Source organism: Oceanobacillus manasiensis (assembly GCF_000724085.1).
Taxonomy (GTDB): Bacteria; Bacillota; Bacilli; order Bacillales; family Amphibacillaceae; genus Oceanobacillus_B; species Oceanobacillus_B manasiensis.
In genome coordinates this window covers 1-115,343 of sequence record NZ_CCDL010000004.1, presented here as the reverse complement: position 1 = coordinate 115,343, position 115,343 = coordinate 1, and the positions used below count along the sequence as shown (strand labels likewise).

The following is a 115,343-nucleotide window of genomic DNA, read 5'->3' as shown; positions in this document are numbered from 1 at the left end:
AAAATGAGAATGTAGAGGTTGTTCAATTTGTATTAAAAACGGAAGGGATTGAAATTCCTGAACCAGAGACAACAGAAGAACCAGAAGAAGAAGAAAAAGGTATGTGGGAACGATTTTTAGATCTGTTTCGGTAAATAAATGTAACCTCCTTGCACATCAAGCAAGGAGGTTTTTCTCATTTTCAAGCATGTTGCTTTTTCTATAAGTTAGGCAACTTTCGGTTAAAGGAGCTAGTTGAGTTATATCGGAAGAACCGGGATACACCTGACGCATATACGCTAGACGATAATTCGGAACAGCTTCAATTTGCGTTTTCACATTTTCTCCTTCTTTCTATAAATTATTGGTTTCAGTTGAATGTAACATGATATAAAATGATTTGCCTTATATTTTTTAAAATTTCTGTTAACATGAATGATGGTAATGTATAATGATTTAATGTATGGATTATTTTAACAATTTAGTGTGATGTGTAAGTATTATATGGGATACATAGCTTGTCTTAGAAGTTAATTATTTGAAATGGAGGCTAAACAGATGATACCACCAAAACACATTGTTTCTGCAGCGACAATCGTTCTGAATGATAATCAAGAGGTTTTGCTAATAAAAGGTCCTAAAAGAGGATGGGAAATGCCTGGTGGTCAGGTTGAAGAAGGAGAGTCAGTAATTGATGCAGCTATAAGGGAAACGAAAGAAGAGTCAGGTATAGAGGTTGAGATTACAAGATTTTGTGGCATGTTTCAAAATATAGAACGCTCCATATGTAACACATTATTTCTAGCAAAGCCGGTAGGTGGAAAACCAACAACTAGTCCTGAAAGTTTAGAGGTAGGATTTTTCCCTATTGAGAATGCGTTAGAAATGATTGAGTGGAAAAACTTTAGACAAAGAATAGAATACTGCTTAGATGAGAGCCTACAACCTTTTTGTATTACATTTTAAATTATAAGAGAGGGGGGACTATGCGTTGACGAACAACGGTAAGTTTGCGCTTTGCATAATTGGCATTGTATTAATGGCACTCCTTATACCCGAGTTGGTAGCACGTTACATGAGTATAGGTCAATCTAGTGTAGCATTGACACCAGACTATTATGCCAAATACTTTGCATATATTTTAAGTATGCATGTAGGACTTGTATATCTAGCGTTCCTTTCCTATGTTGTTTTTGTGAAAAATGCTAAATAACGTATAGAGGTGATGAGGGTTGAAGGAATGGTGGAAGAAGAAGAAAGCTAGAACAAGAAGAGCAAGAAAGGACCATAATGCCTATACGAAGTGGGATGCATTGATGGACGTACTTTTTTGGGTGCCAGAGTTGATCATCTTACCTTTTAGACTAGCTTTCTGGCTTATTAGGGTAGTCCTGGGAAGGTTTCTAGATATTACATAATAGAGATTAGCTGGAGGAGAGAAACATGAGAACGGAACAAGAAATGATGGAGCTAATACTACATACAGCTAAAAAGGATGAACGTATTCGAGCGGATATATGAATGGTTCAAGGACAAATCCGAATGTCCCAAAAGATATATTCCAAGATTATGATATTGTCTATGTTGTTACAGAGATTGTGTCATTTTTAAAGGATAAATCCTGGCTTGATACATTTGGTGACTTACTTATGATACAAGAACCCGACAAAAACAACTTTGGAAGAGGCATAGAAAGTGAAACAACCGCTGCTTACGGGCTTTTAATGCTTTTTACAGACGGCAATCGGATTGACCTTCAGCTAAAGACGAAGGAAAGAATGTTGGAAGAGTATGAGCGGGATAAGCTTACCGTTCCTTTACTAGATAAAGATGATATATTGCCAGCTATTCCTTCCCCGTCAGATGTGGATTATCATGTACAGAAACCATCTAAAGCTGCTTATGATAGTTACACAAACAATTTTTGGTGGTGCGCACAAAATGTTGCAAAAGGTATTTGGCGTGATGAACTTCCATATGCAAAACAGATGTTTGAGTTAACAATGAGAAATGCGCTAGACAACATGGTTAGCTGGTGGATAGGTATACAGACAGACTTTCAAGTTTCAGTTGGAAAGTTAGGAAAGTATTTTAAAAACTTTCTACCTGATACGTATTGGAAAATGTATAAAGGGACATATTCTGATGCAGATTATACAAATATGTGGGAGTCCATATTTGTTACATGCGAATTATTTAGAGTCCTTGCTAAAGAGGTTGCGGCACATTTACAATTCACTTACCCATTAGAGGATGATCAGAATATGACTACATATTTAAGACAGGTTAGAAAATTATCTCATGATGCCACAGGTGTTTTTTAAGAGCAGGTCTTATATGAGTTAAATAGTTAATACCATTATGAAAAGCTATCCTAGGTGGGTAGTTTTTTATTTTTCCAAAAGATTTACAATGCACCACCATGTACAGTTTAATCTTCGCTTAACATTTGTTGACATACATATTAGTTATTGCTAATATGATGACACTACATAAATTAGTGAAAACTAATATGTTGAGGGGGAAGAGAAATGAGGCAAGTGGATATAGACACAAAAATGAAGTTTTTACACGGACTTTCCAATAAAACGAGGATCCAAATTCTTGAAAGCATAAAAGAAGATGAAAAAACGGTGTCGCAAATTGTTCAAGACATTAATGGTAATCAATCAAATATTTCACAACATTTATCTTGTCTAAAAGGCTGTGGACTTGTGGTCGGTAGACAAGATGGAAAATATGTTTATTATCGTGTCCGGAATCAATTAGTACGTGATTTATTAACAATGGTTGATGTAGTTTTAGAAGATGTAGAGAAGGATGTTGCTTGCTGTGACAGTCATGTAGAATAAGGAGTTGAAAATAAATGGCAGATAAATGCTGTGGGTCAACTGGTAGTGAAGGTGTTCAAAGTAAACAAGGTTGCTGTGACAGTCAACCTAAAGCTGCAGCCATAGAAGCAAACGGGTGCTGTAATCAGAGCTCCACTAACAATGAGGAAACAACCTCTTGCTGTAGTAATGAAAAGGATGAACCAGAATCTCATATATCAAAAGAGGAATCAAGTTGTTGTGCTAACTGCGATACTCCACCACAAGCAAATCCTGTATCGACTTTCACAGGTGAGGAAATGGAATACAGAGTACAAGGAATGGATTGTCCTTCATGTGCTTTAACCATTGAAAAAGGGGTGCGTAGTCTAGATAACATTCAAGAGGCTAAGGTAAATTATAATACTGCCAAATTAAAAGTAGTAGCAAGTGGGAATGAATCACTCGACCAAATAGAAAATACGGTTGAAAAGCTAGGCTTTAAGATAGCTCCTGTGAATCAAAATAAACAGATTAAAACATATGATGTAGAAGGCATGGATTGTGGAAGTTGTGCAAAAAGTATTGAAAACCACTTCAATCATCATCCTTCTGTTAAAAGTGTAAATGTCCATTTTGCCACTGGTAAAATGAAACTCGAACATGATAATTCGGTTGATGAAATTGTTTCAGAAGTGTCAAAACTTGGTTACCGTGCTACATTGCTTTCAAACAAAGGCCAACCTGTGGAAACAACAAAAAAGAAGCGCACGTATGGCAGTGTAACTACTCTTTCTGGTTTATTAATAGCAATTGGCTTTATTGGTTCTTTTAGTGGGCTTGCGCCAATTATATCTACGGTTCTTTATGCTGTCGCAATTGTGATAAGTGGCGCTAAACCAGTGAAGAGCGCTTATTTTGCTATAAAAAGTGGTTCATTAGACATGAACGTTTTGATGTCAGCTGCTGCAATTGGAGCCGCAATTATAGGTGAATGGTTTGAAGGTGCAACGGTAGTGTGGTTGTTTGCAGTTGGTACTGCTCTGCAAAATAGGTCTATTGAACAGACGAGGAAATCCATTCGTAATTTAATGGACTTAGCGCCGTCAGAAGCTTGGATTAAGGCCGGGTCAGAATTAGTCAAAAAGCCGGTAGATGAGGTTAGAGTTGGAGATGTCATTGTCATCAAGCCTGGAGATAGAATTCCACTCGACGGAGAAATTATCCAAGGTGAAACCAGTGTCAACCAGGCACCGATCACAGGAGAATCTATTCCAGTTGATAAGGTGAATGGTGATACTGTCTATGCAGGTACAATTAATGAAAGTGGCTCTCTTGAAGTAAAAGTTACGAAATTAGTTGAAGATACGACTATTTCAAAAATCATTCATTTAGTAGAAGAAGCACAGGAGCAGAAAGCACCAACGCAAGCATTTATAGATAAGTTTGCTAGTATATACACCCCTATTGTGTTTCTGCTTGCACTAGCTGTGATCGTTATTCCTCCTCTTCTTGGATTGGGAACATGGGGTGAATGGACGTACAAAGGACTTGCATTATTAGTTGTTGCTTGCCCTTGTGCATTAGTTATCTCCACACCTGTGGCTATTGTATCCGCAATCGGAAATGCAGCGAAAAATGGGGTGCTTATTAAAGGTGGGACATTCTTAGAAAGTGCTGGCGCTATTGAAACGATTGCGTTTGATAAAACGGGTACGTTAACAGAGGGTAAACCCAAAGTTTCTGAGATTAAGCCATTAACCATGTCAGAAGACGAGTTACTTTCTGTCGTTTTGACATTAGAGGAGTACTCCACACATCCAATCGCGAAAACAATAGTTGGGTATGCGAAAGACAAAGGGTTTCAACCGAAAGCTGGAAAATTATATAAAAGTATTGCTGGTAAAGGCGTCCAAGCAACTATTAATGGAGAGATTTATTTTGCTGGTAATCTAAAATTATTCGAAGAAATGAATATCCCACTGGGTGCAATTAAACATGAACTAAACGAAATACAGAGTCAGGGAAAAACAGTTGTGATTATAGGTACGCAGACAGAAATTCTCGGTATTATTGCTGTTTCGGATACCATTCGACCAACGACTGTTAAGGCATTAGATGGCTTGAAGCAAGTCGGGATAAACCAAGTAGTCATGTTAACAGGGGATAATGAAGGCACTGCCAAAATGATCTCAAAAGAAGCAAATGTAAATCGTTATTTTGCTGAACTATTACCGGAAGATAAAGTTAAAGCAATTAAACAGCTGCAAAATGAAGGCTATAAGGTTGCCATGGTTGGTGACGGAATTAATGATGCTCCAGCACTTGCAACATCTGACTTAGGTATTGCTATGGGTGGTGCAGGGACCGATACTGCGATGGAAACAGCGGATATCGTGTTAATGGCAGATAATCTAGAAAAACTGCCACATACCATTAAGCTAAGTAGAAAAGCATTAGCCATTATTAAACAAAATATCTGGTTTTCTTTGATTGTGAAGTTTATTGCATTTGTGCTTATCTTTCCCGGATGGCTCACACTTTGGCTAGCCGTATTGAGTGATACAGGAGCTGCTATCATTGTCATATTAAACGCTCTACGTTTATTAAGAGTTAAGGATTAATTAAACTACATTCCAGTGGCAAGTTAGCCAATTTTTGTTAAAATTGATTTGGTTTCTTGGCTTTGGGGAAGCCTGATGAAAAGAGAAAAGAGGAATTTTGATTTATATTTCAATATCTAATAGCTGGGACATAATCAAATTATCAACGCTAAATACGAATAATACTTTTTAGCATCGCTTCAGCAGAACACTTCGCTTTCCACGGGCACGGCCTCGGGCCAACAGGATGTTGGTCACAAAGGCGTTGCCACAGGACGTGGCGTTCTTAGCCTTTGTTCCTTCTTGTGGGGGTCTTCGGACTCGTGCTGTTCCCGTTGGAGTCTCCGTTTTCTGCCTACGCTTAATTTAAAATAACCCGAACTTAGCAATCCTTTATCCAAGGATTAACATAATAGTTCGGGTTTTCATTTAGCTAAAGTACTTTTGACCCAGCCTCACGTTTTTTAATGAAACTTATTTAGTGTTTGTAAAACCACCGTCGATGCGGATTACTTCACCGTTAATATACTCTGCTTTAGACGTGAGTAGGAAGGTTACAAGTTCTGCTACTTCCTCTGGTGTGCCTAAACGTTTTTGCGGTATGCCGCTTTCTGCATTCTCTTTCATTTCCGGGTTAGCTTCATAGAAAGCTTTAACCATAGGTGTTTCTGTTGGACCTGGTGCAATAGCATTTAAACGTAGTCCGTCTTTCGCATATTCTGCAACCATACTTTTAGTTAAGCCAACAATACCATGCTTCGTAGCAGAGTATGTTACCACAGAATCCTGGCCGATTACACCTGCACTAGAAGCAGTATTCACGATGGCACCACCACCGTTTTTAAGCATCACATCTGCTACGTAGCGAACACCGTATAGTGCACCTAATAAATTGATACCTACAATTTGTTCAATTTCTTCTATTTTTGTATTTAAGAAATACTCGCCACTTCCAGAAATCCCTGCATTATTAAAGAAGTAATCAATTTGCCCATATTTTTCTACTGTTTTATCGACATACTGTTTTACTTCTTCTGCTTTGGAGACATCCGCCTTGATGAAAATGGCATCAGCCCCCGCATTCTGAACCTTTTCTACCGTTTCATTTCCGCCTTTTTCACTAACATCGACTACGGCAATGTTAACTCCTTCTTTTGCGAGACGTACAGCTGTAGCTTGTCCGAGTCCGCTGCCGCCACCTGTTACGATTGCTACTTTATTCATACGAATTACCTCCGTTTTTTCTATTTATTGCTTTCAATAGTAAGTATACCTCTTTTACTTAAATAAAATAAAAGAGGTTGCTCCAAAATAAAATACGCGGAATACATTAAATTTTTTTATAAACTCAGAAAACACCCTCCTGTTTTAATACCAGGAGGGTGCTCATTTTTAAGCTTTTACCCAATACGCTGCATCATTATCTGAAGGGGAAGGAGGGAATTGTTCTCCTTGTTCGATGTCAATGGTCGTATCATCGCTGCTAGATCCGCCATTTACTAGACTATCAACCTTGTACTTACCGCTCTCAGGTGCATTTTCTCCTGTTTTAAACTTGTTTGTAGCCATCTTATCCACCTCCAAAATGTTTTAGCAGAATCTTTTATGTTTCTACTATACTGTAACCGGGTTTTGGTCTAGTTAAACATGATGATGAACTCAACAAAATTTGTACACTATAATGCCTTCATATCAAGGGTTTGAATGAAATTAACAAAGGCTTTTACAATGTTTAAGTCAAGAGCCTCTTCATGATAATACATCCATGTTTTCCGAGTAATCGGCTTTCCATCAGGCAGATTTATTGGTTTTATGAAAAGTTCGGGATATGGGCGCACAACTAGATTAGCTAATATCGCATAGCCAAGTCCGTTTACGATCATTTCTTTACATGTGTCAACCTGGTTTACATGGATATTAATATTTGGTTGCTGCTTAAAGTTACTGTACCACCAATGCTCCACGATCGTTCGCATTTTCTCATCTGTATAATAATCAATTCTTGGCATTGTCGGGAGATCTTCTAATTCAAATTTCCACGGTGAGGCAATACAGATCTCTTCCTCGTAAAGAAGGTCTTTTTGTTCATTCCAAGCATAGTTCCCCTTAATAAAACTAATATGTACATCGTGATTAGAGATTAGACGATGCATATCACTGCTCCAACCGGTTACAACTTGGAATTCTACATCTGGATAGCTTTGTTTGAATAAGCGGAGGAGCTTAGGCATTTTATTTAGTGCAAAGAAATTCGAAACACCCACTCGTAGTGTCCCTGCAACTTGATTCTTCATGTTATGTAATTTTTCCTCAATCTTACGCTGCTCATACAGCATTCTTACGGCATGTTGTGCCAGTTGCTCACCTTCAGGGGTAAACGTGATTCCCCGTTGTTTTCGGTTCATTAGTTGAACGCCATAATAGTTCTCCATATTTTTAAGCCTGGATGTTAAAGTCGGCTGGGAGAGAAATAGTCGTTCTGCTGCCTGCGTAATGTTTTCTGTCTCATACAAGGTCGCGAGCATTTCCCAATCCTGAAATTTCATGACGCCGCCTCCTACGTGCCATTGAAAAATTCTATGGCTAGTTATTTAAATTATATATTTTTCTTATCTTTCAATCAATTTTATAATAAAATTATATTAAGATAGCGAAGTTTATGAAAATTCAACGGAAACTGCACACTAAATTAGGAGGTTAAAAATATGGATACGAAAGAAAAGTATGTTCCTGGTCTTGCAGGGGTGGTTGCTGCAGAAACAGAGATTTCTTTTTTAGACACGGAACAGGAAAAAATTATTATAAGAGGACATGAACTCATTGACCTTTCGCAAAAAAATGATTACCTCGATATGGTGTATCTCCTTTTAGAAGGAAGCTTGCCAGATGAATCAGTGAGAAGCGACCTAAAAGAAAAACTTATGACCCATTACGATATTCCGCAAAATGTATTGAAAGTGCTTGATCTCTTACCAGAAAACACCCATCCAATGGATGCTTTGCGGACAGGTTTGTCAGCGCTTTCAGGTTATGATGGCGATATAGAGAACCGTTCGGTGGAAGCAAATAAAGAAAGAGCATACCGCCTACTGGGAAAATTACCTGCCATTACCGTAAACAGTTACAGGTTAATCAATGGTCAAAAGGCAGTGCAGCCAGATCAGGATTTGTCCTATAGTGCCAATTTCCTTTACATGATAACAGGGGAGAAGCCGCAGCCATGGCAAACGGAAATATTTGACCGCTCCCTTCTTCTATATAGTGAACATGAGATGCCGAATTCAACATTTACGGCAAGAGTTATTGCGTCTACAAACGCTGACCTGTATGGTGCCCTAACTGGAGGTGTTGCTTCCTTGAAAGGAAACCTACATGGTGGTGCAAATGAAGCAGTCATGTACATGTTGAACGAAGTAAAGTCGGCAGAAGCTTTTGAAGAATTACTTATGAAGAAGCTTAGTCAAAAAGAAAAAATAATGGGCTTTGGACATCGTGTATACATGAAGAAAATGGATCCAAGGGCACTCGTCATGAAACAGTCCTTAAAAGAGTTATGTGATAAAAAAGGCGACCATACATTACTGGAAATGTGTGAGGCTGGGGAAAAAGTAATGCGTGAGGAAAAAGGACTTTATCCGAACCTAGATTACTATGCAGCACCTGTTTACTGGATGCTTGGAATCCCAATTGGCTTGTACACACCAATATTCTTTAGTGCCAGAACAGCTGGTTTATCTGCCCACGTGATTGAACAACATCAACATAACCGTTTGTTCCGTCCGCGTGTGAATTATGTTGGAAATAGCTATTAATCGAAGAAAAAGGGGAGAAGTCTTTTGCAAACAACGAATGAACAGAACAAAACAGACGTATTACTAGAGGAAATTGCGGATTATGTGTTGAATAAAGATATTACGAGTACTGAGGCATACAACACGGCACATTATGTGCTATTGGATACATTGGGATGTGGAATTCTTGCGTTAAATTATCCTGAATGTACGAAGTTACTTGGACCAATAGTTCCGGGTACTATCGTGCCTAAGGGTGTACGAGTACCTGGCACATCTCATGTGTTAGATCCAGTTCAAGGAGCCTTTAATATTGGCGCAATCATTCGCTGGCTTGATTATAACGATACTTGGCTGGCAGCTGAATGGGGCCATCCATCAGATAACCTTGGTGGTATATTGGCAGTAGCGGATTATGTTAGTCAGGAAAGACTGGCAAAAGGCCAAGCGCCATTAAAAGTTCAAGATGTTCTAGAAATGATGATTAAAGCACATGAGATTCAAGGTGTACTTGCCCTGGAAAACAGCTTGAATCGCGTTGGATTAGACCATGTACTGTATGTAAAAATTGCTACCACAGCAGTTGTTACAAAAATGCTTGGTGGAGGCCGTGATGAAATTGTAAATGCATTATCAAATGCTTGGTTGGATAATTCAAGCTTGCGGACGTATCGCCATGCACCAAATACAGGCTCGCGTAAATCCTGGGCTGCAGGTGATGCGACAAGCCGTGGAGTACGCCTTGCCATGATGGCATTGAAAGGTGAAATGGGCTATCAAACAGCACTTAGTGCACCAGGCTGGGGATTCCAGGATGTACTATTTAATAAACAGGAACTAAAAATAAATCAGCCTCTTGATAGCTATGTTATGGAAAATGTTTTATTTAAAGTTTCCTATCCTGCAGAGTTCCATGCACAGACAGCTGCAGAAGCGGCTGTACAGCTTTACCCAGAAGTGAAGGGTCGCTGGGACGAAATCGATCAAATTACCATCTCTACCCATGAATCAGCAATTCGTATTATCGATAAAAAAGGACCATTGCATAACCCTGCCGATCGCGATCATTGTTTGCAATACATTACAGCAATCGGACTTTTAAATGGGAACATTGTGGCAGAGGATTATGAAGATGAAGCTGCTGCTAATCCACTCGTTGATAAGTTAAGAGATAAGATGGTCGTGACAGAAAACAAAGCATATACCAAAGACTATCTAGATGCTGACAAAAGGTCGATTGCGAATGCTGTACAGGTTCACTTTACAGATGGAACATCGACAGAAAGTGTGGCTTGTGAATATCCACTCGGGCATCGTTTCCGTCGGGATGAAGCGATACCGAAAGTATTAGAAAAATATGCAGCAAACCTAGCTACACAATATTCTAGGAAACAGTTGGCGCAAATTGAAGCCGTCAGCTACAATTACGAAACACTTTCAGACATGAACGTGAATGAATTTATGGAGCTTTTTGTTAAATAGGAGGAATATACGATGGCATGGATTGTAGACGAAGCTGTACCGCAGCAGAAGCTAGCTGAGCAATTTAAAGAATTAATTCAACAGGAAACCATCTTGCAAATTCCGGGTGCCCATGATGCCATGGCAGCACTTATTGCTAAAAAGGCGGGATTCTCCGCTTTATACCTCTCTGGTGGTGCTTACACCGCAAGCAAAGGGCTGCCAGATTTAGGAATGGTCACATCAACTGAGATGGCTGAGAGAGCCCGTGATCTCATTCGTGCAACGAACCTTCCTGTGTTGGTTGATATTGATACAGGATTTGGCGGGGTACTAAATGTCGCACGTACTGCAAGAGAAATGGTAGAAGCAAACGTAGCTGCCGTACAAATTGAGGACCAACAGCTTCCAAAGAAATGTGGGCATTTGAATGGAAAACAACTTGTAACGACAGAGGAAATGGCGCAGAAAATCCAGGCCATTAAAAAAGCAGCACCTTCTCTTGTCATTGTTGCTAGAACTGACGCCAGAGCCGATGAAGGCATGGAGGCTACAATAGCACGTGCATTAGCATATGTGGAGGCAGGAACAGATGCGATATTCCCAGAGGCCTTACAGTCAGATGAAGAATTCCGCCTCTTTGCTGAGAAGGTGGATGTCCCATTATTAGCCAACATGACCGAGTTTGGTAAAACACCATATATATCAGCGGAAGCCTTCCAGGATATGGGCTTTAAAATGGTGATCTATCCTGTTACCTCATTACGCGTAGCGGCAAAGGCATATGAACGGATTTTCCAGTTAATAAAAGAAGAAGGGACACAAAAGGAAGGTGTCTCAGATATGCAAACAAGAAAAGAACTATACGAAACAATTTCCTATCATGATTTCGAAGAGTTAGACCAGAACATCGCCAAGACGGTGCTGGATAAATAGGTAGAATTGAAACTCCTCTAGCAGGGTGAGTGTTTCTTGCTAGGGGAGTTTTGTTTTGTTGAAATTTGCTTTGTGGGGAGGAGCGTTTGGAGAGTCGCGTCGGAAAGAGAGGAAATCGCGTCGGAATGAGGTGATGTCGCGTCGGAAAGAGAGGAAGTCGCGTCAGAAGGAGGCAAAGTCGCGTCGGAAGGAGGTAAAGCCGCGTCAGAAGGAGGCAAAGTCACGTCGGAAGGAGATAAAGCCGCGTCGGAAAGAGGTGATGTCGCGTCAGATCCAGACAGACGCAAAGTGAAACTAAAGCGCCGCAAAGTGAAACCAGAGCACCACAAAGTGAAACCAGAACACCACAAAGTGAAACCAGAGCGCCGCAAAGTGAAACGAGAGCACCACAAAGTGAAACCAAAGCCCAGCAAAGTGAAACCAAAGCACCACAAAGTGAAACCAGAACCCCATAAACCGAATCTCTATACGGATTGTTTCAGCATGCCTGGTTAAACTAGGTCTAGTCAAACACTGTATAGAGAGGAAGAATAGCAAAATGCCCCAATACAAAAAGCCGGAAAAGCCAGTAATACTGTTAAACATCGATTCATTAATGTCCTATCCACTTGAGGTAGCGGTCCAAACAGGACGTGCTCCAGCATTAAAGTTCCTAATGGAAAATGGTACCTATTTTCCTGAGATGGTCAGCTCTTATCCAACCATGTCCGTAACCATTGATAGTAGCCTTTTAACAGGCACCTACCCTGACCAACATCATATTCCGGGGTTGAATTGGTTTGATACGAACAAAAAACAATTTGTTAACTATGGAACAGGTGTTAGAGAAACCTTTCGAATTGGAATGCGCAAATCTATACATAACATGCTCTACCGACTAAATAATGAGCATATGAGTACAGCAGTAACTACCATTTACGAAGACCTTGCAAAAGAAGGGGTGTCCTCAGCGTCTATTAATTCGTTTGTCTATCGGGGAAATACGCCTAAAAGGTTGAAGGCTCCTCGGTTACTGCGCGGATTAACGAGATTTGAAAAGGGCACCTGGATTAGTCAGACGACGCCTGTTTTTTCCTTAGGAGTTTTTTCTAAAATTAGGAGATGGGGTTTTCCGACACAGCTAGCTGCAGGGAACCACAAATTTACGGCACGGGAGCTGCGCCATTTAATTCGCACGAATAAACTCCCCGGCTTTACCTTTTGTATATTTCAGGACTTGGACGCTCGTATTCATTTTAGGGGACCAATGGATATAAAAGGAATTACAAAAATTGACCGGGAAATCCAGAAGACATTAAATCTATACTCCAGCTGGGAAGAAGCTCTTAAAAAGAATATCTGGCTCGTAATTGGTGATAATGGCCACGCACCTTCTGGGATGAGTTACAAGCAAGTTGTAATAGATTTACGAAAATCACTTCATCATTATCGGATCGCAAAGATTCAACGCCCTATTCAAAAAAAAGATCAACTCGTTTTTAGTGTGAATCAACGTATGGCTTATATTTACGTGCTAGATGAGAAGCTACCATTGTCACCATTAATAGAACCCCTTAAAGCGGATAAGCGAATTGATGTAATCGCCTGGAAGGATCAAAACCACATTCATGTAGAATCTGGCATAGTGGAAGGACGTATAACCTTTTCTCAAGGTGGAAATACACAAGATATATATGGTCAAAGCTGGCATATTGAAGGGGATCTTGAAGTGCTTGATTTAAAAAGGACTGATGGAGACAGGCTTGCATTTGGGAAGTTTCCTGACGCATTATCCAGGTTGTACGGTGCCCTTCATTCCCAATCGGGGAGGTTTCTTGTGGTAAATGCCAAACCCGGATGCGAATTCAAGGCCCAGTCAACACCATTTCATTTGGCTGGGGCAGCTCACGGTTCATTGCATAAACAGGAGTCGCTCGTACCGTTAATTATTGCAGGTTCAACAGCCAAGCCCATTTATCCACGATTTGTAGATCTAAAGGCGTTTATATTTCAGCAAATCATGAATCAATTTCACCTGGAAAAAAAAGATCTTAAAGGAAGACCTAAATTTTGAGGACACTATTCCTTTCGTACTAATAAAGAAAATGCGTAAATTGCTGTTCCTGTAAGTTCGCCATCCCATTCTGTAGTAATGTTATAGTAGTATTTTCCTTCTACAGTAGGAGCAGTTATACTACTGTTTTCTCCATTAACATCTGTTTCCTCTTCACCATTGGTTTCTATTTGAACGATGCTGACAGCAGGTGTGTAAATTTCATAAGGGGCTGTGGCATCGCCTGTAGAGAAGGTGAATTCAACTTTCTCTCCAGGTTTAACACGAAGCGGCGTCTCACCCAACAACAATTCGTTGGGAGGATCAGGAGTGAGTGAACAGTTTTCTTCCCAACAATAAGTGTCTAGCATTGCAGCAGTTGAATTGGCACCAGCACTTATACCTATATAAGGAGGACTGACCTGTTGACTTCCCACTTTCGTAGTGGAGGAAGGAGCTTCTTCCTTAGCAGGCTCAGACTCATCATTCGAACAGCCTGTGAAAATTAGTGAAATGGTAATAAGTATGAAAGCAAATAGTAATTTCATAATATTTCCCCCTCGAAATTTCTTTATGGGATGTTAGCGGCCATCTTGCAGCAAGAAATCCTAGTCTTCCTTAACTAACAAGGAATGAGCGTAGACAGCGGTGCCTTTTAGTTTTTCATTCCATTCTGCGGTGCTCGTGTAATAATACCTTCCTGGGTCTTTCGGTGCGATGAAACTATCATTCTCGACCAATACTTCGATTGATTCCTCACTATTTATGTTACTTTGCGAAATGATAATGCTATCAGGTTTAGCTACTTCTTCAGGTGACGAAGGGTCGCTAGAAACCAGAATATCTACCTTGTCTCCAGGGCTTACCACAAGTGGAGGAACCCCTTGTAACAACTTGTCTGGAGGTTCAGGCTTAAATGTGCAAGTTTCTTCCCAGCAAAAAGCATCTAGTATCCCATCCATGGAACCAGAAGAATTTCCTAACCCAATTGTAGCTGGATTTCCGAGTTGAGCATTTGCCTCTTGCGTAGTAGTTGGAGGTTCTTTTTTAACTGTATCTTCCGTTCCATTTGAACAGCCTGTAAAAAGGATTGCTATACACACAATTAAAATACTGACACTGCTTCTCATATCATCCCACTCTTCGTTATATTATGGCTTACATTCCAAATATATCATAAATTTGTAATTTTTTTAATACTTCAAAAGGAATTTAAGTAGGAATGTCGAAGTTTTATATAGAGAGAAGGAGGTGATTAGATGAAGAAAAAATTGGGGATTTTTGGTGTCATTGGTTTAGCGCTTATATTAAGCTTTGGAGTACCTGTACAATCTAATGCTGCCACTAGTGATAGTGGGGAAGAAGTACTTGCTCAATCAAAAACAATTTATTATATTGACTATCTACCTGGTAATGTAACACCTAGTCCAACATATTATTATAATAAAGGTGGTTGGAAAGGGACACTCTCTTTAAATGGTTATCAGTATGACGGCACAAGAACAATTGCTAGGTACTATGGTACAGTATCTTGCTCAGGACCATGTGCGATGACCTCTTTAGAAATAACAGACAAATAGCAATGATATGTAGGGGAAACGATATACAAGCGTTTCCCCTATTCTCACCGTTAACGCTAATACAAAAACAGCCATGTATAAATAAAAAAGCAGGTGGTACATTGCTCACAATTATTCGTTTTGAATTAAAAAAAATGGCAAGGTCAACTTTCTTCCGTGTCCTATTAATTGGCTGCCTCCTCTTTATACTTAGTTATTATATATATGTTCACATACATACGTTGCATACAGATGATTTAATCTTAGAAAATGAAGCAGATATCTCTAGGATGCAAAGTGAGATTAATAATATAGAGGTTGCCATTGAGGCAGGTGAGTTGGATGCGGAAGATAAGGAAACAGCTGGAAACCTCGAATTTAATAAGGAAGACATCGAAGTTAAACAACAAGAGATAGAACATTTTAGAAATGGAGAATGGACCCCTTTATTAAATAAGGAAATAGAACAATATGAACAGCATGTCGATAACCGCATATTTCGTGATGAATATTACTCTGCTGCATGGCCCACGCTTGTTACTGAAGAAAGCAGGCTGGAATATCACAAGTGGTTAAGGGATAAAGATATTACCCCTGTTTATCCAATAGATCTTTTCTCTTGGGTAACGCTATATGATCAAGTGTACGAGCCCCCAGATATGGAAGCTTTCCTAAAGGAATTCAGTACGAAATATTCTTCAACCGGTATTTACTTCACTAACCATGTGTTTACATTCGTATTCAACATTTTAGGTGCATGTTTTTTTCTCTTTCTTTTTGGTGACATGGTCACAAAAGAAGGGCTTGGCAAAAATGGATCAATCCAGCTATTGCGTACCCAACCGATACGCCGTTCTAAGCTATTTATAGGGAAATTTTTAACGATACTTTTGGTAACATTCCTTTTACTATTCGGCACTGTACTGCTTTCATTCATCCTCGGGGCAATCTTTGACCGGTTCGGTGATTGGGATTACCCTGTTTTAATTTATGGGGAAGAATTCTCCTTTAGCTTTATGAACATGGGCACATTTTTACTTCAATCTGCTAGTCTCTTTTTCTTGGTGTTGATCTTTTGCTATTCCATTTTATTCTTGTTTTCCATTATTACGAAAAAAGCCTTAGTATCAATTGGTTTAACGATCGCCATATTGTTTGCGGGGATAGGATTAAGTGCGGATTCAGTGATGTCCATGATTGCTCCTTATATTCCATTCCACTATTTTTCTGTCAGAGAAGTAATTACAAATGAATTGGCGCTTACGTTAGAAAATAGTAGTTTTTCATTTAACCAAGGAATGATCGTACTCGCCGTTTCAAGTCTGCTTTTATGGCTGGTGGCCTATGGGGTTACTATTTTACAGAAGCGGTTTTCATAAGAGGGGGGAAGAACATGATTGTAAATGTAGCTAATCTTAAAAAACGATACAAAAAACAGCTTGTACTTAAAGGAATCAATATTAAAATTGAATCGCCACAGATTATTGCCCTAGTCGGTCCGAACGGTTCGGGTAAAACGACCTTATTAAATTGTATGACGAATCTGCTGACAGTAGATGAGGGGAGCATTGAGCTCCTTGGAAAAAACCACAAAGATAGTTCGCTATTTTATGATGTGTCCTATTTGCAGGATAATCGTATCTTGTATGGCGATTTAACGGGCTATGACCATTTGAAGTTTATTTGTCAGGCGCAACATATTGATCAAAGTAAAATTAAAGAAGTAGTCGAGCGTGTAGGAATGGGATCCTACTTAAAAAAACGGGTACGAAATTATTCGCTTGGGATGAAACAGCATCTGTTACTTGCGATGGTTATTATTAATGAACCGAAGCTTTTACTGATGGATGAACCATTAAATGGTTTGGATCCTACAAGTGCAATAAACATGCGTAATATCTTATTAGAGCTTGCTGAGATTGGGACAACGATTATCGTATCCTCACATAACTTAGATGAAATCGATAGACTTACCAATACCATTTATTTTATGAAGGACGGCGCATTGCTCAAGGAGTCACTCACAGGCCTTCATCTAAATCAATATGAAGTATCTGTTAGCAATGCGGATAAAGCAGTAGAGGTTCTTAATGCCAAAGGAATTCCTTATAGTCTAGCAGAAAAGGGTGTACTACGTTTTGAAGAAACAGATGTATCCCTGCAACAATTTATTGATTGTTTAAATGAGAATCAAATTGAGATAATTTCCATTGAAAATCAAAAGGTTGGAGCAGAGAAGCGATACCGTGAACTTTTTGAAGGGGAAGCTTCCGTATGAAACTACTCTCTTTTGAATTGAAAAAAATAATTTTTAGTAGAAAATTCCTTTTCTTGCTTCTATTGGTTTTCATAGGAATTAGCTTTTTGTTTATTCGCAATCTCGTTTTTCAGGAGCAAATTGTGAAAGAAGAGCAAAAAGAGTTGGAAGAATTGCTGCAGGCCAATTACAATAATGCGGGTTTGCATATAGCGGAATTGGAAGTAGATCCTGAGAATGAAGAGCAACAGAAATTACAGCGAATAAATAGTTCCATGATAAATAAGTTATATGAGGTGAGAAATCTCATCAACACTGACGAATGGAAACAGCAACTGAACTTGGAAAACCAATACTATAATGAACTGACTAGCTATGTGGAGGCAGGAGGAGAAACAACCATACCAATAAAGGAAATCAATTACCGAACCGCTATGAATCAAAAATTAGTAGATGAAGATATCATGCCACAGCACGACCGTTATAGCACAGCACTACCCAACTTTTTAAAACAAATACTGACCCTATTTATAAATGCTGGGGCAATTATTCTCATGCTATTAATTATTGGTGATACGTTATCAGGGGAGTTTGAAAACCGTTCTGTGAATCTACTGTTTACCCAACCATTAGAAAAGCACCAAATTATAATAAGCAAATTTGCGAGTGCTATCATTACGTATCTGCTAGCAATGGTGGGAATCCTTGGCTTTACCTTCCTGTTAGGACTTTTCTTTGGAGAAAAGGGAACGTTTGCTTACCCTGTCCTCTTTGAGAAAAATGGGGCGATACAATTCCTTACTGTCAAAACGTATATGCTTCAAGGGCTTGCCCTTATCTCTACCACTATTATTCTAGTGATCACTATCTGCTTCCTGTTTAGCCTCCTAATCAAGCAGACATTGGCTACTCTATTTGCAGTTCTCGTTACACTGTTAGGAGGATTTGCTTTATGGTGGCTTTTACCTTCTGGGGTTATGGCCTGGCTCAATCCGTTCCGCCAAGTTTACCCAGATAATGTACTTCTTCTACAAAATGAGGCACTATGGTATCAAAGTTTTCCAGCAGTTTTTCTCCTGGCGCTTCTTCTGCTTGGATGGAGTATGCATATGTTCAAATCTAGCAAACAAGAAGGATGAGGTATCATCCTTACTTATTGACTTTGATTACGAATCGGTATTATGCGGAGAATAGATAGCGGGGTATGATAAAAGAAAAACAGGTAGGGATGACAATGGACACAACTGTGCGTTTTCGTATAGCTATGGAAGAGGATGTAAGCGAGATTGTGCAAATGCTTGCAGATGATGAGCTTGGGAAAAAGCGAGAGCGTTATGAACAGCCACTTCCTACATGCTACTTGAAAGCTTTTCAGGCAATTGATCAGGATCATAACAATGAATTAGTTGTCGCGATAAAAAGTGAAAAAGTTATCGGGGTTATCCAGCTAACCTATATCCCGTATTTAACCTATCAAGGTGGGTGGAGAGCTCTAATTGAGAGTGTTAGAGTACATTCAAGGGCACGTGGGAGCGGGATTGGAGAGCAACTAATGAAATGGGCTATCCAACGGGCAAAGGAAAAAGGTTGTCATGTGGTACAGCTAACTACAGATAAACAACGGCCAGACGCACTTCGATTTTATAAAAAGTTAGGCTTTGTAGATTCCCATGAAGGCATGAAATATCATTTATAGAGTTGACATGAAGCGTAATTTCAGCTATGATTACAAAAATTATAAAATGCGTGATCAAAAAGGAGGATGAAAAGGACCGAGAAGTTCGAGGCGGTGTAGCTTTGAGTACCGGAACGTATGCAATTAATACGTGAGGAACGAAAAAGCAAGCCAACGAAGAAATTCGATGTGTCATTTTTACCGGACTTTTTGAACAACCTCTATAAAATAATTCTGTGAAGAAGAGAGTAATTATCATAGGTTCTTAAGCGAGTTAGGGTTTGGTGTGAGCCTAACAGAACAATGATAATGAAGCGGACTTCTGAGGAGCAGCCTGAACGACGACTAGTAGGGTGTGCCGGTTGATGAACGTTAATCATTTCAAGCTTGGTTCAATTTGAACAAAAAGAGTGGTACCGTGGGTAATCTCGTCTCTGTATAGAGGCGGGATTTTTTTATATTAAAAAGGAGATGATGGTGTGAAGGGTAAACAGTTTTTTGCTAAGAAAATAGCGGCAAGTACGGTAGGGGTATTAACAGAGGATGAAGTATTAAAGAGAATAGAGTTACCTAAGTATCAGGAACAAGGGGATCTTGCTTTTCCGTGTTTTGAACTGGCAAAGGTATACAAGAAAAATCCAGCTTCCATTGCAACGGAACTCGCTATTAAAACAAAAGATTCTTTTTTTAGTAAAGTCGTCCCTGAAGGGCCCTATGTAAATTGTTTTTTAAATAAAAAGCGCGTTAGTAAGGAAGTATTAGAGGACATCCAAACCAAAAAAGAATCATATGGATCACTGTCTATAGTGGAAGGGGAAAAGGTAACCATAGACTTCTCTTCTCCTAATATTGCAAAGCCCTTTTCAATGGGACACCTACGTTCCACAGTAATAGGAAACGCTTATGCCAATATATTAGAAAAATGCGGTTACAAGGCAATACGGATTAATCATTTAGGAGATTGGGGCACACAGTTTGGAAAACTCATTTCTGCTTATCATCGATGGGGAAATGAACAGGATGTTCGCCAAGAACTAATTAAGGAACTATTAAAGCTTTATGTTCGTTTTCATGAGGAAGCAGAAGTGGACTCAAGGCTGGAAGAGGAAGGACGTCACTGGTTTCTAAAACTTGAGCAAGGGGACCCGAGAGCTTTGGAATTATGGCAATGGTTTCGAAAAGTCTCCTTGGAAGAATTTAAAGGGATTTACAAGCTTTTAAACGTGACATTCGATTCATACAATGGGGAAGCATTTTACAATGATAAAATGGAGGAAACGATTCAGTTGCTAAAGGGAGAAGGGTTGCTTTCTACTTCAAAGGGTGCAAAATTGTTTCCTTGGAAGAACATAGTTTACCGCCTTGTTTAATACGCAAGTCGGACGGGGCAACATTATATGCGACAAGAGATTTGACTGCGGCCATCTACCGACATAAAAAATATCATGTTGCCAAATCAGTCTATGTTGTTGGACAAGAGCAAAGTCTCCATTTTCAGCAAGTCTTCCTAGTATTAAAGAAGCTTGGGTTTAATTGGGCAAGCCAACTACAGCATCTTCCTTTTGGGTTTATTTTGCAAGACGGAAAAAAGATGTCAACAAGAAAGGGAAAGGTCGTCCTTTTAGAGAATGTATTAAGAGAAGCGATTGCGATGGCAGAAAAAAGCATCGAAGAGAAGAATCCTACTTTGCAAAACAAATCTCAAGTCGCTCATGATGTTGGAATCGGGGCAATCATTTTTCAAGACTTGAAAACAGATCCCCAGCATTCTGTTGAATTTTCCCTTAAGGACATGCTCCGATTTGAAGGTGCTACCGGTCCATATGTGCAGTATACGCACGCAAGAGCATGGTCCATTTTACGAAAATCAAATAGTGTTGTAGATCGAGGAAGCATTGACGGGTTGTCAGATGAGCCTAGTTGGTCTGTAGTGAAAAAGCTGATGGATTTCCCAAATAAAGTTCAAGAGAGCTATGAACAGGCAAAGCCATCTGAGATTGCAACTTACCTTCTCTCGTTATGCCGAGAATTTAATAAATACTATGCACACTGCAAGATTCTACAAGAGGATAATCAGCTAGCGAGTCGATTGGCTCTGGTCAAATGTACTGCCATTGTCATAAAAGAAGGGTTACGCCTGCTTGGGATGCAAGCCCCAAACGAAATGTAAAGCGACAAGAAAGCTAAAGAAAGGTGATCAACTATGCTTCACATAGAGAAACTAGAATTACAAACAGATAAAAGAGCTATTATTGTCTCTGATATTCATGCAAGCAAGGAATTATTTAGAAGGCTGCTAGATAAAGTAGCCTACACGTCAGAAGATTACCTCTTCATTAATGGCGACCTTTGCGAAAAGGGCCCGAACAGCTTGGAGGTGGTACGTTATGTAATGGAATTGGAGCAGTCCTCAAACCGTGTATTTATCACAAAAGGTAATTGCGATATTCTCTTTCAATATGTACTGGATGAGAAAGAAGGAATATGGAACTATATGAAAAATCAACCGAATTCTATGACATGCTTCATCTTGAACAAAAGAAGCTAGGTGATTTTTCAAGTTTAAAGGAACTGGGTGACTTTTACCGTGAGCATTTTTCTAACGAGATGAATTGGCTTTCCAGCAGGCCGTTAGCATATGAGACAGATCAATTCATACTTGTACATGCTGGAATTGAAAATAGGCCTGACTGGGAGAATACAAGTGAAGAGTCATCTCTTTCTATGCCTTCCTTTTACGAGGAAGGCCACCAGGCAGATATAACCGTTATTGTTGGCCACTGGCCCGCGGTAAATTATACCGCGGATAGAATTAGTTCCAATAATCCAATTATCGATCTAGAAAAAAAGATTATCTCCATGGATGGTGGGAACCAGATTAAACCAGATGGACAACTCAATGCCCTCCTTTATGAGGATGGGCGTTTTGACTACACGTTTGTAGATGAAATACACAAGCCAAGCGTCGTGCAACAAGCACACAAGGACCCAACAGGGCGGATGGGAACAGTTACCTATCCGAACTATGAGTTTACTGTCCTGCAGGAAGATACGTACTTTACATTTTGTGAGAATAAGAGTCTTGAAGTCAAACAGTGGGTGAAAAACGAATATCTTCTTCATTCCGGAAGCGAAACGCGTAGTATTAGCGATGTTAGTACATCTTTCCTATCTGTGCAAGAAGGTGACATAGTATCTATTATAAATGCTGACTGTGATGGCTATGTATTAATAAAAAATAGTAAAGGTAAAGTCGGCTGGATTCCGAAATCTTGTTTATAAGCAACACAAAAATTGATGTTAATCTTTGAGGCTTTTACCCAGTTAGAGAGAGGGATGTTTTGTCCTGTTGATTTAATAGTCGATCAAGTTGCTGGCTGCAAATAACAGTTCTTGAGTCGGTCATACCATAGTATTTTGCATATTCTATCATTTCTTTTTTCTTCAAGATGATTGCTGCGTTTAGTTTCTCGTCGGTTGGTTCAATTACTTTCATAACTGCAAAGCTCCTTTTCGTCATTTATGAAAAAATTTTAGGACGTTGGTCTCAAACCACAAAAGTAAGTATGCAAAAGTTTGCCCGGTATTGCAATAGCTTCTACAAAACAAGCTAAAACTACAAGAAGTTCGACAAAATTCGATTAGAAAGATTGGAGAAAACATGTCTGTGAGAGTGGAAGAATTCTTAGTTGAAGAGGTAAAAGACATACCAGAATGGATAAGAAAAGAAGACGAAGGAAAAGAATTATTGAATATAGTAGTAACCTCCAGCTATCAGCATGCTTTTACGGCATGGGAAAATAATGCTTTGGTTGGCATCCTTGTATCCTGGTACAATCAATTCCATCCTCATTGCACTTATATCAAAATAATGAGTAATAGCAAAACAGATGATGAGTTAGTTGTAGGGGCACTTATGAATAGATTAAAACAAAAGGAAGTGAAATATCCTCTTCAGACATCACTTTGGGAGTCCTCTATTGAACATAGAAACACACTTAAAGCTTACGGTTTTATGGAAATAAGAAGAACTTATTTACCATGTTTAAATAGCGAACAAATTATAGGAAAACCTGTACTAAATCTAGAAAATGCTTATCTTTTATCGTTAACGGAAGTTAAAGAGAATATTACTTTACGAGATGAATTAATCAATCTGGTGAAAAGTAATTATGAGAGGTCTCATATGGTTAATCCTGTCGCTACTCTTAACATATCTGATTGGGAGGAACTCATATTTGCAGAAGATTTAATTGAACGTGGTAGTTATTTGGCGATAGAAAAAGGGAGCCAGAAGCTGTTGGCCTATTCCTTCCTACATCATTCAACAGAGCAGGATAGGGTGGAACTTGGTTGGTGTGGTACTAACGACAACAAAGATATAAACCTGCTTCAAAATCTAGTGTCGTGCCAACTTTACTATATTAAAAGTGAAGGTTTTCAAAAGGTAGAAGGAGAATTCGATACAACAGACCCATTTGCTATGGAGATCTTGAAGAGCTTTCCATTTAAACAGACTGAAGCATGGATTACCTATCAATTAGAAAAAGCACCAGCGACTTAAAAACTAGGACGCTGATGCTTTTATGTGGAATCTATTTTATTGTGGAGCAAAGTCGCGTTATTTTCGTGATTTCCGAGTCAAACTGCTAATTTTATTCCACACTAACAATGATCTTACCAATGTTTTTATTTGCTTCCATATGACGGTGCGCGTCACCTGTTTTCTCCATAGAGAAGACACGATCGACGATTGCTTTTAGCTTTTCCTGCTCAAATAGTGACAGGGCATTTTTAGAGAAATCATTTGTTAGTTCTTTTTTATAGCCATCACTGCGTGGGGTGAGGAGTGTACCTTTTAAATGGACACGTTTGGCCATAAGGGACATAAGATCAATTTCATCTACTTTACTTCCTCCCAGCACGCCAATTAAAACCCAACGTCCATCTACAGCAATGCTTTTTAAGTTCTTTTCCCAGTAGGAAGCACCAATAAAGTCTAGAATTACATCGGCACCAGCTCCATCTGTTGCCTTTATTACTTCCTCAACAAAATCTTGTTCCTTATAATTAATCCCAACATCTGCTCCAAGTGAACGACAAAAGTCTAACTTTTCCTCCGAACCAGCAGTGGTAATAATTTTAGCATTTGTTAACTGACTGGCAAGCTGAATAGCAGCTGTTCCAACACCACTTCCGCCAGCGTGAATTAATACGGTTTCTTTTTCAGATAGTTGGCCAAGCCAGAATAATGTCTGGTATGCAGTGAGGAATACTTCAGGAATTGCGGCAGCTTCCTCGTAACGAAGGCTATCAGGGACAATCATGGCGCGGTCTGCTGGCATTACCGCATATTCGGCATAGCCCCCGCCATTTACAAGCCCCATTACCCTAGTACCTACAGGAATCGTGACTTCCTCTCCCGTCTCTACTACTTCCCCAGCAACTTCAACACCGAGAATAGGATTTTTCATGTAACCAGATTTACCTTCACGTGAAATAATATCTGTACGGTTGATAGCTGCAGCTTTTACTTTTATGAGAAGCTCCCCTTTTCCGGGAGAAGGTTTGCTAACCTCTTTTACTTGAAGCTGTTCTGCACCACCAGGTAGATTGACGACAACTGCTTTCATGACGAACGCTCCTTTAAATCATTATTTTGTAGCACTTATCCCGGTGAAACCGTCCGTAAGATCCCACTTCAAAACATGAAGTGATACAATTAGTTTTTAGTGGGAGTAAACGGACGCTAACACCCCGATTCGTTCAACTAACAATCAGTGGGGAAAGAACGAAAATCCCCACTGACTGAAGTTTCACTTTATACTACGCCAAAAAGAAATTACCGGCAAACGATTTGAACTAACATTTCGAGACGCTTCTCGTTAAAAAAGTGTTCTCATTTTTCACAATAAAGGATAAGCTTATGCATAACGTCCAAGAAGAAAAGGGGGAGTTGGATGAGAGAGTCCATTGTTTCGAAAATAGCTTCATGTATGGCAGTTAAAGGGGAAATTCAAACGGGTCAAACAGAACATCGTGTAAAGCTAGCAGAGTCCTGGGGGATCGAAGCAGGGAGTCGGATTCTAGAAATAGGCTGCGGACAAGGTGATACGACAGCAGTACTGGCATATTTCACAGGAGAAAAGGGGCATGTTCATGCAATTGATATCGCAGGTCCTGACTATGGAAGTCCGGTGACACTTGGAGAATCAAGAGATTATTTACTATCATCCTCATTGGGTGAGCAGATGAATATCCAGTTTCAAATCGATGTGTTAGCTGACAATGCAACCTTTCCGGAAAATCATTTTGACTATATTGTGTTTTCGCATGCTTCATGGTATTTACGTTCGGCTGATCAACTTGCTGCGATATTGAAGAAATCCAGGAGTTGGGGGAAAAAATTATGTTTTGCAGAATGGGATCCAGCTATTATGCAAGTTGAGCAGCAATCTCATCTTTTGGCGGTGCTAATTCAGGCTCAGTACGAAGCTTTTAAAGAAAGTAGTGAAGCAAACATTCGAAGCTTCTTTACTGCAGATGATATTAAAGATATCGCAGAAAAGGCTGGTTGGTCCATTACGAAAGAGGAATCCATTTATTCACCTAAACTAAAGGATGGAGAATGGGAAGTGGACATGGCACTAGATTTTGCCGCGAAAGAAGTCGAACTATTACAAGAAATGCCGGCAAAACTTAAAAGATTGATTCACTCCGAACTTAGTATCCTACAGAGAAATAAAGAGTTGTTGCCAATACGTCCTTTATCGAGCTTTGCATTTACTGCACAATAATAGAAAAAGGGAAAATCAGCATATTGTTGGTTTTCTTTTTTATATATGGACATGTAATGTCTACACCATTTTTGCTACAATAGTATTAATTGTATGAATTGTTTGTATGCAGACAATAATGTGCCTCAATAAAAAGGAGATAAAAAAACATGCAGCAATTATTTAAGTATAATTGGCAGGTCCGTGATGAATGGTTTACCTGGTGTGAACAGCTCACTATTGAAGAATTGAGTAAAAAAAGAACAGGTGGGGCGGGTAGTATTTTGTACACCCTCTTTCATATTATCGATGTGGAATATAGCTGGATCCGTGCTATACAAGGTAAAGAAGATATCGAGTTCCCCTTTGACGATTATAAAAGCATAAAGGGATTAAGAAAGCTTTCAGATACGCTGAGAATTGAATTGGAGTCCTTTCTAGAAAATATAGAAGAAATAGATATGGCAGCACAGGTAAAAGCCTCCTGGCTGGAGGATACATATAGAGCAGAAGAGATTATCCCCCATGTTATTGTGCATGAGATTCACCATATTGGACAGCTTTCAATTTGGGCTAGGGAGTTAAATAAGAAACCAATATCAGCAAATTTGATTGGGAGAGGTTTATAAAGGGTGTCGAGCCTTAGCCTTAAGCCAAATATCTTGAAAACTTGATGGAAGGATGAAAAAAATGCTGACAAAACCGAATAAACTACAACCTGGCGACAAGGTCGCTACCATTAGTCCTTCATGGGGAGGAGCAGGGGACCCTGAAATAAGGTGGCGCTATGAGCAAGGTGTACAGCGTCTAGAAGAAGTCTTTGGTCTAAAGGTGGTGGCAATGCCGCATAGCTTAAAAGGGACGGACTATATCGATTCCCATCCTGAAGCAAGAGCGGAAGATTTAATGGACGCATTTCAGGACAAAAGCATAAAAGCAATTATCACTAATATCGGGGGGAGTGATAGCATACGGATGCTTCCGTATATTGATTTTGATGTCATTCGTGATAATCCTAAAGTTTTCATGGGATATTCAGATGTCACGATTCCTCATTTGCTATGCCACAAGGCAGGTCTTTCTTCCTTTTATGGACCTGCTATTTTAACAGACTTTGCTGAAAATGTGAAAATGGATCCTTATACAGTTAATTATATTCAGAAGACACTGTTTACAGATCGTGCTATTGGAGAAATCCTGCCAGCAGACGAGTGGACTAGTGAGTTTTTGGAATGGGATATTAAAAATAAAAATCAGAAAAGAAAATTGCAGGAAAATCAAGGCTATGAGCTACTCCAAGGAGAAGGAATAGTTAAAGGTCGATTGATCGGTGGATGTATAGAAGTGTTGGAGTTTGCGAAAGGAACGGAGATTTGGCCAGAGAAAGCGCATTGGAAAGATGCTATCCTGTTCTTTGAAACATCAGAAGAAAAACCATCCCCTCGGTCTATAATTTACTGGTTACGTAACTATGCGGCTCAAGGTGTCTTAGAAAAAGCGAATGGGATTATTTTTGGAAAACCAAAGGATGAGACCTATTACGAGGAATACAAGGAATCCATTCAGTTGGTGCTTAAAGAATATGGCCTAGAAAACTTACCATTACTATATAATCTTAACTTTGGTCATACAGAACCAAAAATTGTTTTGCCTTATGGAGTGATGGCAGAGATAAATTGTGAGCAAGGAACATTTTCAATAGTAGAAAATGCTGTTGTATAAGGGAAACTGTTAGACAAAGGGTAGTTTGAAATGGAAAATATAAAAATAGTTGAACTTATCATGACGGTTTTGGGGATTGGTTGCATTCTTTTATTGATATATTACCTTTATAAAAGAAGGGAAAAAGGGAAACCGAAGCCGTGGCTAATTCTAATCATTACTTCTATTGGTCTTCTCAATATAAAATATGAAATCGCCTCCTACTCGGTTCCTGTTATTCCAATAGGTGTTATGATGATATATTTCGAATTTCTTATAAAAAGGCGCAATTGGCATTGGTATCGTAAATATGCTTGGGCCGGCTTTTTGGGAAGCTATATTTTATTTGCTACAACACTGCTAAGCCAGCCAATCCAAGACTTTTTTTATCCAAATGAACCAGAGACTTATTTAGCCAATATCCACGAGCCCGAATTAATTACCACCAACTTTATTCATGCAGAGGGGAAGACTTTACATAAAGAAAAATTAAACGATGTTCTCCCTAATCTCGAGCGAGAAAAACTGAAGAATGAAAAATGGATAGATAGTCTTTATGACGAAGAAGAACGTTTCCCCTATCTTATAGCTGGTATAGATCCAAAATGGGGTAGTGGAATCGACACCATGGTATTTATGGAGGATGATGGCAAGGGTTGGCTCATTACAACGCCAGAAGCTCATTATTATTACCGCTCTCCGACTTCTATTTTTGAGGAGGAGAGTAACGAATGAAAAAGATGATCCCTTTGGCAATATTGATTGTTTTAGTAGCTACAGGAACACTCCTTTATTACTTTTATCCGTCTTCTCCAGAGGGATTTTATACGACAGATGAAGCAAAGGAGCTAATAAACGAAGTGTACCCCGAAGCGAAAGTGGATGTAGTGCAGGAAATAGTGAAAGTGACAGATTCCCATGCCTTTGTTCCGTTTATCTCACAGGATAACTATATGGGCGCAAGCTTTTGGGAATGGAAAAACCATAAATGGAAGCTGACTATTGTAAAGAATAGCTTGTTACCAAAAATTTGGAGAATAGATGAAGAAGATCCAGAAGAAGCTTATATAGTATGGAATATCCATCCAGCTATGGAAACAGATAAATTAGGCATCTCTATGCATCGACCACGACATTTTTATGAAATGAATGAAGAAGAGCATTATGAGCCGCAATTTCAGTTTGAAGAGATTTATTCTTTAAAAGAACAGACCTACGGGGCAAAGCAAATCCCAGAAGAATGGGCCATTACTCTAAAAAACTATTATCGGATAGAAGAGGTAGATTATTTGCAAGAATTCATCACTGGTAATCCGCTTATGAGGATAGGTTGGTACCCCTTAAACGAGGCCGAAGAAGAGACGTTACCAGAAGGAGGATATTATCAAAAGAATGGCGTCTATGCTAATGATGAAAAATACCAGACGTTACAGTACTTACCGATGCTATCTGAACAGAAATTGGAAAAAGATCTTGATGAGAAAGAGTAGAGGAAGATGAAAAGATGTTTAAAAAGTTAAAGAAAATGACACTTCGACCTGCTTACGACTTTGCCCAGCAGCTTGCTGGCTATGATATCGTGAATGCGACACTTGGTCCGCGTAATGAGGTATGTATTTTGGCTGTCGAATCTGGCTCTGGGTTCAGAGAATTAGAAAACCCAACTAATCATGAATTTGCATACCGAATTATTATTACAGATGATAATGGTGTAAGAAAGTTGGATTTCCCCAGGCTAAAGATGGAATATGATTTTGTGCAACCATTACAAAATGAGCGCATACTACTCGTTTCAGCAAGAAGCAATTGGTATGCAGCAAAGAAATATGATCTAAATGCAGCTGTATTTGAGAGAGATGGAACTTTTGTACGAAATTTTTTACTTGGCGATGGCATACAGGATATGTATGTCACAGATCAAGATATTATCTGGACCAGCTATTTTGATGAAGGCATTTTTGGAAATAATGGATGGGAAGAACCGGTAGGAATACGAGGCTTAAAAGCTTGGGATACGGAAGGAAAAGAAGTTTTCACATATCCAAGGAGCATAATCCATAGTATGGAAGATTGTTATGCATTGAATGTGGTGGCAGACGAAGATATCTGGTTTTATTATTATATGGAGTTCGCTCTAGCAAGATACCATAATGGGGAGCTGTTTTATTATAAGCCTGGTGTAAAAGGGGCGGATGGTTTCACGCTTTTTGAAGATTATGCACTGTTCCGTGGTGGGTATGATAGCCCGGAGAAGTTTATTCTATATCACTTTCGAAACAAGTATGAGATGAGAAAGAAGTGTTTCATTCAGTTTCTTACAGAAGATGAAGAGGTCATTGATCCACACATTGTGGCGAACCGAGGATCTGTTTTCCTATTTACTGTGGACACAAGTATTTATCTAGTGAGATTGGAAGATGTAGTAGAAGAGGTAAATAAGTAGTGTTATGAATTTATCGCTTTGTTTTACAGGTTTAACGAAGGGAATGTTATTCTAGGATAATCTCAATTAGGATGGTGATAGGATGAAGCTTATCCTGTTTGATGGAGAATGTAACTTTTGTGACCGTAGTGTACAGTTTGTGATGAAACGAGATCCAGAGGCTATTTTTACATTTGCTTCCCTGCAAAGTGGTGCTGGTGAACGAGTAAAAGAGCATTATAATATTAATCCCTCTCTTGATAGTATGATTTTAGTTGAGGGTGAAACCTACTATACAAAATCTACTGCTGCACTAAAAATATGCAGAAATTTGAAAGGGTTCTGGAAGGTATTTTCTGTTTTGCTTGTTATTCCAAAGCCAATACGAGACTTCTTTTATAATATCGTGGCCAGGAACCGATATAAGTGGTTTGGCAAACGAGAAACCTGTAGGCTGCCATCTCCTGAAGAAAGAGCACGATTTTTGGAGGAGCGTACGGAATTAAACCTACCGTAAATTTATAAATAAAATAATTAAGTGAAACGATGCTTTAAGATAGAGCGTCGTTTTTGTTTTGCCAAAAATAATAGAGATGAACGGCCAATTTCACTTATATTTCTCGGTCACCGTACAATTCCTGACAAGGCATTACAACTTCCTTGCAATATTTGTCTAACGATTCTTAGCATAAAATAGTCACGGGAGAAAAGTAGAGTAAATAAAAGAAAAATAGAGAAAACGAACTATAAGAGAGATAGAAAGCTAAATTTACTAGATTGCATTGACTGTTCATATGTTCTATACTTCGTCTTAATCGTTCTTTATGAAGAACAAAAGGAGCCGAAATAACATTAAAATTTAATGAGAGGGGGAAATAGATGCTTTTGCTTAAAGGAAAGGTTGTATTGGAATGAAGCGATTGGGCGTGACTCTGTTAATGCTCCTAGTTCTATTGCATGCAGGGACTGTGTTTGCTGAAAAGCAACCGTCGCAAAACAGCTGGTGGGATGCTTCACAACAAATTGATACGTATATCCAGTCGATTGCAATCGCAAGGGAAGTTGTGCAAAAAACGGTAGATACAGCGTTGGATGAAAATGCGGAACAACTGCAAATGCATGGTGTATCTGTTACCAAAAAATCGAAGAAAGAAATTATCAAACAAAAAGAGGCTTATTTAACACAATTGGAAGAATCCAAAAAAACATTGTTGGAATCGGATATGTTTCAAAGCTTTCATGACGAAAAGAAAGCAGAACTGGATCAATCCTTAGAAGCAGAGACAAAAGCTATTATAAAATCAATTCTTATGGATTCCAAGAATGAAACCAAATAGAAATGGGGTAATCAAATGAAAGTATTACGTACAGTAAAAGGAAAGATCGCAGTTGGTGTGCTCACAGTAGGAGTGATTTCCGGTACAGGAGCGGCATTAGCAGGTACAGATGCAGGTGCTAACTTAAAGAGTTGGTATGACAGCTTGTTTGATAAAACAGCAGCAGAAATTGAAGCAGATGTAACGGCTTATGGTGAAGGGAAATTGCCTGGGCTTACTGCGGAATATAATGGGCTAAAAGCTGATGCGAGTGGAGATATTGATGGCACTAGAGCAAGTGAAACGGAAGGTGCTGAAGCGGCCATTACTCAAGTGAAAAACAGTCATATTGAATCCCTAGAAGGCAAAAAATCAGAAATATTGGAAGGAATGGGCTTGGAGTTTTACAATCTATTCCTTAAAGGATTCTGGGAGATTGAGAGATTGGGGAAAGAAGGAGTTGATTACGCAACAAATGACCTAACAGCGTTTACCGGCACAGAGGGAGAAGAAGCGCTTGGACAATTGACTAATGATTTGACTGCAGCGAAAGACTCAGCTGTCTCAGAATTAGAAGAAGCAATTCGACAAGCAGAAGAGGAAATTGCTGCTGAAGTCGAGAATCAGAAGGAGATCAACACTAGAAATTTGCAAAACCGAATAAACTGGAAAATAGATGATGTCCGAGATGAGGTTGAAGGTTTACTTGAAGGTTTGGTTGAAGAACAAAAGGCAATCATCACAGCTGCCGCTCAAACTCTAGAAGACGACGCAAAATCTGCTTTAGATGATGTTGTTTCTTCTATGTCAAACGGAGAATAAAAAGTGGCAACGCTTATATACAAGCCATAACGTTGCCCTCTAATAAAGGAGTGGCCAAAGAGTGAAAGAAAGTAGATTGGTCAAGCATCAACAGACACAAAGACGCAAAAAAAGACGGTTCTTAGCCGGCGCTCTTATTCTCCTAATTGTTTTAGGTGGCGGTATGAATGTAGCGTTTGCCGATGAGGACGTGAAAGGTATGCTAGCAGGTTGGTTTGATCAAAAGAAAAAGGACTCTATTAACGAAATAGAGGAAGCTCTTACGGAGGAAAAGGAAAAGCAAGCTGAACGCTTAAAAGAGGAACTAGAATCAGAAATACAAGGAGCCGAAGCGAGACTACAAGAGTTTACTATCAAAGAAAAAGAAAAACGAGTAAAGGCTTTGCAGGAATATGCTGACGACCTACTTAACACATTGGAAGAAAGCGATAAGGAAGAAACAGATAAAATGCTAGAGTCCATTTTCCTTGAAGCAAAAAGAGAGATGGAACAGGTAAGCGAGAAGCGAGGAAAGTAAGTACTAGCTTTGCTTCTGTGGGAGACGAATATCGTTAGGTATTAGTTAAATACCGTATAAGAAAAGGGGGCTATGACTTGAAGAAAGTATTAAAAGGCCTTGGAAATGTAGGGATTTTGTGCTTAGTTGTTTTTATTCTTCTATTAGGCTATTCACTTATCCAGACGGTGAAGGATCCGGGAAGCAATCCTAACTTGTTTGGTTACCAGCTAATGAATGTTCTTTCTGATAGCATGGACCCCATTTTTCAAGCGGGAGACATGTTGGTGCTATCTGATGATGTTGATAGTGTGAAAGTTGGAGATATCATTACGTTTAAGCAAGAGGGAGAAACCTTGGTCACACACCGTATTATCAGTGAACAAATGACAGAACAAGGGACAGTTTATGAGACGAAGGGCGATGCTAACAACCTGGCAGATGAAGGGTTTGTAAAAGGAGAAGATATTTACGGGAGCTATTCTTTTCATATTCCAATGGCAGGATCTGTTGCAATGTTTCTAAAGTCGCCTACTGGCTGGGTTGTGCTAGGAGCAATTCCTCTACTATACGTAACAATAGCTTGGATAAGAAAGCTATATATTCTGCGTAGACAACAAAGTACAACATAAATAGCAATATATATTTTTTGAAAATTAAGGGGGAAAAATAATGAAGAAAAAACTCACACTCGGTTTAGTTGCATTATCATTTGTATTAATGGCCATTATTGGAACAGTAGCCTATTTTACAATAGGGTTTTCAAGTGAAGACAATATTGCAAAGGCTGCCGACTTTGATGTAGAAGCAGTAAATAAAGAAGGCAAAATAATCGGTGACGCAGAGTTTGACCTTGACGAAGACTTAGTACCTGGCATGGAGAAAAAAGAAGTATATGCGTTTGCAGTTAATAAAAATAACACCACAGTACCGGTAGAGTATCAAGTTAATCTTGGATTGTCTGGTGATCTATTTCCTGCCAATGGACAATCTCCAATAAACCTTGAATTTGAACATTTAAAGGACGGAACCTGGGAACAGGTGGAATTGGAAAATACCTTCCATCCAGAACAGGATTCTGAAGAGTTTAGAGTAATGGTAGATTGGCCACACGGTGAGAATGACATTGCTTTTCAAAGCAAAACAGGAAGCATTCAGTTAGAAGTAGTTGCTACACAGGTAGATGAAGAAGAGGAAGAGGGGCCACCGTATTTCACTGGAGAAGTCGCTTTTAAAGCTACAGCAAATGGTGCAACAAGGGTAACCGAAGGAAAGGAAATCAACTTTTATACAAAGGATGACGGCTATAAAATGATTGAAATCGCGGTTGGCGAAGGTAATGGTGAATTTGAGAGCAGGGTAGGAAATGTTACCATCCGCGAATACGAACAGGGTGGCACAACGTGGTTCCGAATCTACACGGATCATGAATACTTTGCTAGCGAATCACAAATGTGGCGGGTAAGTGATAGCTCTATTGATACATCTGTTAAGGGGAAAATTAAATTCCCTAAACTGACGGGAGCGCATTTTACTATAGAATCCGATGCTCTTTACAACTGGTTTACAAAATAATTAAGACAACCCCTTGGACGAAAAACTATTGTTCGGGGGTTTTTACATAAATTACTTATCATTGAAACATACTCTTACAGAACAATTACTTGAGAGCGTTTGGTACGTACCAACCAGGTATAAATAGTTAGGGTATTAGTAACCTTTGGTTTAACAGCTATTAAGGAAAGGAAAAGTATATAAAAACAACAAGGAGCGTAATAACATGAGCAATATAAAAAAAGGCACACAATCATTTTATGTAGGCGAAGATGAAAAAAATCCCGATGCTGAAATTGGCTACACTTTTTCAGAGGAAGGAGACATAGTCATTGATCATACTGTAGTTTCTGAATCGCTACAAGGTCAAGGGCTTGCAGGAAAACTAGTTGAGCGAGTTGTAGAGAAAGCTAGACAAGAAGGGAAAAAGATTAACCCACTATGTTCCTATGCTCAAAAGAAATTGGAGGAGACCCCAAATTATCACGATGTGCTAAAAAACTAATTTAAGTGCCCTCCATGTATGTTGGAGGGTATTTTTAAATTAATTTGCTCTTCTATGTTTATAAAAGTTATACTAGTATAGTTCAAAGGATTACATGATGTATAAGTAAAGAGGGGAAACACAGATGTACCTTAATATTAAGGAAACAGCTGAATTTTTATCAATGGACGAGTCTAAAGTGAAAGCACTTGTATTGAACGGCAAAATCCGTTCTGTTTATGATGGGAATCAGTATTTAATTAATAAAGAACAGTTCAACACGCATTTTGAACAGGTAGAAAAATACCGTAAGTTAATTCAGGAATACCTTAATGAACCAATTCCAGAAGATATTGATGTACGTGATGAGGATTAAGCCCACATAGCAAGAGATTAATGCTTCTATTAAAGGAGAATAACGATGTCAAAAAATCAAAAAGCCCAGGCAAATACGCTTATCTTCCGTGTGACGGAAAAGGCAGAACTGCTACCATTTCTATTAGAAGCTATGCCAAATCGTAGTAGGAACTCCGTAAAATCTATTTTGACACGCGGACAGGTTACGGTGGATGATCATATTGAAACAAAGCACAACTATCCATTAAAGTCAGGACAAACGGTCACTATACTCAAGAATAAAGCAGCAGTAAAAAGACAAGCACTGATCGGTATGTCCATTTTATATGAAGATGATGATATTATTGTTATAAACAAAGAAGCAGGTCTGTTATCTATCGCCTCACAAAAAGAAAAGAAGCAAACGGCACATCATCAGTTAATGGAACATGTACGTATCCAGGATCCGGAAAATCGTATTTTTGTTGTCCATCGTCTTGATAAAAACACTTCTGGCGTTATGATGTTTGCTAAAAGTGAAGCAGTTAAACGAAAGCTACAAGATAACTGGAAGCAAATGGTGAGGGAAAGAAAATATGTAGCAGTAGTAGAAGGAAAGGTGAAACAAGAGAAAGGTTACGTCTCTTCATGGTTGTTAGAAAGCAAAACACATGTCATGTATTCATCTCAAAATAAAGACAATGGCCAATATGCCAAAACACATTATAAACGTCTAAGAGCAAACGATAGTTTTTCCTTAATGGAATTAGAATTAGATACGGGACGAAAGAATCAAATTCGCGTCCATATGCAGGATCTCGGCCATCCAATTGTAGGAGACAAAAAATACGGATCCACTCAAAACCCAATTCGGCGGGTTGGACTTCATGCGAATGTGTTATCCTTTTACCATCCAACTACAGAAGAACCGATGTATTTTAAAGCGGATGTTCCTAAATCGTTTTTAACGAAAACAAAATAGACTTGTAAGGAGATAACCTGCTGATGAGGCAGGTTTCTTTTTAGGATTAAATGACAGAAAAGTGGAAAAAGTTGTTGTCTATGCTAGAAACTTTCAGATATAATAGAACTAAAAATAGGGGGATCTATGGATAGAAAACTCGCTTTCTTTGATATCATTTGCTATGCTGCTATCCCATTTCTAATTTGGAACTACGGAAGAGAAAGTCTTGGTGACTACTGGGCTATTTTATTGTCTACGTTTCCTGGTATTATTTATACTATCTTTCGTTTTGTAAAGGAGAAACAATTTAACATATTAGGCTTGTTTATTATCGGATCTATGGGAATCAGTACAACCGTAAATTTACTTTCATCTACTGCAGAAAGCATGCTCTGGAATCAGGTTTATTTAGGGCTGGTTTACGGTATCATTTTTCTATTATCCATCCTAATCAAACAACCGTTAGCATTACATATGGCCGTCGATTGGGCTTATTTACAAGGCCATCCACGTAAAAGTAGTAGGAAATTATTTATACAGCCACAGTTACTAAAATGGTTTCAACTTTTAACACTACTCTTTGTTGCCCGGAGTCTATTTATGAATGGGCTAAAGGCATTTTTGCTACAGACATACGGTGCAGATGGCTATGGTAAAATGCTTATTTATATGAATATAAGTGGCTGGATATTTACTGCCATTCTGAGTATGGGATTTATCTTTATTAGTGTGAAGATTAATCAGTATGTCCAAGGATCTAATGAAATGAAAGTGGCCGCTGAAAAGTAAATAGATGTATGTTAGAAAATAAGTAATGGAAACATAGTAGTACTTATAGTGAATCGAGAGCACCGCAAAGTGAATCGAAAGCACCGCAAAGTGAATCGACAGTACGTCAAAGTGAATCGAGAGCAGTGCAAAGCGAATCGACAGCACCACAAAGTGAATCGAAAGCACCGCAAAGTGAATCGACAGTACGTCAAAGTGAATCGAGAGCAGTGCAAAGCGAATCGACAGCACCACAAAGTGAATCGACAGCACCGCAAAGTGAATCGACAGCACGACAAAGTGAATCGAGAGCATCCCAAAGTGAATCGAGAGCACCCCAAAGTGAAGCCACAGCACCCCAAAGTGAAACCACAGCACCCAGGAGTGAAACCAAACTACATCTCCATAACGAAAGAGGGCGAGGCTGAACCATTTCAGCCTCGCTCTCCTTCCAAAGCATTTTCCTATAAAGGTGCCTTCTCTACCTTTCTTCCTTTCCTACCATAAGTCGTTTCTGCCATTTTTAAAGAGCGAATAACTGCTTCTTCTGTCGTTTCTACGGTTGCTTGAAACAGTTGGTTCATTACCTCATGATCATCACGTAAGTAAACGATGCTCTCATCCTCACTATTTGTATGGTGCTCATAAGAATTAGCTGTTGAAAACGCAATGGCGATGTCCCCGCTTCCATTGTCTAGGTGGCTCCCCGTTCTGCCAAGCCCTGCCGCACAACGCTTTGCTAGTCTTTTTAATTGTCTGTCATAAAGGGGAGCGTCTGTAGCTATTATCATCATGATAGACCCATCTGGAGTCTCCATCTTGTGCTTCCCCCAATCTGCAAACAATGCCTCTTCTCGTTTCCCAAAATTACTAACTACAAGACAACCTAGTGTATATACACCCTTTTCTGAGTTGATGGTGCGAGATGCTGTCCCTATTCCACCTTTATATCCGAAGCAGACCATGCCTGTCCCCGCACCTACTGCCCCTTCTTCTGCTGGCTGTTCCGTGGCTGATTCTATTGCCTGTATTGCATGTTCAGGTTTAATTGCTTGTTCCCGAATTGAATTTAGGTAACTGTCATTACACTCTCCAACTACAATATTAATCGAGCTTGTTGTGTCCCCAATCTCCTTTGTTTCCTGAAGCATATATTCTAAAGTCCCTTGCCAAACTGCTCCTACACTAAAGGTGGTGGTGAGCATAATAGGAGCTTCCAATAAACCAATTTCCTCTATTTGCGGTAAGCCCGTTGTTTTCCCATACCCATTAAGTATGGCACTTCCAGCTCGCACTTTTTTGTTAAATAAATTATCATCATGCGGAAGAATAGCAGTAACTCCTGTACAAATTGTCTTCGTCTCATCCAATTCTTCATACAATGTAACATGTCCTACTTTTACACCATTAACATCGGTAATACAGTTAGACTTTCCTTTATTAAGTGTCATTTACCCAGCTCCCTTTTTTATTTCCTAAAGTATAACAAAATAGAATCCTATAAGCCTTTTGTATTTAGTATATTGGCGATCAGCTTTTCTACTTAGTAGCTACCATATCCCTGAACTGGACTCTTCGCTTTTTTTAGTATGTAACGTGCGAGATAGAGGCACACTATTCATAACTGAAAGAAACGGAGGCATCGTGATGAAAAGGATTCTGTTCATCGTATTTGCTGCAGGCATTGTAATCGGCTCTGTTTATAACCTTATCCTTGCCGAAAAAGAGGTAGAGCATTCCAAAGCGCATTTCGGTGAGGAAGAGAGTGTAGAGGTTAGTATGACTCAGCCATTAGGCGTAAATGTAGGAGACACGGCACCAGACTTCGAATTGAAAACCCTAGAAGGTGAAATGGTTAAACTCTCCGATTTTAAGGGAGAGCACGTTATGTTAAACTTTTGGGCTACCTGGTGTCCACCATGTAGACAAGAAATGCCTGATATGCAACGAATTTATCAGGACAAAGATCCTATTATTTTAGCGGTCAACTTAACTGATACGGAAGTAAATCAAAAGGCAGTAAGCGCCTTTATAGAGGAATTTGGCATGACATTTCCTGTTTTAATGGATGAAAAGGCTGAAGTGAGTGAGTTGTATCGTATACAGCCAATCCCTACTACTTATTTCATTGATTCAGAAGGAAAAATAAGGTATAAAGCGTTCGGCGCCCTGAGTTATGAGCAGATGATACAGGAATTTGAAAATATGAAAGAAACGTCTAAATAGCTGTTTAATTTTGAAAAGATCGGGAATAAAAAAGATAGCGTAATCGCTACTGGGAGGATATTTTAGTGGAGTATACGAAAGAAGAGTTGTTTTATTTTCAAAGAGACCGTGAGTACTTAACGGAGCTTCTTCAAAAATACGATGATGATCAAAAAAAACTAAAAATTGAGGAAGAGATCCGCTTTCTAGAAAAAATTCTAACACATTAAAATCAGCCCCTGCGAAAGCAAACAATATATCCTACTTACATTACAGCAATATCTCCATTTAAAAAGAGGGGCTTTCTTTTCATGCAGAAATAGCCTTTAGCAAAGTAAACAAACTAGATGCTTGCAATCTAATTTGATTTACGTTATAACATAAATACAATCGAATAATTAGAATTTCCTTCGGGGTCGGGTGAAATTCCCAACCGGCGGTGATGAAGTGTGTAGCTTCTAAGTCCGTGACCCGTGCGGCGCAATGCCAAGCGGTGGATCTGGTGTAACTCCAGAGCCGACAGTAAAGTCTGGATGGGAGAAGGAATTGAAAAGCAAGCATGTTTATGACAATTCGCTTACGTTTACTGTGCAAATTTTGCGCAATAGAGTAAGGCCTTGGATTATAGACGTGTTTTATTAGCTTATTAAATTCTGCCCTTTTATCCTCTGAAGAAGTTTTCAGAGGTTTTTTTATTTCTTAATTATGGAAGGGGAGTGGCTTATGTTTACCGGAATTATAGAAGAAAAGGGAATACTACTTACAAAAAAACGTGTTTCAGAGCGGGCTGTCACGCTATCGATTAAGGCAGAACATATTCTATCAGATATGAGAATTGGAGATAGCATTGCCATTAATGGAGTTTGTTTAACAGTCACACGTTTTTCTGATACATCCTTTGACGTGGACGTCATGCCAGAAACGATTAAAGCAACGTCTCTTAACGCTACACAATTAGGTGATTCCGTTAATTTGGAACGAGCTATGGCTGCAAACGGTCGATTTGGAGGTCATTTTGTATCAGGCCATGTAGACTCTACAGCAGAGATTGTTCACAAGGTCTATCAGGAGAATGCTATCTATTTTAGGATTAAAATACCTGAGAGTTATAAAAGCTTGTTGCTAAAGAAAGGTTCCATCACCGTGGATGGAATAAGTCTAACGATATTTGAAGTGCAAGATTGTACGATTACGATCTCCATCATCCCACACACTGCAGAACAGACAACGTTAGGTGCAAAGGTAGTGGGAGACTTGGTAAATATAGAATGCGATATGCTTGCTAAGCAGGTGCAACACTTATTGCAGGTTTCGGTAAACGACTCAAATAATAATTTAAATAAAAATTTTTTACACGAGAATGGGTTTTTATAAAATAGGAAAATCCCTAACTAGCAGAGAGGAGAATGAAAGTGTTTCATTCCATTGAAGAAGCAGTCGCCGATTTAAAGAAAGGCAAAGTTGTGATTGTAGTAGATGATGAAAATCGCGAGAATGAAGGGGACTTTATAGGGTTAACTGAAAAAGCGACACCAGACATGATAAATTTCATGATCACACATGGCAAGGGGCTCGTTTGTACAGCTATTACGTCGGACATTGCAAAAGCTGCCGGTTTAGAGTTAATGAAACAAAATAGCACAGATCCATTATCAACGGCCTTTACTGTCAGCATCGATCACATCACGACGAGCACGGGTATTAGTGCACCAGAAAGATCCACGACAATTAAAGCCTTAGCAGATAGAAATGTAACAGCTGATGAATTTAAACAGCCAGGACATGTCTTTCCATTAATCGCCAAAGAAGGCGGGGTCCTAAATCGTCAAGGGCATACAGAGGCAGCGGTTGATCTAGCATTGTTAAGTGATGCAGCGCCCACTGGTGTCATTTGTGAAATTGTAAAAGATGATGGAACTATGGCACGTGTACCGGATCTATCAGCAATAGCTGAACGTTTTGGGTTAAAAATGATTACCATAGAGGATTTAGTTGCATACAGAAAACAACAACAACGACTAATAATGGAAAGGGGATAAAAAAGATGGGTAACATATTTAGAGGTAATTTAGTAGGTAGTGACATGAAAATAGGAATTGTGGTCGGAAGGTTCAATGATTTTATCACAAGTAAATTATTAGAGGGTGCAAAAGATACCTTAATTAGACATGGTGTACCGGAAGAGAACATTGATGTAGCTTGGGTCCCAGGGGCTTTTGAAATCCCTCTTGCAGCAATGAAAATGGCAAAGAAGGAACAGTATGATGCTGTGATTACACTAGGTACAGTTATTCGTGGATCAACACCTCACTTCGATTATGTGTGTAACGAAGCTGCTAAAGGTGTGGGGCAAGCTGCAATGCAAACAGAAAAACCCGTCATCTTTGGCGTGTTGACAACAGAAACAATTGAACAGGCGATTGAACGTGCCGGAACGAAGGCAGGAAATAAAGGAGCCGAAGCAGCAACCGCTGCTATTGAAATGGTAAGTTTACTGAAACAGTTTTAAATATTATCACGAAAGGCCGAGATGAAGTTTCTCGGCCTTTCTAATTGTAAAAATCACGTATCCGGGAGTGCCTCAATCGATCAGCAAGCGTAGCAATCAACCACGGCGGCCCGATCGATCACGCGAGTGCTCCAATCAACCAAGCCCGCGCCCCAATCAATCACACGAACGCGCCAAACAATCATCCCGATTCATATATCGCTAGTTCTCTAACCGGCCTTACTTTGCCTTTCTTAATGGAAAAAAGCTTCTCAGTAAGATAAACTGATTGGTAGGGAATTTTATCCTGGTGCAACCGTCCGTAAGACTTCCTCTTCAAAACACGAAGTGAAACAGTGGTGTTTAAGTGGGAGTTAACGGATGCTAACACCCCGATTCGTTCAACTAACAATCAGTGGGGTGAGAACTAAAAGCCTCACTGATTGAAGTTTCACTTTATATTTCGGAGGAGATTATCATAAAATTATTGGGAATACAGTTCATTATGATAGCAGTTATATGGGTAGGCATGGCTTTCTTTTATTCTGAAATGACACCCGTAAACAGGGGAATATTTTATTTAGTGACATCATGGTTATTACTACTACTGGTATTGGTTATAAAGGAATGGCTAAAAGCTAGAAAAAGATGAGGATGGGTTAACATTGTTGACATTAGAAAATTTACATAAATCCTTCGGGGACAAAATATTATTTGATTCCATTAACAGCACTATTACGGAACGAGAAAGAATTGGACTAATTGGTGTAAATGGAACAGGTAAATCCACCTTCCTGAAAACAATAGCTGGGCTGGAATCACCGGAAAAAGGAACTATTAAACATCCAAAGGATTACCGGATTGAATATTTAGCACAGGATCCTCCGCTAAATCCTGAACTAACTGTAATGGACCAAATTTATTACGGAGATTCTGTGATCATGCAAGTAATGCGCGATTATGAGCAAGCATTATTAACTTTGCAACAGGAACCAGAAAGCCATGAAGCGCAAAGCAGATTACTAAAAATGCAACAAAAGATGGATGAAGCAGAAGCATGGGAAGCGAATACGGCTGCTAAATCTGTTTTAACAAAACTTGGTGTAACGGATTTTGATAAGCAGGTAGCTTCACTATCTGGTGGACAGAAAAAACGTGTGGCGATAGCCAAGGCGCTAATTCAGCCAGCAGATCTATTGATTTTGGATGAGCCAACAAACCATCTTGATAATGAAACCGTAGAGTGGTTGGAAAAATACTTGCAGACTTACAAAGGTTCCTTGCTGCTTGTTACACATGATCGGTATTTTTTAAATCGTGTTACGAATCGGATTTACGAACTGGACAAAGGAAATCTTTATGAGTACGAAGGAAATTATGAAGTATTTCTTGAAAAAAAAGCGGAGCGTGAAGCGCTTGAGGCAAGCAATGAAGCGAAGCATCAAAATACATTAAAACGAGAGCTGGCTTGGTTAAGACGTGGAGCAAAAGCAAGGTCAACAAAGCAAAAGGCTCGCATCGAACGCGTAGAAGATATGAAGGAACAAACATTTGATACAAAGAAAGAGCAAGTTGACTTTAAAGTAGGGTCAAGCAGACTTGGAAAGAAAGTGTTGGAGCTACATGATGTCAGCAAATCATTTGGCGAAAAAAGATTAATCAATGAATTTAGTCGCTTAATTATACCTGGTGAGCGGATAGGTATTATCGGCCCCAATGGTACGGGGAAATCAACGCTGTTAAATATTATGGCAGGGCGTATTCAGCCAGATGGCGGGGAAGTAGAAGTTGGTGAAACGGTAAATATCGGCTACTATACACAAGGTGATGAAGAGCTTGATGGATCACAACGCATTATTGAGTACATTAAGGAAGTTGCAGAAGTGATTCACACGAGTGATGGTGATGTGATTACGGCAGAACAAATGCTGGAACGATTTTTATTTTCCCGTTCTGCTCAGTGGACATACATCCGTAAGCTTTCAGGTGGAGAAAGGCGCCGTTTATACCTATTGAAGGTCTTAATGAAAGAGCCAAACGTGCTTTTCCTTGATGAGCCGACAAATGATTTGGATACACAGACGCTAGGTGTACTAGAGGAATATTTAGATCAATTCCCTGGTGTAGTTGTGACAGTATCGCATGATCGCTATTTTCTGGACCGAGTAGTGGATCGTTTAATTGTCTTTAAAGGGAGCGGAACGGTGAGTGAGTACTATGGCAATTATAGCGAATACCTTGAGCAGGCTCAGGTTGAACAAAGTGTCACAACGCCACCTAAGGCAATAAGAGAAAAACCAAAGCAAAAGAAGAAAAAGCTTTCCTATAATGAACAACGAGAATGGAATACCATTGAAGAGGAAATTATGGAGCTAGAGAGCCGTGTAGATGAACTAAAAGCAGGAATTATAGATGCTGGTAGTGATTCTGAAAAAGTTCAAAAGCTATTCGAGGAACAGGAAAAGACAGAAGAGACACTGGAACAAAAAATGGAGCGATGGGAAGAACTTTCCCTCATGATAGAACAATTTGAAAACAATAATTAAGATTAGGCCTTCCATGATGTTGGAAGGTCTTTTTGTCTGGTCTGAAAAGTGCCGTAGCTATGATGGTGATCAAATCGGTTGTAAGGGAAGAGATGTCAGCAAAGAAGAAGTGAGAAGTATCGCCCTCAGAGAAAAAAACACCACTCCCAGATGCTAGAGAATCGATTTCCTTAAAAGGTATGCTTTTAATTATAATGCCTAAACTAAGCCTATTATAAGGAGAGGGCGAGTCAACATGACAGAAGAGCAACTTTATAATAAAATTATTGAAATCAAAGAACAGCTTCATCATTTAGAAAAAACATACTGGGAAATGTCTACAGGATTTGATACATGGCGCTTTTGGTTTCTGTTAGGTAGCTTAATTATTCCTTTAGTTTTTCTATATTTTACTGTAGATAGAAAAAGACTATTTGAAATTTCATTTTTTGGTTTTACAATACATATCCTTTGGGCTAACACGGATCAGGTATTAACACATCTAAATTACTTTAGTTACCCGCATTCTTTCACTTATATTTTGCCCACAGGAATAACTTCCACAACGGTACTGTTTCCTATTGTGTTCATGCTTGTTTATCAACATTGTATAAAGAAAGAGAAGAATATTTTTATTTATATTGCCTTACTTAACCTCGTTTTTGCTTTTGCTATGGGTCCGTTATATGTATCACTAGGTTTTCTTGAAATGAACAAAGGAATGAATTATGTGTTCCTTTACTTAATTGACGTTATTACTGTATCTCTTGCGTTTGTTTTCGTGAAATTATTTAAGATAATGAAACAAGATTGGAAAGCGGATCAATGAGAGAGAGGTTTTTTAGGGAATAGTTTTGTTCGCAATGTATAAACTATGCCTATTATTTAAATTAGGTGGTTTATAAATGAGTAAAGAACAATTATACCAAAAAATATATGGAGTGAAAGAACAGCTCGCTGCTTTGCAACGCGATTTCTGGAATAATTATTCTGATTTTGAAACATGGTACTTTTGGTTTAACCTTCTGTCCATTTTTTTACCATTACTGCTCCTATATGTCTTGCTTGACCGAAAAAGGCTTTTTGAGATTTCATTTTTCGGGTATTCAGCACATGTCCTATGGGCCAACATAGATAATATATTATCCTCTAACAATTATTTACTACATCCTCATAGTCTGACCTACTTGCTGCCTGTAGGTTTTTCCGTAACGACCGTCATATTTCCGGTTGCATTCATGCTGGTTTATCAATATTGTACTCAACGTAACAAGAATCCTTTACTTTACTTTGTTGGGGCTTCTTTACTTTTTGCTTTTGGATTTGGAGGCATTTCTCATTTGGTGGGACTGATAGAAATGCATAAAGGAATGAACCTCTTTTATTTATTTCTTATTGATATCGTTGTATCTTTTCTAGCATATGGTTTCACGAAGTTATTTATCAAGATAAAGCATGATAAAAGATCTGAAAAACAATAGAGCAGGCTGTTTTCCAACAGCCTGCTCTCTCATTATTCTGTAAGCCCTTCTATGTCAATGCTTTCTACTATACCAGTATTGTTATCACGAATATTTGCTTCAAGTGAAACATTGTCACCAGGTTGCAAGAATATGGAAAGTGGAGCCTTCCCGGAATTTACATTGTAAATTGTGGTGTCACCTTCAATCAAAAATTGGACAACTTGCCCACTATCTTGATTACTAACAAGTACACGTTCCACTTCTCCACTACGCTGCTCTAAGGTAGCATCTCCAGTAGAAGAGACATTACTCGGATCCTGAGCAAGAGCTAGGCGATAGGACTCTAAGGTTCCTCTAGCAGTATCTCCGAATACGACAAAATCTGAATCAGCTGCCTTAATGTAGGCATAGTGTTTAAATAAACCGTTTGGATCCAGTACATTTACAACCCATGTTGGGTCCCCATCAATATTGTAAAGTACAGGCATAGAACCGGTCCAATTCTTCTCAGGAAACTCTTTGTTTACGATTTCTTTTGCACCTTTACTATCCATTATCCCATTATTTTTCTCGCCATTGTAATAGGTAAGTTCTCCTGTACGAGCATGTATTAATGTATAACCTAAAGCAGAATCAATATTCTCTTTTGGTGAAGACATGTCAGTAAAGTAGTGCATTTCACCATTCTCATCAAAGATAGGTGTTACATTGCTCTCTGTGCCAGACCCATTGGGGATTTTTACATCCTTTTTACCAAAAATGGAGTTCAACCAACCATGTACATATTTACCAAAATATTCGTTCTCGTCAGAGGCCATTTCTGAACTAACAGAACCATCTATAAATTCAGGTGCTTCACTCGTTTTATACAATGTAACATCGCTAGTAACGGGATCGACAACAGCTACATTTAACTTTTCAACATTTGGTTTATTCGTAAGACCAATCGGTTTATAAAGGGTTTGGACATACCATGGCTTGCCATCCTCATCTACTTCAACCTGTGGATCTCCACTATGGATGTAGCTCGGATATGCTCCGTATACGGTACGCTTTACATTGTGGTTAAAAAAGCTTGAATGTGTGTATTTCATTTTACTTTCCACAAACTGTGGCTGGGCATTAATATCTGTAGCAGAAATTGTGAAATAGCCCTCCGTTTCCTTACCACGGAAATAACGCCAAAAATCGGTGAATTCCACTGGTGCAACAAAGACAATGTCATCCCCAATCTTCTGTACTTGCAACTTACCTAGATCGTAAAACTGCGTGTTTGGTACAACGCTCATCGCTTTCTGTACCTTATTCCGGGCAAATTCTGGGGATACTACAATAGGGGTAGCGTCCTTATCCAATGGTTTTGCCTCAGGTACTTCGTTTTTTGGAATAGAATCATGTGTGTCCTGTAAGCCAAAAATACCTAATACAAAGAAAGTAGGCACTGCCAAAATGGCTAGGATGATTATTGCCCCAGATACACTATCCAATTGCTTGCTAGACTTTGTGAATGGCTGGCTTGTCGTTAATGCATATAGTCCAACCATACCGGCAATCCCAAACACAATATTAGAAATTGTCATATTGGGAATAGTCATCGGCAGCATAATAAAGTATATGGTAACAGCCCCGATAATAAATAATACGATAAAAATTAGTAAAACTGCTTTTATTGTGGTCTTACGATGTTTTTTATTATTTATAACAAAAAACAGTGAAATAATTAGATACAATATGAATGAGAGTATCGTGGTGCTTAAGATCCCTGTCATGGTTTCAACTCCTATTAGTTTTCTCCTTATGTAATACGTTTGTAACAAGCAATAGTTTCATTCTAGGGCAATTTTATTTGAAAACATCTAGTTATATATTAGACTGAGTTTTATATACAATAAAAAATGAGGGATTAAATGAAACAAATATATAGCGATATTGTGCAATTTCGTGGAAGCCATTACGATTTTGGCTTTAATCAAGGAAGAGAATTAAAAGATTCTTTCACCTTACAAAATAGAAAAAAACAATGGAAAATACGTCGCCCGCGTTTTTCCATCTCTGAGGAAGAAGTAAAGAATGTTTTGCTTCCATTTGCACCGGCTATTTGGGAGGAGCTTCGCGGACTACAGGATGCTCTTGAATGGAAAATGGAGGATGTCTTGCAGGAGTTTGGTGGATACCGATTGGAATATATGAAAAGTGGGTGCTCTATTTTCACAGGAACTGATTACATGATAAGAAATTATGATTATCATCCAAAAACATATGAAGGCAGGTATACGATTTTTCAACCGAGTGACCAAGGTTATGCTGTGATCGGACCATCCCAACGTATTACTGGAAGAATGGATGGAATGAATGAAAAAGGCCTTGCGATGGGCTATAATTTTATGCATCGTAAAAAGCCTGGTGATGGCTTTATTTGTAATATGATAGGTAGGATTCTTTTGGAAACGTGTGCGGATGTTGAGCAGGCAATCTCATTATTAAAAGAAATACCGCACCGTCATTCTTTTAGTTATGTCCTATTGGATAAGGCTGGTGAAACCTATGTAGTGGAAGCCACACCTAGAGCAGTCGAAGTTCGCAGGTCAAATATATGTACGAACCATTTTGAAATCCAGAAAGAAGAAAATCGCCATCACCTGGATGATTCGTATAAACGTTATGCTGCAATCGAAAAACAGAAAGAAAATGTACTTGATGCTTATAAAGCATTTCGTATGTTAAACGATTCGGATAAAGGTGTGTTTTCCACAAAGTATAAGCAATGGGCAGGGACGATTCACACTTCTGCATATTTTCCCCAAGACGGAAAGGTATGGTTTGCACTAGGTGGAGACCGAGAACCGATGATTTTTGATTTCCAGAAATGGTTGGAAGGTGAAAAGATTCAAGTGAAGCGGATTTTAGGAGAGGTGGACACAGAATTGCCTTTCGTTCATATGGAGAAAAATGTACGTTAGCAGTAACTGAAGACAGGAACTATGGGATTGATGCTGCAACTTAATTTAACATCAAGGCAATTTGCAGAAATATGTTTAATTTGTGCGACTTTAAGGAATCATAATTTTAGACTTTATTTTTGTGGAAATGTAGTTATAATAGACTCAGAATGCATTATTATGTAGGAGGTTGCCGAATGAAATTATTTCAGGTCAGAAAAGGACAGTTCGTACATTATAATAACGAGCTACATAAAGTATATACGGTAAAACCAATGTTTAAGAAATCTGTCCATTTGTATCGTCTGAAAGATATGAAACAAATCCTGACGAAAGCAAGTGAAATTACACTTTACAGACCACAGCATAACGATACGTTCATCTTCTACGGTAAACGTTATACTGTAGACAAAGACCGTAAGCCAGAACCTGGCGATTATATCTTGATTATCAAACCTGCACCAGACTTCCTTGATCACTATTCATTAAATGAAATTGAAAAAGTGGACACTGTTGAGGATGGCAATGTGGTTACCACAAGAGATAATGGTGTAAAGCATAATGAGTATGTTGTCATGGTTCCTGGGAGAACTGATGCAAGCCAGGAGATTGCTTACTATGATAAAAATCTTGTGCCCGAAGCTCAGCAATTAGAGGATGAGTCCATCAGCTATTTAGCTGAAAGTGATAATTCCCTTAAACCAGTAGTCGGGGACATTTACATTGATGTCAAAAACAGTACGAAAGCAATGATCGTTGCAATGACAGAAGACGAAGTAGTATTTGGTCATGGTGTGCGTGTCCATGTTGCAGAATTGCTTGATGAGAACAACTTCACATTGGTTTATCGCTTTGAAGAAGACTTATAAAATCAGTAATTAAATAAAGCCGCATGAACTTAGGGGCCATCCCCTCTTGTTCATGCGGTTTTTTAGCTTCATTACAACATAGCTGCGGCTTTATATCCTAATATATTCAAAGGATCCTTGGAGCTTGAAAATGGTGGCGCATAACCTAATTCAAGCTCTTGTAAGTCGTATACAGTTAATTTACCTTTGATAGCTGTGGCTAATACAGCCAATCGTTTATCAGCACCAGCATATCCTACTACTTGTCCGCTATATAGCAAGCCAGTTACTTCATCAAATAAAATTTTAATCCAAAGCTTATCAGACCCAGGATAATAGCTAGCGTTTGAATGAGCCTGTAGGACAGCTTCTTTAAATGTGTAACCTGCCTGCTTCAAGGTAGTACTCGTATGCCCTGTAGATCCTAAGGTAAGGTCAAATGCCTTTAAAATACTCGTACCCATCGTTCCTTGGTAGGCAATCTTTTCGTTCGTTAAATGGCTTGCAATGATGAAAGCTTGCCTGTGTGCAGGCCATGCGAGTGCAACATGACGATCTGCTCCCGTTATGCTATCAAATGTTTCCACTACATCACCAAGTGCATAAATATCAGGATCGGACGTTTGCATAAATTCGTTAACTGCGATAGCTCCTGTATTACCGATCTTCAACTTAGAATCGACTGCAAGTTGCGTGTTCAGTCGTATACCAATTGCAAGGATGGTCATCTCGGCATCAATGGTACTTCCACTTTCTAGGTGAAGCTTTTTACCATCATTTGAAAAAGAAGAAAGCCCATCATCTAATTTAACATCTACGTTCTTTTCAGCTAGATGTGCGGAAACATGTTCTGCCAGGTCAATATCTACTAATTTTGCTACCTGATCGCCTCTATCAATGACCGTACAATGGATACCCCTAGCATGCAGGTTTTCCACCATTTCAAGCCCGATAAATCCACCACCGACTACAGCAGCTGTGGCTGGTTGGTGTCTTTCAATAAATTGATCAATGGTATCCATGTCTGAAATGGTGTGCAACGTGAAGGTTCGCTCATCGTTCATGCCATCAATCTCTGGGCATAAGGCATGTGCACCTGGTGAGAGAATAAGCTTGTCATATGACAAAGTTCCCTCTTGTATGGAATTAAATTGTTTTTGGAATGTAATTTGTTTTTGCTCCCGTGCAATTTTTGTAACTTCTGTTTCTGTATGAACATGAAGGCTAAATTTCTCTTCAAATTCCTCAGCTGGATAAAGTATGTCTTCCCGGCTATCAAGTACACCTCCGAGGTAATAAGGCATTCCGCAGTTAGAAAAAGAAACATAGCTTCCTTTTTCAAAAAGATGGATTTCGGCTTCTTTGTCGGTTCGCCTAATTTGGGCAGCTACCGTAGCGCCCCCGCCAACTCCACCGACAATAACTATTCTTTGCTTCAACGTCATTCCTCCTGCCTAAATTATTCCAAAAGAGTTCAATACGACAATAATAATCGTTAAAGGAACGAGCCAACGAATTAGCTGGAACCATAAAGTATAAACACCTGCTGATATATTATTTCCATAAAAGAATTCATTACGTACTAAACTTCTTTCCATCTTGAAGCCAATGAATAAAGCGATGAAAAGACACCCACCAGGTAACATAATGTTACTAACTAAAAAGTCTGTTGCATCAAAGACGGTTAAATGAAAGATTTTAAACTCTGATAAGTTACTTGATGACAAAGCTGCAGGGATGCCAGCTATAAAGATAAAAATGCCAGCGACCGATGCAACCTTTTTACGAGAACGCTGTTTCTTTTCGGAAAAAGCGGAAGTGATAATTTCCAGCATACTGAAGGAAGATGTCAGTACCGCAAATAAAAATAATAACAAGAACAAACTCAAGAATAGCTCACCAAACGGCATTTGTGAAAATGCTTCAGGTAAAACAATAAATAATAATCCCGGTCCTTCTGAAGGTTCTAGCCCAAAAGCGAACACTACGGGGAAAATAGCCAAGCCTGCTAAAAGGGATACGAAAATATTCATAATGGATACCATTCCTGCTGACATTGGCAGACTAACATCCTTTTTTAAATAGGAACTGTATGTAACCATGACAGATATCCCTACAGCAAGGGAGAAAAAAGATTGCCCAAGTGCATAAAGAATGCTACTTGCAGTTAGCTCGGAAAAGTCGGGTTTCAGGAAGAAGGTGATTCCTTCCATTGCGCCTTCAAATGTTAGTGCACGAATTACTAAAATAATAAAGAAAACGAAAAGGAGTGGCATTAATATTTTACTTGATTTCTCTATTCCATTTTTAATACCAAATGAAATCACAATGACATTAATCAACAGGAAAAGCGCGAGTCCTAGAATGGTGAAGAAGGGACTGCCAGTTATTGTTCCAAACAGTGCCGCGTAGTCCGCATTCTCTTTAATAATCATTCCAGGTATAGACATCAAACTATAAAGGAGTACCCAGCCACCAACCACGCTATAAAAGGATAAAAGCAGGAAAGCGCCAGCGACCCCCCATTTCCCAATAAAAGACCAGCCTGATCGTGGTGCCAGTATTTTGTACGCAGAGACAGCCTCTTTTTGTGCCCCGCGTCCGATCACAAACTCAGCAATTAGAATAGGAAGGCCGATAATTATAGTAAAGGCGATAAAGACGAGGAAAAATGCTCCTCCACCATTCATGCCGGTCATGTAAGGGAATTTCCAGATGGCACCAAGACCAATTGCAGCACCTGTTGAAGATAATATGAATCCAAGTTTTGTAGACCATTGTTCCGTTTTGTTACCCATCATATGCCTCTCTTTCGAACATCTAAGTTGTAAATTTTTATTCAGTATACCAGTTGCTATGTTTAATTAACAATTAAAGCTTTGTTCGAATGGACCATAGCTCTGGGAAGAAATAATGATCCAACACCTTTTTCAAATAACCAACACCTGAAGAACCTCCTGTGCCAGTCTTGTGTCCAATTATTCTTTCCACTGTCTTCATGTGGCGAAAACGCCATTGCTGAAACCAATCTTCAATATCGACGAGTTTTTCTGCTAGCTGATAAAGCTCCCAGTTAGTATCTACGTCTTGATAGACAGCCATCCATGCTGCTTCAACGGAGTCATCTTTCTCATATGTTTTGGAAAAATCTCTGGAAAGGACTTCAGGATTGATCTCAAAACCAGCACGAGATAGTGCCTCAATAGATACATCATAAAGTCCTGGAGCGTGGTAGGCTTCTTCCATAATAGTATGCACTTTTGGGTCTTTTTCATATATTTTTAGAATAAATGGCGTTTTGTAGCCAAGCACGAATTCGACAAGACGATATTGATAGGATTGAAAACCGGAGGCATTTCCTAGGTCATCACGGAATTCCATGTATTCAGCAGGGGTAAGGGTGGAAAGAACATCCCATGCTTGTATAATTTGTGCTTGGGTCTTAGAGACACGTGACAGCATCTTAAAAGAAGCTTGTAGTTCCCCGTTTTGAATCGCTGTAATCGCAGCCTGTGTTTCATGGATTATCAATTTAAGCCAAAGTTCACTTACTTGATGAATTACGATAAAAAGCATTTCATCATGATGATTAGATAGTCGCTTTTGACTATCCAGTAAGGTATCTAGCTGTAAGTAGTCGCCATAGGTCATCTTTTCCTTAAAATCGGTATGAATGCCTTTTTCTGTTTTAAAAGTATCGTTCGTCTTGTTGTCTTTCATTATTTGGTTCTCTCCTCTTTAGATAATGGTCTGATGACAGCACGTACCGGACTCCCGTCAGCTCCGTGAATGGCTAGTGGTAATGCAATAAGTTCGTATAAACCGGCTTCCACATTGTCTAGCATAATATTTTCTAAAATGTTAATGTCATGCTGGTATAGGGCATGATGTGTTGCAAGCTCCTTACTATCCGTATGATCTACTGAAGGAATATCTACCCCTAATAGCGTAACGCCTTTCTCCTGTAAATATGCTGCTATATCTGGTGCAATAGTAGGCATGGTGTCTGGAAAACGTTTTGGATTGTTGGGGAGGGATGTTTTTAACAAAACCCTCGTTCTTCCTTTCAACTCTGTCTGTTTTAACACCTCAAGATTTACCTCATCAGTATGACTCACATCTACGACGATTGCCTCCCCGATGTATCGCTCAAGGTCAAGCATGTCTATCGTATTTCCTTTTGAATCATAGTGAAAAGGTGCGTCTACATGTGTTCCTGTATGCAGACTGGCAGTCATTTGCCCGATGTTTACTGAGCCAGTCTCTTCCTTAGAAAAAGTTAGACTATATTGGAAAGGAGTATCACCAGGCCAGTGTGCCATGTCATTTGTAAGAGGTTGAGAGATATCAATCCAATTTGTCATTATGCAATCACTCCTCGCTTATTCTCATAGTTTTTATAGCTTCGTTCTTCCATAATCTTCTTTAGTTTTGCGACTACTTCCCACACTTCTTCATACGTATTATAAAGTGCAACAGGTGCCAGTCTGATGCCATTTGGATTACGAAAGTCTGGTATTACTCCATTGGCTTTTAATGCTTTACAAATTCGAGCAGCTTCTGGATGAATGAGAAAGACATGTCCACCACGCGATGTTTCGTCCTCGGGATTGGCGATCGTAAAGCCATGAGTAGAAAGCTCAGCTTTAATAAGCTCCATTAGGTATGCCGTTAATTGAAGCGATTTTTCTCTTATCTTATTGATTCCTGCTTCCTTAAACATTTCCAACGAACCAATTAATGGTGCGATGCTTAGCACATGTGGTGTTCCAATTTGGTAAGCACCAGCAGTAGAAGCTGGTGATAAAGTATGTTCCATATCAAACTGCTTATCTTTTGCAGAGCTGAACCATCCAGCAAGCCCTGGCTTTTTACCAAAATGCTTTTTGTTTACATAAAGACCGCCCACACTTCCTGGTCCACCATTTAAATGTTTATATGTACACCAGAATGCAAAGTCAACATCCCAATCAGATAAGTGATGTGGAATGGAGCCAATGGAATGGCATAGATCAAACCCGATCTTAATTCCACGTTTATGTGCTTCTTTCGTTAATGTGGGGATGTCTAAGAGCTGACCGCTTCTATAAAGCACACTTGGCAAGATAATGAGTGCAATATCCTCTGTCATCGCTTCTACTATGTCACTTGTGTCTAATGTGTTGCCATTGTTGCTCTTCACTTGAACAAGATGTTCTTCTGGGTCTAACCCTTTAAGTTCAAGCTGGCTTTTTATAGCATAAATATCAGATGGAAAATTTAATTCATCTGCCAAAATCTTTGTGCGTTTTCCTTCAGGGTGGAAGAAGGTAGCAGCTAATTGATGCAAATTGGTAGTCGTGGAACCTGTTACAATAACCTCATCTTCATCAGCTCCAACTAAAGGTGTAGAAAGTTTTCCTAACTTTTCAGATAAGTAATACCAAGGATGTTCTCCCTCTGTCCATCCATCAATGGCAAATTCCTTCCAAGAGGCCAATAAGGATAAGACGTTTTGCTCCGCACGTTTTGATAAAAGACCAAGGGAATTTCCGTCAAAATAAATGGTGTCTTTTTCTAGATAGAATTCTTTACGAAAACTTATTAATTCATCCTGCTGATCTAGTTCTACAGCATACGACTTTTCTATATTCACTTGTCCCGCCTCTTCCTATAAAAGTATTGTGTCTTCTATTCTAACAAAAGCTATCACTATATTTCATGATTTTTTAAAACATTAAGAGCAAATCGTTTTTTCAATCTTAGTAACTATAGTCTTGAGTAGCTACATACAAGGATTTCACTCTCTGAAACAGGTAGGTCTAGTTTTGGTTTACCAAAAATTGGACAGATAAAGGAAATACGTCATATGAAAATAATTTAGAAATAAAATGTATTGTGGAAGACAAAAAGGTTAGTGACCTAGTCGAGAGTATAACACTTATATGTGCTAACAGTTCACTGATTGACAAAAATGATTAAAGGAAGTGGTGGCTAATATGGTAAAGCTGGAAGCGGAAAAACTACAAAATTTTATTAATGGAAAGTGGCAAGAAGTTGATCGTTCAACAGCTGTTATAAATCCTGCTACAGGAGAAGCAATTGTCCAAGTACCATTATCTTCTGAAAAACATGTAGATGAAGCGGTTCTTGCAGCTAAAAAAGCCCAAAGAGAATGGGCTCATGTACCACCACCGCAGCGAGCTGAGGTTCTGTATCGTGTAGGTTATTTAATGAAAGAGAAAAAAGAGCGACTATCTCAGCTTTTGACAAAAGAAAACGGAAAAGTAATTGAGGAAGCACGAGGAGAAGTGCAAGAAGGAATTGATATGGCGTTCTACATGGCAGGTGAGGGAAGAAGGCTGTTTGGTCAGACAACACCTGCAGAACTCAGAGATAAATTCGCAATGAGCCAGCGGGTACCAGTCGGAGTAATAGGAATTATTACACCGTGGAATTTCCCTATTGCCATAGCTACGTGGAAGTCCTTTCCTGCGATCATTGCAGGCAATGCCGTCGTGTGGAAACCAGCGACAGAAACACCAATTATGGCTTTTGAACTTGCAAAAATTTTCGAGGAGGCTGGACTTCCCAAAGGTGTAATGAATGTAGTATTCGGTTCAGGTAGTGAAGTAGGGAATGCTCTGGTTCACCATGGTGATGTGCAGGTGATTTCTTTTACCGGCTCTAATGATACGGGGAGAGAAATTGCAGCTGCTTGTGGTCGACAATTAAAAAAAGTTTCTCTTGAAATGGGTGGAAAAAACGCTGTTATTGTTATGGATGACGCAGATATTGATCTTGCAGTAGAAGGCATATTATGGAGTGCTTTTGGTACAAGTGGACAGCGGTGTACTGCGTGTAGCAGAGTGATTGTACATGAGACAGTGAAAGTAGACTTAGAAGCACGACTGCTTACTAGGATGAAGGAGCTTACGATTGGAAATGGAGCAGATGAAACGATAAAGGTTGGACCTATTATTAATGAGGCCGGACTTGCGAAAATAGATTCATATATCAACATTGGAAAAGAAGAAGGAGCTAGATTACTGGCAGGAGGGCATGCATTAACAGATGGGGAGAAACAAAAAGGAAATTATTTTGCTCCTACACTGTTTACTGACGTCTCTTCTAATATGCGGATTGCGCAGGAAGAAATATTTGGACCTGTTGTGTCCTTAATTCCTATCAAAAACTTTGAGGAGGCAATCGAAGTTAACAATAGTGTAGCGTTTGGCCTATCAAGCAGTATTTTTACGAAAGATGTAAATCGTGTATTTCAGGCACAGCGTGACCTTGATACAGGCATTGTCTATGTGAACGCAGGGACCACTGGTGCAGAAATCCATTTGCCATTCGGTGGTACGAAGGGAACAGGTAATGGACATCGTGACTCAGGAGTACAGGCATTAGATGTTTTTACAGAATGGAAGGCTATTTACGTAGATTACAGTGGGAAACTCCAGCGGGCACAAATTGATGTTGAGTAAAGAGGACTTCGAAGGGGTGTGAAAGGTATGAAGGTAGGTGTGCTTGGAGCAGGATTAATGGGCAAGGAAGCTGCCCGTGATCTCGTAGCAAGTGACGGTGTTAGCGATGTTGGTTTAGCAGACATTCAATTCTCGTTAGCCGAAGATGTGTGTAATCAAATAGGCTCTTCGAAACTGAAAGCTTATCGGGTAAACGCTAAAGACGAGGAAGACCTAGCTGCATACATGTGCCAATTTGATGTTATCATTAACGCGCTATTTTACTCTTTTAATGAACAAGTAGCCAAAACCGCAATCAAAGTTGGTGTAAGTGCAGTTGATTTAGGTGGACATATTGGAAATATGACAAATGCAGTCTTGGCGCTAAGGGAAGAGGCTAAAGCTGCTGGTATTACAATCATTCCTGATCTCGGAGTTGCGCCAGGCATGATTAATATTCTATCAGGTTATGGAGCTGGAAAACTTGATAAGCTGCATACAATTAAACTTTATGTTGGTGGGATACCAGTTAAACCTGATCCTCCTCTAGAATACAACCATGTATTTTCAATGGAAGGAGTCTTAGATCATTATACAGACCCAGCTCTCGTCATCCGTAATGGCTTAAAACAGGAGGTCCCCTCCTTATCAGAAGTGGAAAGCATTTATTTTAATCGATTCGGTCCTTTGGAAGCGTTCCATACGTCTGGAGGGACCTCCACTTTATCCCTTACCTATCCTCATTTAAACACATTAGAATACAAAACAATTCGCTATCCGGGACATGCAGAGAAATTCAAACTACTAGTAGATTTAAATCTTACAAAAAAGAATTATAAAGTAGATGTGCACGGTAAACAGGTGAGCCCAAGAGAAGTACTATTAAAAGTCTTAAAGCCTATTGTAGATCTTAAGGATAAAAAAGACGCCGTGCTATTAAGAGTAATAGTATCAGGTGAGAAAGTTGGCAAAAAGACTACCTACCAGTACGAAATGACAACTTTTAAGGACGATAAGGTGAATATTACAGCCATGGCAAGAGCTACAGCTAATACTATATCAGTCGTGGCCCAAATGATTGGCGATAAAACGATAAGCCAGACTGGGGTATATCCACCCGAGCAGATAGTGCCAGGTGAAAAATATATGGTAGAAATGAAAAAACGTGGTGTACTGATAGATGAAGTTCAAGTGAGTGAATAATAGAGCGGAAGAAGAAGGTATGTGAGAGTGAGTATATCGCACTCAAAAGGAGAGTATCGCCCAAGAGAATGTGCGATAATCAGCAAGTCACCCTGAGTATGAACTCTATCTAACTCGCAAATTTTCTACCGTCAGAAAAAGCCTGTGTATTTAATACACAGGCTTTTTCGTCGGCGATCTCCACTTTGAGAGACTATTTTGCTGCTTTTTGTAGTTTGTTAATCATCTTTAGAGCGCGTCCTGTACCAATGGCCACAGACTCGAGTGGGTTTGGTGCAAGGTGTACGGGAACGATTAGTTCATTTGATAACCATTCCTGCATGCCTCTTAGCAATGCACCGCCGCCAGTAAGCACAATACCGTGATCAACAATATCCCCACTTAATTCAGGAGGACAGTTTTCAAGTGTAGCGCGAATGGTTTCTAGTATTGAATCTAGTGATTCTTTTAAAGCATAATGAATCTCTGTAGAAGTGATTATTACTGTTTTTGGAAGTCCTGATACCATATCTCGGCCACGAATTTCCATCGTTTCCTCATCATGATTCGGATGGGCATAGCCAATTTCCATTTTAACATTTTCGGCTGTACGCTCACCAATTAAGATATTATATTTCTTGCGGATATGGTGGATAATCTCTTCATCCATTTTGTCTCCGCCAGTGCGAACTGAATTACAAGATACAACTCCACCAAACGATATAATTCCTACTTCTGAGGTACCTCCACCAATGTCCACTACGACATTAGCAACAGGCTCGTCAACTGGAAGGTCAGATCCAATTGCCGCTGCTACAGGTTCTTCTATTAAATGTACCTGTTTCGCACCATAACTTGTAACAGCATTATGAATTGCACGACGTTCTACTGTTGTACTTCCTGATGGCGTACATACAACAACAATTGGTTTCCTCATAGACATGCCGATTTTCTTACTTACTTTTTTCAAAAACTCTTTTAGCATTTGAGCCGTTACATCATAATCCGCAATAACGCCATCTTTTAATGGGCGAATTGGAATGATATTTTGCGGTGTTTTACCAACCATTTGTTTTGCTTCGGTTCCTACCGCTACCACTTGCTTCGTATTAACATCAATTGCAACAACAGATGGTTCATTTAATACAATTCCTTTAGTCTTTGAATATATCAGTATATTTGCGGTACCTAAATCAATACCGATTTCTGCAGTAGATAACATATAATATCCTCCAATGATGACAATTTTCTCATACAGTCATTCTATTAAATAGTATACTTTCTGGGGGTAGTAATACAATGCACATATTTTGGCAATAGATTCTATTTGAGTTGTGACAAAAATAAACCATATTGTCAGGTGAAAGCAAGTAACATTTTCGTTACAAGTTATCAGAATTTGTAATAAAAAGACGCGGCTTTCAAGGGTGTCAATAGTCATTTAGTAGTAAAAATTTCCTTGTCACAGAACTTTTTCCTGTTTACCCGTTTTTAGGTCATATTAATCTTCTTTTCATTACAAGGGTTCTAAGGTTATTCGGCAAACTAATAAGTCTATATATCTACTTTGGCAAAGAATGCCACAAATATTACAAAAAAACCATGCTATGATAATCCTGCAAAACAAAACAAGCCAAAAGGAGAGTGTAGCAAGATGTTTAAGAAAGTAAGCATAGTTACAGCATTATCAGCTGCTTTATTATTTGGAGGAGCTTTTCAAAATTCTGTTGACGCACAAGCAAAGGATCTAAATCAGAATCATATATATAAAATCTACTATTCTATTAATGGGAATTGGGATAAAGTTTCTGATAATAATATCAATGAACTTGTAAATAAATATCTTTCAATGTTCCAACTTAACTGGAAAGACTTTAATTGGAATAAAATTCAAGTTGAACAAAAAGAAAATACAGGTTCTAAAGAAGAAGTAAAACAACCTGAGAATCAAGAAGAGCAACCAGCAAAAGAAGAAAAAGCTGACGAACCAAAAGAGCAAGTAGTAGAGAAAGAAGAACCAAAGCAAGAAGAATCAAAACAAGAAGAACCAAAACAAGAGCAAACTGAAGAAAAAACGCCAGTAGAAGAAGAACAACCGAAACAAGAGCAACCTAAGCAAGACGAACCAAAAGAAGAAAATACAGAAGCACCAGCACCACAACAACCAGTAGCAGAAGAGAATCAACAAGCTGAAGAGCAGCAAAACCAATCTTCAGAACTAAGCCAGTTTGAACAAGAAGTTGTAGAATTAACAAATCAAGAAAGAGCTAAACAAGGGCTTTCACCACTAAAAATTGATACAGAACTAAGCAAAGTTGCAAGAGAAAAATCACGTGATATGGCATCAAACGGCTACTTTGCCCACAACAGTCCGTCATACGGTTCTCCGTTTGATATGATGAAACAATTCGGAATTAGCTACAGCACTGCTGGTGAAAACATTGCTAAAGGTCAACGTACACCACAAGAAGTAGTAAATGCTTGGATGAACAGTGAAGGTCACCGTGCAAACATTATGAATGGTAACTTTACACACATCGGTGTTGGTTATGTAGAACAAGGTAACCACTGGACACAACAATTTATCGGAAAATAATATTTTTGTAAGGAGGCTGACTTAGGTTGGCCTCTTTTTTTTAGTTATAAATCATGGCCCCGTGTCAATCAACCACATAAGAAGTTCAATCGATCAAAACTCCATGTCAATCAACCATATAAGAGATCCAACCAACCACAGGCCAGCGCCGATCAACCCACACACAAATCAAAGACAGGTCATATCTCTATTAAGATTTCTGTTTATAATTCCATGTGTTTAGGGGAAAAACAGAAGGGAATGTATTTATAGATTACGGACAGGAGGATTCATGTATGGTACAAGGAACAGTGAATTGGAATACTGGGATGACACAAAAATGGCTGCAGGAGTATGTAGATGATTGGGTATCTTTTTACAGAAAACATACTTCAGAGGGGGAAGTTGCTTCATACATACCTGCGTTAGGTGAAGCGAATCAGGACCATCTCGGGATATCGATTATTGGCATGCATGGGATGAAAATTCGCTCTGGTGATGCTGATGTCCGGTTTACCATACAAAGTATTTCCAAAGTACTAAGCTTCATCGTCGCATGCATGGAAAGAGGAGTTGCCTATATGTTGGACAAGGTGGACGTGGAGCCAACGGGAGAGGCCTTCAATTCCATCATGCATTTGGAAATGAAGCCATTAAAAAAACCATTTAACCCACTAGTAAATGCAGGTGCCATTACAGTATCTTCTATGCTAGATGGGGAAACTTCAGAGGAAAAGCTGGAACCGCTGCTGACGTTATTAGAGGAAATACTTGGACATCGACCACCTATTAACGATGAGGTTTATCAGTCTGAACAGGAGTCTTCCATGCGTAACAGGGCAATTGGTTATTATTTATTAGAGACAGGCTTTTTAGATTCAGATCTTTCGGTTACACTTGATACTTACTTTAAACAGTGTTCTCTTGAGGTGTCTCTAGATGATTTAGCTCGGATTGGCCTTATTCTTGCAAATGATGGAAAAGATCCTGATTCAGAACAAGAGCTTATTCCGAGACAGGTTGCACGATTAGCGAAAGCGCTCATGTTAACATGTGGCATGTATGACGCTTCAGGGAAATTCGCAGCCTATGTCGGCATACCAGCTAAAAGTGGCGTGTCAGGAGGCATTATTGCCGTTTCTCCACCACGAGTAAGAAATGAACCCCTCCCGTTTATGGATGGTTGTGGCATCGCGGTTTATGGACCGGCATTGGATAGCAGAGGAAATAGTACAGCAGGAATTAGGCTACTTCGTCATATTGCAACACAGTGGGATTTAAGTATATTCTAGAGACAATAGTAGTAGGTAGGGGGCAAATCGATGTGTGGAAGGTACACGTTACTCGCGGATGAACTGGAAATTTTGCGATCGTTTGATTTGGAACAAAACAATATAAATGGGTTTGAACAAAGCTATAATATTGCACCTGGTCAAAAAGTATTAGCTATCATTCATGATGGAAAGAAAAAGCGTGCAGGTTTTTTACGATGGGGATTAGTGCCATCTTGGGCAAAAGATGAAAAGGTTGGCTATAAGATGATTAATGCGCGAAGTGAAACAGCACATGAAAAACCTAGCTTTAAAAAACTAATGGCCCAAAAACGTTGTCTCATTATTGCAGATAGCTTTTTTGAATGGCAAAAAACGAAAGAGGGAAAACAGCCGAAACGAATTCAATTGGCAGACCGGAAGCTATTTGCATTTGCTGGACTCTGGGACAGATGGGAGCAAGAGGAAAAAGAACTCTTCACCTGTACCATTTTAACTAAGGAAGCTAATCCTTTTATGCAGGATATTCATCATCGCATGCCCATTATCTTACCAAAAGAAAAGGAGACGGAATGGATACTTCCGCAAAAAGAGGAGCCTGCGGCTATGCATACATTTCTTGAGAACATTGATATAGATAACCTTAACGCCTATGATGTCTCCACCTATGTAAACACTGCAAAAAATAATGATGCCACCTGTATTGCACCACTAGCATAACGACAACCTATTATATAAAATTCGAGGTTGGGCCAAAAGTCACTTTTCCTACATGAAAATCCGAACTATTATGTAAATCCTATAATAAAGGATTGCTTAGTTCGGGTTATATTTTATTTAAGCGTAGGCAGTAAACGGAGACTCCGACGGGAAAAGCACGAGTCGAAGACCCCGCAGTGGTGCCCTTTCCACGAGGAGGCTGAGGCCGTGCCCGTGGAAAGCGGAGTGTTCTGCCGAAGTGATGCTAGAAAGTATTATTCGCATTGATGCATTGGTACTTTTAGTTATGTCCCAGCTTCTTCTTTCTGATTATCCTATCCAACCCGTGCTTTTCTTTCCTTATCTTGAAGTTTCTCCTCTTTAGCCACTTTTAGGAAACGCTTCGTCTCATAGACCACTACACCAGATAACCCAATTAAACCAATGAGGTTCGGTGCTGCCATTAGAGCATTCATTATGTCTGAGATGCCAAATACCACGCTGAGTTCTTCCATAGCGCCATACATTACTGCGGCAACAAAGACAATACGATAGTAAGGAATAGCCTTATCACTGAAAAGATAAGCAAAACATTTCTCTCCGTAGTATGACCAGCCTACTAGGGTAGAGAAGGCAAATAATACAATTCCGATCGTAACAATATATCCACCAGTACTACCAAGGAATGCAGAGAATGAAGCTGTTGTAAGGTCACCGCCTTCAAGCCCGCCTCCATACATATCTGCCATAACAATTGTAATCCCAGTAATGGAACAAACGATAATCGTATCAATAAAAACCTGGGTCATAGAAACAAGCGCCTGTCTGCCCGGTAAATCTGTTTTAGCTGCAGCGGCTGCTATAGGTGCAGATCCGAGACCCGCTTCATTGGAGAAAACTCCACGCGCTACACCATAACGAATAACTGTTCCTAGTATCCCGCCACCGAGTGCACTACCTGTAAATGCATCATTAAATATAAGACCTACCGCTTGTGGAACAAGATCAAAATTTAGAATCATAATAATAATTCCACCTAAAACATAGAAGGCTGCCATGATTGGCACAAAGAAAGAAGTAACTCTACCAATGCTTTTAATACCGCCTAGTATAACGAGACCGACTAAGAAAGTAAGTAAAATGCCAGTCACCCATGATGGAACATTAAAAGAATCGGACATTGCTTTTGAAACAGAATTTGATTGCACCATATTTCCGATCCCAAAAGCTGCACAGGACCCAAATATTGCAAAAAGAACACCAAGCCATTTGGCTTTTAGTCCTTTTTCCAAATAATACATAGGACCACCTGAGATTTCCCCCTTGCTGTTGACTTCACGGTATTTAACAGCCAGTATGGCCTCTGAATATTTTGTTGCCATACCTAGAAGCGCTGTGACCCACATCCATAACACAGCACCAGGGCCACCTAAAACAACGGCTGTTGCTACCCCAACGATATTCCCGGTTCCGATTGTTGCTGCCATGGCTGTTGTCAAAGCCTGATAATGACTGATATCGCCCTTTGATTCCTTATCCTGTCGCGCTGGACTAAAGGCTAACTTTAATGCATAGGGCAATGTTCGAAACTGTAAAAAACCTAAGCGTAAAGTTAGGTATAGACCGGCTCCCACGATCAATATAAGCATTGGTGGTCCCCATACTATGTCACTTATGAAGCCAATTACTTCCTCCATTTAAACCCCTCCCTTGTTATTTTATAATATTAAATATTATGAAAATTTTAGTCAAGCCTTTTTCTATAGATTTTTCACTAAACAGCTAACCATTGCTTCCTCCTTGGTAAGTTGCTTATAATAAAGATATTATTGGATAAGCTCTTAAAATATAAAAGTTTGGAAAAGCTAGAAAGAGCTTTGTTTATTACGCAGAAAAAGGAGAGAAAACAAAATGGGTAATCGTAAGCTTGTAGTTGGTGTATTAATTGGGGCACTTGTTGGAGGTGCCATCACGTTATTCGACAGAGAAACACGGAATTATTCCCGCATGAAGTTAACTAACATGAAATATGGTTCGCAATCTGTTTTGAGAAACCCCTCTGAAGCAGTTAGAAATGTAAGAAAAGCGTTTAATACATTTAATCAAAACTTTTCCACAGGAGCACAAAGCACTATTAATGCATTAGAGCAAGTGGAAGCAACATTAGATAAATATACAAATAAAAATCAAACAGACAGAATAGAGTAGGGATGACAGATTTAATAGGAGTGTGTATACGTGAGCAAAGTACTAAACTTTGTTAAAAAATTGTATGCCAAGCTTGAAGAGGTAGATGTTTTTGGTCTGGCTGCACAACTGGCATATTTTTTCCTGTTATCATTATTCCCTTTTCTATTGTTCCTTTTAACATTAGTCGGTTATTTACCTTTTGATAATTTGGCAATACTCGATATGATAAATACCTATGCACCTCCACAAATTGTAGACTTAATCACCACAAATGTTAGTGGGTTGCTTGAACAACAAAATGGAGGGTTATTGTCATTTGGGTTTATTGCAACGCTTTGGGCAGCGTCAAATGGAGTAAATGCTATCATGAGAGGTTTCAATGTTGCATACGGAGTGGAAGAAAACAGATCGTTTATTGTATCACGTCTTATTGCGATTGTTCTCACCGTTGCCATGGTCTTAGTTATTTCTATAGCATTTCTTTTACCTATCTTTGGACGAATGATCGGCATTTATCTATTTTCATTTGTTGGTCTATCAGAAGGGTTTCTTCTTGTTTGGCAAGGGCTACGCTGGATTCTTTCTTCCATTGTAATCTTTATCGTGCTGGTTGCGTTGTATAGGCTTGCACCAAATCTCAATGTTTTTTTAAAAAACACTGTATGGGGTGCTCTATTTGCTACTCTTTTATGGCAACTTGCTTCACTTGGGTTTTCGTATTATGTTAGCACAGCCGGAAATTACTCAGCAACTTATGGAAGTTTAGGAACGGTTATTGTACTTATGGTTTGGTTTTATCTTTCTGGTATTATCATTATGGCAGGTGGAATTCTGAACGCTGTTATAAGGGAATATAGGTTAAAGTCTTAATGACCATTCCAGAGAACGCATATGTATCATCAAAAATAAAAAATCAGCGAGGTCTATACGCCTCACTGATTTTTTATTTTGGTTAAAAACCTATCCCTATGCCAAACTAATATAAATAAATAAATAAATAAATTATCTGTAAATAAATTTTGAAATTATTTATACAAACTGTTACAATCATAATGTCATTTTTAAATATAACAAGAGGGGTGAAGGGTAGTGAAGAAAATATTGGTATTGCTTTCATTGGTTGCCATTGTAGCTTTTGTTAGTGCGTGTGGCGCTGAAGAAAATGAAGGTAACAGTAATAACGAAACAAGTGGGACAGATGAAAGATGGGCAGAAATCCAAGACGCTGGGGAAATTGTAGTCGGCACTTCCGGAACGTTAATGGCTGCTTCTTATTACGATGGAGAGGAAGAAAGTAAAGATCAGTTGACCGGATATGATGTGGAAGTAATGCGTGAAGTTGCCAAACGTCTAGATTTAGATGTTTCCTTTGAAATCATGGGAATTGATGGTATGCTTCCTGCTGTGAAAAGTGGACGTATTGATGTCGCAGCAAATGATGTGGAAGCAACAGATAAAAGAAAAAAAGAATTTAATTTTAGTGAGCCTTATAAATATTCGTATTCTACAATGGTTGTAAGGAAAGATGACAATTCTGGGATTTCTTCTTTAGAGGATCTTGAAGGGAAAGTCGCTGGTGGTGGTGCAACTACCATTTATAGCCAAATTGCAGAGCATTATGGAGCTGAAATTAAAACATATGGAAATGCACCAAATGAAGCATATTTACGTGACGTGGATAATGGTAGAACAGATGTTATTGTAAATGATTATTATCTTTCTAAGTTCGGAGTTGCAGGATTCCCAGACTTCGATATTCATTTACACCCAGACTTGAAATTCCACCCAACAGAACAAGCGGTGGTAATACCAAAGGATGCAGATACATTAACAGAAGAAATAAACAAGGCTCTTACAGAAATGCGTGAGGACGGTACACTGACGAAGCTAGCGGAAAAGTTTTATAACGAAGATGCTTCCCAGAAACCAGAAGAAGAAATTGAAGAACTTGAAGGGCTTGACCTATAAGTGGATTCCATTATAATGCTAGGCGTATTCGACTTCGGTGGATTATTTAATCCAGTGCTTGCATGGGAAAATCTTCCCTTTGTATTAGGCGGATTACCAGTGACCATGCTTATATCGATTGTGAGTATGGGAATGGGGCTCGTATTGGGTCTGTTTTTAGCGCTTGCACGAGGTTCCAAGCGATTCGTTTTACGCTGGCCAGCAAGGATTTATATCTCCTTTATGCGTGGAACCCCGATCCTGGTATTTCTCTTTATATTATATTTCGGTTTACCTGTAGTCGGGATAGAATTTACAGCATTAGTAGCAGCCTGCTTAGGCTTTGGTTTAAATAGTGCTGCATACATTGCAGAAATTGATCGCTCTTCGTTAAACAGTATCGATCACGGACAATGGGAATCAGCAAAAGCGCTTAATATGAGTTATTCTATGACATTACGGAAGGTTATCCTTCCACAGGCGACACGGATTGCAATACCACCACTTACGAATGTGTTTATGGATATTGTAAAGGCGACTTCCCTGGCTGCTGTCATTACAGTTCCTGAGCTGTTTCAAAAGACGCAAATTGTAGCCGGGAGAGAATTTGATGCAATGACTATGTACATTCTCGTTGCACTTATTTATTGGCCGGTATGTATCGTTATTTCCTTCTTTCAGGATCGCTTGGAAGAGCATTATAGCCGTTTCTTATAAAGTGAAACTTCAATCAATGGGGCTTTCAATATCCCCCCACTGATTGTTAGTTGAAGGAATTGGCATGTAAGTCCGTTTACTCTCACTAAAAACTAACTATTTCACTTCGTGTTTTGAAGCGCGAGACTTACGGACGGTTGCTCCGGGATAATAAGGATAATCATTATAAAATTTTAAAAAGCCAAATGGATTTTGTACTCCATTTGGCTTTTGTTCTTAACACTGCTAGGCTGCCATTACTTTCTTATCTCTTTTAAAATAAATGGCTGCAAGAATAAGAATGAGCATTACTCCAATCATGTAAAAGAAAGATACTCCTGGGAAGAGTTCTACATATAAGCCTCCTAAAAATGGCCCACTAATGCTGCCAAGACTAAAAGCTATTCCGATCATCAGGTTTCCTGCTGGTAGTAAATTACCCGGTAACAAATCTGTCATGTACGAAATACCTAATGAGAACAGCGATCCTACGAACATACCTGCCAATGTAAATAGGATGAATAGCGCAGTAACCGATGCCTCCATGTATGCTGCCATAACAAAGCACGCAATTCCTCCAGTAAGAACGAACAGTAATATTTTCCTTCTGCCAATTCGATCACTCAGTATACCGAGTGGAAGCTGTGTAATAAGACTTCCAATGGCAAAGCAAGGAATAAGTATGGATAGTATGTCGACATTATGGCCAATTCGTAAACCATAAATAGGGAAGATACTATGTAGCGTCGCTTCGAGAAATCCATAACCAAAACTAGGTAATAGGGCGACCCAGGCGATTTTTCCTGTTTGAATAAAGCGTTTGATCGAGCTTGAACCACTTCCAGAATCATAGTCTTCAGCAGGCCACATGTTTTTTACAAATAACATTAGTGACCAAACGATCATGCTTAAACCGGCCGACACAAAGAAAGGAAGAGTCTCATGGATGGAAAGCAATCTTGTCATTAGTGGACCGAGTGCAAAACCTAAACCAAAAAACATGCCATAATAAGCAATATTACGCCCTCTTGATTCTTTTGATGCTGTTGTGGTGATCCAAGTTTGGGTCCCAAAATGAAGCATTTGGTCTCCAATCCCAACCATCATCCTTAAAACAAACCAAAACCATAAAGACTGCCATAATGGAAACAATGCTAGGGAGGCAAATACAAGTAGTCCACCAATAACAATAATTGGTTTAAACCCAAGCTTCCTCATCGGCTTCTCCATGAACGGGGAGGCGATTAAAACACCGACATACAAACCAGTTGCGTGAAGTCCGTTGATGGTAGAAGAAATTTGATTTTGTTCTAAAATAATAGCCAAGAGAGGGAGTAACATTCCTTGAGAAAAGCCTGAGATGGTTACAAGTGCAATTAATATCCAAAATCTTGTTTTAGCTGATACCATAATGTTCTCCTTCATGTAGTTTCTCTTTATTCAATTTAATGGCTTTATTTGCAATCGTCAATCATAATGGGTTCCTACAGGTTAGAGAGTGTTCATTTTAGGAAATAGTATAAATAACAAAACATTAGGAGGGATTGAAATGATTTTTCAGCTTAAGGAAAATGGTATGAGAGCAGATCTTTCATATGGGGAACTTGATATATCAGGAAATGAGGATTATGGCTATCGTCCCTTTCAGTTAATGGTTGCTTCAATTGCTGGATGCAGTGCGTCTGTCTTCCAAAAAATCTTAGAGAAGCAACGAACGGAGATTGTGGATCTGCAAGTTCATGCGGAAGTAGAAAGAAACCCTGAGGAAGCAAACCGTATTGAAAAAATACTCCTTAAATACGTGATTAAGGGGCGTCGCCTTGACCCTGATAAGCTTTATAAGAACATGGAAGTTGCTCGAAGGAACTGTTCGATGATTCGTTCTGTTGAAAACAGTATTACTATTGAGGAACAAATCGATACAGTTGAATTAAGCTAAGCCAAAATAGAATAAGTATAAAATTCTCGTCTCGGAAAAAACTAGGGGAAAAAGAAGGGACATAAAAAGATGAAAAAGCGCAATGTTGGTTTCCTTTTAATCACCGTACTCGTGTTCACGTTTCTTTTTCCCGTTAGTAGTTTTAGTAAAGAAAAAAAGGATGACTTTGAAATTCCGAGTCATGTTTTAACCATTTCAAAAGAGAACACCTTTCCTAACGCTACAGAAGACCAAGAAGTCATTGAACCTAGCGATTTAACGAAAGAATTAATGGATGGGTTAAAGATGAAAATTGAAAATCCTGATTTAATTAAGCTGCTTAATGAATCCAATATTAAACCCTCGCCAATTGCACTAGGGTACCGTGGTATGGTTTTTATTGGAAGATGGCCACTGAATTATGAATCACTAGAGACAACAATCAACTGGGAGTACCAGCCCATTAATAAAAATGAAATAAACAATTTAGGTGGAGAAACGGCGCAGGAAATGAATTATGTGCAACAAGAACAGAGAGAAGTAAAAGGGGCTTTAACAAACAAAATCGCAAATCCAGATGATATCAAAAAAATGATGCTCATTAAATCCAAGGAAAAAACAAAACTCCCTTTAGCTTATCACACTGTTATAGGTGAAAATACAAAAAAAGATAACTCTTATGCAGTCCCAGCAGAAAAACATGCAACATTAAATTCTTACGCGCCAGCTGTCAATGAAAAAGGACAGGTTACATTTGGTGAGGTATATATTGAACTAAAAGGTTCAAAGAAGTCGATTGTAGTTAAAAATGTAACAAAACAAGGAATTGGTGCATGGATTCCCATTCAGGATCATGTCTCCTTCTCCTATAATGTGAAATAAGCTCGTGAACCCCGTGCGTTTCAACGGGGTTTTTTAGTTCTGGCGAAGAGACGCACCAATTTTGGAAAGGGCGCGCCATAATACAGAGGTGACGCGCCGTCAATTAAAAGTGACGCACCAACATCGACTCTGAAACCAAAACTATAATAAAACTCCTTGACAAACAACACTTCATTACTTTATCATAATAAAGTATTAAAGCGAATAAATAAATGATTTGGTATTAGAAAGAGGGGAAGAAAAATGGAATGGATTGTCGTATTATCTGTTCTCGTAATGACGATTTTAAGTCTTTTACGTGTTAATGTCATTATTGCTATTATTGCTGCAGCACTGACTGCGGGACTAATGGCTGGATTATCTATAGTGGACTCTATTGATATGCTTGTTTCAGGTATGGGCGGGGGAGCCAATACTGCACTAAGTTATATTTTACTCGGAGCATTTGCTGTAGCAATTAGCTATACAGGAATTACTACTATATTAGTAAATTTTTTAATTAAGATTTTAACTGGTAAAAAAACTATGATGCTGCTAGTTATAGCAGGTGTCGCATCTTTATCACAGAATTTAGTACCAGTGCATATTGCATTTATTCCTATATTAATTCCACCGTTACTAAAACTATTTGATAACATGCGAATGGATCGTCGTGCAGTGGCAACTGCGCTGACCTTCGGGTTAAAAGCACCATATATTCTAATTCCGGCAGGTTTTGGATTACTATTCCATGAAGCAATAGTAGAAGGAATGACGAAAAATGGCACGGATATCACAGTCAGTGAATCAGCGCTTTCTATGCTAATACCTGGATCGGGAATGATTGTTGGGTTACTTATTGCTATTTTCGTTTCTTACCGCAAGGACCGTGATATGCCAGAGGGAGCAGGTGGAGCAGAAACTTCTATTATTGCAGAGCAGGCAGAAGTGTCGTTCAATCGTAATCACGTCATGACTTTAATTGCTATAGCTGCTGCTTTAATTGTCCAGCTTCTTACCGAAAGCCTTATAGCTGGAGCATTAACTGGTTTAATACTTATGTTTTTACTATTGGCAGTACCTTTTAAAAACGGCGACAAGGTTATGTCAGAGGGAATTGCTATGATGGGTACTATCGCGATAGTGATGCTAGTTGCTTCAGGTTTTGGAAACATTCTTACAGAAACGGGAGCAGTTCAATCACTAGTTGAATCCACATCAGGGTTTCTTGATAACAGTAATCAAGCTCTAATTGCATTCATTTTACTTTTGGTAGGGTTACTTGTCACATTAGGAATCGGCTCATCCTTTGGAACTATCCCAATTCTTGCAGCTCTTTATGTGCCAATTTGTCTAGCAGCAGGGTTTTCACCAATGGCCACTGCGGCCTTGATAGGAACAGCAGGCGCACTGGGTGATGCTGGTTCTCCTGCGTCTGATAGTACGCTTGGACCTACTTCAGGCTTGAATGCTGACGGAAAACATAATCACATTTGGGATACGGTTGTACCTACCTTCTTACACTATAATATACCTTTATTCTTGTTTGGATGGATAGCGGCCATTATCTTATAAGAGACGTTTTTGCAAAAAACATGACGTATAAATAACTTGAATGAGGAAAAAGTAAGATAAAAACAGGTGGGTTGTTATGAAGAAACTAATAATGTTACTCATGGTTGCATTTCTTGCTTTTCCTCTTACACAAGTTTCCACTATCCATGCTGAAGGTTATGGTTGGGGATATAAGAAAAATAGTGACCATAAGCTTCCGTATATAGGAAAGTATGAGAGCATGCTCGAGCAATACGGAGCCTATTATGCAGATAAAACCGGACAAAAAAATATCTACCTAACCTTTGATAATGGTTACGAAGAAGGTTATACAGATGACATACTGGATGTCTTAAAGAAAAAGAAGGTTCCTGCTACATTTTTTGTTACAGGACATTATGTGAAAAGTGAACCTGAACTAGTTAAGCGTATGGTTGATGAGGGCCATATTATTGGGAATCATTCTTACCACCACCCTGATTTTTCAGTTATAAGCAAAGGTACAATTAAGAAAGAACTCGAAGAATTAGAGCAGGCAGTTGCCGAAGTATCCGATCAGGATAAACTAAAATATTTACGACCGCCTAGAGGAATATTTAATGAACAAACATTAAAATGGTCTTATGATCTTGGTTACATTCATGTGTTTTGGTCACTAGCTTTTATTGACTGGGAAACAAGTAAACAAAAAGGCTGGGAATATGCGTTTAATCAAATTATGAACCAAATTCATCCTGGTGCCATTGTACTGCTTCACACTGTCTCCTCTGATAATGCAGAAGCTCTAGAGCAGCTGATTACAGAGCTACACAAAGAAGGCTATGCATTTAGAAGTTTGGATGAACTTGTTTTGAAAGATAAGCTTCCTGGAGCAATATACGGATTTGAGTAAAACAATAGTGCTAATGTATTACAAAAGACTGGAGGGCAAACCTTCAGTCTTTTTCTGCAATATAATAGGTATTCCTTCCATTTTCTTTCGCCTTATACAAGGCGATGTCAGCTTGTTTTAAAATTCCCTTCGCTGTAATGTCCTTCTTAGATGCAATTGCAATCCCGATGCTTGTTGTAGTCTTAATTTGTCTCCCATTCACATGAGTTGGTTCCTGTACTTTATGATGAATTAAAGTTGCGAGGCTGATTGCAGTCCTTTCAATACCAGACGATAATTCTAGTAAAATGATGAACTCATCTCCACCGAACCGTGCAACAACATCAGAATTTCGTACACAGCTAGAAAGCTTGTTTGCAAAGTCTTTAATAACCGTATCACCAGCATCGTGTCCCATCGTGTCGTTAATGCCTTTAAAATGGTCAATATCCAGCATTAAAATAGCAAATTGCCTTTGTCTGTCTACTAAACCTTCTATTGCGTAATCTAAACGTGCATCAAAAAGTCTCCGGTTAGGTAGGTCAGTGAGTGGGTCATGTAGGGCAATGTATTTAAGCTTTTCTTCGTATTGTTTTTGTAAGGTAACATCCTTGAAAATGGCAAAGATACCTGTTGTTTCTCCATCCATAATAATGGGAGTGAATTTCGTAATGATCTCCATTTGGTTATGTGACTTATCATAGATTGTTAATTGTGATTCCTTTGCTCCTCGCTTTACGGCATGCTCAAACCCTTTAATGGCATTAGGTATGTCTCTCGGAATGACGTATTTATAAAAATTCTCTCCAATTAAATCCTTGTCTGTGTACCCAGTTATCTTCTCTACAGCAAGATTTTTAGAAAGGATCCGCCCCTTTAGATCAATGGAAAGTACTGCATCAAGATTGTATTCAAATAATGATTGGTACCTCTGTTGGTTCTGGAAAAGCAGGTTGCTTGATGTTTGGACCTCTTCTTGTGCTTTTTTTTGAATCGTAACATCCTTCACAATGGCAGCCAAGTGAGTACAAATACCAGCTTCATTATGAAGGGGAGTTATACGTGTTTCTGAATAAAAACGTTCCCCATTTGGAGAGAGAAAGGAATCTTCATACGTAATGGATGTGCCTATGTCCATTGCTCTTCGATACTCCTTGTTTAGGGATGATGCCATCTCTACAGAAAGGGTCTCATCGAGGGATTTGCCGATAGCTGCTTCCCCAATTCCTGTGTGATTTCTGGCTGTGTTATTTAAGAATTCATATTGAAAAACAGGTCCAGGCAAAACGTTCATCACAAAAACCATGTCTTGAATGCCCTCCATGAGGACGCGGTCAAATGAAATAGAAGGATATTGATTCATGGACTTATAATCTCCATTTTTATTAGGTTAACAGACAGTATGCCTATTTTATTTTTCTTCCCCATTCTATTATGGTTGATAGTCGCAAGGTACCTCATTTTTTAGCCTCTCTTCAATTACTGTGTTTCCATAATGCTTACACCTGACTGTTCCCTAAGTAAGTACTAGGGTCTCCTGTGAAAAAATCCGTTTCAGGTAACGCTTCTTTATTAGATTTTAACATTGTTAGCTTTTCTATAAGCGCGTGTAGTTTCTTTTCTTCTCCTGCATGAAACTGAATTCCATAGATAAAATAGGATTTTTTCGTCTCTTGTTGCCAAACTGGAGAGCCAATTAAAGAATAGGTTTCTTCCAATATAGTAAATGAAAACTCAAAAGCTATATCAGAAGGAACAGGTAAGCTAACAGATGTAACAATTTGTATTCCTCTTAATCCGATATCTTTTATTAGCATCCTTGCAGACCCTAATTCAATTTTTTGTTTGTTATATTTGGAGATGATCAATTTCCCTTTTAGCCAGTGGTTGAACTGGTAACGTGGGTATCCCCTTCTGTCATTTAATGGCATGCTTGGTTTTTGGCTTTCCTTTGGAAGAAGATAACCATTTTGTAACATACTTTCAAACTCTGATAATGGGACAGGTTTTGAAAAATAATAGCCTTGTATCAAGTCACAGTTTCTTTCTTTTAGAAAGTCATACTGTTCTTTTTCCTCTACACCCTCTGCCACGATACACATGCCAATTTCCTTAGCTAGATGCATTACAGCCGAAACGATAGCAGCATCTTTTTTGTTCGCAGAGGTAATGTTTTGGATGAAGATCTGATCAATTTTAATAATATCTGCCTCAAATTCATGCAAGTAATTTAATGAAGCGTAACCTGTTCCAAAATCATCAATTGCAATTTTTATCCCTAGATTACGGAGTTCCTCTAATGTCTTTAGTACACTAATGTCATTTTTAAGCAAGGAGCTTTCTGTTATCTCTATTTCCAGCATGGAAGCAGGGAGCTTGTATAAAGTAAGCTGGCCTTTTATTAATTCGACCAGTCCACGTTTTAGTAATCGTAAAGGTGAAAGGTTAATTGAAATTGGCATAACCGGGTATCCTGCATTTCTCCAGTGCCAGAGCTGGTCACATGTTTTTCTAATAACCCAGTCACTAATATGATGAATGAGATGATTTTCTTCAGCTAATGGAATAAATTCATTTGGTGAAACCATTCCCCAGTTGGGATGATTCCATCGTATTAACGCTTCCGCACCTTTTAATTGCCCAGTAGTGGCTTCCACTTTTGGCTGGTAATACAATTCAAATTCTTCATTTACTATAGCTCTTCGCATGTCTTTTTCCAACAGGAATTTTTTGTAAGAAGAAATGTCCCTAGAAAAAGAATAGAATTGGAAGTTGTTGCTACCTTGTTGTTTAGCATGGTATAGAGCGGAATAGGCATTTTCCAAGAGCCTTAGCTTACTCGTCCCGTCTTCTGGGTAAAAACTAATTCCGACACTTGTTGTTACATGTAACTCATAATCTTTTATCATTAAGGCTTTTCCAATTGATTGTATGGTTTGCTGAGCAAGGTCGAATACTTCTTCTTTTCCATTATAGTGTTGAAGGATCATAACAAAATCACTGTTATTTAACCTAGCAAGATATCCAGTTGATGGGATGAACTTTTGTAGACGTTCTGCAAGCTGCTGTATTACCATATCGCCGACTTGATAACCAAGTGAGTGGTTAATTACGTTAAATCTGTCCAGATCCAGATGGAGTATAGCGAAAGGATTTTCATCTTTTATAAGCTTGTCCACCGTCTCATGGAGGCTCTGTTGATTTGGTAAGCCAGTTATCTCATCATGTGTAGAAATATAACGCAGATGGTCTTGCATCTTTTTCTCTTCTGTAATATCCAACATAACACCAAATAAGTGTGTGATTTTTCCTTCATCATTTATCCATGGGAGTGTTTGGTCGTGAATCCATTTTATAGAGTTATCTCCACATACGATCTTATATTTATGTTTAATGGGTTTACCTTCCAAAAGCTGCTTTTGTTTTTCAAACGCTTTTTCCTGAAAATCAGGATGAACAAGCTGTTCCCAAATAGTTGGATCGTCATAGATCTTTTTTAATGGAATATGAAGTAAATCAACGAGTTGTTCAGAAGCCAGTGTGATCTTTTTTGTATCAAATTCTTTCATCCATATTCCCGCATCGAGATTATTAAACATGTGAACCATGCTATTTAATGTGTGTCGAAGTTCAATCTCTAGGTTTTTTTCTTCCGTATAGTCCATCACTACACCAGTAAGTTTCCAGGGGACATTATCTTTCCACATCAACTCTGCTTGTACCTTTAAATAGCGAAGCTTGTCCTCAATTTTTTGTTGGTGTATTCTACATTCTACTTTGTAAGATTTCCCCTCGTTTAAAGCCTTGTGAAACATAGAGCGGGTTTTCTCTCGGTCATCAGGATGAATATAATGCTGCAGTAATTTCTTCATTGTAATCTTTTCATTGTTACCCAATCCAAATATCTCATAAAAAGATGGGGAGCAGAAAAGCTCTTGCTCAGGTATTATATATTCCCAGCTCCCTACAGACGCTACTTTCTGCGCAGCAATGAGATGGGTTTTGTGTTTTTTCAATTCTTCCGCAAGTTCCTTGATTTCGCTCGTATCCTCAATAATGATATATACGCCATCTATTTTATCAGAACCCGAAATGGGAACGAAGGTTAGACATGCATGTATCTTTTCTTTTTTAGACTTACCTTCTATTACTATTTCGTGCCTTTCTGAATGTCCAAGAAGAGCTTGGTTAAAGGCGTGATAGAGGTTTTTTTTATATGAATCTGGTATCAAGTCCTTGAGATTTACTTTATCTACACAAGTAATGCCTAGAAACTTTCCGATGTTTTCTTTGTTTTGTGATAAAATCTCCCCTTGAGGTGAGAAAGCAATGATTAAGTCAGGATGGTGCATTGCAAGGGAAGCGTAATAATTAAGTAATTCCTGTTTTACGTTGGCATTTGCTTTGTTGTAAGATTCTGGGTTGGGTGGAATGGAGAACAAATTCCCCAAAGAATCTTTCTTATCAAAAGATGTCATATGCTAACCCCATTTTTCATGATTATTAACAATTAAGAACAGTATAATATACCCAAAATTAAATTGAAATAAAATTCTAGAAGCAAACTGAGAGTTGTTGAAAAATCGTTTAAATTTTTATAAAATTTTGATATGATAGGGAAAAATTAAGTAAGGAGAGAATTCCATGCAAAAAGAGGACTTAATCGCTCCAGAAATATATAACATTGTGATGGAAGTTGAACGTTTTGCAGAAGAAACAGACCGAACTGCTTTAATTTGGGAAAATGAAAATGGAGACCGAAAAGAGGTCACATATAATAAGTTAGTAGAGAATGCCAATAGAATTGGGAATGCTTTTTTGAACCAAGGACTTAAAAAAGGTGACAAGCTACTTGTAATGATTCCTAGGGTCGTGGACGCTTATGAAGTATATCTTGCTGCATTAAAAACAGGCATTATTATCATTCCTTGCTCTGAAATGTTAAAGGTTAATGACCTACAATATAGAGTTACCCATGCCGAGGTAAGCGGTATTGTTAGCTATCATCCTTTTGTCGGTCAATATGAAGGGATAGAACAATTATCATCTTTGAAACGTTTTGTAGTAGGAGAGCCAGCTGAAGGGTGGATGTACTTAGATGGATTGAAGGAAGAAGCATCTAATCAGCTTTCTATTTCAGCTACTTCTCGTGAGGACATTGCATTCTTACCATACACTTCCGGGACAACAGGAAATCCAAAAGGAGTTGTTCACACACATGGCTGGGGGTTCGCTCATTTAAAAACTGCTTCAGAAAACTGGCTTTGCATCGGAGAAGGAGATAAGGTTTGGGCTACTGCAGGCCCGGGGTGGCAAAAATGGACCTGGAGTCCATTTCTATCTGTCCTCGGTTCAGGAGCAACAGGGTTCATTTATCACGGAAAATTTGACGCGAAAAAATATTTGCAACTCCTAGAGGATAATGAGATTAACGTACTATGCTGTACACCAACAGAGTACCGTATGATGGCAAAGCTAGATAACCTTGATACATACCAGTTGCCAGCTCTACATAGTGCAGTTTCTGCTGGTGAGCCACTGAATGTGGAGGTTATCAATACATTTAAAAAACACTTCGATATCACGGTAAGAGACGGGTATGGCCAAACTGAAAATACACTATTACTTGGTGTTATGAAAGGCATGGAAGTAAAACCTGGATCGATGGGTAAACCTACGCCCGGTAATGAGGTAGAGATTATAGACGAGTCGGGAAATCCGGTCGGTGTGAATAAGGTAGGAGATATAGCCGTGAAACTAGACTGCCCTGCTTTATTCCGTGAATATTATAAGGATAGCGAGCGTACCAAAATGACACAACGCGGGGATTACTATGTAACAGGTGATCAAGCTTCCAAAGATGAAGATGGATACTTTTGGTTTGAAGGTCGTAGTGATGATATTATTATCAGCTCTGGATATACCATCGGGCCATTCGAAGTAGAGGACGCCTTAGTGAAACATCCATCTGTCCAGGAATGTGCCGTAGTCGCTAGCCCGCATGAAGATCGAGGAAGTATTGTTAAAGCTTTTGTTGTCTTGAGAGAGGGAATTAGTCCTGATGAAGCTTTAATTAAGGAGCTTCAGAATCATGTAAAGAGCTCGACTGCGCCATATAAGTATCCTAGGGAAATAGAGTTCATTAAAGAACTACCAAAAACAACATCAGGAAAGATTAGAAGGATTGAGCTACGTAACAAGGAAAAAGAAAAAGTGTAAAGTGAAGCTTCAATCAGTGTACGGTTAAACCAGGATAAAAAAGAATTATAGTGAAAGGGCGGACTTGGGTCCGCCTTTTTGTGTGGCTATAAGTTTGATCTCTGGGGTGTGAATCAACCAAGTGAGCGACACAATCTCCCCTATGGCCGTTTCGATCAACTAAACGAGTGCCCCGAATCATCCAACACTAACTTCTCCAAAAAAGTTAAAACAAAACACTTGAAAGTCAAAAAAGGTCAGAGTATAATATGAATCAAAGGTCAAATATAGTCAAAGTCAAATTTGATTAACATTTGATTCAAATGATCAAGGAGGAATGGAAAATGCTTTGTCAAAATTGTGGTGAAAACCAAGCAAATATAAATGTTGCAATGAAAATGAATAACGAGATGTCAGAATTGCACCTTTGTAACGATTGCTTTCAAGAAATCCAAGGACAAATGATGAATTCTAATGATTTCTTCTCTAACTCACCTTTTGGAAATGCAGAGCAAGCATTTTCTCAGCATTTTTCTCAAGGTAAAAGTAATAAAGCAGGTACGAAAACAAAAGAAAAAAACAATAAGCGTGGCAATGGCTTAATTGACCAATTGGCGAAAAACGTCACCCATGCTGCGAGAGCAGGCTTAATTGACCCTGTTATTGGACGAGACAATGAAGTAAAACGTGTAATTGAAACTTTAAATAGAAGAAATAAAAACAACCCTGTACTAATTGGGGAGCCCGGGGTTGGTAAAACAGCTATTGCTGAAGGATTAGCACTTAAAATAAGTGAAGGCGATGTTCCAGCCAAGTTAATAAATAAAGAAATTTATATGCTTGATGTAGCTTCCCTTGTAGCCAATACAGGGATGCGCGGACAGTTTGAGGAGCGAATGAAAAAACTTATTCAGGAGCTTCAAGAGCGCCAGGATGTTATTTTATTTGTCGATGAGATCCACCAAATTGTGGGTGCAGGAACAGCTGAAAGCTCCCAAATGGATGCAGGAAATATCCTTAAGCCAGCACTTGCAAGAGGCGAACTTCAGTTGGTTGGGGCAACTACTTTAAAAGAATACCGTCAAATTGAAAAAGATGCTGCATTGGAGCGTCGTTTACAACCGATTATTGTTAAGGAGCCATCTGCTGAAGAAGCAGTCCAAATTCTTCACGGAATTAAGGATCGCTATGAAGCATACCATGAGGTACGCTATTCAGATGAAGCGATTCGTGCCTTCGTATCATTATCAAACAGATATATTCAGGATCGTTTCCTTCCAGACAAAGCAATTGACTTAATGGATGAAGTAGGATCAAGGTTAAACCTTGCTAATGCTGAAAAGGACTCTAATTCCATTAATCAACGATTAGAAGAAATTATTAAAGAAAAAGAAGAAGCGGCTGAGAGAGAAGATTATGAAAAAGCAGCTAATTTACGTTATCAAGAAATTCAACTGCAAAAGCAATTAGAAAAAGCGAAAGATGAAGAACAGGTTATCGATGTAGACCTTTCTGATATTCAACTAATTGTGGAAGAAAAAACAGGCATTCCTGTAACCAAACTTGCTGCAGATGAGCAAACGAAAATGAAAAATATCGGCGAAAACCTTCGTGCCAAAGTTATAGGTCAAGATGAGGCTGTTGGCAAAGTGGCTAAAGCCATTCGCCGTAGCCGTGCTGGTTTGAAATCCAAACATCGCCCGATCGGTTCCTTCTTATTCGTTGGACCGACTGGTGTAGGGAAAACCGAATTAACAAAATCACTTGCTGAGGAACTATTTGGTTCTAAAGAATCGCTTATTCGCCTAGATATGAGTGAATACATGGAGAAACACGCAGTCTCCAAAATTATCGGATCTCCTCCAGGTTATGTTGGCCATGAAGAAGCAGGCCAGCTAACAGAACGTGTTCGGAGAAACCCATACTCTATTCTTTTACTTGATGAAATAGAAAAGGCTCACCCTGATGTGCAAAACATGTTCTTGCAGATTATGGAGGACGGCCATTTGACAGATTCACAAGGCCGAACAGTCAGCTTTAAAGAAACTGTCATAATTATGACAAGTAATGCTGGTACAGGAGTAAAAGAAGTAAGTGTTGGCTTTAATAGTAAACAGCACGAAGCAGTTTCTATTTTAGAAAATCTTGGTGCATACTTTAAACCAGAATTTCTTAACCGCTTTGACTCTATCATCCAATTCAATGAACTGGAAGAAGAACATCTATTAGAAATTGTTGATCTTATGATAAATGATCTACAAAAGAACATGGAAGAAAATAATATTAATATCACGATTTCTGATGATGCGAAACGTCATCTTGCTAAGCTTGGTTATGACCGTCGCTTTGGTGCACGTCCACTACGCAGAGTTATTCAAGACAAGATTGAAGACCAATTAACAGATTTAATTCTAGAAGAGGATTCAATTGAGCGTGTCGAAGTGAATGTGAAAGAGGAAGAAATAATCGTAGAGAAAGCATAAGTAATAAGGCGCTGGACAAAAAATGTTCAGCGCCTTTTTTTAGAATTCTTAATTACATAAAATGGAAGGCCATTGAATGGAGTCCGACCTTTCCCCATCTTGTTCCACTCATAAAATGAAACTTCAATAAGTGGGATTTTTAATATCCACCATTGATTGTTAGTTGAACGTTCGTTTACTTCCACTTATTACTGTTTCACTTCATGTTTTGAAGTGGAAGTATTACGGACCTTTGGACCGGGATAAATACTTCCCAATTGTTGAAAACTAACCCTATTACAATACAGAGGGTGTCTACATGCGTTGTCCTAAACGATTGAATTCCATTTTAATTATTACTGCTCAATTACTATTTATTTGTTTGCCTATCTCGGCCACAGCAACAGAAGGGCTTTTAAAGGTACACTTTCTTGATGTTGGACAAGGGGATAGTATTTTAATCAACACACCTTCAGGAAAAAACGTCCTGATTGACGGTGGCCCACCCGGATCAGGTAAAAAAATAATCGCCTATTTAAAGGAAAAAGAAATAGATAGCATTGACTTATTAATAACAACCCACCCAGATATTGACCATATTGGGGGTCTACCACAAGTATTAAAAAAGGTAAAAGTAAAACAGGTGCTTGATTCAGGCAAACTTCATACAACTCGAACTTACGCAAAATATATTCAGCAGATTATAAAACATGATATACCAGTAAGACTGGCTGAGAAAAATGAATTGGTTAGAATTGATCCCCTGTTAACGATACGCGTACTTAATACTTACGGAAAATCTAAGAATAACAATCAATCATCGATTGCGCTAAAAGTAACATATAACGAGGTCGACCTTTTGCTCATGAGTGATGTAGAAACGGAACAAGAAAAAGACTTTCTAGAAACGTATGATGTAAAAGCGGAAATTATAAAGGTTGCACATCACGGTTCCAATACAAGTTCTTCCCTTGATTTCTTAAAGGCAGTATCTCCTGAAACGGCAATTTTAACATATAGCATAGAGAATGATTATGGGCATCCTGTTGATCGTGTTATTCGCAATTTATACAAAGTGAAGTCACATATATACTCCACAGCTGTTTTTGGTGATTTAGAAATTAGGTCTGACGGAGAAAGTTATTTAGTGCTTCCAAGTAGAGAACCACTTTCTAACATAAGAAAAAGCGCAGGATAGTTATTTACAATTTAATACAAAAGTGATATCATAATGATACAAAACAGTGGGGATGGTGTATCTTATGATGAAAGAGAAAAATGCTTGGATGATGAATGGTTTTTTAGGTATTATTCTAATTGCTGCATTGCTTGCAGGAACAGTCTTTAGCTTTGTTGAGCAGCAATTTATTATCGGTGGAATCTGTCTTATTGCTGCGGTTACATTAGGAAGTGGAATTACACTCGTACAACCGAATCAGTCAGCAGTAGTAATTTTTCTCGGCAAATATATGGGGAGTATCCGTAAAGAGGGCATAGTCATTACGGTACCGTTTTCTGTAAGAAGAATGATTTCCCTACGTGTACGAAACTTTAACAGTAAACGCTTGAAGGTTAATGACGTAAATGGAAATCCGATAGAGATCGCGGCGGTTATTGTATTTAAAGTTACAGATGCTGCAAAGGCAGTATTTGATGTGGATCGCTATGAACAATTCGTAGAAATTCAAAGTGAAACAGCAATTCGTGCTGTTGCTACAAAATATCCTTATGATACATTTAAGGATGTCGAACTTACACTAAGAGGAAATGCAGAGGAAGTATCAACCGAGCTGACATCAGAATTACAGGATCGCTTGACCGTAGCTGGGGTAGAAGTAATCGAAGCAAGGCTTACCCACTTGGCTTATTCCACAGAAATCGCCCAAGCGATGCTACAAAGACAGCAGGCGAGTGCCATTATTGCGGCGCGGAAGCAGATTGTCGAAGGGGCTGTTGGGATGGTCCAAGATGCTATTTCTCAGCTGGAGAAAGATGGAGGAATGGAATTGGATGATGAAAGACGCGTATCCATGGCAAATAATTTACTTGTATCCATTGTTTCTGACCATGGTACCCAGCCGGTAGTCAATACTGGATCGTTATATCAGTAAATCTTTTAAGTAAAAGAGGGTTTCTATGCCTAAGAAGAAGAACTTTCCATTGAGAATTGATCCAAAGCTCTATGACATCTTGCAAACATGGGCCAAGGATGAATTTCGCAGTGTTAATAGCCACGTCGAGTTTTTGCTTCGGGAAGCAGCAAAAAAATCCGGGAGATTACCAAAAAGTGAAGATAAAAAAATAGGAGAAGATTAGACCTGTGCATTAAGAGTGCGCAGGTTTTTTTGTATTAAATGGCGGGCAGTCTTTTGTCGTGGTCCTCAGCATGGGGAGTGAATGGTGCGAGCGGTGGAGTGAATCGAGATCTCCACAAAGCGAATCGTCAGCATACTTCAAAGTGAAACGTCAGCACGGCAAAGCGAATCGTCAGCAACGCAAAGTGAATCGTCAACACGGCAAAGTGAATCGAGAGAGCATCAAAGTGAATCGAGAGAGCATCAAAGTGAATCGTTAGCAACGCAAAGTGAAACCACGACACCGCAAAGTGAAACCACAGCGCCCAAAAGTCAAACTCAGCACGGCAAAGTGAAACGTCAGCACCCCAAAGTGAAACCACAGCATCGCAAAGTTAATCTCCTCCTCACCCAAATCCCATCAAAAAAATAAAAACTCACCAAATACCTCTTGACTTTCTTGTTCGTTAGTTATATGGTTAGTTACATAAGTAATGAACCAAATAACGAAGGTGATGAGATGAAAAATAACTTAGATGAAACGAAGCCCATTTTCCTTCAGATAAAAGAACAATTGGAAGACTCTATTTTGAGTGACTCCATAAAAGCTGGAGAACGGGTTCCATCAACAAATGAATTTGCATCCTATTACCAGATCAATCCAGCAACAGCAGCCAAAGGGATTAATGAGTTGGTGATGGAAGAAATACTCTATAAGCGAAGAGGTGTAGGGATGTTTGTCACAGAAAATGCCAAACATATCTTGATTAAAAAGCGCAAGCAGACATTTTACGATCATTATATTCAACCATTGCGACAAGAAGCAGCTAAACTGCAAATTAGTAAAGAAGAATTACTTGAGATGATTCATAAGGGGGAAGAAATGGATGAAAATTGAGGTAAAAAATCTGACGAAGAAATATAAGGATAATTTAGCGCTAAACAACATTTCGTTCACATTAGAAGGTCCAAAGCTATACGGACTTTTAGGAAGAAACGGTGCAGGTAAAACAACGTTTATGGATATACTTGCTGGAAATATCCTGGCAAGTAAGGGAGAAATTTTAATTAACGGTGAAGTACCGTTTGATAATCAGAAATTGACTGAAACGGTTTGCCTTATTAAAGAGGGGCATAACTTCAAAAAAGATTTAAAAGTCAAAAATGTCCTCAAAATTTATTCGTATTTTTACCCCCTATGGGATCAAGAGTTGGCTGATGAGTTAATAGATTTTTACGATTTAAACAAAAATGCCAAAGTAAAGTCATTATCTAAAGGGATGGAATCTTCCCTTGGTATTATTGTTGGGCTTGCAAGCAAAGCACCCATTACTGTGTTTGATGAGCCATATATTGGACTTGATGCAGCAGCTAGGAAAAAATTCTACGAGCTGTTGTTAGAAGAATTTGAAACAGATAAACGGATGATCATCCTTTCCACGCATCTAATCGATGAGGTAAGTCTCATGTTTGAAGAGGTTTTAATTATCCAAAAAGGCACACTCGTCATGCAAGAGGAAGCGGAATATTTACGAAACAGTACTTGTGCTGTGACTGGGTCAGCAGAGGATGTCCAAACGTTTATTCAGAATAAAGAAGTAATCGAAACAAAAAAACTGGCAGGGGTAATGACTGCATATGTATATGGAGATGCATCTGAAGCCAAGGCACATGGACTTCAAGTCGAAAGTATTCCAATTCAAGAATTGATGATCTATCTAACCGAAGGAAAGAAGGGGGCATAACAATGGGTAGACAACTCCAAGGACTTTTATATTTTTTCACCTCCAATTTACGTTATTCTTTAATAATTTTTTGGACCATTTTAATGAGCATTCTTGTCGTAACCTTAACTATTTCTTATTTTCTTTTAAATGTAGATGGAGCTTTTATGGCGTTTTCCTTAACAGGGGCTATGTACGTCTACTGCGGTATCGTTGGTTTTATTACAGTTAAAGATATGATCCCTTTTTCTATTAAGGTGGGAGCTACAAGAAAAAATCTGTATGCAGGTCTGGCTCTTTTCTTTTTACTACTTTCTTTCTTTAAGGCAGTTGCTGGAACGGTTATTCAAGAGCTTGTTAACGGTATGAACGGGGTTTTTGGATTAAACAATTTTGAGTTTCTTCATTTAGCTGTATTTATAGAAAATAATTGGTATACAAGGGTAATGATTGATACAGCAATTATGTTCTTCTTCTTTACGTTAATGTTTCTTCTTGGGTTATTATTTTATCGTTTTGGTCTTGCTGGAGCAGGTTCTGTATTAGGCATTTTATTGGTAGGTTTACTGTTTTCCATTGCAAAAGGCTGGGCATGGGACTTTATGGTAGAAGTAGCGGAGAACTTTGATATGATGTTCTTTGTACAATTGACGATAATTAGCATCATTTTGTATGTCATATCCTTTTTCCTAGTACGACGCATAACAATTTAAGGTTCAATAAAAAAGGGGGTGCCCGGAAGCGAGGAATGAACTTATGGGCAACCCTTTTTTATCTATCTATTCTCACTACGTTGAAAGCTATAGACTGACAGAATTAGTAGCATTATACTCAAGGCTATGGTTACAAAAGCCGTGCCAAATAACTTGTCAGAAACCGTACCTGTTAACAATAGCTCTTGTATATAGGAAGACAGGTGCACAGGACTCCAGGTGAGTATATGTCCAAAAACTTGTGTTAGCAGACTTAGGAGCATGACAGATAATATGGTTAAAAACACAACGATACCAGGTTTCGTGACTAAGCTATTAAATAGAATGGCCACACTTATGACGAGTAACAACCATAAGCTGTAGAAGAGAATCGCTTTCAACCAAGTCGTAAATGCCAGGTTACCATATAAAAGGACCGTATAATACCACCCTGCAAATAACCCAATTGCGGAAGAACCCCCAATCAGCACGAATAACGAAGCCCATTTTGCAGTGATATAGTTAGTATAGGAAACTGGTTTAACTAGAATTAGTTCCGAAACTCCCGAGGATTTTTCACCCGCAACGGTTCCCATAGATAGAAATGCAATTAACAAAACGCCCAACGTACTGTATTGGCTTAGGCTCATCATAATAATTTCTGCTGGAGCATAATCACCCAATTCAATAACGGTTCCATCAGGAAATCCACCTGCTGCCTGGATGATCTCGGGTAGGTAATAAGTTGAAATCGGGTCCATAACGGCAAGGATTATAAATACGATGGGTACCCAAATCCATTTTTTATTTCGCCAGCTCTCCATCATTTCTTTTTGAAACATGGTAACCCATTGCATCATTGTCCCACCACCTTCATGAACATGTCTTCTAATGCAGCTTTATTTAAGGAAAATCCTGTGAGCGGCCAATTTTCTCCGCTAGCTTTTTCTAAAAGGATTTTTCTTAGTTGATATATTTCTTCTCCCGTTATCGACAGACAGTTTTGCTGTATATGCACATTAGTGACAGAAGGTAATTTCCTAATTTCCTCACCATAATGTTGCGAATCAAACTCATCCTGAAATTCTAGTTCGATAATGTCTGCTTGATATTTTGTTCTCAGTTCCTTCATCGTACCAGACTCGACAAGCTTTCCTTTATGAAGGAGAAGCATTTCGTCACTAATGGCATCCGCATCGCTTAAAATATGTGTGGAAAAAAGAATGGTCATACTCTGTTTTAACTCTTCCATTAACTTTAGTACATCCCTTCTCCCAATTGGATCAAGAGAAGATACTGGCTCATCAAGAATAAGGACCTTTGGTTGATGCAACATTGCCTGTGCGAGGCCAAGTCTTTGCTTCATCCCTCCAGAATAACCACTAATTCGTTTATTCTTCGCTTCTTCTATGCCAACTTTTTTAGCCATCATATCCGCAGCTTCGATCGCTTCCTTTTTAGATAGAAAAGATAGTTTTCCGCTATAAATTAGGAATTCACGACCTGTCATCCAATTATAGAAAACAGGGTATTGAGGTAGGTATCCAATATGCTTCCTGAAGTCTACTTTGTTCATGATATTATCAAATGTTACGGCTCCCTCTGTAGGGGAGAGAAGGCCTGAAAGAATTCGCAAAGTAGTTGTCTTACCTGCTCCATTAGGACCTATTAAAGCGATGCATTTACCTTCCGACAACGAAAAGCTTACGTCATGAACAGCAGTATGGGTTCCATACTTTTTCGTAACATGGTTAACGGTTAGTGTCCCCATCCTAGTCATTTCTCCTTCCAAATATAAAATAGGCGATCGGTCCAATAGTATTGAGCACAATGACAATGAAAAACCACATGCCTTTTGGCCCCTTAACATCATCTGCTTTAATTAAATCAATAAGTGCGATCACCATCAGTACAGCTTGGATAACGAGGAACGGGGCGAGGATTAACCAGTTAATATTTTGAAATAAATCATTCAAGATAAATCCCTCCTTTTTTTACTTTGTTAATAATAATGGAACACCTATAGCTAAAAGGATAATCCCAAGTAACATGATCCAAGATAAAGGCCGTGCCATATTTACTGTCCAGCCAATGCCAAATCGCTTTTCAAGGAATAAGGCAGGATCATTTTTATTAAAATAAAATTGGCCAAGCTTCCAATATCGATCATCATCTCTATCCACGTAGCTACTGTTATTTGCGACTTCTTTTCTGACACGACTGCCACCCTGACCGGTTGTGATAGAAAGAATAAGTGCAGCAATGATAATTACTCCAGAAAAGACGAGAGGAACACTAACTAAGAAATCTTGTTCCACTGGTTGGTAAAAGGAATATTGGATAAAAGAAAATAAAAGCGTTAAACCATAACTCGTTATCACGATGAATCCAGACCATCTTCTTCTGAAAACTCGATTTTGTTCTGCAGAAACCTGGGGGGTATCCACATCAATTTGTTGTTTTGCCTTGGTAATGATTGTATTAATAAATAAAAAGAGACAAGCATGGAATAATTGCATGATCGGCATCAACAAGATGACTCTATAAGAAGTATCTGCCGTGTTCGTTATATTACCGGAAAAGTCATACTGTATTGGGATCGTGTCAGGCAGCGTGTCGTAATAAATGAAAGATAAGACAGCAGTAATAAAAGCGATAATAAAAGAAGGAATAAACCATAGATTGCTAAATGCAAGCTTTTGTCTGCGAAAACCCAGGTCAATTGAAAGTTGTTGATTTTTATTTTTAACCCATCCTTCTTTTGCTTTTCGCTGCTTAACTTGCCGGTGAAAATACAAATATATGAAAAAACTGATTATGATATAGCCGACAATTATGGAGCTGAGTAATATGCTAAGCATAGTATCGCTATTGCTTTTGAGTCCGAACCAAATAAACAATATTGTTACAACCAGACTAACCAACCCAACAGCTACAGCATACTTTTTACGAAGATGCTTCATTTCGGTCGAATGGAAGATTTCCTCTGGAATAGACACACCAAAGCTCTCTGTTTTTCTCGTTAAATATGGAATGCAAATCATGATTAGAAATGAAGGAGCAAGGATGAAAAAGAATAATAGTAAACTTAGTGTCATTTTGCATCACCTTCTTTGTCTTTTTTAAATTCACTAAATAGTTCCTGGCATTGCTTTAAGAAGTCTTCCTCGGAAACCTGTCTACAAATGGATTCCGCAATAAAAGGCCGCAACTTTCTCTTCACTTTTTCCATATAAGTTGCATCTGCTTTTGAGACACCTTCGGGATGAATAACTACCCCTTTTTGTCGATGAATAAGGATAAACCCTTCTTGTTTTAGATGTTGATACGCTTTATTAACTGTATGGAGGTTAATTCCAATATCTGCTGCCATTGCTCTTACAGAAGGGAGAGGATCGCCAGGCAAAAGTTCTTTCTTCGCAATGCCTTCAATAATTTGGTGGATTAATTGTGTGTAAATAGGTTCTTCTGATTCAAAATCAAGGTGAATAAACATGACATCACGCTCTCTTTCTTTCATGTTCTAACTGTTATACTTATAATATAACAGATGTTTTTTAAGCGCAATAAAAAAATTAGGAAAGTTGATATCTTAAAATCATTCGTTCCGTTTTTCTGGCTAAACAATGTAAATAGCAGAGCATTTCGTTGATAAGAATATAAACAAAAATGCTTAGCAAAAATTATTTTTTCAACTAACGAATCGTATTCTTGAAGAATAGGCATAACTCCCTTGATCATGACAGATATTAAAGGTTATAGGAGGTAAATAAATGCCAAATGTTTTTGAAGCGATGTTAAACACATTAAAAATGTCTATTGACAATACGGATAAAAAAGAAAAAAAGGCTCCTTTACATACTGGAGAAGTAACTAATTGTTGGGTTTACTATACGATGTTACATGAATTTCTTAGGTATGAGGAAGTCGGTTTAAACACCACAACTGATGACGAGGTTAATGAAATGTTGAAAGATGCAATGAAAATGTGTAAACCTCAGTTAAAGCGCCTGGAAGAGTTTATGGTTGAAGAGGGGATACCATTACCAGGATTGCCTGGAAAAAAGCCAATTTCAAATGGAAATGACATTCCTTTAGGTGCTAAATTAACTGATGATGAATTAGCAAATGGAATCTCTTTAAAGGTTGCTGGTGCCATTATCCAATGTGCAACTGGACAAGCACAAGTTGTTCGAAATGATATCGGATATATATGGATTAAATTTCAGTTAGAAATGATTACATTCGGTACGACTCTAAAAGCGTTAATGCGCAAAAGAGGGTGGCTAAGAGTACCGCCACACTATTATCCTCCAGGTATGCCGGAGAAATAGTTTATTAAACCAACTCAATGCGCAAGAGTTGGTTTTCTTATTTCTTGCTCATATGCAGAGCTACCTGTTAGATGGTCAAGAAAAATCTCAAATAACACTTGCACATCTTATAGGTGGATGCCTTAAAGTAGTCACTATACTAGTAAATGGTTAGAACTAGGCTCATGTAAAAGACCATTAAAACAAAAAAGAAATCAAAGCGTTTAGCTTCGATTTCCTCTTTGAGAAAGCTGCTGATAAATTCGGTCTGCCTGCTTAAATTCCTTTTTGTAGAGAACTTCCTGTGTTTTTGAAAGGAATTTCTCATGCTGCATTTGCTTGCCGTTGTGCTTCATTAGAACACCTCCATGTATCATTAGAATCACCATGAAAAGATATTCTATACGCTTTATCTAAAATTAACCAACTTCCTCTTCAGTATGCTGCTGCTCGGCGCTTGCAAAAGTTTGGCAAGAAACGTAATGATCCTTGGAGATTAGGAACAAATTATATACCTCTTCCTGCTTATTTATCTCTTGGTACACTTCCGGATAAATGCTATTTGCCATGGTTGCATATGGAAGCTTTAATACGGCATGGAGAGATCGTTTGTTAGACTTTCTCACTTTCATAAATATTCCGTTCATATTATGATTTAGGAAAAGCTCATCAAAAAATTGCTCCTTCGCACGTTTGTTATAACCTTTTCCGAAATAAGGCTGGCCAATCCATGTTGCAAGAAACCCAAATCCATCCTGTATATCAAACAAGCTAATCGTACCAATTGGGTGATAATATTCATCTAAAATTGTACGAGAAATCAATTCTCCATTCTCTTCTGCTTCCATTGTTTGTTTTGTAAGGAAAAGAAATTCCTCGCTTGAGTATGCCTTATGTCTAACGTAGGGAAATACCTCCGGATGTTTAATAAGGTCAAATAATACGGGCGCTTCTTGTAGGTCACGCATTTTAAGCATAAAAAATACCCTCCTTATGGACAGGTGGGCATTCTAAATAACCATAAGGGAATTTAGTAAGTTGACCCACCCACGAATTTTTAGTTAACGTTCAACAAAAATTCGGGGTGGGAATCGAACCCACTAGAACCAGCAATGCTGGTGGCGCACCATTTGCCTTCCCTATTAATTTCTACGTTTTACTATAATCATTTCATCTCTTTCGTTATGTGAATTTCGATGCTTGATAGCATTATTTTACACAGTTTATTAGAGAAAGGGAATACCCTTTTTTATAAAACTTGCCGACAAATTTTTACATTAGATTTATATAAAAGACTGATTTTTTTACATCACTTCTGTAGAATGCTCAACTTAAATGAAGTTTACTGCAACATCAAAAAAAAGGCTTATTCCTCAATCTCGTTTATCGCTTCCCTCAGATGGGGATAGCTAAATTGAAAGCCGTGTGTTTGTGCCTTTTTTGGCAGGACGTATTGTCCTTTTGTAATAAGCTGGGCCATCTCCCCGATAACTAGATGAATCATGCTAGAGGGAACTGGAAACCAATAAGGTCTATGCATCACCGAAGCCACAATACGCATAAAGTCCTTATTGCGTTTAGGATTTGGTGCTGTAGCATTAACAGGCCCTTGTATCGTTTTTTCATTCAAGCAAAACTGAACTAATCGCACTACATCATGTATATGAATCCAAGAGAGCCATTGTTCCCCTGATCCGATTTTTCCGCCAGCAAATAGTTTTACTGGGAGACGCATTAGTGGAAATGCCCCTTCATTACCAAGGATAACACCAAATCGTAAGTATACAGTACGTATATTGAGTTGGTCTTCTACTTGTCTGGCTACTGTTTCCCACTCAAGGGCAACCTCTGCTAGGAAATCACACCCTGCTTCATTCGTAGCTTCCGTAAAAATTTTATCCTCTGAACTACCAAAATAACCAACAGCAGAACCACTAATAAATACATCAGGCTTTGTATCCATTTTACTCATCATTTCAACTAAAGATTGGGTAATTTCAATACGACTTTCTAAAATAGACTGTTTTTTATTTTTCGACCAATAACCGAAAAGGGATTCTCCTGCAAGATTTATAACTGCTTGAATGTGCGGTAGTAATGTTACATCATGATCATAACCGATGAATGTTGCAGAATCCGTATTTTGTTTATTTTCAGGGGAACGGGTGAGTATGTATGTGTGATGACCATTTTCATGTAGTGCTTTCGTGAGGTGCTTTCCCACAAACCCTGTTCCTCCAGTTATTAATATATCCATTCCCTACACCTACCTAATTCACAGATATTTATATATATTATAGGATATGCAAACTACCTTGTTTGAAAACACAGCATTTTTAATGGTAAATATTTTTTGAACTTCGGACGCGAACTTTTGCTCTATTTTTGCTAAAATATAAGAGAAGGGGTGAACCATCTTGAAAATTTCCCGAATCACCACACAGAAAAAAAGTAAAAGCAGATACAATATTTTTGTTGATGAAGGCGAAGGTGAAAAATACGGCTTCAGTGTCGATGAAGATATTTTAATTAAATTTGGTCTTCGTAAAAATGAAGAACTTGATGAAGCAGCAATGGAAAAGATCTTACAAAAAGATACTCTACATAAAATATATACCCAAGCCATCAACTTTTTAAGCTACCGAATGAGGACAAAAAAAGAAATACGTGATTTTCTAGTAAAAAAAGAAGCTGAGCCAGAGGTTATAGAAGAAATAATGGAGCGGCTGACAAGTGAAAAGCTAATCAATGATGAGCAATTTGCGGAGATGTTTGTGAGAACAAGAATGAACACATCGAGCAAAGGTCCAAATGTAATAAAAAGTGAGCTTATAGAAAAAGGAGTTGCAGCTAATATTGCAACAGAATCAGTGGCTGTCTTTTCCTATGAATTACAGTATGAAAAAGCGCTAAATTTGTTAGAGAAAAAGAGCAAGCATAAAAAGAATGTATCCTTTCGTAAACAACAGGAACAATGGCGAACTCAGCTGATGCAAAAAGGGTTCTCCCATGACGTAATCAACGAGGTACTAAATGAGGATGTAATAGAAAAAGATGAAGAGGCAGAACAGGAAGCATTAAAGACTCAAGCGGATAAACTAATTCGCAAATATGAAAAGAAATACAGTGACTTTGAGCTTAAAAATAAAGTGAAGGAAGGCTTATATCGTAAAGGTTTTCCTTTGGAAACTATTCAACAAGTGCTTGATGAACGGATAGATGTATAGCAAAGCTTTGTCCCGTCTTAACTGGCAGCAAGATCCTCACCTCAAGAGTGAGTGGGGGGGCAATCGCCAGTTAAGGTCCTATACGTTCAACTAACATTAGTTGTGGGAGAGAAAACCACCAAATGAAGTTTCACTTTATTTACATAAATAGATTTTAAAGCTATGATAATGGATGGCAAATGGGAGGGATTTTGATGAATACGAACTATAGATATAGCGATTACTCCATTGAGCAATTACGAGCGGAAATTGGCAAATTAAAGGAGAAAGCGCAAAAAGCGGAACAGCTTGGAAACATTTCAGAAGTAGCAGTAAATGAACGGAAAATGCAGGTGGCGCTTGCTTACACATTAAATCCGACAGATTTTGAATCTGAAAGGATTTATACATTAAAGACAGATCCGGGCTATACCTTTAAAATTCATTATATAAATGGTGTTTTCGCTTGGGGCAATCGTATAAATCTCCTTGGCGAGATGAATGAACAAGAAGAAGCCATACCTATTTCTTTATTAGGAGATCTTGTAAAAGAAAAGTGAATCGTCACGAGGTAGAAATGAATCGTGACGAGGCGAAAGTGAATCGTCACGGTGAAAAAATGAATCGTCGCAGGGTGAGAGTGAATCGTCGCAAGGAAAAAGTGAACCATCTCTTGAGCTAACATAAAAACAGCAGGTATCTCTACCTGCTGTTTTAAATGGGTGTTTCTTCAACATACAATTTACTTTGCAGTTTTCTTTCAGAAAAGATCCAGCCTGTGTAGGAACTCATAATGCGTTTATTGTCATCGATCTGCACAACCGCTACGAAAGGATAATGTCCTTTTGAACGATAGCGTAAATCAATGAAGCGCACTTCCGTAAAATCATCGAAGTCATTAATTTCCCAACGATAAACAGGGGAGAAGGATAGAAATGCTGAAATATTTTTATCCTCTTTTGCAATTTGCATGATTTCATTATCAGGTAATGGTATCTTTTTGAACTCATCCACTATTTCAATGTGTCCATTTTGCACACTGCCTACATAAAACCGATCTTTGGTCGTTACTGCAACACGCCAATAATTGTGTTTAAGGGTAGGTGATGTCGCAATTTGTTCCACGTCAGAATAAAAACCGTTTATTTTCTTTACGATCTCCCTCTTATCGTTATACCGTTTAATATAGTACAAAAAGATAACGGCATAAATAATTATCCAAGTAAATCCAGGATTTGCGCCTAATAACCATGCACCAATACCAGCAGCATGAAGTGCGAAGATATAAGGATCAAAAGTGTTAATAAACCCATGTGCTACCCATTTATTGGTAAAGGGTCGATATGCCTGTGTTCCGTAAGCGTTAAATATATCCACAAACACATGGAGGACTACAGCGATGAAAGTCCATAGCCATAGATGGAGAAAATTTACACTTGGAACAAACAAATAAATGATGCTTGCAATTAGAATTCCCCACATAATTACAGCAGGAATGGAATGGGTTGCACCCCGATGATGCCGAATATAAGTTGCATTATCACGCAATTTTAATACTGTATCAAAATCGGGCGCATGAGAACCGGCAATTGTTCCTACAAGCACCGCGTTAAATAGCAAAGGGTCTTGATGCACTGCAGGATCTAGCGTAGCTAATCCTCCTAGTGCAACACCCATTACTATATGGGTACCGGTATCCATAAAATAGGTCCTCCTTAATGGTTTGATCTTAATGAAATAGCTAGATCGTATGCTAAATTGGCATAATGTTTGCTTGCGTTTTTTTGACTAATTTATTGTATCATACAGGATGTGAATTTATGAAAAATATACAGTTACAGAATTTTAACATTTTTGGTTTTCAAAAAGATTTAATTGATTGGTATCAAGAATATAAACGTGACCTGCCTTGGCGAAAGGATCAGGATCCTTATAAAATTTGGGTTTCAGAAATTATGCTTCAGCAAACAAAGGTTGATACCGTCATCCCGTATTTTCATCGTTTTATCTCAAATTTTCCCACAGTCGAAGCTTTAGCAGCTGCCGATCAACAAGACGTACTTAAATCATGGGAAGGTTTAGGTTACTATTCCCGTGCTAGGAACTTACAAAACGCCGTAAGAGAAGTGGTAGCATCCTATAATGGCATTGTACCTATTAATCCAGAAGAACTGGGCTCATTAAAAGGAATTGGTCCATATACAAAAGGAGCTATCCTGTCTATTGCATATGACAAGCCTGAACCTGCAGTGGATGGGAATGTAATGCGGGTCTTTTCAAGAATATTTCATATTGAAGAGGACATTGCACTTCCCAAAACAAGGAAACTATTTGAGTCGTACGTGCGAGAAGTAATTGACCATGACGACCCATCCTCCTTTAATCAAGCAGTAATGGAGCTAGGGGCCATAATATGCACACCCAAGTCACCTGCTTGTATGCTTTGTCCAGTTCAAACGCACTGCAAGGCATATGCGGAGGGAGTGGAAGAGGACCTGCCTGTTAAGAAAAAGGCTAAAAAGCAAAGAAGAATACCGTATGTCGCTCTCCTGATTCAAACACCAGAAGGGGAATATGTGATTGAAAAGCGTCCAAGTAATGGCCTGCTTGCAGACCTATGGCAATTTCCGATGGTACCTATAGGTGAAATTGGTTATGACCATATTGAAAGTTGGTTCCATCAAGAATATGGTATATCTCTTCAAGTTAAGAACCATGCAGGAAAGCTGAAGCATGTATTTTCTCATCTTATTTGGGAAATCGAAATATATCATGCTGAAGCAGATATTAAGGAAATGAACGATCAAAGACTTAAGCTCGTTCCAAAAGAAACTGTGGCCGAATATCCGTTTCCTGTCTCCCATCAGAAAATGATGAACTATATGAAATGAAATTAAAGGCTGGGACATCGCTTATGATCGCTACGGAAAAGTACTACGCTTTCCAGAGTTGTCTTGTATGCCTTTCGTGTGTTTGCACTATGGAGGCATACAAGGCCCTTTACACTCCAGGGAGTCACTGTACCTCGAGCTAAATAGCGTACCAAGATCGAGAAGGATGTTTTTGCCCTTTGTAGTTTGGGTTGTCCCAGTCCTTTAATATAGAAGTTACTTTCAACAAGGCAAAGCTTAATCCCTTGTATGCATTTCTTTATTAATTTCATGAAGGATGGAAAGTCCTTCTGGATTTACATATGGTAAAAGCTGCGACAATGCATGCTGAAAATAGTTTAGTTCTTCATTGTTCCATTTTGTTTTACTCATCATTGTTAGTTCTGTGAAGTCTCTTCTTGTTGAATCCATCATCATTTCTCCTCTAAATGTGATTTCTCCCCATTAAGTTATGTAGAATACAGGTTTTTATTCATTGTTGGAATATATATCCATTTGATGATTTAATTGGATCAAATTAGTTCGGATAAGCTAACCGCATACGGGTTAAATTAGAAGTGCGGAGGTGATATTGATGGCTAAAAACCCAAACAAAACTACTTCAGGTACTAGCGTTCAGCACGTAAAACAACAGAACCAAAAAGCTTCTCAAGGTCAAGGGCAATTCGGAACTGAGTTTGCTTCCGAAACAAACGCTCAAGAAGTAAGAAAGCAGAACCAACAATCTGCACAAGGTCAAGGGAAATTTGGTACTGAGTTTGCTTCTGAAACAAACGCTCAGGAAGTAAGAAAACAGAACCAACAATCTCAGCAAAACAAAAAGTAAATATCTACCTCACAACATTTCAGAGAGCTTCCTTTAAAGGGAGCTCTCTTTATGTGTATTTCGAACCGTAAATCAGAGGGAAAGCTAGAAATTTAACTATTTTAGCCCTCTAATCAACCATGCCAGCTTGCGTCAGTCAACCACCGGAGCGAATGAATCAACCATGCGACTCTTTAATTAGTCACAGCAGCGCACCAAACAACAAAGAAGCCACTCTCGTCAATTTACGAGCGAACGTGAGTTATTCTAATTCATAAAGTACGTAATACTTTATATTTCATATAGTTGGCCTTATAATGAAATAAGGATTAATAACGGACTATTAGCGAAAGGAAGATAAGATGGTTGCTCCGAGTCCAGGTTCAAAGATGCAAATACAAAGCTACAAGCATAATGGACAACTTCACCGGGTTTGGGAAAACAGTCTTGTACTAAAAGGAACGGAATCAATTGTTATCGGAGCCAACGACAAAACGCAAGTAACGGAAAGTGATGGTAGATCATGGGTAACTAGGGAACCAGCAATTTGTTATTTTCATGCAAAGTATTGGTTTAATATCATCGGCATGCTACGTACAGATGGAATTTATTATTATTGCAATATTAGCTCCCCGTTCGTTTTTGATGAAGAAGCGCTCAAATACATTGATTACGACCTTGATGTCAAAGTATATCCGGACATGACCTATGATATTCTTGATGAAGATGAATATGATGACCATAGAATTCAAATGAATTATCCTAGGGTTTTAGATCGTATTCTCCATAACAACTTAGACTATTTACTTCGTTGGATCCGTCAAAGAAAAGGGCCTTTTTCTCCGGATTTTGTTGACGAATGGTATGAGAGGTATTTGACCTATCGGTGATGGATAGTATCCTTGTTACGTAACGTAGCAAGGCTTTTCCTTTTTTAACACGTTGAAAGAGTTATAGTGTATTTTTCTATTGGTAGGTTAAACTTAATTCGAGATCATAAAGGCCAACATACGCCCCAACGACATGTGAAAGTTAATAAGTACAACTATGATATTAAGGAAGATGTGAATATGAGCAGTATAAAGCAGTACATGCAATTTGTTAAACCATACACTTGGAAGATTATTTGGACGGTATTAGTTGGTGTGGTGAAATTCGGGATTCCTTTATTAATGCCACTTATTTTAAAGTATGTGATCGATAACATTATTAATGCTGATGCGATGAGTGCAGCCGAAAAGACGTCTCAATTACTTTGGCTAATGGGAATTTCCTTTCTGATTTTCTTAGTACTTCGTCCACCGATTGAATACATTCGACAATATCTGGCACAGTGGGTTGGAAACAAAATCCTATACGATATAAGAGATAGGTTGTTTGACCACATACAAAAACTGAGTCTTAGTTTTTATGCTAAGACAAAAACCGGGGAAATTATTTCCCGGGTAATACATGATGTCGAACAAACAAAAACCTTTGTACTTACAGGATTAATGAATATTTGGCTTGACCTTGTCACAATTTTAATTGCCATTATTATTATGCTAACAATGGATATTCCGTTGACGATTGTTGCAATTATCCTCTTTCCTTTATACGGATTCTCAATAAAATATTTCTACGCCAAACTGCGACGACTGACGAGAGATCGCTCCCAAGCACTAGCAGAAGTACAGGGTCATTTACATGAGCGGGTTCAGGGTGTTCCAGTAACGCGAAGCTTTGCATTAGAAGATTATGAACAGGAACAGTTCGAGACAAGAAATAACAATTTCCTAACGAAAGCTATTGATCATACAACCTGGAATGCGAAGACATTTGCTGTAACAAACACGATAACAGATTTGGCTCCATTACTCGTTATTGCCTATGCGGGATATCAGGTTATAAATGGGGATCTCACGATGGGTACTATGGTTGCATTTGTAGGTTATATGGAAAGAGTTTATAGCCCACTGCGTAGATTGATTAATTCATCAACCGTTCTCGTTCAATCTATTGCTTCCATTGATCGTGTGTTTGAATTTCTAAATGAAAAATATGATATAGAAGATAAACCAGATGCAAAACAACTTCAGCGTGTTGATGGAGAAGTTTCCTTTGAAAATGTTTCTTTTCGATATGAGGAAGAAGAAAACAAAGTGCTTAACAATGTAGATCTGCATGTGAAAAGTGGGGAAACAATAGCGTTTGTAGGTATGAGTGGGGGAGGCAAATCAACCTTAATTAGTCTTATACCACGTTTCTATGATGTAACAAATGGATCTATTAAAGTGGATGGATTAGATATTCGCGATGTGAAAGTAAGATCCCTGCGAAATAACATTGGGATGGTGTTACAGGATAATACGTTGTTTAGTGAATCAATTGCGATGAATATACGTATGGGAAAACCTGAGGCAACAGATGAAGAAGTCGTGGCAGCAGCGAAAGCAGCTAATGCTCATGAGTTTATTGAAGGATTGCCTGATGGCTACAAAACGTTAGTAGGTGAACGTGGAGTGAAGCTTTCAGGTGGGCAAAAACAACGTATAGCCATTGCACGTGTTTTCTTGAAAAATCCGCCAATCCTAATTTTTGATGAAGCCACTTCAGCACTTGACTTGGAAAGTGAGCATACAATCCAAGAGGCGCTTGAAAAGCTAGCATCAGACAGAACGACATTTATAGTCGCACACAGACTAGCCACCATCACACATGCAGACCGCATTGTGTTAATTGAAAATGGTGAAATAGTCGAAGATGGCCCACACAAAGAACTAATGGCCAAACAAGGCGCTTATTATAACCTTTATCAAGTCCAGCATTTAGATGATGACATCGAGCAAGAGAGTAAATAAAAGAGTATCATAAAGGGCTTTGAAATAAAAAATGCCGAATGCTTTTATAAGAAGCATTCGGCATTTTTTTATGTTAGAAGTTAGGATGCACTAATCAGCGAAGCGAAATATTTTCCGCAGCGATTTATTAGCCTTACTTATTCTTACTCATTGTTTCAAACGCATTTCCTACTGCTTTGATGGTTTCTTCAATATCTGCTTCAGTATGTGCAGTAGTTAAGAACCATGCCTCATATTTGGATGGGGCAAGATTAATTCCCTGCTCAAGCATCAAACGGAAGAAAGTTGCAAATGCTTCACCATCACTCGCTTCAGCTTGGTCATAGTTCGTTATTTCTCCACTTCCAAAATAAACGGTTAATGCCCCGCAAAGGCGGTTAACACTAATTGGAACACCATAATGTTCAGCTTGTTCTGTAATCCCTTTTTCAAGCAATGCACCAAGATTATCAAGCTTTTCATACGTTCCTTCCTCTTGCAATACTTCAAGACAAGCAATTCCTGATGCCATGGATGCAGGATTTCCTGCCATTGTGCCTGCTTGATATGCAGGGCCTAAAGGTGCTACCTGTTCCATGATGTCCATTCTTCCACCATATGCTCCAATAGGTAATCCACCACCAATTATTTTACCCATTGCTGTCATATCTGGTTCAATTCCATATACCTGTTGGGCGCTTCCATAGGTAAAACGAAATGCCGTGATTACTTCATCATAAATGACGAGTGCGCCTTTGTTATGGGTTAAGTCATTCACAGCTTGCAAGAAGCCTTCGTGTGGTTCTACGATACCAAAGTTCCCTACAATTGGTTCAACGAGAACGGCTGCAACTTCATCTCCCCATTTATCCAAAGCATCTTCAAATGCTTTTAGATCATTAAATGGCACCGTAATGACATCCTCAGCAACAGAACGTGGGATACCTGCTGAATCCGGGGTTCCTAGTGTTGCAGGGCCTGATCCTGCCTGCACCAATACAGCATCAAAATGACCATGATAACAACCAGCGAATTTTATCACTTTTGTTCTATCGGTATAAGCACGAGCTACACGAATGGTGGTCATAACCGCTTCCGTTCCAGAATTAACAAAGCGTACTTTCTCTAATGATGGGATTGCATCTTTTAGCATTTTTGCATACTGGTTTTCCAGTTTGGTTGGTGTACCATACAAAACACCAGTTGTGGCAGCATGTGCAATTGCCTTTGCAATGTGCGGGTGGGCATGTCCAGTAATAATCGGTCCATAAGCACCAAGATAATCGATATACTTGTTTCCGTCTACGTCCCAAAAATAAGCTCCTTGGCCACGCTCCATATAAACCGGTGCGCCACCGCCTACTGCTTTATAGGCACGGGAAGGGGAGTTCACCCCGCCAACAATATGCTGGAGTGCTTCTTCGTGTAATGCTTGAGATTTTGTGAAATGCATTGTTGTATTCCTCCTTTATGTTTACATGACCTTATTTAGCTTCGTTGTATAAATATTTCTAATGATAATGAAATTGATGAAATGTACTGCGAAATAGAGCAAATATACGAAAATACTAGGTAAAAGCACATTGGAAACCAGTATATTTTGTAATGCTTTAAATGCAAAACCAGCGTGGATAGCTGCTACCGAAAAAGGGAGAAAGAACAATAGAGCCAATTGTTTACCTGCTATTTTTTTCATTTCCTTGCTCGTTAATCCAATCCGATATAAGGAATAGTAATGTTTTAGATCCTTATCAATATCCTGATACATTCGGAAATATAAAATAGAACCTGCAGCTAAAAAGAATAAGACACTAATAAATATACCAAAAAAGAACAGATAAGACATAGTCTGTCTCATCATAAGATAGAAATCGGCTTGAGAATCTGCATAGGCGATTTCTGTATTAACCCGGTTCAATACATCCTCTGTCTCCGTAGCATAGTCAAAAGCATTAGGTATATGCATGACATAATTGTAACGTACACTGCTCGCATCTGCAGCTTGTATAAATTGCTCGTATCGTTTATCCGAGACTATTAACTGCACATTTGTACTGATGGAGGAACTTAAAGGGCTTGCTTCCCTATGAATTGCAAGATCAGTATTTGTCTGGCCAACTTTAATAGTTAAGGAATCGGGGACTTTTGCTGTAAATCTATTAACTAAATCTTGACTAAGTAAAATTGCCTCACTAAACTTTGGATGCCTTAACTTTTCCTCATCTTTTAGGTCCATCATTTTTTGGTAGTCGGAATAGGAATAAATCATAATGGGCGTGGTATCCCAATTTGGTGAATTTGACTCCATCTCAGCAGGTATGGTGCTTGCCAGCATAGACTCATATGGAATGAATTTATCTTGGAATTGAGCCTCAACATTTTCTATTGTTTTTTTAAAGTCTTCCAGGTTAGCATTTTCATTACTTATTAAGGATACAGCTTGTGGCACAAAACGTACTGTCTCTGCCTCAACCGATCTGAACAAATTAAACAAAACTCCGCTCGATGTAAAAGCTACTGCACTTAGAATCGTTACGATAAATAATATACGAGCATTTTCTTTCAATTTAAAAGCTAAATCGGAAATTGTTAATAGGTTCAAGTTTCGATATAAAAAGAACTTATTCTTTTTGAAAATACTGGTGGTAGCAATACTAAGCTGTGTAAAAAGAAAGTAAGTACCAGGAATGATGAATGCTAAAATAGGAAACATCCGTGCTCCAATGGTAGTAATATCAGCTGTATAGGCAAGATAGTAGGCATACAATACAGCCGCTAGAGCAAAGACGCTGATGAACCAAGAAAAAGTGGGTTTTCGATTTGATTTCGTAGACCCTCGGAAAACCTCCATTATAGAATTAGTTCTTAATGTCCATACAACAGCAAGGGTATTGAGCTCAAACATGACAAAAAATAAAATGATGGTTAGTCCAATGGCCCGCAAAGAAAGGTGAAACGGTAAAATGTCACCAATGCCAAGTATAGCGGAAAATACCATGAGAAAGAGCTTTGTTAAAAGTGCACCGACTGCTATTCCGGCTAATATGGCTGCAAGCCCAATCATTGTATTTTCCAGAATTAGCAACCTATTTAATTGTGATTTTTTAATCCCTAATGTAGTCAGTAGTCCATATTCTTTTTTACGGGATTTGACAAAGGTTCCTGTTGAATAAAGAACAAAGATAAACGAGAACCCATATATCATGACCTGTGAAGCGATAATTCCGGATTGAACCACATTATGAAACTCGTATTCGCGGATCGACGGGTGGAAAATGACAACTGCGTACATGAAAAAAACTGTGACAGCGAACATGCAGCTTAAAAAGTAGCTTACATAAGCTCTCGTATTTCGTTTTACATTATTTAAAGCGAATTGAATGAAAGTCATCCATATTTCCTCCGAGTAAGGATTGTACGTTTAAAATGTCTTGGAAAAAGCGCTGACGATTATCTCCCTTGTGAATTTCATTAAACATCCTTCCATCTTTAATGAATATCACCCTCCCGCAGAAGCTTGCTGCAAACGGATCATGGGTGACCATTATAGTAGTTGTTTTCTTTTCTTGATTAAGAAATTGGAGGGATTCCATCACTTGTCGAGAGGCCTTCGAGTCTAAATTTCCAGTCGGCTCATCTGCATAAATAATGGTGGGGTCATGTATAATTGCCCGGGCAATTGCCGCACGTTGTAGTTGACCACCAGACACTTCAAATATTCGCTTTTCTGTAATATCCTCAATTCCGAGCTGTTCTGTCACAAGCTTTAATCTTTTCGTCATTTCTTTTACCTTCCACTTATTTAACGTTAGTGGCAGCATAATATTTTCTCCAACTGTTAATGTCTCTAACAGATTATAATCTTGAAAGATAAACCCTGTTTCTTTCCGACGAAATGTTGCCAGTTTATTCTTCGTTAAATTGGTGACAGTAGTTTGGTTGATGGTAACTGCGCCAGAGGTAGGGGTATCGATAGTGGATAGCAAGTTAAGTAAGGTTGTTTTCCCACTACCGGAAGGGCCCATTATTCCAAGGAATTCCCCTTTGTCTACAGATAAATGAAATTGGTGGAGGGCCTCATGGTGTATCCCTCTTTTGCTCCCATATATTTTGGTGAGATTTGCTGCAGTTAATATAGGCATACATGTGGCCTCCTTGCTGTTAAGTTAGATTAGAAAAATCTTTACTCTATATTTTCTCATAACCCTTTTAAAATAAGTAATTATTTTAGAATAAAGTGACCTTACATTTTTGTAAGGTCACTACCGAAAAGTAATGGTTACTGTTGTTTCTTGATCTACTTTTGAGGTGATGGATAGGTCATGATCTAGTGCGTTACAAATTTCTTTCGATAGGTATAGCCCCATCCCTGTAGATTCTCTATGTTCTCTACCATTTAAGCCTGTAAAGAAAGGGTCAAATACACGGGAAATATCTTGCGGGGGAATCCCATATCCTGTGTCGCTAATTTTTAGAACTGTTTTACCAAAAGATACATCTGAGGTAAAGTGAATTTTATCTGAGTCATCCTTAGAATATTTAATAGCGTTGGTAAGGATCTGACTGATTACAAATCGGAACCATTTTTTATCTGTTGTTACTATAATCGATTCATCAATGGTAAGATCCGGAAAGACTTGATTACGAATGAAGCTCGACTTAAAATCCTTAATTACATCTCTCACTATTTCTTTAAGGGATACACGCTCAACATGGAAATCACGGTCAAATTTCTGTAGCCTTGATTGATATAAAGCAAGATCTAGTCCTTGCTGCAACCGTTCAAGTTCTTCCTGCATACTCTGGTGAAAATCCTCTGGTAGATTGTATTTCTCCTTTTGCATTGTAAGGTGCATGACGGAGACAGGTGTCTTCATTTGATGGATCCACTGCTGGATAAAGTGAAATTCCATTTCTTTTTGGTGCTTTAACTGCTCTACTTCGCTTACATACTGGTTTGTTTGCATTTCGTGCTGTCTTTTAACAATAGAAAGTAAGTTGTTAGGTGGAGAGGGCATTTCATTAACCGCATCGTCTTTTGATAAAATCGTATAATAGGCCTTAAATTTAAAAAAGCGAAAGCAAAGAAACAGCAAGAGACAAATTAAAGGGAGGATGAGTAAGTATATGGCCACATCCCATCTAAGGGTTGTTCCAATGATATATAAATAAAGCTGCACAATCCCGATTATGAGTAAACACTGTGATAGAAAGAAAAGGGTGAAAGGAATACTATCTTTCAGGAAATGTTTCATACTGAACCACTCCATGTATTAACCATTTTATAACCTGTGCCCCGGACAGTTTGTATACTGTTAATAATTCCGATATCCTCTAGCTTTTTACGTAGACGGGTCATATTTACTGATAAGGTGTTGTCATCAACAAATGTTTCATCATCCCATAAAACCTCTAATAGATTGGAGCGAGTAAGGACATGATTCAATTGTGTCATCAGTGTTTTTAATAGGATAAATTCATTCTTTGTTAGTAAGACGGTTTGTTCTTTAAAATGTGCTTCCATTGCAGTAAGATAAAGATAGAAGCCGTTTAGCTCTATGAAATCGGCTTGTTGCGTGTTTGCGTATTCCCCGTATGTCCTGCGCATAATGCTTTTTACCTTTGCTTGGACTACCTCAAAATCAAATGGCTTTGTTATGTAATCATCCCCACCATTTTCTATAGCCATTACTTGATCCATACCAGAATCTCTTGCTGATATGAAAACGATAGGGCAATTAGAGACATGACGTATTTTTCTGCACCAATAAAAACCGTCATAGCGCGGCAAATTAATGTCCAGTAGAACTAAATGGGGTGATAGCTTTTGAAATTCTTCCATTATTCCATCAAACGATTCCACAAGAAAGACCTCGTATTCATAGCGTTCTAAGTAATCCTTCAATAGATTAGCAATTTTAGGATCATCTTCAATAAGGTAAATTCTTTTCATAACGTCCACGACCTTTTTTGAAAAAATAATAAGCTTTATACGTTTAAGGACAGATACGGCCACGTCCAGCTTTTGCTCACTTTGTTACCTCTATCCTATCTTATCCACTAAAAAAAATAAATGACAAGCTTACTCGAAAGAAAGCATAGAATGAACGTAAAGTAATTATTCTCAAAAGGAGCTTCTATGAAAATTATTCCTTTTATTCTATTGGCTATTATTTGTACGATCATGCTTAAAGGGATTATTGATTTTATACGTGGAAAAAGAATGCAAACTGGAATGAGGGACAGTCGCTTTTCAACAGAGTTATTTTATGGACTTATCATTATTTATATTATGGTCATGATCGGCTTTGGCTTGATTTACTTTATGCTATCTTTCGAGGCGATTATTCTGGTGGAGAGCGGCGTACCACGAGAGGTGGGGACTATCGGATCCTTAATACATTCCATGTATTTTAGTGGGGTAACACTTCTTACAATTGGTTATGGCGATATTACACCTATTGGAATCGGCAGGGTTATTGCCTTAATTGAAGCCTTGATTGGTTATATTTTACCTGCTGCCTTTGTGATGCGGCTTGTACAACACGGACAGCGAAGTAGGGGGGAATGATATGATGTTCGAGTTATGCTATAGTGGAACCAGTACTTTTAGGAGGGATTCAGGTGACAGTTGAACTAGGAAAAGAAGTAGCAGACTTTACACTTAATGACCAGAATGGGGAAGAGGTTCAATTATCTAATTACAGAGGGAAGCATGTGGTCTTGTATTTTTATCCAAGAGATATGACTCCAGGGTGTACCACAGAGGCTTGCGATTTTCGTGATAACCATAAAAGCTTTGAAGAATTGGATGCCGTTATTATTGGTGTAAGCCCAGATCCAGTAGATTCCCACCAAAAATTTATTAATAAGCATGATTTACCGTTTGTTCTTTTAGCAGATGAGGAACACAAGGTAGCAGAACAGTTTGATGTGTGGAAGCTGAAAAAGAACTTTGGTAAAGAGTATTATGGCGTAGAGCGGTCTACTTTCATTCTTGATAAAGAAGGAAAATTAGTTAAGGAATATCGCAAGGTCCGTGTTGATGGCCATGTGGAAGAGGCATTGGAATATTTAAAAGAGAATGGGTAAGGTCATAGTCTCTGTTTGAGGCTTTGTTGGAAACAACTGACAATAGCAAAATGCTATTAAATGTTATGACTCCTGCACAACGAGTAGGGAGTACGGAAATAGTAATAATTCCAAATAACAAAAAGAGCTTGGACTAGATCCAAGCTCTTTTACTATGTTTATATGGTTATTCTATACCCAAACGTTATTTAAAAATTTTCTTTACTAAAGCTAACTAGCCACCAAACTGTTTTAAATGATGGTCAAGATGCTTATAAATTCCTTTTCCCCATTGCTCTGAGGTAAGTTTACCGAAAAAAGGATGTGGATGGGTTGTGCACATCTCTGGGCCATTATTTTGGAATGTTAAGATCTTTTGTTTTAGTTTTTCCTTCTCTGTTTCAAATTCCTTTTCCTCTACAATCAACATGGTTGGGATCGTGGACATATTTTGAGGTAGTGGCTTGTCATTATAAAAAATTGGTTTTGCAGATCTTCCAATTAATATTCCTAACCAACCTCTCGAAGGAAATGCGTTTCCCATTGCAATGTCTTGGAAGGATGAGCAATGTGCTAGCATTTGGGCAACATCCATTTTGCCCCATTGTGGTTTAGAATGTAGACTTAATTTGTCAATCCGGTTTAAAATTTCCTCTGCATGCAATTGATTAAAAATATCTTTCATTTATTTCTCCCCCTTGTTCATATAGGTTACCATGTTTCTTTGAGTAATAGTTGAACTATTCTGACTGGTGTTTGAATAAGCCTTCCTTCTATTAGTTATGTAATAAAAGGATTCATACTACCTATCATAAATACTCCATTAAAAATGTTCTATAGCTCCGTGTTTTTGAATAGATTTGAAACAAGCAGGGTTATTAAATCTATTGAAATTTGAGGTGGGAGTATGGAGCTTCAGCGATATGAGAGTAGAATCAGTAAACCGAGTACAGAAAAGAAGCGAGTGTATAGTCTAGTGAAACGAATGCTGGATGTCCTTATGAGCTTTATCCTATTAATTCTCTTTGCCCCGCTCATGTTGATAATTGCCAAAGTTATTCATAATAAAGAAGGTAGTCCAGTAATAGCCAGGTCTTGGAGAGTAGGGGTAAAAGAGCGACCTTTCCTTCTCTACGAATTCCGCACTTTTTCAATACCTTCCCGTGTCATTACAGCCTTTCCCAAGCCTGCTAGTATTTCGAGATCACAATACAAACGGCAGCAATTAATGAGAGAAAAGCAACAACAGGTCCTTACACCAATAGGGAAAGTGCTGAGGAAATATAAGCTTCATAAATTACCACTACTATGGAATGTGTTTAAAGGGGATATGAGTTTTGTTGGTCCTATTCCAGTCGATAAAGAAACAGTCTTAACCTATGACCAGTATGAATATCGGCGCATGATGATGAAGCCTGGGATAATTGGATTTACGAGAGTGTATACTCCCGGTCTTCGTAAGGATTTAAAGATTGAACAGGATCTCTACTATATGAAATACAGGTCATTGAAGATGGACTTGATTATTTTTTTACGCGCTATACGACGTCTATTAAAAAATACCACTGCCAAATAGTGTTCAATAAGTCAAAAAAGTTTTACTATAAATGAAAGAACATATTTGGGGGAAAAGTGATGATTTTATTTTCAGGTAAGATTGAGGACTATCTTCAAAGAAAGTTAATAGAGGAAAATCCAACACAACAGTTTATCTTTTGTGCAAATATGGAAGAGGCGAGAAAAGCCCTTTCGCTAGCTGAAATCCTTGTCACATACGGGGAGGATCTTACAGATGAACTAATAGAGGAAGCAGTATCACTAAAATGGATTATGGTCTTGTCTGCAGGTATGGAAAAAATGCCTTTTGAGGCAATCAAGCAGCGGGATATTTTGGTGACTAATGCGCGAGGAATTCATCGTATTCCCATGGCAGAATATGCGATTTCTATGATTCTACAGGTTTACCGACAAACGAAGAAGCTTATTGAACATGAAAAAGCGCATGAATGGGCTAAGCATCTCCCGATGGAAGAGCTTCATGGGAAAACCATGCTTATTCTTGGAGCAGGAGCTATAGGACAAGAAGTCGCAAGAGTGGCAAAAGCTTTCCACGTAAAAACGCTTGGAGTATCTAGAAGTGGACGTTCTTTAGACTATTTCGATGAGGTCTATCAAATGGAAGCATTCCAATCTCTTCTTCCACAGGCAGATATTTTTATTTCTATTTTACCTAGTACGAAAGAAACACAAGGCATGTTACAGTACGGACATCTAGAAGCATTACCGAACCACGCTTTATTCCTTAATATGGGAAGAGGGGATGTTATAGATTTTACAGATATTATTCGGGCAGTCAATGAAGGGCAAATCGCACATGCGGTATTAGATGTGTTTGAACAAGAGCCGTTGCCGGCAGACAATCCTTTATGGGACAACGACGCTATTACATTAACACCACATATATCTGCCAGTACTAAACATTACGATCCAAGGGCTCTAGAAATTTTCCAAAAGAATCTTCTCATATATAATAAAGATAAGAAGGATTATGTGAATGAAATAGATGTTACGAGGGGGTATTAAACATGCGAATTTATACACGATCAGGTGATAAGGGGCAAACTTCTTTAATTTACGGAAAGCGAGTAGCAAAGAATGATCTGCGAGTAGAAGCTTACGGAACTTGTGATGAGACAAACTCTATGATTGGTCTTGGACTAAGCTTTCTAGATGGGGAGGAGTTTGCAGGGAAAGATACTTTTCTACAAAGAATGCAACGTGTCCAAACAATTCTATTTCATGTAGGAGCAGAACTAGCAACACCAGCAGATAAAGAAGTAACATGGAAACTCAAGCCAGAACATATTGAGGAGCTGGAGAAGGAAATTGATGAGTGGGACGCAGATCTTGAGCCATTAAAGAATTTCATCCTTCCATCAGGCCACCGTTCTGCAAGTGCCTTGCATGCAGCTCGAACCGTGGCACGACGTGCAGAAAGAACAGCTATCGGCGTGGATGATGTGAACCCGTTAGTGGTCTCCTACTTGAATCGTCTTTCTGACTATCTTTTTGTAGCTGCACGCTTTGTAAACAAGCAGCTTGGCTGCGCAGAATCGCATTTGAGGGTGGATGTATAATACTAGGCGCCCATATATAGACACGTTCAGCTTTGCATTTTTTGTACAAGTAGTTATATTTAATTAGGTGTTTTCATATACTTTTATTGACAGGATTGAGCATGAGAGCGTACACTATTTATAAAGATTATAAACTAATAATATTATTATAATTGTACAAAATATAAAAGAGAGGTGGAGATGACGGTGTCTGAGAAACAATTAAAAAGAGCAATTGACACTTTGAAGGAGTCAGGCGTCCGGATCACACCACAACGACATGCGGTATTGGAATATCTTCTAAATTCCATGGTCCACCCTACAGCTGATGATATATATAAAGCACTTGAAGGGAAATTCCCCAATATGAGTGTTGCAACAGTTTATAATAATCTGCGGGTATTGCGTGAGATTGGCCTTGTAAGGGAATTAACCTACGGGGATGCTTCAAGCCGGTTTGACTGTAATACATCGGAGCATTATCATATCATCTGCGATTCATGCGGCAAAATAGTTGATTTCCATTATCCTTCATTGGACGAAGTGGAAGCATTAGCTGAACAGGTAACTGGTTTTGAAGTTAGTCACCATCGCATGGAAGTTTATGGTAAGTGCGAAGACTGCCAAAAAGTCGCTACAAAAAAACATTAATAAACAAAAAGCTGCATCTCCTATTTGGAAGTGCAGCTTTTTTATTGGTTAGTATTGGTGAATTATTATAACCCGAAAATAGATACAGAGACCCATCCCCGCACACTGTTAATCATCCAGAGGTTTGTACATTGTGGCAGTATATTTTTAGGAATGACACGCTCCTGTATTAAGCCTTTATCAAGCAGGTCCTGTCTATAGGTGCCAGGCAGAAGCCCGCATTTAACAGGTGGAGTGTAATAGTGCCCATCTATTTCAGCAACTATATTTCCCATCGTACATTCTGTAAGTTCCTCTGCTTGATTCCATAAAAGGATATCCTCTGTGTTATCGTCCGCATACTGGAACATAGCTTGATACACAGCCCTGTTGGTTGTTTTGTGGTATAGAAAAATGGTTTCTTTATCAACAGCATTTGCTGCAAGTTCGATTTGAATAGGTAAGGATGTTGATTTCAAAAGTTGGGTTTCAAGCTTTATCCTCCCGTTTTTGCTTAAGAGTAATCGAATTTTCCATCTATCTTCTGTGGATAATTGTTTTTCGAGATTCATTAGTTTTTCTTTAATTTCTGAGGTGTTCACCTGGAAATGAAAATAGTCAGCTGAGCGTTTTAGTCGATTTAAATGGTTTTCCAGCACAATGAAATTACCGTTGGCGTATCCAATTGTCTCTAATAGCTGAAAAGGGGTACGCTCCGTTTGAAGAATCTTAGATTTTGTAAGAACCTCCTCATACTCTTCCTCGGAATCCGAATCCCATGTGATCCCTCCGCCAACACCATAAATCGCTTCTCCTGTTATATTTTCTATCTGGACAGTACGAATTGGGACATTGAAAATAGCTTCCATATCTGGAGTGATGTATCCGATTGCCCCACAATAAACATTTCGTGGCTGTTCCTCAAGTCCTTTAATTACTTCCATCGTGCTGGCTTTGGGGGCGCCTGTTATGGACCCACAAGGGAACAATGCTTCGAAAACCTCCGGTAGCTCGGTATTTTCTTCAAGCTCTGCCGTCACAGTTGAAGTCATTTGGTGAACAGTTGGATAGGATTCAATGTTAAAAAGCTTAGGTACTTTGACTGTGCCTGGCTTGGCTATTCTCCCAAGGTCATTTCTTAGTAAATCAACAATCATCACATTCTCAGCTCGGTTTTTCTCTGAGTTGTAAAGCCAATTTCTTTGTTGTTTATCCTGCTGCAATGTATTCCCTCTTGCAGCGGTACCTTTCATCGGTTTTGTAACAATGGTTTTATTACTCAAATGAAAAAACAATTCTGGTGAAGCAGAGATCATGGTGTGTTTGCCGTCATTGATGTACGCACTATAGTTGGAAGCTTGCGCATTGGAAAGATGATGATAATAGGCAACGCTGTCTCCAGAAAATTGACTAATCAAACGAATCGTATAGTTCACTTGGTACGTAATCCCTTTGCGAATAGCTTCCTTTATGGCTGTAATCCTATGTAAATAGTCTTGTTTCTGAGTTAAAGGAGACCACTCGCCTGTTTCAAATCTCCTTTTGGAAGTAAAAGGATCCGTGCTAGGTTCCTCAAAAACTCCAAACCAAACGAGTGGGAGATCTGGGTTCTGATTTACTGCAAAAGCAGAATCAAAAGCGGGTGCTGCTTCATAGGAAACGTATCCCGCAGCATATTTTCCTTGATTAATAGCTTGTTGGACTCGTTTTAGGGAAGGAAGAACTTCCTCGATGGAAGAAGCGGTAATCACCTCTATAGGATTCGTGAAATGCATGGGAGTCTTCACCCCCTCACCGTTTAAAAAATTAAAGTATAACTGGGGCATCACTTCGCTTCCCTCCCTTATTTGTAATAAAGTTATTTAACATCTGTAGGCCTTCTTTGGTAAGAATAGCTTCAGGATGTGCTTGGATTCCTTCTATTGGGAACCTTTTATGACGAAGGCCCATGATTTCTCCGTCGCTTGTTTCCGCAGTTATCTCCAGACAGTCAGGCAATGTCTCTCTTTCCACTATTAAGGAATGATAGCGGGTTACGTTTAGTGGTGAAGGGAGGGAGTGAAAAATGCCACTTCCATCATGGTTTATAGCAGATACTTTTCCATGCATTGGTTGTGTAGCTGGAATAATAGTACCTCCAAATGCTCTAGCAACCGCTTGGTGACCAAGACAGATGCCGAGTATAGGAAGTTCTTTTTGAAAATGCTCAATAAGATCCAAGCAAATCCCAGCTTGGTCTGGATGCCCAGGACCTGGTGAAAGAATGATACACTCTGGAGATAACCGTTCTATTTCTTCTATCTGAATGGCGTCATTACGTTTGACCAAAACCGTATGATTTAATTGCTTCATATATTGTACAAGATTATATGTAAAGGAATCATAGTTATCAATGAGGACGATCATTAGTTGTTACACCTCTTTATTCTTTGAATTTGATATTATTATAGCAGATAGAAACAGAGAACCTGAATTCTTCATTTAAAAAGAAGAACATATAAAAAGCCACCTTAATGGTGGCAGTTTCTATTTGTTCTTCTTTTTAGCTTCTTCTCTTTTGTAACGTTTGGTATTGTATTTCTCATCAAATTCTTTTCCTTCAAGATCTTTGTCCATTGTAAGAGGTTGCTTGCAATGCATGCAGGCATCTACTCGTCCGAGCATTTTTGTAGGCATCTCGCAGTTCGGACACACAATGGGAACTGCCTTTAATGATATAGTACCGATCCATACATATACAGCACAGCTTAAAATAACCATTAAAACACCGAGGAGAAAGAAGATGAACATGAGCCATTCAATATTTCGGGTTAAGATTCCTCCGTACATGAGGAGTATTCCCCCAAATACTAGAATGAGCGCGAAAGTTCTTATTTTATTTATTTTACTAGAGTACACTAATTGAGCCACGCTTGTACCTCCTTCATACTTTCATAGGTAGTATAGCATATTCCATGATTTTTTTATTTCATAACAAGGAATTTATGTTTATATAACGAATTGTACTATAATGTAATTTTAAAATAAATGTAATTCTTCTTATTAACATAGAAATAGAATGAAAGATAACGTTTAAATGGAGGAAAAGATATGGAACGATATTTGAGACCTATTTATCAAGAACACGCGAGTGATGCAAATACGCTAGGGATTATATTAATGGAAAGAACGAAGCCAAATAGCCCTGTTACAGATAACTTTGATGGGATCCTACTAATTATTGTGCAAAACGCAGAACAGAAATGGCAAGCAAAGCATTATGAGTTCGAAGATGAAAGATCTGCAGCAGTACATGTTGTAAGTGAATCAGTGTTAATGGAGTGGATTGATACGAGCGGGTACCGTAGAGGAGTAGAATGGGTGATTTATGGGAGAGTTATTTTTGACCGTAATGAATATGTCTACAATCTTAAAGATCAATTAAGAGATTTTCCAAGTGAGAAAAGGGATTTAAGAAAAGCTATTGAATTTGGTAAGCTCGTTAAAAGTTTCAGTGAAGCGAAAGACTTATACGAAACAAATGAATATAAGGACGCCAACAGTAAGATTCTTTATTCTCTTCATTATTTAGCAAGACTAGCTGTTATTGAGAAGGGATATTATCCAGAGGTTACGGTTTGGGGTCAGGTAAAACAAATTGACCTTGAAGTTTACAAGTTATATGAAGAGTTTATTGAGAGTCGTGAAGAAATGAAGAAAAGGATCCAATTAATGTTGCTTGCCATGGATTTTGTGATTAGCAATAGGGCAAAGACTTCTGTTAAGCATTTATTAGAGATTATGGAGAAAAGAGAAGATCCATGGTCTTATGCACAACTAAAAATATTGCCGGAAACTTCATCCTATGCTCTAGATTTAACTGCTATTATATCTTTTATGGTTGAAAAAGATTTGCTAGCTACAGTGAAGCAGCCAACAAAAGGAATTGGTGTTTACCACCGCACATATGTCGTTAATAGGTAAGGAACCTTGTAAAGCTTTCCTGCATAGTATTGTAATGGCCTACGATATATCGCTGCTATATAAAGACTGTTAATACGGTGCAGGGACCTTTATTTATTTTACAAAAAGAAATTTCAAATTTACATTGACTTTATATTTCATCCATGGTAAATTTAAATCCGTCGCAAAAATCTACGTTGATTTAACGACAAAAATCACATAATTAAATATTGACAACATAATTGAATGTGTGATATATTAATCAAGTCGCCAAATTCGACGGCATTCATCAGCTTTCATCAGTTAAAAACAAATTGAAAAAAGTTGTTGACGAAGCACTTCGGAGATGGTATGATATAAAAGTCGCTGAAAAAAACGACGCAAACAAATTGCTCTTTGAAAACTGAACAAAACAACTAGTATGTCAAGGAAAGACAGATATTCTGTTTTTCGAAGAAATACAAGCAGAAGCCAGTATTCTGCGAAAGCTAAGACGGATCATGTTGATTGGTGTCGACGTGATACAAACTTTTTTGGAGAGTTTGATCTTGGCTCAGGACGAACGCTGGCGGCGTGCCTAATACATGCAAGTCGAGCGCAGGAAGCAAGCAGATCCCCTTCGGGGGTGACACTTGTGGAATGAGCGGCGGACGGGTGAGTAACACGTGGGCAACCTGCCTGTAAGACTGGGATAACCCCGGGAAACCGGGGCTAATACCGGATAATACTTTTCTTTGCATAAAGGAAAGTTGAAAGGC

At 38.7% G+C, this 115,343-nt stretch carries 117 protein-coding genes, 1 rRNA gene, 3 pseudogenes, 1 riboswitch and 1 other annotated feature (1 of these 123 running past the window's edge); of the genes and pseudogenes, 83 read left to right on the top strand and 38 right to left on the bottom strand.

The window, feature by feature from the left end; genetic code table 11:
• From BN985_RS17270 to BN985_RS17240, 7 genes and pseudogenes are all read left to right on the top strand, one after another.
• Window positions 1-134, top strand: partial view of a methyl-accepting chemotaxis protein gene (locus BN985_RS17270; protein WP_042225126.1) — the 3' portion only. 1,672 nt of this gene lie to the left of the window's left edge; 134 of the gene's 1,806 nt are visible here — the last part of the coding sequence; its start codon lies off the left edge, out of view; its stop codon occupies window positions 132-134.
• Window positions 135-537: 403 nt separating this feature from the next.
• On the top strand, window positions 538-945 hold the full coding sequence (locus BN985_RS17265) for an NUDIX hydrolase (protein WP_156960160.1): 408 nt from the start codon (window positions 538-540) through the stop codon (window positions 943-945).
• A gap of 25 nt (window positions 946-970) precedes the next feature.
• Window positions 971-1,192 carry a hypothetical protein gene (locus BN985_RS17260; protein ID WP_042225124.1) on the top strand — a complete coding sequence of 74 codons (222 nt, stop codon included), beginning with the start codon at window positions 971-973 and terminating at the stop codon, window positions 1,190-1,192.
• Window positions 1,193-1,211: 19 nt separating this feature from the next.
• On the top strand, window positions 1,212-1,397 hold the full coding sequence (locus BN985_RS17255) for a hypothetical protein (RefSeq protein ID WP_042225123.1): 186 nt from the start codon (window positions 1,212-1,214) through the stop codon (window positions 1,395-1,397).
• Window positions 1,398-1,422: 25 nt separating this feature from the next.
• Window positions 1,423-2,303, top strand: a pseudogene (locus BN985_RS17250) (aminoglycoside 6-adenylyltransferase).
• A 207-nt stretch (window positions 2,304-2,510) separates the two neighbouring features.
• Window positions 2,511-2,831, top strand: coding sequence for an ArsR/SmtB family transcription factor (locus BN985_RS17245; protein WP_042225121.1), 321 nt, complete (start codon window positions 2,511-2,513; stop codon window positions 2,829-2,831).
• A gap of 14 nt (window positions 2,832-2,845) precedes the next feature.
• Window positions 2,846-5,413 carry a heavy metal translocating P-type ATPase gene (locus tag BN985_RS17240; RefSeq protein ID WP_084157607.1) on the top strand — a complete coding sequence of 856 codons (2,568 nt, stop codon included), beginning with the start codon at window positions 2,846-2,848 and terminating at the stop codon, window positions 5,411-5,413.
• 453 nt (window positions 5,414-5,866) lie between these two features.
• Here the strand turns inward: BN985_RS17240 and BN985_RS17235 are convergent, their stop codons facing one another.
• The 3 genes from BN985_RS17235 to BN985_RS17225 all read right to left on the bottom strand — a co-directional run bounded on the left by BN985_RS17235 (window position 5,867) and on the right by BN985_RS17225 (window position 7,938).
• Window positions 5,867-6,616 carry an SDR family NAD(P)-dependent oxidoreductase gene (locus tag BN985_RS17235; protein ID WP_042225119.1) on the bottom strand — a complete coding sequence of 250 codons (750 nt, stop codon included), beginning with the start codon at window positions 6,614-6,616 and terminating at the stop codon, window positions 5,867-5,869.
• Window positions 6,617-6,784: 168 nt separating this feature from the next.
• Window positions 6,785-6,961, bottom strand: coding sequence for a YjzC family protein (locus BN985_RS17230; protein WP_042225118.1), 177 nt, complete (start codon window positions 6,959-6,961; stop codon window positions 6,785-6,787).
• A 107-nt stretch (window positions 6,962-7,068) separates the two neighbouring features.
• Window positions 7,069-7,938 carry a LysR family transcriptional regulator gene (locus BN985_RS17225; RefSeq protein ID WP_042225117.1) on the bottom strand — a complete coding sequence of 290 codons (870 nt, stop codon included), beginning with the start codon at window positions 7,936-7,938 and terminating at the stop codon, window positions 7,069-7,071.
• Between the two features lie 159 nt (window positions 7,939-8,097).
• Between BN985_RS17225 and mmgD the strand changes: the two genes are divergently transcribed.
• The 4 genes from mmgD (at window position 8,098) to BN985_RS17200 (ending at window position 13,633) form a co-directional block, all read left to right on the top strand.
• Window positions 8,098-9,204, top strand: coding sequence for a citrate synthase (mmgD, locus tag BN985_RS17220; RefSeq protein WP_042225114.1), 1,107 nt, complete (start codon window positions 8,098-8,100; stop codon window positions 9,202-9,204).
• A 24-nt stretch (window positions 9,205-9,228) separates the two neighbouring features.
• Window positions 9,229-10,665, top strand: a complete 1,437-nt coding sequence (prpD, locus tag BN985_RS17215) for a 2-methylcitrate dehydratase (protein ID WP_042225111.1) — start codon at window positions 9,229-9,231, stop codon at window positions 10,663-10,665.
• Window positions 10,666-10,677: 12 nt separating this feature from the next.
• Window positions 10,678-11,580, top strand: coding sequence for a methylisocitrate lyase (gene prpB, locus BN985_RS17210; RefSeq protein WP_042225109.1), 903 nt, complete (start codon window positions 10,678-10,680; stop codon window positions 11,578-11,580).
• A gap of 538 nt (window positions 11,581-12,118) precedes the next feature.
• The gene (locus BN985_RS17200; protein ID WP_042225104.1) at window positions 12,119-13,633 is read left to right on the top strand and encodes an alkaline phosphatase family protein; all 1,515 of its coding nucleotides are present in this window, start codon (window positions 12,119-12,121) and stop codon (window positions 13,631-13,633) included.
• A gap of 5 nt (window positions 13,634-13,638) precedes the next feature.
• Here BN985_RS17200 and BN985_RS17195 read toward each other — a convergent pair whose 3' ends face one another.
• Together BN985_RS17195 and BN985_RS17190 are read right to left on the bottom strand one after the other, a co-directional pair.
• Complete coding sequence (locus BN985_RS17195; RefSeq protein ID WP_042225102.1) at window positions 13,639-14,160, bottom strand: hypothetical protein; 522 nt, start codon at window positions 14,158-14,160, stop codon at window positions 13,639-13,641.
• A gap of 60 nt (window positions 14,161-14,220) precedes the next feature.
• Window positions 14,221-14,742 carry a hypothetical protein gene (locus tag BN985_RS17190; protein ID WP_042225101.1) on the bottom strand — a complete coding sequence of 174 codons (522 nt, stop codon included), beginning with the start codon at window positions 14,740-14,742 and terminating at the stop codon, window positions 14,221-14,223.
• Window positions 14,743-14,871: 129 nt separating this feature from the next.
• Between BN985_RS17190 and BN985_RS17185 the strand changes: the two genes are divergently transcribed.
• The 8 genes and pseudogenes from BN985_RS17185 to BN985_RS17150 all read left to right on the top strand — a co-directional run bounded on the left by BN985_RS17185 (window position 14,872) and on the right by BN985_RS17150 (window position 22,385).
• Window positions 14,872-15,192 carry a hypothetical protein gene (locus BN985_RS17185; RefSeq protein WP_042225100.1) on the top strand — a complete coding sequence of 107 codons (321 nt, stop codon included), beginning with the start codon at window positions 14,872-14,874 and terminating at the stop codon, window positions 15,190-15,192.
• A 101-nt stretch (window positions 15,193-15,293) separates the two neighbouring features.
• Window positions 15,294-16,550 carry an ABC transporter permease gene (locus tag BN985_RS17180; RefSeq protein ID WP_042225099.1) on the top strand — a complete coding sequence of 419 codons (1,257 nt, stop codon included), beginning with the start codon at window positions 15,294-15,296 and terminating at the stop codon, window positions 16,548-16,550.
• Window positions 16,551-16,564: 14 nt separating this feature from the next.
• Window positions 16,565-17,449, top strand: coding sequence for an ABC transporter ATP-binding protein (locus BN985_RS17175; protein WP_042225097.1), 885 nt, complete (start codon window positions 16,565-16,567; stop codon window positions 17,447-17,449).
• Entirely contained in the window at window positions 17,446-18,567 is a 1,122-nt protein-coding gene (locus BN985_RS17170) for an ABC transporter permease (RefSeq protein ID WP_042225096.1), read from the top strand. Before BN985_RS17175 ends, BN985_RS17170 begins: the two co-directional genes overlap by 4 nt.
• A gap of 95 nt (window positions 18,568-18,662) precedes the next feature.
• Window positions 18,663-19,124: a GNAT family N-acetyltransferase gene (locus BN985_RS17165; RefSeq protein ID WP_042225311.1), complete on the top strand. Its 462-nt coding sequence runs from the start codon at window positions 18,663-18,665 to the stop codon at window positions 19,122-19,124.
• Between the two features lie 206 nt (window positions 19,125-19,330).
• Window positions 19,331-19,542, top strand: a binding site (T-box leader).
• 40 nt (window positions 19,543-19,582) lie between these two features.
• Window positions 19,583-21,273 (top strand): annotated as a pseudogene (argS, locus tag BN985_RS17160) (arginine--tRNA ligase).
• 33 nt (window positions 21,274-21,306) lie between these two features.
• Window positions 21,307-21,651, top strand: a complete 345-nt coding sequence (locus BN985_RS17155) for a metallophosphoesterase (RefSeq protein ID WP_084157603.1) — start codon at window positions 21,307-21,309, stop codon at window positions 21,649-21,651.
• Entirely contained in the window at window positions 21,588-22,385 is a 798-nt protein-coding gene (locus BN985_RS17150) for an SH3 domain-containing protein (RefSeq protein WP_084157601.1), read from the top strand. The genes BN985_RS17155 and BN985_RS17150 overlap by 64 nt, the downstream gene beginning before the upstream one ends.
• 34 nt (window positions 22,386-22,419) lie before the next feature.
• Here the strand turns inward: BN985_RS17150 and BN985_RS17145 are convergent, their stop codons facing one another.
• Window positions 22,420-22,599, bottom strand: coding sequence for an aspartyl-phosphate phosphatase Spo0E family protein (locus BN985_RS17145; RefSeq protein WP_042225095.1), 180 nt, complete (start codon window positions 22,597-22,599; stop codon window positions 22,420-22,422).
• Between the two features lie 165 nt (window positions 22,600-22,764).
• Here BN985_RS17145 and BN985_RS17140 point away from each other — a divergent pair, with 165 nt between their 5' ends.
• Window positions 22,765-23,667, top strand: coding sequence for a hypothetical protein (locus BN985_RS17140; RefSeq protein WP_042225094.1), 903 nt, complete (start codon window positions 22,765-22,767; stop codon window positions 23,665-23,667).
• Window positions 23,668-23,758: 91 nt separating this feature from the next.
• Here BN985_RS17140 and BN985_RS17135 read toward each other — a convergent pair whose 3' ends face one another.
• Window positions 23,759-24,736, bottom strand: coding sequence for an NAD(P)H-quinone oxidoreductase (locus BN985_RS17135; protein WP_042225092.1), 978 nt, complete (start codon window positions 24,734-24,736; stop codon window positions 23,759-23,761).
• Window positions 24,737-25,063: 327 nt separating this feature from the next.
• Between BN985_RS17135 and BN985_RS17130 the strand changes: the two genes are divergently transcribed.
• The 17 genes from BN985_RS17130 (at window position 25,064) to BN985_RS19130 (ending at window position 37,249) form a co-directional block, all read left to right on the top strand.
• Entirely contained in the window at window positions 25,064-25,900 is an 837-nt protein-coding gene (locus tag BN985_RS17130) for a class I SAM-dependent methyltransferase (protein WP_042225090.1), read from the top strand.
• A gap of 149 nt (window positions 25,901-26,049) precedes the next feature.
• Window positions 26,050-26,508 carry a DinB family protein gene (locus tag BN985_RS17125; protein ID WP_042225089.1) on the top strand — a complete coding sequence of 153 codons (459 nt, stop codon included), beginning with the start codon at window positions 26,050-26,052 and terminating at the stop codon, window positions 26,506-26,508.
• A 61-nt stretch (window positions 26,509-26,569) separates the two neighbouring features.
• A complete protein-coding gene (locus tag BN985_RS17120) occupies window positions 26,570-27,601 on the top strand; it encodes a S66 family peptidase (protein WP_042225088.1) in 1,032 nt (343 codons plus the stop codon).
• Window positions 27,602-27,631: 30 nt separating this feature from the next.
• On the top strand, window positions 27,632-28,315 hold the full coding sequence (locus BN985_RS17115; protein ID WP_042225087.1) for a glycosyltransferase family protein: 684 nt from the start codon (window positions 27,632-27,634) through the stop codon (window positions 28,313-28,315).
• Window positions 28,312-29,070, top strand: a complete 759-nt coding sequence (locus BN985_RS17110; RefSeq protein WP_042225086.1) for a hypothetical protein — start codon at window positions 28,312-28,314, stop codon at window positions 29,068-29,070. Before BN985_RS17115 ends, BN985_RS17110 begins: the two co-directional genes overlap by 4 nt.
• A gap of 14 nt (window positions 29,071-29,084) precedes the next feature.
• On the top strand, window positions 29,085-30,023 hold the full coding sequence (locus BN985_RS17105; RefSeq protein ID WP_042225084.1) for a hypothetical protein: 939 nt from the start codon (window positions 29,085-29,087) through the stop codon (window positions 30,021-30,023).
• Window positions 30,024-30,105: 82 nt separating this feature from the next.
• A complete protein-coding gene (locus BN985_RS17100) occupies window positions 30,106-30,519 on the top strand; it encodes a thiol-disulfide oxidoreductase DCC family protein (protein ID WP_042225082.1) in 414 nt (137 codons plus the stop codon).
• Window positions 30,520-30,913: 394 nt separating this feature from the next.
• On the top strand, window positions 30,914-31,339 hold the full coding sequence (locus tag BN985_RS17095; protein ID WP_042225080.1) for a hypothetical protein: 426 nt from the start codon (window positions 30,914-30,916) through the stop codon (window positions 31,337-31,339).
• 15 nt (window positions 31,340-31,354) lie between these two features.
• Window positions 31,355-32,140, top strand: a complete 786-nt coding sequence (locus tag BN985_RS17090; RefSeq protein WP_042225078.1) for a hypothetical protein — start codon at window positions 31,355-31,357, stop codon at window positions 32,138-32,140.
• Window positions 32,141-32,201: 61 nt separating this feature from the next.
• Complete coding sequence (locus BN985_RS17085; protein WP_042225076.1) at window positions 32,202-32,657, top strand: hypothetical protein; 456 nt, start codon at window positions 32,202-32,204, stop codon at window positions 32,655-32,657.
• Window positions 32,658-32,734: 77 nt separating this feature from the next.
• Window positions 32,735-33,268, top strand: coding sequence for a signal peptidase I (locus BN985_RS17080; RefSeq protein WP_042225075.1), 534 nt, complete (start codon window positions 32,735-32,737; stop codon window positions 33,266-33,268).
• 40 nt (window positions 33,269-33,308) lie between these two features.
• Window positions 33,309-34,211 carry a hypothetical protein gene (locus BN985_RS17075; protein WP_042225074.1) on the top strand — a complete coding sequence of 301 codons (903 nt, stop codon included), beginning with the start codon at window positions 33,309-33,311 and terminating at the stop codon, window positions 34,209-34,211.
• 205 nt (window positions 34,212-34,416) lie between these two features.
• Window positions 34,417-34,695: a GNAT family N-acetyltransferase gene (locus tag BN985_RS17070; RefSeq protein ID WP_042225072.1), complete on the top strand. Its 279-nt coding sequence runs from the start codon at window positions 34,417-34,419 to the stop codon at window positions 34,693-34,695.
• Window positions 34,696-34,819: 124 nt separating this feature from the next.
• Window positions 34,820-35,050: an excisionase family DNA-binding protein gene (locus tag BN985_RS17065; RefSeq protein ID WP_042225070.1), complete on the top strand. Its 231-nt coding sequence runs from the start codon at window positions 34,820-34,822 to the stop codon at window positions 35,048-35,050.
• A gap of 45 nt (window positions 35,051-35,095) precedes the next feature.
• A complete protein-coding gene (locus BN985_RS17060) occupies window positions 35,096-35,992 on the top strand; it encodes an RluA family pseudouridine synthase (RefSeq protein ID WP_042225068.1) in 897 nt (298 codons plus the stop codon).
• 126 nt (window positions 35,993-36,118) lie between these two features.
• Window positions 36,119-36,763: a VC0807 family protein gene (locus BN985_RS17055; protein ID WP_042225066.1), complete on the top strand. Its 645-nt coding sequence runs from the start codon at window positions 36,119-36,121 to the stop codon at window positions 36,761-36,763.
• Between the two features lie 48 nt (window positions 36,764-36,811).
• Window positions 36,812-37,249: a hypothetical protein gene (locus BN985_RS19130; protein WP_156960158.1), complete on the top strand. Its 438-nt coding sequence runs from the start codon at window positions 36,812-36,814 to the stop codon at window positions 37,247-37,249.
• Here the strand turns inward: BN985_RS19130 and BN985_RS17045 are convergent.
• On the bottom strand, window positions 37,207-38,193 hold the full coding sequence (locus BN985_RS17045) for a DmpA family aminopeptidase (RefSeq protein WP_042225063.1): 987 nt from the start codon (window positions 38,191-38,193) through the stop codon (window positions 37,207-37,209). The genes BN985_RS19130 and BN985_RS17045 overlap by 43 nt on opposite strands.
• Before the next feature lie 196 nt (window positions 38,194-38,389).
• Here BN985_RS17045 and BN985_RS17040 point away from each other — a divergent pair, with 196 nt between their 5' ends.
• From BN985_RS17040 to BN985_RS17010, 8 genes and pseudogenes are all read left to right on the top strand, one after another.
• On the top strand, window positions 38,390-38,968 hold the full coding sequence (locus BN985_RS17040) for a TlpA family protein disulfide reductase (protein ID WP_042225061.1): 579 nt from the start codon (window positions 38,390-38,392) through the stop codon (window positions 38,966-38,968).
• Window positions 38,969-39,033: 65 nt separating this feature from the next.
• Window positions 39,034-39,177, top strand: coding sequence for a hypothetical protein (locus tag BN985_RS19125; RefSeq protein ID WP_156960157.1), 144 nt, complete (start codon window positions 39,034-39,036; stop codon window positions 39,175-39,177).
• Window positions 39,178-39,349: 172 nt separating this feature from the next.
• Window positions 39,350-39,496, top strand: a riboswitch (FMN riboswitch).
• A 174-nt stretch (window positions 39,497-39,670) separates the two neighbouring features.
• Window positions 39,671-40,321, top strand: a complete 651-nt coding sequence (ribE, locus tag BN985_RS17035) for a riboflavin synthase (protein WP_042225059.1) — start codon at window positions 39,671-39,673, stop codon at window positions 40,319-40,321.
• Window positions 40,322-40,359: 38 nt separating this feature from the next.
• Window positions 40,360-40,971 (top strand): annotated as a pseudogene (gene ribB, locus BN985_RS17030) (3,4-dihydroxy-2-butanone-4-phosphate synthase); the annotation flags it as partial.
• Between the two features lie 20 nt (window positions 40,972-40,991).
• On the top strand, window positions 40,992-41,456 hold the full coding sequence (ribH, locus tag BN985_RS17025; RefSeq protein ID WP_042225057.1) for a 6,7-dimethyl-8-ribityllumazine synthase: 465 nt from the start codon (window positions 40,992-40,994) through the stop codon (window positions 41,454-41,456).
• Window positions 41,457-42,100: 644 nt separating this feature from the next.
• Window positions 42,101-43,981 carry an ABC-F family ATP-binding cassette domain-containing protein gene (locus BN985_RS17020; RefSeq protein ID WP_042225055.1) on the top strand — a complete coding sequence of 627 codons (1,881 nt, stop codon included), beginning with the start codon at window positions 42,101-42,103 and terminating at the stop codon, window positions 43,979-43,981.
• Between the two features lie 235 nt (window positions 43,982-44,216).
• Window positions 44,217-44,789 (top strand): hypothetical protein, encoded by a 573-nt coding sequence (locus tag BN985_RS17015; RefSeq protein WP_042225054.1) that lies wholly within the window; start codon window positions 44,217-44,219, stop codon window positions 44,787-44,789.
• 76 nt (window positions 44,790-44,865) lie between these two features.
• Window positions 44,866-45,441: a hypothetical protein gene (locus BN985_RS17010; protein WP_042225052.1), complete on the top strand. Its 576-nt coding sequence runs from the start codon at window positions 44,866-44,868 to the stop codon at window positions 45,439-45,441.
• Window positions 45,442-45,473: 32 nt separating this feature from the next.
• Here the strand turns inward: BN985_RS17010 and BN985_RS17005 are convergent, their stop codons facing one another.
• Window positions 45,474-47,192: a DNA-binding protein gene (locus BN985_RS17005; protein ID WP_042225050.1), complete on the bottom strand. Its 1,719-nt coding sequence runs from the start codon at window positions 47,190-47,192 to the stop codon at window positions 45,474-45,476.
• 138 nt (window positions 47,193-47,330) lie between these two features.
• Here BN985_RS17005 and BN985_RS17000 point away from each other — a divergent pair, with 138 nt between their 5' ends.
• Both BN985_RS17000 and BN985_RS16995 read left to right on the top strand, forming a co-directional pair.
• Complete coding sequence (locus tag BN985_RS17000) at window positions 47,331-48,383, top strand: C45 family autoproteolytic acyltransferase/hydolase (RefSeq protein ID WP_042225048.1); 1,053 nt, start codon at window positions 47,331-47,333, stop codon at window positions 48,381-48,383.
• Window positions 48,384-48,559: 176 nt separating this feature from the next.
• Window positions 48,560-49,231, top strand: coding sequence for a hypothetical protein (locus BN985_RS16995; protein ID WP_042225046.1), 672 nt, complete (start codon window positions 48,560-48,562; stop codon window positions 49,229-49,231).
• A 71-nt stretch (window positions 49,232-49,302) separates the two neighbouring features.
• Here the strand turns inward: BN985_RS16995 and BN985_RS16990 are convergent, their stop codons facing one another.
• The 5 genes from BN985_RS16990 to kynU all read right to left on the bottom strand — a co-directional run bounded on the left by BN985_RS16990 (window position 49,303) and on the right by kynU (window position 54,845).
• On the bottom strand, window positions 49,303-50,649 hold the full coding sequence (locus BN985_RS16990; protein ID WP_042225044.1) for a CoA-disulfide reductase: 1,347 nt from the start codon (window positions 50,647-50,649) through the stop codon (window positions 49,303-49,305).
• Between the two features lie 15 nt (window positions 50,650-50,664).
• Window positions 50,665-52,008, bottom strand: a complete 1,344-nt coding sequence (locus BN985_RS16985) for a sodium-dependent transporter (protein WP_042225043.1) — start codon at window positions 52,006-52,008, stop codon at window positions 50,665-50,667.
• Window positions 52,009-52,081: 73 nt separating this feature from the next.
• Complete coding sequence (gene kynA, locus BN985_RS16980) at window positions 52,082-52,930, bottom strand: tryptophan 2,3-dioxygenase (RefSeq protein WP_042225042.1); 849 nt, start codon at window positions 52,928-52,930, stop codon at window positions 52,082-52,084.
• Window positions 52,930-53,574 carry an arylformamidase gene (kynB, locus tag BN985_RS16975; protein ID WP_042225040.1) on the bottom strand — a complete coding sequence of 215 codons (645 nt, stop codon included), beginning with the start codon at window positions 53,572-53,574 and terminating at the stop codon, window positions 52,930-52,932. Before kynB ends, kynA begins: the two co-directional genes overlap by 1 nt.
• Window positions 53,574-54,845, bottom strand: coding sequence for a kynureninase (gene kynU, locus BN985_RS16970; RefSeq protein ID WP_042225039.1), 1,272 nt, complete (start codon window positions 54,843-54,845; stop codon window positions 53,574-53,576). Before kynU ends, kynB begins: the two co-directional genes overlap by 1 nt.
• 343 nt (window positions 54,846-55,188) lie before the next feature.
• On the opposite strand from kynU, the gene BN985_RS16965 reads away from it, so the two are divergent.
• The gene (locus BN985_RS16965) at window positions 55,189-56,679 is read left to right on the top strand and encodes an aldehyde dehydrogenase family protein (protein ID WP_042225037.1); all 1,491 of its coding nucleotides are present in this window, start codon (window positions 55,189-55,191) and stop codon (window positions 56,677-56,679) included.
• A 27-nt stretch (window positions 56,680-56,706) separates the two neighbouring features.
• Window positions 56,707-57,861 carry a saccharopine dehydrogenase family protein gene (locus BN985_RS16960; protein WP_042225036.1) on the top strand — a complete coding sequence of 385 codons (1,155 nt, stop codon included), beginning with the start codon at window positions 56,707-56,709 and terminating at the stop codon, window positions 57,859-57,861.
• 193 nt (window positions 57,862-58,054) lie between these two features.
• Here the strand turns inward: BN985_RS16960 and mreBH are convergent, their stop codons facing one another.
• Window positions 58,055-59,062, bottom strand: coding sequence for a rod-share determining protein MreBH (gene mreBH, locus BN985_RS16955; RefSeq protein ID WP_042225034.1), 1,008 nt, complete (start codon window positions 59,060-59,062; stop codon window positions 58,055-58,057).
• Between the two features lie 432 nt (window positions 59,063-59,494).
• Here mreBH and BN985_RS16950 point away from each other — a divergent pair, with 432 nt between their 5' ends.
• From BN985_RS16950 to BN985_RS16940, 3 genes are all read left to right on the top strand, one after another.
• Window positions 59,495-60,436: a CAP domain-containing protein gene (locus BN985_RS16950; RefSeq protein WP_042225033.1), complete on the top strand. Its 942-nt coding sequence runs from the start codon at window positions 59,495-59,497 to the stop codon at window positions 60,434-60,436.
• A gap of 275 nt (window positions 60,437-60,711) precedes the next feature.
• Entirely contained in the window at window positions 60,712-61,707 is a 996-nt protein-coding gene (locus BN985_RS16945) for a glutaminase (RefSeq protein ID WP_042225031.1), read from the top strand.
• 30 nt (window positions 61,708-61,737) lie between these two features.
• Window positions 61,738-62,406: an SOS response-associated peptidase gene (locus BN985_RS16940; RefSeq protein ID WP_042225029.1), complete on the top strand. Its 669-nt coding sequence runs from the start codon at window positions 61,738-61,740 to the stop codon at window positions 62,404-62,406.
• Between the two features lie 314 nt (window positions 62,407-62,720).
• Here the strand turns inward: BN985_RS16940 and BN985_RS16935 are convergent, their stop codons facing one another.
• Window positions 62,721-64,082, bottom strand: a complete 1,362-nt coding sequence (locus BN985_RS16935; protein ID WP_042225028.1) for an alanine/glycine:cation symporter family protein — start codon at window positions 64,080-64,082, stop codon at window positions 62,721-62,723.
• 214 nt (window positions 64,083-64,296) lie between these two features.
• Between BN985_RS16935 and BN985_RS16930 the strand changes: the two genes are divergently transcribed.
• From BN985_RS16930 to BN985_RS16915, 4 genes are all read left to right on the top strand, one after another.
• Window positions 64,297-64,593, top strand: coding sequence for a YtxH domain-containing protein (locus BN985_RS16930; RefSeq protein WP_042225027.1), 297 nt, complete (start codon window positions 64,297-64,299; stop codon window positions 64,591-64,593).
• A gap of 30 nt (window positions 64,594-64,623) precedes the next feature.
• Window positions 64,624-65,445, top strand: coding sequence for a YihY/virulence factor BrkB family protein (locus tag BN985_RS16925; protein ID WP_042225026.1), 822 nt, complete (start codon window positions 64,624-64,626; stop codon window positions 65,443-65,445).
• Window positions 65,446-65,664: 219 nt separating this feature from the next.
• Window positions 65,665-66,543, top strand: a complete 879-nt coding sequence (locus BN985_RS16920; protein ID WP_042225024.1) for a transporter substrate-binding domain-containing protein — start codon at window positions 65,665-65,667, stop codon at window positions 66,541-66,543.
• 15 nt (window positions 66,544-66,558) lie between these two features.
• Complete coding sequence (locus BN985_RS16915; protein WP_042225308.1) at window positions 66,559-67,239, top strand: amino acid ABC transporter permease; 681 nt, start codon at window positions 66,559-66,561, stop codon at window positions 67,237-67,239.
• A gap of 225 nt (window positions 67,240-67,464) precedes the next feature.
• On the opposite strand, the gene BN985_RS16910 is transcribed toward BN985_RS16915, so the two are convergent.
• Window positions 67,465-68,628, bottom strand: coding sequence for an MFS transporter (locus tag BN985_RS16910; protein WP_042225022.1), 1,164 nt, complete (start codon window positions 68,626-68,628; stop codon window positions 67,465-67,467).
• 139 nt (window positions 68,629-68,767) lie between these two features.
• Here BN985_RS16910 and BN985_RS16905 point away from each other — a divergent pair, with 139 nt between their 5' ends.
• From BN985_RS16905 to pdaA, 4 genes are all read left to right on the top strand, one after another.
• Complete coding sequence (locus BN985_RS16905; RefSeq protein ID WP_042225020.1) at window positions 68,768-69,157, top strand: OsmC family protein; 390 nt, start codon at window positions 68,768-68,770, stop codon at window positions 69,155-69,157.
• Between the two features lie 69 nt (window positions 69,158-69,226).
• Entirely contained in the window at window positions 69,227-70,018 is a 792-nt protein-coding gene (locus tag BN985_RS16900; RefSeq protein ID WP_042225018.1) for a YfkD famly protein, read from the top strand.
• Between the two features lie 243 nt (window positions 70,019-70,261).
• A complete protein-coding gene (locus BN985_RS16895) occupies window positions 70,262-71,572 on the top strand; it encodes a Na+/H+ antiporter family protein (RefSeq protein ID WP_042225016.1) in 1,311 nt (436 codons plus the stop codon).
• A gap of 76 nt (window positions 71,573-71,648) precedes the next feature.
• Window positions 71,649-72,443 (top strand): delta-lactam-biosynthetic de-N-acetylase, encoded by a 795-nt coding sequence (pdaA, locus tag BN985_RS16890; protein WP_042225015.1) that lies wholly within the window; start codon window positions 71,649-71,651, stop codon window positions 72,441-72,443.
• A 43-nt stretch (window positions 72,444-72,486) separates the two neighbouring features.
• Here pdaA and BN985_RS16885 read toward each other — a convergent pair whose 3' ends face one another.
• Complete coding sequence (locus BN985_RS16885; RefSeq protein WP_052360733.1) at window positions 72,487-73,785, bottom strand: sensor domain-containing protein; 1,299 nt, start codon at window positions 73,783-73,785, stop codon at window positions 72,487-72,489.
• Between the two features lie 136 nt (window positions 73,786-73,921).
• Window positions 73,922-76,900 (bottom strand): sensor domain-containing phosphodiesterase, encoded by a 2,979-nt coding sequence (locus tag BN985_RS16880; RefSeq protein ID WP_052360732.1) that lies wholly within the window; start codon window positions 76,898-76,900, stop codon window positions 73,922-73,924.
• Between the two features lie 166 nt (window positions 76,901-77,066).
• On the opposite strand from BN985_RS16880, the gene mbcS reads away from it, so the two are divergent.
• From mbcS to BN985_RS16840, 8 genes are all read left to right on the top strand, one after another.
• The gene (mbcS, locus tag BN985_RS16875) at window positions 77,067-78,641 is read left to right on the top strand and encodes an acyl-CoA synthetase MbcS (RefSeq protein ID WP_042225013.1); all 1,575 of its coding nucleotides are present in this window, start codon (window positions 77,067-77,069) and stop codon (window positions 78,639-78,641) included.
• A gap of 323 nt (window positions 78,642-78,964) precedes the next feature.
• Window positions 78,965-81,103, top strand: a complete 2,139-nt coding sequence (locus BN985_RS16870; RefSeq protein WP_042225011.1) for an ATP-dependent Clp protease ATP-binding subunit — start codon at window positions 78,965-78,967, stop codon at window positions 81,101-81,103.
• Between the two features lie 298 nt (window positions 81,104-81,401).
• Entirely contained in the window at window positions 81,402-82,280 is an 879-nt protein-coding gene (locus tag BN985_RS16865) for a ComEC/Rec2 family competence protein (protein ID WP_052360731.1), read from the top strand.
• Window positions 82,281-82,347: 67 nt separating this feature from the next.
• The gene (locus BN985_RS16860; RefSeq protein WP_042225303.1) at window positions 82,348-83,193 is read left to right on the top strand and encodes an SPFH domain-containing protein; all 846 of its coding nucleotides are present in this window, start codon (window positions 82,348-82,350) and stop codon (window positions 83,191-83,193) included.
• A gap of 25 nt (window positions 83,194-83,218) precedes the next feature.
• The gene (locus BN985_RS16855; protein ID WP_042225008.1) at window positions 83,219-83,398 is read left to right on the top strand and encodes a hypothetical protein; all 180 of its coding nucleotides are present in this window, start codon (window positions 83,219-83,221) and stop codon (window positions 83,396-83,398) included.
• A 498-nt stretch (window positions 83,399-83,896) separates the two neighbouring features.
• Window positions 83,897-84,274, top strand: a complete 378-nt coding sequence (locus BN985_RS16850) for a GntR family transcriptional regulator (protein ID WP_042225007.1) — start codon at window positions 83,897-83,899, stop codon at window positions 84,272-84,274.
• Window positions 84,264-85,121 (top strand): ABC transporter ATP-binding protein, encoded by an 858-nt coding sequence (locus BN985_RS16845; protein ID WP_042225005.1) that lies wholly within the window; start codon window positions 84,264-84,266, stop codon window positions 85,119-85,121. The genes BN985_RS16850 and BN985_RS16845 overlap by 11 nt, the downstream gene beginning before the upstream one ends.
• Window positions 85,122-85,123: 2 nt before the next feature.
• Window positions 85,124-85,813, top strand: a complete 690-nt coding sequence (locus BN985_RS16840) for a hypothetical protein (protein WP_042225003.1) — start codon at window positions 85,124-85,126, stop codon at window positions 85,811-85,813.
• 62 nt (window positions 85,814-85,875) lie between these two features.
• On the opposite strand, the gene BN985_RS16835 is transcribed toward BN985_RS16840, so the two are convergent.
• Genes BN985_RS16835 through BN985_RS16815 form a run of 5 tightly spaced genes read right to left on the bottom strand, consistent with a single transcriptional unit; the run spans window position 85,876 to window position 89,288 of the window.
• Entirely contained in the window at window positions 85,876-86,652 is a 777-nt protein-coding gene (locus BN985_RS16835) for an ABC transporter permease (RefSeq protein ID WP_042225002.1), read from the bottom strand.
• Complete coding sequence (locus BN985_RS16830; RefSeq protein WP_042225001.1) at window positions 86,649-87,563, bottom strand: ABC transporter ATP-binding protein; 915 nt, start codon at window positions 87,561-87,563, stop codon at window positions 86,649-86,651. The genes BN985_RS16835 and BN985_RS16830 overlap by 4 nt, the downstream gene beginning before the upstream one ends.
• Before the next feature lies 1 nt (window position 87,564).
• Complete coding sequence (locus BN985_RS16825; RefSeq protein WP_042225000.1) at window positions 87,565-87,768, bottom strand: PLD nuclease N-terminal domain-containing protein; 204 nt, start codon at window positions 87,766-87,768, stop codon at window positions 87,565-87,567.
• Between the two features lie 18 nt (window positions 87,769-87,786).
• A complete protein-coding gene (locus BN985_RS16820; RefSeq protein ID WP_042224999.1) occupies window positions 87,787-88,890 on the bottom strand; it encodes a DUF1648 domain-containing protein in 1,104 nt (367 codons plus the stop codon).
• Complete coding sequence (locus tag BN985_RS16815; RefSeq protein ID WP_042224998.1) at window positions 88,887-89,288, bottom strand: GntR family transcriptional regulator; 402 nt, start codon at window positions 89,286-89,288, stop codon at window positions 88,887-88,889. Before BN985_RS16815 ends, BN985_RS16820 begins: the two co-directional genes overlap by 4 nt.
• Before the next feature lie 277 nt (window positions 89,289-89,565).
• Between BN985_RS16815 and BN985_RS16810 the strand changes: the two genes are divergently transcribed.
• Window positions 89,566-90,126, top strand: coding sequence for a DUF3231 family protein (locus tag BN985_RS16810; RefSeq protein WP_042224996.1), 561 nt, complete (start codon window positions 89,566-89,568; stop codon window positions 90,124-90,126).
• A gap of 203 nt (window positions 90,127-90,329) precedes the next feature.
• On the opposite strand, the gene BN985_RS19115 is transcribed toward BN985_RS16810, so the two are convergent.
• The 3 genes from BN985_RS19115 to BN985_RS16800 form a co-directional block, all read right to left on the bottom strand.
• Window positions 90,330-90,461: a YfhE family protein gene (locus tag BN985_RS19115; protein WP_156960155.1), complete on the bottom strand. Its 132-nt coding sequence runs from the start codon at window positions 90,459-90,461 to the stop codon at window positions 90,330-90,332.
• Between the two features lie 63 nt (window positions 90,462-90,524).
• Entirely contained in the window at window positions 90,525-91,082 is a 558-nt protein-coding gene (locus BN985_RS16805) for a GNAT family N-acetyltransferase (protein WP_042224995.1), read from the bottom strand.
• A 389-nt stretch (window positions 91,083-91,471) separates the two neighbouring features.
• Complete coding sequence (locus BN985_RS16800) at window positions 91,472-92,362, bottom strand: TIGR01777 family oxidoreductase (RefSeq protein ID WP_042224993.1); 891 nt, start codon at window positions 92,360-92,362, stop codon at window positions 91,472-91,474.
• 160 nt (window positions 92,363-92,522) lie between these two features.
• On the opposite strand from BN985_RS16800, the gene recX reads away from it, so the two are divergent.
• Window positions 92,523-93,332: a recombination regulator RecX gene (gene recX / locus BN985_RS16795; protein WP_332257511.1), complete on the top strand. Its 810-nt coding sequence runs from the start codon at window positions 92,523-92,525 to the stop codon at window positions 93,330-93,332.
• 194 nt (window positions 93,333-93,526) lie between these two features.
• Window positions 93,527-93,871: a YfhH family protein gene (locus tag BN985_RS16790; protein ID WP_042224989.1), complete on the top strand. Its 345-nt coding sequence runs from the start codon at window positions 93,527-93,529 to the stop codon at window positions 93,869-93,871.
• A 154-nt stretch (window positions 93,872-94,025) separates the two neighbouring features.
• On the opposite strand, the gene BN985_RS16785 is transcribed toward BN985_RS16790, so the two are convergent.
• Complete coding sequence (locus BN985_RS16785) at window positions 94,026-95,012, bottom strand: metal-dependent hydrolase (RefSeq protein ID WP_042224986.1); 987 nt, start codon at window positions 95,010-95,012, stop codon at window positions 94,026-94,028.
• A gap of 119 nt (window positions 95,013-95,131) precedes the next feature.
• Here BN985_RS16785 and mutY point away from each other — a divergent pair, with 119 nt between their 5' ends.
• On the top strand, window positions 95,132-96,202 hold the full coding sequence (gene mutY, locus BN985_RS16780) for an A/G-specific adenine glycosylase (protein ID WP_042224984.1): 1,071 nt from the start codon (window positions 95,132-95,134) through the stop codon (window positions 96,200-96,202).
• Window positions 96,203-96,439: 237 nt separating this feature from the next.
• Here mutY and BN985_RS19270 read toward each other — a convergent pair whose 3' ends face one another.
• On the bottom strand, window positions 96,440-96,613 hold the full coding sequence (locus BN985_RS19270) for a hypothetical protein (protein WP_182858846.1): 174 nt from the start codon (window positions 96,611-96,613) through the stop codon (window positions 96,440-96,442).
• Between the two features lie 163 nt (window positions 96,614-96,776).
• On the opposite strand from BN985_RS19270, the gene BN985_RS16775 reads away from it, so the two are divergent.
• The 3 genes from BN985_RS16775 to BN985_RS16765 all read left to right on the top strand — a co-directional run bounded on the left by BN985_RS16775 (window position 96,777) and on the right by BN985_RS16765 (window position 99,847).
• A complete protein-coding gene (locus BN985_RS16775) occupies window positions 96,777-97,028 on the top strand; it encodes a gamma-type small acid-soluble spore protein (protein WP_042224982.1) in 252 nt (83 codons plus the stop codon).
• 341 nt (window positions 97,029-97,369) lie between these two features.
• The gene (gene ntdP, locus BN985_RS16770; RefSeq protein ID WP_042224980.1) at window positions 97,370-97,897 is read left to right on the top strand and encodes a nucleoside tri-diphosphate phosphatase; all 528 of its coding nucleotides are present in this window, start codon (window positions 97,370-97,372) and stop codon (window positions 97,895-97,897) included.
• Window positions 97,898-98,077: 180 nt separating this feature from the next.
• Window positions 98,078-99,847: an ABC transporter ATP-binding protein gene (locus BN985_RS16765; protein ID WP_042224978.1), complete on the top strand. Its 1,770-nt coding sequence runs from the start codon at window positions 98,078-98,080 to the stop codon at window positions 99,845-99,847.
• 133 nt (window positions 99,848-99,980) lie between these two features.
• Here the strand turns inward: BN985_RS16765 and BN985_RS16760 are convergent, their stop codons facing one another.
• From BN985_RS16760 to BN985_RS16740, 5 genes are all read right to left on the bottom strand, one after another.
• Window positions 99,981-101,279 carry a glutamate-1-semialdehyde 2,1-aminomutase gene (locus tag BN985_RS16760; protein ID WP_042224977.1) on the bottom strand — a complete coding sequence of 433 codons (1,299 nt, stop codon included), beginning with the start codon at window positions 101,277-101,279 and terminating at the stop codon, window positions 99,981-99,983.
• A 21-nt stretch (window positions 101,280-101,300) separates the two neighbouring features.
• On the bottom strand, window positions 101,301-103,217 hold the full coding sequence (locus BN985_RS16755) for an FtsX-like permease family protein (protein ID WP_042224975.1): 1,917 nt from the start codon (window positions 103,215-103,217) through the stop codon (window positions 101,301-101,303).
• Window positions 103,189-103,968: an ABC transporter ATP-binding protein gene (locus tag BN985_RS16750; RefSeq protein ID WP_042224973.1), complete on the bottom strand. Its 780-nt coding sequence runs from the start codon at window positions 103,966-103,968 to the stop codon at window positions 103,189-103,191. The genes BN985_RS16755 and BN985_RS16750 overlap by 29 nt, the downstream gene beginning before the upstream one ends.
• 120 nt (window positions 103,969-104,088) lie before the next feature.
• Window positions 104,089-105,081, bottom strand: a complete 993-nt coding sequence (locus tag BN985_RS16745; protein ID WP_042224972.1) for a sensor histidine kinase — start codon at window positions 105,079-105,081, stop codon at window positions 104,089-104,091.
• The gene (locus BN985_RS16740) at window positions 105,078-105,779 is read right to left on the bottom strand and encodes a response regulator transcription factor (protein ID WP_042225301.1); all 702 of its coding nucleotides are present in this window, start codon (window positions 105,777-105,779) and stop codon (window positions 105,078-105,080) included. The genes BN985_RS16745 and BN985_RS16740 overlap by 4 nt, the downstream gene beginning before the upstream one ends.
• 186 nt (window positions 105,780-105,965) lie before the next feature.
• On the opposite strand from BN985_RS16740, the gene BN985_RS16735 reads away from it, so the two are divergent.
• Window positions 105,966-106,397, top strand: a complete 432-nt coding sequence (locus tag BN985_RS16735) for a potassium channel family protein (protein WP_042224971.1) — start codon at window positions 105,966-105,968, stop codon at window positions 106,395-106,397.
• A gap of 53 nt (window positions 106,398-106,450) precedes the next feature.
• Complete coding sequence (bcp, locus tag BN985_RS16730; protein ID WP_042224970.1) at window positions 106,451-106,918, top strand: thioredoxin-dependent thiol peroxidase; 468 nt, start codon at window positions 106,451-106,453, stop codon at window positions 106,916-106,918.
• 214 nt (window positions 106,919-107,132) lie between these two features.
• Here the strand turns inward: bcp and BN985_RS16725 are convergent, their stop codons facing one another.
• Window positions 107,133-107,582 carry a DUF1569 domain-containing protein gene (locus tag BN985_RS16725; protein ID WP_042224969.1) on the bottom strand — a complete coding sequence of 150 codons (450 nt, stop codon included), beginning with the start codon at window positions 107,580-107,582 and terminating at the stop codon, window positions 107,133-107,135.
• A 222-nt stretch (window positions 107,583-107,804) separates the two neighbouring features.
• Here BN985_RS16725 and BN985_RS16720 point away from each other — a divergent pair, with 222 nt between their 5' ends.
• The 4 genes from BN985_RS16720 to perR all read left to right on the top strand — a co-directional run bounded on the left by BN985_RS16720 (window position 107,805) and on the right by perR (window position 110,664).
• Window positions 107,805-108,473, top strand: a complete 669-nt coding sequence (locus tag BN985_RS16720) for a sugar transferase (RefSeq protein ID WP_042224968.1) — start codon at window positions 107,805-107,807, stop codon at window positions 108,471-108,473.
• Window positions 108,474-108,532: 59 nt separating this feature from the next.
• Complete coding sequence (locus BN985_RS16715) at window positions 108,533-109,480, top strand: D-2-hydroxyacid dehydrogenase (protein ID WP_052360730.1); 948 nt, start codon at window positions 108,533-108,535, stop codon at window positions 109,478-109,480.
• 2 nt (window positions 109,481-109,482) lie between these two features.
• Window positions 109,483-110,034, top strand: coding sequence for a cob(I)yrinic acid a,c-diamide adenosyltransferase (locus tag BN985_RS16710; protein ID WP_042224966.1), 552 nt, complete (start codon window positions 109,483-109,485; stop codon window positions 110,032-110,034).
• Window positions 110,035-110,214: 180 nt separating this feature from the next.
• The gene (perR, locus tag BN985_RS16705; RefSeq protein ID WP_042224965.1) at window positions 110,215-110,664 is read left to right on the top strand and encodes a peroxide-responsive transcriptional repressor PerR; all 450 of its coding nucleotides are present in this window, start codon (window positions 110,215-110,217) and stop codon (window positions 110,662-110,664) included.
• A 65-nt stretch (window positions 110,665-110,729) separates the two neighbouring features.
• On the opposite strand, the gene pabB is transcribed toward perR, so the two are convergent.
• The 3 genes from pabB to BN985_RS16690 all read right to left on the bottom strand — a co-directional run bounded on the left by pabB (window position 110,730) and on the right by BN985_RS16690 (window position 113,553).
• Complete coding sequence (pabB, locus tag BN985_RS16700) at window positions 110,730-112,418, bottom strand: aminodeoxychorismate synthase component I (protein ID WP_232225610.1); 1,689 nt, start codon at window positions 112,416-112,418, stop codon at window positions 110,730-110,732.
• 31 nt (window positions 112,419-112,449) lie between these two features.
• The gene (locus tag BN985_RS16695; RefSeq protein WP_042224961.1) at window positions 112,450-113,049 is read right to left on the bottom strand and encodes an anthranilate synthase component II; all 600 of its coding nucleotides are present in this window, start codon (window positions 113,047-113,049) and stop codon (window positions 112,450-112,452) included.
• Between the two features lie 120 nt (window positions 113,050-113,169).
• Window positions 113,170-113,553 carry a YgzB family protein gene (locus BN985_RS16690; protein ID WP_042224959.1) on the bottom strand — a complete coding sequence of 128 codons (384 nt, stop codon included), beginning with the start codon at window positions 113,551-113,553 and terminating at the stop codon, window positions 113,170-113,172.
• A 180-nt stretch (window positions 113,554-113,733) separates the two neighbouring features.
• On the opposite strand from BN985_RS16690, the gene BN985_RS16685 reads away from it, so the two are divergent.
• Together BN985_RS16685 and BN985_RS16680 are read left to right on the top strand one after the other, a co-directional pair.
• Window positions 113,734-114,606 carry a nucleotidyltransferase-like protein gene (locus BN985_RS16685; RefSeq protein WP_042224958.1) on the top strand — a complete coding sequence of 291 codons (873 nt, stop codon included), beginning with the start codon at window positions 113,734-113,736 and terminating at the stop codon, window positions 114,604-114,606.
• 509 nt (window positions 114,607-115,115) lie between these two features.
• Window positions 115,116-115,343, top strand: a 16S ribosomal RNA gene (locus tag BN985_RS16680); the annotation flags it as partial.

Bases quoted from the DNA above. Each gene is read 5' to 3' on its own strand.
- BN985_RS16860 (WP_042225303.1), top strand. From the start codon at position 82,348: ATGAAAGAGAAAAATGCTTGGATGATGAATGGTTTTTTAGGTATTATT.
- BN985_RS17240 (WP_084157607.1), top strand. From the start codon at position 2,846: ATGGCAGATAAATGCTGTGGGTCAACTGGTAGTGAAGGTGTTCAAAGT.
- BN985_RS16755 (WP_042224975.1), bottom strand. From the start codon at position 103,217: ATGACTTTCATTCAATTCGCTTTAAATAATGTAAAACGAAATACGAGA.
- BN985_RS16855 (WP_042225008.1), top strand. From the start codon at position 83,219: ATGCCTAAGAAGAAGAACTTTCCATTGAGAATTGATCCAAAGCTCTAT.
- BN985_RS17190 (WP_042225101.1), bottom strand. From the start codon at position 14,742: ATGAGAAGCAGTGTCAGTATTTTAATTGTGTGTATAGCAATCCTTTTT.
- BN985_RS17135 (WP_042225092.1), bottom strand. From the start codon at position 24,736: ATGAAAGCAGTTGTCGTCAATCTACCTGGTGGTGCAGAACAGCTTCAA.
- BN985_RS17165 (WP_042225311.1), top strand. From the start codon at position 18,663: ATGGACACAACTGTGCGTTTTCGTATAGCTATGGAAGAGGATGTAAGC.
- BN985_RS17070 (WP_042225072.1), top strand. From the start codon at position 34,417: ATGAGCAATATAAAAAAAGGCACACAATCATTTTATGTAGGCGAAGAT.
- BN985_RS16900 (WP_042225018.1), top strand. From the start codon at position 69,227: ATGAAAAAGCGCAATGTTGGTTTCCTTTTAATCACCGTACTCGTGTTC.
- BN985_RS16685 (WP_042224958.1), top strand. From the start codon at position 113,734: ATGGAACGATATTTGAGACCTATTTATCAAGAACACGCGAGTGATGCA.
- BN985_RS16790 (WP_042224989.1), top strand. From the start codon at position 93,527: ATGAATACGAACTATAGATATAGCGATTACTCCATTGAGCAATTACGA.
- BN985_RS17265 (WP_156960160.1), top strand. From the start codon at position 538: ATGATACCACCAAAACACATTGTTTCTGCAGCGACAATCGTTCTGAAT.
- BN985_RS17040 (WP_042225061.1), top strand. From the start codon at position 38,390: ATGAAAAGGATTCTGTTCATCGTATTTGCTGCAGGCATTGTAATCGGC.
- BN985_RS17120 (WP_042225088.1), top strand. From the start codon at position 26,570: ATGCTGACAAAACCGAATAAACTACAACCTGGCGACAAGGTCGCTACC.
- BN985_RS16865 (WP_052360731.1), top strand. From the start codon at position 81,402: ATGCGTTGTCCTAAACGATTGAATTCCATTTTAATTATTACTGCTCAA.
- BN985_RS17130 (WP_042225090.1), top strand. From the start codon at position 25,064: ATGAGAGAGTCCATTGTTTCGAAAATAGCTTCATGTATGGCAGTTAAA.
- BN985_RS17150 (WP_084157601.1), top strand. From the start codon at position 21,588: ATGGAACTATATGAAAAATCAACCGAATTCTATGACATGCTTCATCTT.
- BN985_RS17100 (WP_042225082.1), top strand. From the start codon at position 30,106: ATGAAGCTTATCCTGTTTGATGGAGAATGTAACTTTTGTGACCGTAGT.
- BN985_RS16930 (WP_042225027.1), top strand. From the start codon at position 64,297: ATGGGTAATCGTAAGCTTGTAGTTGGTGTATTAATTGGGGCACTTGTT.
- BN985_RS16735 (WP_042224971.1), top strand. From the start codon at position 105,966: ATGAAAATTATTCCTTTTATTCTATTGGCTATTATTTGTACGATCATG.
- BN985_RS17005 (WP_042225050.1), bottom strand. From the start codon at position 47,192: ATGACAGGGATCTTAAGCACCACGATACTCTCATTCATATTGTATCTA.
- BN985_RS16745 (WP_042224972.1), bottom strand. From the start codon at position 105,081: ATGAAACATTTCCTGAAAGATAGTATTCCTTTCACCCTTTTCTTTCTA.
- BN985_RS17235 (WP_042225119.1), bottom strand. From the start codon at position 6,616: ATGAATAAAGTAGCAATCGTAACAGGTGGCGGCAGCGGACTCGGACAA.
- BN985_RS16910 (WP_042225022.1), bottom strand. From the start codon at position 68,628: ATGGTATCAGCTAAAACAAGATTTTGGATATTAATTGCACTTGTAACC.
- BN985_RS16815 (WP_042224998.1), bottom strand. From the start codon at position 89,288: ATGTTTATTCACCTTGATTTTGAATCAGAAGAACCTATTTACACACAA.
- BN985_RS16940 (WP_042225029.1), top strand. From the start codon at position 61,738: ATGTGTGGAAGGTACACGTTACTCGCGGATGAACTGGAAATTTTGCGA.
- BN985_RS16965 (WP_042225037.1), top strand. From the start codon at position 55,189: ATGGTAAAGCTGGAAGCGGAAAAACTACAAAATTTTATTAATGGAAAG.
- ribH (WP_042225057.1), top strand. From the start codon at position 40,992: ATGGGTAACATATTTAGAGGTAATTTAGTAGGTAGTGACATGAAAATA.
- BN985_RS16840 (WP_042225003.1), top strand. From the start codon at position 85,124: ATGGGTAGACAACTCCAAGGACTTTTATATTTTTTCACCTCCAATTTA.
- BN985_RS16760 (WP_042224977.1), bottom strand. From the start codon at position 101,279: ATGCATTTCACAAAATCTCAAGCATTACACGAAGAAGCACTCCAGCAT.
- BN985_RS16845 (WP_042225005.1), top strand. From the start codon at position 84,264: ATGAAAATTGAGGTAAAAAATCTGACGAAGAAATATAAGGATAATTTA.
- pabB (WP_232225610.1), bottom strand. From the start codon at position 112,418: ATGCATTTCACGAATCCTATAGAGGTGATTACCGCTTCTTCCATCGAG.
- BN985_RS16935 (WP_042225028.1), bottom strand. From the start codon at position 64,082: ATGGAGGAAGTAATTGGCTTCATAAGTGACATAGTATGGGGACCACCA.
- BN985_RS17010 (WP_042225052.1), top strand. From the start codon at position 44,866: ATGAGTAAAGAACAATTATACCAAAAAATATATGGAGTGAAAGAACAG.
- BN985_RS16750 (WP_042224973.1), bottom strand. From the start codon at position 103,968: ATGCCTATATTAACTGCAGCAAATCTCACCAAAATATATGGGAGCAAA.
- BN985_RS17055 (WP_042225066.1), top strand. From the start codon at position 36,119: ATGGATAGAAAACTCGCTTTCTTTGATATCATTTGCTATGCTGCTATC.
- BN985_RS19115 (WP_156960155.1), bottom strand. From the start codon at position 90,461: ATGAAGCACAACGGCAAGCAAATGCAGCATGAGAAATTCCTTTCAAAA.
- BN985_RS17000 (WP_042225048.1), top strand. From the start codon at position 47,331: ATGAAACAAATATATAGCGATATTGTGCAATTTCGTGGAAGCCATTAC.
- BN985_RS17175 (WP_042225097.1), top strand. From the start codon at position 16,565: ATGATTGTAAATGTAGCTAATCTTAAAAAACGATACAAAAAACAGCTT.
- BN985_RS17245 (WP_042225121.1), top strand. From the start codon at position 2,511: ATGAGGCAAGTGGATATAGACACAAAAATGAAGTTTTTACACGGACTT.
- BN985_RS17200 (WP_042225104.1), top strand. From the start codon at position 12,119: ATGCCCCAATACAAAAAGCCGGAAAAGCCAGTAATACTGTTAAACATC.
- BN985_RS17195 (WP_042225102.1), bottom strand. From the start codon at position 14,160: ATGAAATTACTATTTGCTTTCATACTTATTACCATTTCACTAATTTTC.
- BN985_RS17065 (WP_042225070.1), top strand. From the start codon at position 34,820: ATGTACCTTAATATTAAGGAAACAGCTGAATTTTTATCAATGGACGAG.
- BN985_RS17155 (WP_084157603.1), top strand. From the start codon at position 21,307: ATGCTTCACATAGAGAAACTAGAATTACAAACAGATAAAAGAGCTATT.
- BN985_RS17110 (WP_042225086.1), top strand. From the start codon at position 28,312: ATGAAAAAGATGATCCCTTTGGCAATATTGATTGTTTTAGTAGCTACA.
- BN985_RS17095 (WP_042225080.1), top strand. From the start codon at position 30,914: ATGAAGCGATTGGGCGTGACTCTGTTAATGCTCCTAGTTCTATTGCAT.
- mmgD (WP_042225114.1), top strand. From the start codon at position 8,098: ATGGATACGAAAGAAAAGTATGTTCCTGGTCTTGCAGGGGTGGTTGCT.
- BN985_RS17225 (WP_042225117.1), bottom strand. From the start codon at position 7,938: ATGAAATTTCAGGATTGGGAAATGCTCGCGACCTTGTATGAGACAGAA.
- BN985_RS17060 (WP_042225068.1), top strand. From the start codon at position 35,096: ATGTCAAAAAATCAAAAAGCCCAGGCAAATACGCTTATCTTCCGTGTG.
- BN985_RS17115 (WP_042225087.1), top strand. From the start codon at position 27,632: ATGGAAAATATAAAAATAGTTGAACTTATCATGACGGTTTTGGGGATT.
- BN985_RS17090 (WP_042225078.1), top strand. From the start codon at position 31,355: ATGAAAGTATTACGTACAGTAAAAGGAAAGATCGCAGTTGGTGTGCTC.
- BN985_RS17075 (WP_042225074.1), top strand. From the start codon at position 33,309: ATGAAGAAAAAACTCACACTCGGTTTAGTTGCATTATCATTTGTATTA.
- BN985_RS16805 (WP_042224995.1), bottom strand. From the start codon at position 91,082: ATGCTTAAAATGCGTGACCTACAAGAAGCGCCCGTATTATTTGACCTT.
- ribE (WP_042225059.1), top strand. From the start codon at position 39,671: ATGTTTACCGGAATTATAGAAGAAAAGGGAATACTACTTACAAAAAAA.
- BN985_RS16945 (WP_042225031.1), top strand. From the start codon at position 60,712: ATGGTACAAGGAACAGTGAATTGGAATACTGGGATGACACAAAAATGG.
- BN985_RS16820 (WP_042224999.1), bottom strand. From the start codon at position 88,890: ATGACACTAAGTTTACTATTATTCTTTTTCATCCTTGCTCCTTCATTT.
- BN985_RS16740 (WP_042225301.1), bottom strand. From the start codon at position 105,779: ATGAAAAGAATTTACCTTATTGAAGATGATCCTAAAATTGCTAATCTA.
- BN985_RS16880 (WP_052360732.1), bottom strand. From the start codon at position 76,900: ATGACATCTTTTGATAAGAAAGATTCTTTGGGGAATTTGTTCTCCATT.
- BN985_RS17045 (WP_042225063.1), bottom strand. From the start codon at position 38,193: ATGACACTTAATAAAGGAAAGTCTAACTGTATTACCGATGTTAATGGT.
- kynB (WP_042225040.1), bottom strand. From the start codon at position 53,574: ATGACAAATTGGATTGATATCTCTCAACCTCTTACAAATGACATGGCA.
- BN985_RS16870 (WP_042225011.1), top strand. From the start codon at position 78,965: ATGCTTTGTCAAAATTGTGGTGAAAACCAAGCAAATATAAATGTTGCA.
- BN985_RS16905 (WP_042225020.1), top strand. From the start codon at position 68,768: ATGATTTTTCAGCTTAAGGAAAATGGTATGAGAGCAGATCTTTCATAT.
- BN985_RS16785 (WP_042224986.1), bottom strand. From the start codon at position 95,012: ATGGATACCGGTACCCATATAGTAATGGGTGTTGCACTAGGAGGATTA.
- BN985_RS19270 (WP_182858846.1), bottom strand. From the start codon at position 96,613: ATGGATTCAACAAGAAGAGACTTCACAGAACTAACAATGATGAGTAAA.
- BN985_RS16810 (WP_042224996.1), top strand. From the start codon at position 89,566: ATGCCAAATGTTTTTGAAGCGATGTTAAACACATTAAAAATGTCTATT.
- BN985_RS16775 (WP_042224982.1), top strand. From the start codon at position 96,777: ATGGCTAAAAACCCAAACAAAACTACTTCAGGTACTAGCGTTCAGCAC.
- BN985_RS16850 (WP_042225007.1), top strand. From the start codon at position 83,897: ATGAAAAATAACTTAGATGAAACGAAGCCCATTTTCCTTCAGATAAAA.
- BN985_RS17105 (WP_042225084.1), top strand. From the start codon at position 29,085: ATGTTTAAAAAGTTAAAGAAAATGACACTTCGACCTGCTTACGACTTT.
- BN985_RS16995 (WP_042225046.1), top strand. From the start codon at position 48,560: ATGAAATTATTTCAGGTCAGAAAAGGACAGTTCGTACATTATAATAAC.
- BN985_RS16710 (WP_042224966.1), top strand. From the start codon at position 109,483: ATGCGAATTTATACACGATCAGGTGATAAGGGGCAAACTTCTTTAATT.
- BN985_RS17170 (WP_042225096.1), top strand. From the start codon at position 17,446: ATGAAACTACTCTCTTTTGAATTGAAAAAAATAATTTTTAGTAGAAAA.
- BN985_RS16960 (WP_042225036.1), top strand. From the start codon at position 56,707: ATGAAGGTAGGTGTGCTTGGAGCAGGATTAATGGGCAAGGAAGCTGCC.
- BN985_RS16695 (WP_042224961.1), bottom strand. From the start codon at position 113,049: ATGATCGTCCTCATTGATAACTATGATTCCTTTACATATAATCTTGTA.
- BN985_RS16765 (WP_042224978.1), top strand. From the start codon at position 98,078: ATGAGCAGTATAAAGCAGTACATGCAATTTGTTAAACCATACACTTGG.
- BN985_RS16715 (WP_052360730.1), top strand. From the start codon at position 108,533: ATGATTTTATTTTCAGGTAAGATTGAGGACTATCTTCAAAGAAAGTTA.
- mutY (WP_042224984.1), top strand. From the start codon at position 95,132: ATGAAAAATATACAGTTACAGAATTTTAACATTTTTGGTTTTCAAAAA.
- BN985_RS16985 (WP_042225043.1), bottom strand. From the start codon at position 52,008: ATGGGTAACAAAACGGAACAATGGTCTACAAAACTTGGATTCATATTA.
- BN985_RS16885 (WP_052360733.1), bottom strand. From the start codon at position 73,785: ATGAATCAATATCCTTCTATTTCATTTGACCGCGTCCTCATGGAGGGC.
- BN985_RS16950 (WP_042225033.1), top strand. From the start codon at position 59,495: ATGTTTAAGAAAGTAAGCATAGTTACAGCATTATCAGCTGCTTTATTA.
- BN985_RS17140 (WP_042225094.1), top strand. From the start codon at position 22,765: ATGTCTGTGAGAGTGGAAGAATTCTTAGTTGAAGAGGTAAAAGACATA.
- pdaA (WP_042225015.1), top strand. From the start codon at position 71,649: ATGAAGAAACTAATAATGTTACTCATGGTTGCATTTCTTGCTTTTCCT.
- BN985_RS16800 (WP_042224993.1), bottom strand. From the start codon at position 92,362: ATGGATATATTAATAACTGGAGGAACAGGGTTTGTGGGAAAGCACCTC.
- kynA (WP_042225042.1), bottom strand. From the start codon at position 52,930: ATGAAAGACAACAAGACGAACGATACTTTTAAAACAGAAAAAGGCATT.
- BN985_RS17230 (WP_042225118.1), bottom strand. From the start codon at position 6,961: ATGGCTACAAACAAGTTTAAAACAGGAGAAAATGCACCTGAGAGCGGT.
- prpB (WP_042225109.1), top strand. From the start codon at position 10,678: ATGGCATGGATTGTAGACGAAGCTGTACCGCAGCAGAAGCTAGCTGAG.
- BN985_RS16830 (WP_042225001.1), bottom strand. From the start codon at position 87,563: ATGGGGACACTAACCGTTAACCATGTTACGAAAAAGTATGGAACCCAT.
- BN985_RS16915 (WP_042225308.1), top strand. From the start codon at position 66,559: ATGCTAGGCGTATTCGACTTCGGTGGATTATTTAATCCAGTGCTTGCA.
- BN985_RS17145 (WP_042225095.1), bottom strand. From the start codon at position 22,599: ATGAAAGTAATTGAACCAACCGACGAGAAACTAAACGCAGCAATCATC.
- BN985_RS16725 (WP_042224969.1), bottom strand. From the start codon at position 107,582: ATGAAAGATATTTTTAATCAATTGCATGCAGAGGAAATTTTAAACCGG.
- BN985_RS16720 (WP_042224968.1), top strand. From the start codon at position 107,805: ATGGAGCTTCAGCGATATGAGAGTAGAATCAGTAAACCGAGTACAGAA.
- ntdP (WP_042224980.1), top strand. From the start codon at position 97,370: ATGGTTGCTCCGAGTCCAGGTTCAAAGATGCAAATACAAAGCTACAAG.
- BN985_RS17015 (WP_042225054.1), top strand. From the start codon at position 44,217: ATGACAGAAGAGCAACTTTATAATAAAATTATTGAAATCAAAGAACAG.
- mreBH (WP_042225034.1), bottom strand. From the start codon at position 59,062: ATGTTATCTACTGCAGAAATCGGTATTGATTTAGGTACCGCAAATATA.
- BN985_RS16835 (WP_042225002.1), bottom strand. From the start codon at position 86,652: ATGATGCAATGGGTTACCATGTTTCAAAAAGAAATGATGGAGAGCTGG.
- BN985_RS17125 (WP_042225089.1), top strand. From the start codon at position 26,050: ATGCAGCAATTATTTAAGTATAATTGGCAGGTCCGTGATGAATGGTTT.
- mbcS (WP_042225013.1), top strand. From the start codon at position 77,067: ATGCAAAAAGAGGACTTAATCGCTCCAGAAATATATAACATTGTGATG.
- perR (WP_042224965.1), top strand. From the start codon at position 110,215: ATGACGGTGTCTGAGAAACAATTAAAAAGAGCAATTGACACTTTGAAG.
- BN985_RS16895 (WP_042225016.1), top strand. From the start codon at position 70,262: ATGGAATGGATTGTCGTATTATCTGTTCTCGTAATGACGATTTTAAGT.
- BN985_RS17185 (WP_042225100.1), top strand. From the start codon at position 14,872: ATGAAGAAAAAATTGGGGATTTTTGGTGTCATTGGTTTAGCGCTTATA.